This window comes from Bacillus massiliigorillae (assembly GCF_000380245.2).
GTDB classification, from domain to species: domain Bacteria; phylum Bacillota; class Bacilli; order Bacillales; family DSM-1321; genus Bacillus_AD; species Bacillus_AD massiliigorillae.
This window is the reverse complement of sequence record NZ_HG428742.1, coordinates 312,347-427,689: the sequence shown is the minus strand read 5'-3', so window position 1 is coordinate 427,689 and position 115,343 is coordinate 312,347. Positions and strand designations below refer to the sequence as shown.

Annotated in this window: 98 protein-coding genes, 2 pseudogenes and 2 other annotated features (1 of these 102 cut by a window edge); of the genes and pseudogenes, 88 read left to right on the top strand and 12 right to left on the bottom strand. The window is 36.3% G+C overall.

The window, feature by feature from the left end; all coding sequences use genetic code 11:
• From TX86_RS18100 to TX86_RS18070, 7 genes are all read left to right on the top strand, one after another.
• Positions 1–1,932 carry the 3' portion of a transporter substrate-binding domain-containing protein gene (locus TX86_RS18100; protein ID WP_154663157.1) on the top strand. It extends 51 nt beyond the left edge of the window, so 1,932 of the gene's 1,983 nt are visible here — the last part of the coding sequence; its start codon lies beyond the left edge, outside the window; its stop codon occupies positions 1,930–1,932.
• A 5-nt stretch (positions 1,933–1,937) separates the two neighbouring features.
• Positions 1,938–3,320 (top strand): sigma-54-dependent transcriptional regulator, encoded by a 1,383-nt coding sequence (locus TX86_RS18095; protein WP_042351050.1) that lies wholly within the window; start codon positions 1,938–1,940, stop codon positions 3,318–3,320.
• Between the two features lie 179 nt (positions 3,321–3,499).
• Positions 3,500–4,519 carry a TAXI family TRAP transporter solute-binding subunit gene (locus TX86_RS18090; RefSeq protein WP_042351048.1) on the top strand — a complete coding sequence of 340 codons (1,020 nt, stop codon included), beginning with the start codon at positions 3,500–3,502 and terminating at the stop codon, positions 4,517–4,519.
• 37 nt (positions 4,520–4,556) lie between these two features.
• The gene (locus TX86_RS18085) at positions 4,557–5,651 is read left to right on the top strand and encodes an ABC transporter substrate-binding protein (protein WP_042351047.1); all 1,095 of its coding nucleotides are present in this window, start codon (positions 4,557–4,559) and stop codon (positions 5,649–5,651) included.
• Between the two features lie 28 nt (positions 5,652–5,679).
• A complete protein-coding gene (locus TX86_RS18080) occupies positions 5,680–6,765 on the top strand; it encodes an ABC transporter ATP-binding protein (RefSeq protein WP_042351046.1) in 1,086 nt (361 codons plus the stop codon).
• Positions 6,729–7,664 (top strand): ABC transporter permease, encoded by a 936-nt coding sequence (locus TX86_RS18075; protein ID WP_042351044.1) that lies wholly within the window; start codon positions 6,729–6,731, stop codon positions 7,662–7,664. Before TX86_RS18080 ends, TX86_RS18075 begins: the two co-directional genes overlap by 37 nt.
• Entirely contained in the window at positions 7,664–8,458 is a 795-nt protein-coding gene (locus tag TX86_RS18070) for an ABC transporter permease (protein ID WP_081707752.1), read from the top strand. The genes TX86_RS18075 and TX86_RS18070 overlap by 1 nt, the downstream gene beginning before the upstream one ends.
• 331 nt (positions 8,459–8,789) lie before the next feature.
• Here the strand turns inward: TX86_RS18070 and TX86_RS18065 are convergent, their stop codons facing one another.
• A complete protein-coding gene (locus TX86_RS18065; RefSeq protein WP_042351042.1) occupies positions 8,790–9,425 on the bottom strand; it encodes an aspartate/glutamate racemase family protein in 636 nt (211 codons plus the stop codon).
• Positions 9,426–9,509: 84 nt separating this feature from the next.
• On the opposite strand from TX86_RS18065, the gene TX86_RS18060 reads away from it, so the two are divergent.
• From TX86_RS18060 to TX86_RS17815, 50 genes are all read left to right on the top strand, one after another.
• Positions 9,510–10,913 (top strand): FAD-binding oxidoreductase, encoded by a 1,404-nt coding sequence (locus TX86_RS18060; RefSeq protein WP_042351041.1) that lies wholly within the window; start codon positions 9,510–9,512, stop codon positions 10,911–10,913.
• Complete coding sequence (locus tag TX86_RS18055; RefSeq protein ID WP_081707743.1) at positions 10,913–12,250, top strand: (Fe-S)-binding protein; 1,338 nt, start codon at positions 10,913–10,915, stop codon at positions 12,248–12,250. Before TX86_RS18060 ends, TX86_RS18055 begins: the two co-directional genes overlap by 1 nt.
• Positions 12,251–12,480: 230 nt before the next feature.
• Positions 12,481–13,668, top strand: a complete 1,188-nt coding sequence (locus tag TX86_RS18050) for a CaiB/BaiF CoA transferase family protein (protein ID WP_195892923.1) — start codon at positions 12,481–12,483, stop codon at positions 13,666–13,668.
• Between the two features lie 223 nt (positions 13,669–13,891).
• A complete protein-coding gene (locus TX86_RS18045) occupies positions 13,892–14,650 on the top strand; it encodes an IclR family transcriptional regulator (RefSeq protein ID WP_042351038.1) in 759 nt (252 codons plus the stop codon).
• 37 nt (positions 14,651–14,687) lie between these two features.
• Positions 14,688–15,503 (top strand): enoyl-CoA hydratase/isomerase family protein, encoded by an 816-nt coding sequence (locus TX86_RS18040; RefSeq protein WP_042351037.1) that lies wholly within the window; start codon positions 14,688–14,690, stop codon positions 15,501–15,503.
• 38 nt (positions 15,504–15,541) lie between these two features.
• Positions 15,542–16,690: an acyl-CoA dehydrogenase family protein gene (locus TX86_RS18035; protein WP_195892926.1), complete on the top strand. Its 1,149-nt coding sequence runs from the start codon at positions 15,542–15,544 to the stop codon at positions 16,688–16,690.
• Positions 16,687–17,760 (top strand): acyl-CoA dehydrogenase family protein, encoded by a 1,074-nt coding sequence (locus tag TX86_RS18030; protein WP_042351036.1) that lies wholly within the window; start codon positions 16,687–16,689, stop codon positions 17,758–17,760. The genes TX86_RS18035 and TX86_RS18030 overlap by 4 nt, the downstream gene beginning before the upstream one ends.
• Positions 17,761–17,896: 136 nt before the next feature.
• Positions 17,897–18,679 carry an SDR family NAD(P)-dependent oxidoreductase gene (locus TX86_RS18025; protein WP_042351034.1) on the top strand — a complete coding sequence of 261 codons (783 nt, stop codon included), beginning with the start codon at positions 17,897–17,899 and terminating at the stop codon, positions 18,677–18,679.
• Positions 18,680–18,975: 296 nt separating this feature from the next.
• Positions 18,976–20,082 (top strand): ParM/StbA family protein, encoded by a 1,107-nt coding sequence (locus TX86_RS18020; protein WP_042351032.1) that lies wholly within the window; start codon positions 18,976–18,978, stop codon positions 20,080–20,082.
• A 57-nt stretch (positions 20,083–20,139) separates the two neighbouring features.
• Positions 20,140–20,517, top strand: a complete 378-nt coding sequence (locus TX86_RS18015) for a hypothetical protein (RefSeq protein WP_042351031.1) — start codon at positions 20,140–20,142, stop codon at positions 20,515–20,517.
• Positions 20,518–20,960: 443 nt separating this feature from the next.
• Positions 20,961–21,407 carry a low molecular weight protein arginine phosphatase gene (locus TX86_RS18010; RefSeq protein ID WP_042351030.1) on the top strand — a complete coding sequence of 149 codons (447 nt, stop codon included), beginning with the start codon at positions 20,961–20,963 and terminating at the stop codon, positions 21,405–21,407.
• A gap of 85 nt (positions 21,408–21,492) precedes the next feature.
• Entirely contained in the window at positions 21,493–22,782 is a 1,290-nt protein-coding gene (locus tag TX86_RS18005) for a methyl-accepting chemotaxis protein (protein WP_042351028.1), read from the top strand.
• A gap of 104 nt (positions 22,783–22,886) precedes the next feature.
• Positions 22,887–23,339, top strand: coding sequence for a ribose 5-phosphate isomerase B (gene rpiB / locus TX86_RS18000; RefSeq protein ID WP_042351026.1), 453 nt, complete (start codon positions 22,887–22,889; stop codon positions 23,337–23,339).
• A gap of 20 nt (positions 23,340–23,359) precedes the next feature.
• Positions 23,360–23,935, top strand: a complete 576-nt coding sequence (locus TX86_RS17995) for a TIGR01440 family protein (RefSeq protein ID WP_042351025.1) — start codon at positions 23,360–23,362, stop codon at positions 23,933–23,935.
• A 270-nt stretch (positions 23,936–24,205) separates the two neighbouring features.
• Positions 24,206–25,447 carry a serine hydroxymethyltransferase gene (gene glyA / locus TX86_RS17990; protein WP_042351024.1) on the top strand — a complete coding sequence of 414 codons (1,242 nt, stop codon included), beginning with the start codon at positions 24,206–24,208 and terminating at the stop codon, positions 25,445–25,447.
• Between the two features lie 259 nt (positions 25,448–25,706).
• Complete coding sequence (gene upp / locus TX86_RS17985) at positions 25,707–26,336, top strand: uracil phosphoribosyltransferase (RefSeq protein WP_042351023.1); 630 nt, start codon at positions 25,707–25,709, stop codon at positions 26,334–26,336.
• A 15-nt stretch (positions 26,337–26,351) separates the two neighbouring features.
• Entirely contained in the window at positions 26,352–27,506 is a 1,155-nt protein-coding gene (gene wecB, locus TX86_RS17980; protein WP_042351022.1) for a non-hydrolyzing UDP-N-acetylglucosamine 2-epimerase, read from the top strand.
• A 131-nt stretch (positions 27,507–27,637) separates the two neighbouring features.
• The gene (locus TX86_RS27540; RefSeq protein WP_042351020.1) at positions 27,638–29,854 is read left to right on the top strand and encodes a S8 family serine peptidase; all 2,217 of its coding nucleotides are present in this window, start codon (positions 27,638–27,640) and stop codon (positions 29,852–29,854) included.
• Positions 29,855–30,316: 462 nt separating this feature from the next.
• A complete protein-coding gene (locus tag TX86_RS17970; RefSeq protein ID WP_042351018.1) occupies positions 30,317–30,703 on the top strand; it encodes an ATP synthase subunit I in 387 nt (128 codons plus the stop codon).
• 6 nt (positions 30,704–30,709) lie between these two features.
• Positions 30,710–31,426: a F0F1 ATP synthase subunit A gene (atpB, locus tag TX86_RS17965; protein ID WP_042351017.1), complete on the top strand. Its 717-nt coding sequence runs from the start codon at positions 30,710–30,712 to the stop codon at positions 31,424–31,426.
• Between the two features lie 63 nt (positions 31,427–31,489).
• Positions 31,490–31,711, top strand: coding sequence for a F0F1 ATP synthase subunit C (atpE, locus tag TX86_RS17960; RefSeq protein WP_042351016.1), 222 nt, complete (start codon positions 31,490–31,492; stop codon positions 31,709–31,711).
• A gap of 158 nt (positions 31,712–31,869) precedes the next feature.
• Positions 31,870–32,388 (top strand): F0F1 ATP synthase subunit B, encoded by a 519-nt coding sequence (gene atpF, locus TX86_RS17955; protein WP_042351015.1) that lies wholly within the window; start codon positions 31,870–31,872, stop codon positions 32,386–32,388.
• Complete coding sequence (locus TX86_RS17950; protein ID WP_042351014.1) at positions 32,385–32,921, top strand: F0F1 ATP synthase subunit delta; 537 nt, start codon at positions 32,385–32,387, stop codon at positions 32,919–32,921. Before atpF ends, TX86_RS17950 begins: the two co-directional genes overlap by 4 nt.
• 25 nt (positions 32,922–32,946) lie before the next feature.
• Complete coding sequence (gene atpA / locus TX86_RS17945; protein ID WP_042351013.1) at positions 32,947–34,455, top strand: F0F1 ATP synthase subunit alpha; 1,509 nt, start codon at positions 32,947–32,949, stop codon at positions 34,453–34,455.
• Between the two features lie 33 nt (positions 34,456–34,488).
• Positions 34,489–35,346: a F0F1 ATP synthase subunit gamma gene (locus TX86_RS17940; protein WP_042351011.1), complete on the top strand. Its 858-nt coding sequence runs from the start codon at positions 34,489–34,491 to the stop codon at positions 35,344–35,346.
• An 88-nt stretch (positions 35,347–35,434) separates the two neighbouring features.
• The gene (atpD, locus tag TX86_RS17935; RefSeq protein WP_042351009.1) at positions 35,435–36,832 is read left to right on the top strand and encodes a F0F1 ATP synthase subunit beta; all 1,398 of its coding nucleotides are present in this window, start codon (positions 35,435–35,437) and stop codon (positions 36,830–36,832) included.
• 24 nt (positions 36,833–36,856) lie between these two features.
• Entirely contained in the window at positions 36,857–37,261 is a 405-nt protein-coding gene (locus tag TX86_RS17930) for a F0F1 ATP synthase subunit epsilon (RefSeq protein ID WP_042351007.1), read from the top strand.
• A gap of 237 nt (positions 37,262–37,498) precedes the next feature.
• Positions 37,499–37,873, top strand: coding sequence for an NADH-quinone oxidoreductase subunit A (locus tag TX86_RS17925; RefSeq protein ID WP_042351006.1), 375 nt, complete (start codon positions 37,499–37,501; stop codon positions 37,871–37,873).
• Entirely contained in the window at positions 37,864–38,376 is a 513-nt protein-coding gene (locus TX86_RS17920; RefSeq protein WP_042351005.1) for a NuoB/complex I 20 kDa subunit family protein, read from the top strand. The genes TX86_RS17925 and TX86_RS17920 overlap by 10 nt, the downstream gene beginning before the upstream one ends.
• Before the next feature lies 1 nt (position 38,377).
• Entirely contained in the window at positions 38,378–39,169 is a 792-nt protein-coding gene (locus TX86_RS17915) for an NADH-quinone oxidoreductase subunit C (protein ID WP_230203675.1), read from the top strand.
• Positions 39,170–39,172: 3 nt separating this feature from the next.
• Positions 39,173–40,273 (top strand): NADH-quinone oxidoreductase subunit D, encoded by a 1,101-nt coding sequence (locus tag TX86_RS17910; protein ID WP_042351003.1) that lies wholly within the window; start codon positions 39,173–39,175, stop codon positions 40,271–40,273.
• The gene (gene nuoH, locus TX86_RS17905) at positions 40,273–41,274 is read left to right on the top strand and encodes an NADH-quinone oxidoreductase subunit NuoH (protein ID WP_042351001.1); all 1,002 of its coding nucleotides are present in this window, start codon (positions 40,273–40,275) and stop codon (positions 41,272–41,274) included. The genes TX86_RS17910 and nuoH overlap by 1 nt, the downstream gene beginning before the upstream one ends.
• Positions 41,275–41,311: 37 nt before the next feature.
• Positions 41,312–41,731 (top strand): NADH-quinone oxidoreductase subunit NuoI, encoded by a 420-nt coding sequence (gene nuoI / locus TX86_RS17900; RefSeq protein ID WP_042351000.1) that lies wholly within the window; start codon positions 41,312–41,314, stop codon positions 41,729–41,731.
• Entirely contained in the window at positions 41,728–42,246 is a 519-nt protein-coding gene (locus tag TX86_RS17895) for an NADH-quinone oxidoreductase subunit J (protein WP_042350999.1), read from the top strand. Before nuoI ends, TX86_RS17895 begins: the two co-directional genes overlap by 4 nt.
• Positions 42,246–42,560 carry an NADH-quinone oxidoreductase subunit NuoK gene (gene nuoK, locus TX86_RS17890; protein ID WP_042350997.1) on the top strand — a complete coding sequence of 105 codons (315 nt, stop codon included), beginning with the start codon at positions 42,246–42,248 and terminating at the stop codon, positions 42,558–42,560. The genes TX86_RS17895 and nuoK overlap by 1 nt, the downstream gene beginning before the upstream one ends.
• An 85-nt stretch (positions 42,561–42,645) precedes the next feature.
• On the top strand, positions 42,646–44,508 hold the full coding sequence (nuoL, locus tag TX86_RS17885; protein ID WP_042350995.1) for an NADH-quinone oxidoreductase subunit L: 1,863 nt from the start codon (positions 42,646–42,648) through the stop codon (positions 44,506–44,508).
• Positions 44,509–46,026, top strand: coding sequence for an NADH-quinone oxidoreductase subunit M (locus TX86_RS17880; protein ID WP_042350994.1), 1,518 nt, complete (start codon positions 44,509–44,511; stop codon positions 46,024–46,026).
• 6 nt (positions 46,027–46,032) lie between these two features.
• Positions 46,033–47,556 carry an NADH-quinone oxidoreductase subunit NuoN gene (gene nuoN, locus TX86_RS17875; RefSeq protein ID WP_042350993.1) on the top strand — a complete coding sequence of 508 codons (1,524 nt, stop codon included), beginning with the start codon at positions 46,033–46,035 and terminating at the stop codon, positions 47,554–47,556.
• A gap of 250 nt (positions 47,557–47,806) precedes the next feature.
• Positions 47,807–48,067, top strand: a binding site (T-box leader).
• A gap of 43 nt (positions 48,068–48,110) precedes the next feature.
• Positions 48,111–48,350 (top strand) — a binding site (T-box leader).
• A 287-nt stretch (positions 48,351–48,637) separates the two neighbouring features.
• Positions 48,638–50,029: an anthranilate synthase component I gene (gene trpE / locus TX86_RS17870; RefSeq protein ID WP_042350991.1), complete on the top strand. Its 1,392-nt coding sequence runs from the start codon at positions 48,638–48,640 to the stop codon at positions 50,027–50,029.
• Entirely contained in the window at positions 50,026–50,616 is a 591-nt protein-coding gene (locus tag TX86_RS27295; protein WP_042350989.1) for an anthranilate synthase component II, read from the top strand. The genes trpE and TX86_RS27295 overlap by 4 nt, the downstream gene beginning before the upstream one ends.
• A gap of 42 nt (positions 50,617–50,658) precedes the next feature.
• The gene (gene trpD, locus TX86_RS27290) at positions 50,659–51,681 is read left to right on the top strand and encodes an anthranilate phosphoribosyltransferase (protein WP_042350988.1); all 1,023 of its coding nucleotides are present in this window, start codon (positions 50,659–50,661) and stop codon (positions 51,679–51,681) included.
• Entirely contained in the window at positions 51,678–52,460 is a 783-nt protein-coding gene (trpC, locus tag TX86_RS17855; RefSeq protein WP_042350986.1) for an indole-3-glycerol phosphate synthase TrpC, read from the top strand. Before trpD ends, trpC begins: the two co-directional genes overlap by 4 nt.
• Positions 52,457–53,074, top strand: a complete 618-nt coding sequence (locus TX86_RS17850; protein ID WP_042350984.1) for a phosphoribosylanthranilate isomerase — start codon at positions 52,457–52,459, stop codon at positions 53,072–53,074. The genes trpC and TX86_RS17850 overlap by 4 nt, the downstream gene beginning before the upstream one ends.
• Positions 53,071–54,270 carry a tryptophan synthase subunit beta gene (trpB, locus tag TX86_RS17845; RefSeq protein ID WP_042350983.1) on the top strand — a complete coding sequence of 400 codons (1,200 nt, stop codon included), beginning with the start codon at positions 53,071–53,073 and terminating at the stop codon, positions 54,268–54,270. The genes TX86_RS17850 and trpB overlap by 4 nt, the downstream gene beginning before the upstream one ends.
• Positions 54,267–55,058 carry a tryptophan synthase subunit alpha gene (gene trpA, locus TX86_RS17840; RefSeq protein WP_042350982.1) on the top strand — a complete coding sequence of 264 codons (792 nt, stop codon included), beginning with the start codon at positions 54,267–54,269 and terminating at the stop codon, positions 55,056–55,058. The genes trpB and trpA overlap by 4 nt, the downstream gene beginning before the upstream one ends.
• A 241-nt stretch (positions 55,059–55,299) precedes the next feature.
• Positions 55,300–55,539: a DUF1146 family protein gene (locus TX86_RS17835; protein ID WP_042350980.1), complete on the top strand. Its 240-nt coding sequence runs from the start codon at positions 55,300–55,302 to the stop codon at positions 55,537–55,539.
• Positions 55,540–55,671: 132 nt separating this feature from the next.
• Positions 55,672–56,400 carry a YwmB family TATA-box binding protein gene (locus TX86_RS17830; RefSeq protein WP_042350979.1) on the top strand — a complete coding sequence of 243 codons (729 nt, stop codon included), beginning with the start codon at positions 55,672–55,674 and terminating at the stop codon, positions 56,398–56,400.
• Positions 56,401–56,432: 32 nt separating this feature from the next.
• The gene (gene murA / locus TX86_RS17825) at positions 56,433–57,731 is read left to right on the top strand and encodes a UDP-N-acetylglucosamine 1-carboxyvinyltransferase (RefSeq protein ID WP_042350977.1); all 1,299 of its coding nucleotides are present in this window, start codon (positions 56,433–56,435) and stop codon (positions 57,729–57,731) included.
• A gap of 379 nt (positions 57,732–58,110) precedes the next feature.
• On the top strand, positions 58,111–59,142 hold the full coding sequence (gene spoIID / locus TX86_RS17820) for a stage II sporulation protein D (protein WP_268258263.1): 1,032 nt from the start codon (positions 58,111–58,113) through the stop codon (positions 59,140–59,142).
• A gap of 197 nt (positions 59,143–59,339) precedes the next feature.
• A complete protein-coding gene (locus tag TX86_RS17815; protein WP_042350976.1) occupies positions 59,340–59,672 on the top strand; it encodes a hypothetical protein in 333 nt (110 codons plus the stop codon).
• Positions 59,673–59,722: 50 nt separating this feature from the next.
• Here TX86_RS17815 and TX86_RS17810 read toward each other — a convergent pair whose 3' ends face one another.
• On the bottom strand, positions 59,723–60,580 hold the full coding sequence (locus TX86_RS17810) for an AraC family transcriptional regulator (protein ID WP_042350974.1): 858 nt from the start codon (positions 60,578–60,580) through the stop codon (positions 59,723–59,725).
• A gap of 129 nt (positions 60,581–60,709) precedes the next feature.
• Between TX86_RS17810 and TX86_RS17805 the strand changes: the two genes are divergently transcribed.
• A complete protein-coding gene (locus TX86_RS17805) occupies positions 60,710–61,897 on the top strand; it encodes an MFS transporter (RefSeq protein ID WP_042350973.1) in 1,188 nt (395 codons plus the stop codon).
• Between the two features lie 21 nt (positions 61,898–61,918).
• Here TX86_RS17805 and TX86_RS17800 read toward each other — a convergent pair whose 3' ends face one another.
• On the bottom strand, positions 61,919–62,338 hold the full coding sequence (locus tag TX86_RS17800; RefSeq protein WP_042350972.1) for a VanZ family protein: 420 nt from the start codon (positions 62,336–62,338) through the stop codon (positions 61,919–61,921).
• 118 nt (positions 62,339–62,456) lie between these two features.
• Between TX86_RS17800 and spoIIQ the strand changes: the two genes are divergently transcribed.
• The 12 genes from spoIIQ to TX86_RS17740 all read left to right on the top strand — a co-directional run bounded on the left by spoIIQ (position 62,457) and on the right by TX86_RS17740 (position 73,406).
• Positions 62,457–63,296: a stage II sporulation protein SpoIIQ gene (spoIIQ, locus tag TX86_RS17795; RefSeq protein ID WP_042351211.1), complete on the top strand. Its 840-nt coding sequence runs from the start codon at positions 62,457–62,459 to the stop codon at positions 63,294–63,296.
• Positions 63,297–63,533: 237 nt separating this feature from the next.
• Positions 63,534–65,462 (top strand): DUF294 nucleotidyltransferase-like domain-containing protein, encoded by a 1,929-nt coding sequence (locus TX86_RS17790; RefSeq protein ID WP_042350971.1) that lies wholly within the window; start codon positions 63,534–63,536, stop codon positions 65,460–65,462.
• A 40-nt stretch (positions 65,463–65,502) separates the two neighbouring features.
• Positions 65,503–66,147 carry a 3'-5' exonuclease gene (locus tag TX86_RS17785; RefSeq protein WP_042350970.1) on the top strand — a complete coding sequence of 215 codons (645 nt, stop codon included), beginning with the start codon at positions 65,503–65,505 and terminating at the stop codon, positions 66,145–66,147.
• 535 nt (positions 66,148–66,682) lie between these two features.
• Positions 66,683–66,946, top strand: coding sequence for a sporulation transcriptional regulator SpoIIID (spoIIID, locus tag TX86_RS17780; RefSeq protein ID WP_042350969.1), 264 nt, complete (start codon positions 66,683–66,685; stop codon positions 66,944–66,946).
• 371 nt (positions 66,947–67,317) lie between these two features.
• Positions 67,318–68,319, top strand: coding sequence for a rod shape-determining protein (locus tag TX86_RS17775; protein ID WP_042350968.1), 1,002 nt, complete (start codon positions 67,318–67,320; stop codon positions 68,317–68,319).
• Positions 68,320–68,655: 336 nt separating this feature from the next.
• On the top strand, positions 68,656–69,486 hold the full coding sequence (locus tag TX86_RS17770) for a flagellar hook-basal body protein (protein WP_042350967.1): 831 nt from the start codon (positions 68,656–68,658) through the stop codon (positions 69,484–69,486).
• Between the two features lie 51 nt (positions 69,487–69,537).
• Entirely contained in the window at positions 69,538–70,368 is an 831-nt protein-coding gene (locus TX86_RS17765; RefSeq protein ID WP_042350965.1) for a flagellar hook-basal body protein, read from the top strand.
• A 19-nt stretch (positions 70,369–70,387) separates the two neighbouring features.
• Positions 70,388–70,645 (top strand): DNA-directed RNA polymerase subunit beta, encoded by a 258-nt coding sequence (locus TX86_RS17760; RefSeq protein WP_042350964.1) that lies wholly within the window; start codon positions 70,388–70,390, stop codon positions 70,643–70,645.
• A gap of 97 nt (positions 70,646–70,742) precedes the next feature.
• Complete coding sequence (fabZ, locus tag TX86_RS17755) at positions 70,743–71,171, top strand: 3-hydroxyacyl-ACP dehydratase FabZ (protein WP_042350963.1); 429 nt, start codon at positions 70,743–70,745, stop codon at positions 71,169–71,171.
• A 415-nt stretch (positions 71,172–71,586) separates the two neighbouring features.
• Positions 71,587–72,042, top strand: a complete 456-nt coding sequence (locus TX86_RS17750) for an ATP-binding cassette domain-containing protein (protein WP_230203674.1) — start codon at positions 71,587–71,589, stop codon at positions 72,040–72,042.
• 150 nt (positions 72,043–72,192) lie between these two features.
• A complete protein-coding gene (locus TX86_RS17745; protein WP_042350962.1) occupies positions 72,193–72,546 on the top strand; it encodes a hypothetical protein in 354 nt (117 codons plus the stop codon).
• A 461-nt stretch (positions 72,547–73,007) separates the two neighbouring features.
• Positions 73,008–73,406 (top strand): hypothetical protein, encoded by a 399-nt coding sequence (locus TX86_RS17740; RefSeq protein ID WP_042350961.1) that lies wholly within the window; start codon positions 73,008–73,010, stop codon positions 73,404–73,406.
• Between the two features lie 275 nt (positions 73,407–73,681).
• Here TX86_RS17740 and TX86_RS17735 read toward each other — a convergent pair whose 3' ends face one another.
• On the bottom strand, positions 73,682–74,125 hold the full coding sequence (locus TX86_RS17735) for a YwpF family protein (protein ID WP_042350960.1): 444 nt from the start codon (positions 74,123–74,125) through the stop codon (positions 73,682–73,684).
• Positions 74,126–74,430: 305 nt separating this feature from the next.
• Here TX86_RS17735 and TX86_RS17730 point away from each other — a divergent pair, with 305 nt between their 5' ends.
• Both TX86_RS17730 and TX86_RS17725 read left to right on the top strand, forming a co-directional pair.
• Positions 74,431–74,790 (top strand): single-stranded DNA-binding protein, encoded by a 360-nt coding sequence (locus tag TX86_RS17730; protein WP_042350956.1) that lies wholly within the window; start codon positions 74,431–74,433, stop codon positions 74,788–74,790.
• Between the two features lie 50 nt (positions 74,791–74,840).
• Positions 74,841–75,074, top strand: coding sequence for a hypothetical protein (locus TX86_RS17725; RefSeq protein WP_042350955.1), 234 nt, complete (start codon positions 74,841–74,843; stop codon positions 75,072–75,074).
• 827 nt (positions 75,075–75,901) lie between these two features.
• On the opposite strand, the gene TX86_RS17720 is transcribed toward TX86_RS17725, so the two are convergent.
• A complete protein-coding gene (locus tag TX86_RS17720; protein ID WP_042350954.1) occupies positions 75,902–78,739 on the bottom strand; it encodes a DEAD/DEAH box helicase in 2,838 nt (945 codons plus the stop codon).
• Positions 78,729–80,321 carry an SWIM zinc finger family protein gene (locus TX86_RS17715; protein ID WP_042350952.1) on the bottom strand — a complete coding sequence of 531 codons (1,593 nt, stop codon included), beginning with the start codon at positions 80,319–80,321 and terminating at the stop codon, positions 78,729–78,731. The genes TX86_RS17720 and TX86_RS17715 overlap by 11 nt, the downstream gene beginning before the upstream one ends.
• A gap of 265 nt (positions 80,322–80,586) precedes the next feature.
• Here TX86_RS17715 and TX86_RS17710 point away from each other — a divergent pair, with 265 nt between their 5' ends.
• The 7 genes and pseudogenes from TX86_RS17710 to TX86_RS27575 all read left to right on the top strand — a co-directional run.
• Complete coding sequence (locus tag TX86_RS17710) at positions 80,587–82,020, top strand: hypothetical protein (protein WP_081707742.1); 1,434 nt, start codon at positions 80,587–80,589, stop codon at positions 82,018–82,020.
• A 398-nt stretch (positions 82,021–82,418) separates the two neighbouring features.
• On the top strand, positions 82,419–83,843 hold the full coding sequence (locus TX86_RS17705; RefSeq protein ID WP_336469866.1) for an N-acetylmuramoyl-L-alanine amidase: 1,425 nt from the start codon (positions 82,419–82,421) through the stop codon (positions 83,841–83,843).
• Positions 83,844–83,927: 84 nt separating this feature from the next.
• Entirely contained in the window at positions 83,928–85,892 is a 1,965-nt protein-coding gene (locus TX86_RS25890; protein ID WP_052343732.1) for a S8 family peptidase, read from the top strand.
• Between the two features lie 732 nt (positions 85,893–86,624).
• The gene (locus TX86_RS17695) at positions 86,625–88,598 is read left to right on the top strand and encodes an S-layer homology domain-containing protein (protein WP_042350950.1); all 1,974 of its coding nucleotides are present in this window, start codon (positions 86,625–86,627) and stop codon (positions 88,596–88,598) included.
• A gap of 263 nt (positions 88,599–88,861) precedes the next feature.
• Entirely contained in the window at positions 88,862–90,874 is a 2,013-nt protein-coding gene (locus TX86_RS17690) for an S-layer homology domain-containing protein (protein WP_042350949.1), read from the top strand.
• 533 nt (positions 90,875–91,407) lie between these two features.
• Positions 91,408–91,761 (top strand): annotated as a pseudogene (locus TX86_RS27875) (S-layer homology domain-containing protein); the annotation flags it as partial.
• A 273-nt stretch (positions 91,762–92,034) separates the two neighbouring features.
• Positions 92,035–92,403: pseudogene (locus TX86_RS27575) on the top strand (CAP domain-containing protein); the annotation flags it as partial.
• A gap of 74 nt (positions 92,404–92,477) precedes the next feature.
• Here the strand turns inward: TX86_RS27575 and murJ are convergent.
• The 3 genes from murJ to csaB all read right to left on the bottom strand — a co-directional run bounded on the left by murJ (position 92,478) and on the right by csaB (position 96,771).
• Positions 92,478–94,001, bottom strand: coding sequence for a murein biosynthesis integral membrane protein MurJ (gene murJ / locus TX86_RS17680; RefSeq protein WP_042350947.1), 1,524 nt, complete (start codon positions 93,999–94,001; stop codon positions 92,478–92,480).
• Positions 94,002–94,133: 132 nt separating this feature from the next.
• Positions 94,134–95,306, bottom strand: coding sequence for a glycosyltransferase family 4 protein (locus TX86_RS17675; protein WP_042350945.1), 1,173 nt, complete (start codon positions 95,304–95,306; stop codon positions 94,134–94,136).
• Between the two features lie 355 nt (positions 95,307–95,661).
• Positions 95,662–96,771 carry a polysaccharide pyruvyl transferase CsaB gene (gene csaB, locus TX86_RS17670; RefSeq protein WP_042350944.1) on the bottom strand — a complete coding sequence of 370 codons (1,110 nt, stop codon included), beginning with the start codon at positions 96,769–96,771 and terminating at the stop codon, positions 95,662–95,664.
• Positions 96,772–97,180: 409 nt separating this feature from the next.
• Here csaB and TX86_RS17665 point away from each other — a divergent pair, with 409 nt between their 5' ends.
• The 6 genes from TX86_RS17665 (at position 97,181) to TX86_RS17640 (ending at position 108,636) form a co-directional block, all read left to right on the top strand.
• On the top strand, positions 97,181–98,455 hold the full coding sequence (locus TX86_RS17665) for a nucleotide sugar dehydrogenase (protein ID WP_042350942.1): 1,275 nt from the start codon (positions 97,181–97,183) through the stop codon (positions 98,453–98,455).
• A gap of 126 nt (positions 98,456–98,581) precedes the next feature.
• On the top strand, positions 98,582–99,295 hold the full coding sequence (locus TX86_RS17660) for a WecB/TagA/CpsF family glycosyltransferase (protein ID WP_042350941.1): 714 nt from the start codon (positions 98,582–98,584) through the stop codon (positions 99,293–99,295).
• A gap of 117 nt (positions 99,296–99,412) precedes the next feature.
• Positions 99,413–100,516: a glycosyltransferase family 4 protein gene (locus TX86_RS17655; RefSeq protein WP_042350939.1), complete on the top strand. Its 1,104-nt coding sequence runs from the start codon at positions 99,413–99,415 to the stop codon at positions 100,514–100,516.
• A 260-nt stretch (positions 100,517–100,776) separates the two neighbouring features.
• Positions 100,777–102,156 carry an O-antigen ligase family protein gene (locus TX86_RS17650; protein WP_042350937.1) on the top strand — a complete coding sequence of 460 codons (1,380 nt, stop codon included), beginning with the start codon at positions 100,777–100,779 and terminating at the stop codon, positions 102,154–102,156.
• A 670-nt stretch (positions 102,157–102,826) separates the two neighbouring features.
• Positions 102,827–106,264, top strand: coding sequence for an S-layer homology domain-containing protein (locus TX86_RS17645; protein WP_042350936.1), 3,438 nt, complete (start codon positions 102,827–102,829; stop codon positions 106,262–106,264).
• 128 nt (positions 106,265–106,392) lie between these two features.
• Positions 106,393–108,636 (top strand): hypothetical protein, encoded by a 2,244-nt coding sequence (locus TX86_RS17640; RefSeq protein ID WP_042350934.1) that lies wholly within the window; start codon positions 106,393–106,395, stop codon positions 108,634–108,636.
• 377 nt (positions 108,637–109,013) lie between these two features.
• Here TX86_RS17640 and TX86_RS17635 read toward each other — a convergent pair whose 3' ends face one another.
• Positions 109,014–110,105: an integrase core domain-containing protein gene (locus tag TX86_RS17635; protein WP_042350932.1), complete on the bottom strand. Its 1,092-nt coding sequence runs from the start codon at positions 110,103–110,105 to the stop codon at positions 109,014–109,016.
• A 767-nt stretch (positions 110,106–110,872) separates the two neighbouring features.
• On the opposite strand from TX86_RS17635, the gene TX86_RS17630 reads away from it, so the two are divergent.
• A complete protein-coding gene (locus tag TX86_RS17630; RefSeq protein WP_042350931.1) occupies positions 110,873–112,312 on the top strand; it encodes a recombinase family protein in 1,440 nt (479 codons plus the stop codon).
• Positions 112,305–113,657, top strand: coding sequence for a recombinase family protein (locus TX86_RS17625; protein WP_042350930.1), 1,353 nt, complete (start codon positions 112,305–112,307; stop codon positions 113,655–113,657). Before TX86_RS17630 ends, TX86_RS17625 begins: the two co-directional genes overlap by 8 nt.
• 39 nt (positions 113,658–113,696) lie before the next feature.
• On the opposite strand, the gene TX86_RS26785 is transcribed toward TX86_RS17625, so the two are convergent.
• Together TX86_RS26785 and TX86_RS17620 are read right to left on the bottom strand one after the other, a co-directional pair.
• Positions 113,697–113,870 carry a hypothetical protein gene (locus TX86_RS26785; RefSeq protein WP_154663155.1) on the bottom strand — a complete coding sequence of 58 codons (174 nt, stop codon included), beginning with the start codon at positions 113,868–113,870 and terminating at the stop codon, positions 113,697–113,699.
• A 121-nt stretch (positions 113,871–113,991) separates the two neighbouring features.
• Positions 113,992–114,228, bottom strand: coding sequence for a hypothetical protein (locus TX86_RS17620; protein ID WP_042350928.1), 237 nt, complete (start codon positions 114,226–114,228; stop codon positions 113,992–113,994).
• A 736-nt stretch (positions 114,229–114,964) separates the two neighbouring features.
• Here TX86_RS17620 and TX86_RS17615 point away from each other — a divergent pair.
• Positions 114,965–115,168 carry a hypothetical protein gene (locus tag TX86_RS17615; RefSeq protein ID WP_042350926.1) on the top strand — a complete coding sequence of 68 codons (204 nt, stop codon included), beginning with the start codon at positions 114,965–114,967 and terminating at the stop codon, positions 115,166–115,168.
• The last annotated feature ends 175 nt before the right edge of the window (positions 115,169–115,343 follow it).

Here is a 115,343-nt window from a genome sequence, read left to right as displayed (position 1 = left end):
CAATTCATTTGGTCCCCTGAAGTATCAGCAGAAAAGAAAGTATATAAAGTAGCAGGAGATACTCTGTTACCTCCTTTTTCATATACAAAGGAGGATGGAACTCTTACAGGAATTAGTATTGATTTAATGGAGAAAATAGCCGATAATAGCGATTTACTATTCGAATATGTTCCAATGAGTATCCAAGAAGCTGAAAAAGCTTTACAGAAGGGAACTATTGATGCCATTGCAGGTATATCATATAGTTTAGAGAAAGATCGCATGTTTGACTTCTCGATACCATATTTCACCATGTCGGATTCACTCATCATTCCTAAGGAGAGTATGGGAAGCATTCATGGAATAACAGATGTTAGGAAGTACCATGTTGTATTAGAAGATAAAACATTTGCATTAGATACGATGTTGAACATGAGGAATACAAACTTAACATTAACGACTAACCAATTTACTGCACTAAAAATTTTGATGAATAGAAAAGCAGAAGTGTTTGTAGGTAATAAGTGGACAGCAGCTTTCTATTTACAGTATTTTAACCAAGATCGTAATTTTATTATTCTAGATGAGGTAATGAATACATCTGATTATGCTATTGCAGTGCGAGATGGAAATGAAGCATTGCTCTCATCCATTAATGAAACGCTCAATACACTGCAAGCAAAAGGTGAAGTGAATGAATTAGTTGATAATTGGATTAGGCCCCAACGGCAAGCAGAAATAGCTCGACTAGAGCACTTTGTTGCACTTCTTTTAATAGGTATTGCTATTGCTGCACTTATTGTGCTCATTATTTATATTATTAATAAACGCCTACAGAAAGCAGTGAGGGAACAAACGAGTAAGCTTACACAATTAAATCAAGATTTACAGCAACAACAGCAAAGAACTGCAGATAGTAATGCGTTTAAAGAGCAAATATTAAACAATATTGATACGGGAATTGTCACATTAGATAATGATTTAAAGATTACGAGTTGCAATGCTCAGGCGCTAGAAATGTTAAAATTAAATCATGTTATTTCGCTTGATTTGCAATATTCTTACCTATTAGAGCAAATATTGCAACATTATAATTCAGAACATTCAGAAACAAAAAAGCCTGTTTCTCGTTTACTTGAAGTTGTTCAAAGTGGTAATAAGCAAGTTATATATTATTGCATGTTAGAAATGTTCGATTCGCAACAGAAACAAACAGGTTATTTATTATCTATGAATGACGAAACGGAGAAGAAGAATCTTGAGCAAAAGCTTATTACGCAAGAGAAGTTACATGCACTTGGACAACTTGTCGCAGGAGTAGCTCATGAAATTCGGAACCCGTTAACTTCTATTAAAGCATTCATTGACATGTTACCTACTAAATATGATCGACCTAAATTTCGTGAAGTTATTATTGAACATTTACCTGCTGAAGTAAATAGACTCAATATGATTGTGACAGATTTGGTAGATTACGCAAGACCAAGACCACCGAATAAACAAGAATACTCGATTAATGAGCTCGTCTCATTGCTAACATTTCTACAAGTAACAATCGATAAAAACCAAATTATGTTAGAGCAACACTTAAACTATAATCTAGTATTTTACATTGATCCACAACAAATACGGCAAGTGTTGTTAAATCTTTTATTAAATGCGATTGATGCTGTAGAACATGCCGAAGAAAAACGAATTACTATTTCAGTAGAAAATGCAGATGAAGGCATGGGGAAAATTATTATTACAGATACGGGTAAAGGAATGACTCCTGAGGAGTTAAATCATATTTTTGAACCGTTTTATACAAGTAAAGAAAAAGGAGTAGGATTAGGCTTAACACTATCTTATAACTTAATTAAAGAGAATAACGGAGAGATACAAGTAAGCAGTCAATTGAATAAAGGAACACAGTTTACGCTTACTTTACCTTTATATCAAAAGGAGTTGTGAATATTATGAAGCCAAGTGTACTAATTATTGATGATGAACAAGCAATCTGCGCTTCCTTAAGCTTCGCGCTCGAAGATGATTATCAGATAGAAACAACTACTAATCCAGAAGAAGGTTTGCAAATAGTAAATGATCAGTTAATTGATATCATCCTATTAGATCTTCGTATTGGTAGTCATAATGGCATTGATGTGCTACAGAAGATTAAGCAACAATCACCATCTACCGCGGTTATCATGATGACTGCCTATGCTTCCATTGAATCTTCTATCGATGCTATTAAAAAAGGTGCTTACTACTATATTGAAAAGCCGATTAATATGGAAGAGTTGCATTTGCTTTTAATGAGAGCGGTTGAATATAAGAAAATGTCGAATGAGATAGAAACGCTACACGAAGAATTAGAGCAAAGAAAAGGATATGACCACTTTCTAGGTAAAAGTAAATCGATGCAACATGTATTTTCTATGATTGAGCGAATAAAAGATATTGATTCAAGCGTGCTCATTTTAGGTGAAAGTGGGACAGGGAAAGAACTAGTTGCTAGAAATATTCATAATAGCGGGAAGCGAAAAAATGGTCCCATTCAAATTGTAAATTGTGGAGCTATTCCTGAAGCATTGCTAGAATCGGAGTTATTTGGCTACGAAAAAGGTGCTTTTACAGGCGCGACGCAAAGGAAAGAAGGAAAATGGGTAGCAGCAAATGGAGGTACACTTTTTTTTGATGAAATTAGTGAGATGCCTTTGCCTCTACAGGTTAAATTATTACGTGTATTGCAAGAGCGGGAGTTAACACCTTTAGGCTCGAATAAGAAGATTCCACTTGATGTTCGCATTGTTAGTGCAGCGAATAAGAATTTAGAGCAGATGGTGAAGGATGGTACATTTCGCCAAGATTTATACTTTAGATTGAACGTAATTCCTATTTCTATGCCACCATTGCGAGATCGAAAAGAAGATTTACCGATATTAATAGATTATTTCATACAGAAATATTGTGAAGAAATGAATCGTGGGAAGAAATTTTTTTCGAAATCAGCTCAGAAACTCTTGTTAGATTACAGTTACCCTGGTAATGTACGTGAACTTGGTAATATTATAGAGTACTCAGTAGCATTATCAATAGAAGAAGAAATAACGGATATTGATTTACCTGTTTCGGTTCAAAAGCAAGAGTCTACTTTCTCAAGAAGTGAGCATGAGGATGATGAAGAACAAATGAAGCTTCCAATAGGGATAACGATGAAGGAAATCGAAAGAGAAGCGATTATAGCAACTCTTCATTATTGTGGAAATCATCGTCAAAAAACAGCTCAAACGTTGCAAATATCGGAACGTAGTTTGCGGGATAAAATTAAGTTATATGAAATTGAACATAAGAAATAATGGAAAAAATGTAGAATCGGCATAATTTGCAGGGGAAATCGGCAAATTATGCCGATTTTTATTTGAATAAATTTGAATTTTTAATGAAATTTACCTTGTAAACGCATACAAAAAGAGAGATTCCCTATTATGGCACAGTACTTGCATTGTTTTATAACAAGAAAGGAGTTTAGTGAATTATGAGAAACAGATTGCTAATTGTAACAACACTGATATTCGCAGTGTTACTCACAGGATGTACATCTGCGTCGAGTAATCAAGAAACCCCTTCTATAGTTGGAAAGTCATTACAAGAAACACCTATTTCAAAAGACAGCATTTTTAATGATGTCTTAATTATTGCAACGGGGGATATGTCAGGGGTGTATTTTCCATTAGGACAAGCACTAGCTCAAATATATGAGCAAAAAAACAAAGCAAAAGTTGGTACGCAGGTGACGAATGCATCAGTAGACAATATGGTTCTAGTTAGCCAAAAGAAAGCGGATTTAGGATTTGCAACAGCAGATGTATTAGATGCTGCGATTATGGAGAATCCAGACTCGCAACGTAATATATCACAATTACGAGCACTCGCAAGTATTTATTCTAATTATTTGCAAATCGTTACGACTAAGACGAGTGGTATTCACACTTTTGCAGATCTTAAAGGAAAGCGAATTAATGTTGGTCAAGAAGGAAGTGGGACGAGGATAATGGCTGAGCGTGTGCTACGTGAAGCTAATCTCACGGAGAAGGATTATCAATCGCATACACTTTCTTTTTCCCAATCAGCTGATGCACTTCGTAATGGATCAATTGATGTTGCTTTTTTCTCTTCAGGTTTACCCAATCCTGAGTTATTAAAGCTCTCATCAGAGATTCCTATTTCGCTTTTGGCGATGCCTACTGAATTAGCAACTAAGCTTGAAGGAAAGTATGACGTGTACACCAAAGATGTTATTTCAAAAGAAACATATCAGGGATTGGCAGAAGATGTTCACACCGTTTCTGTGCAAAATATCTTGTTGATTCACCAAGATGTCTCAAATATAGAGGCATATAGATTAGTAGAGTCGCTATATTCGAATTTGGGTGATCTCCAAGCCATCCATTCAGCAGCAAATGGTATTAATCTTTCGAAAGCAATAACAGACATCCCAATTAAGTATCACCCAGGAGCATTAACGTATTACAGAAAGCAAGGAATAATTCATTAATCGATTGATGAAAAGAAAACAAGGGGGTCAATGGAAAATGAAAAAAATGATTAGTGTACTTATCATCATGATGTTAGCTATTATTTCGGGTTGTGGAGCTCCTACTCCAAAGAAATCAGAGGGTTCAAGTGAAAAAGCAAGTGGTGATGTAAAAGAAATTACAGTAGCAGGTAATGGTGGCGTTATTGAAAGAGCTGTTCGTGACATTGTTGCGCCTCAATTCGAAAAAGATACAGGTATCAAAGTTAATTATATTGCAGGTCTATCAGGTGAAATTCTATCAAAAGTTGAACTGCAAAAAAATGCACCAAAAATTGATGTAGCATTCTTCGTACCAGTGGACGTAGTACGTGCAAAGGAAAAAGATTTAATCACGCCTATTGATGAGTCAAATGTTGAAAACATGAAAGCTGTTAATAAAGATTTCATTGCGGTTGATAAAGCAGCTGCGCCAGCATTTGGTTTAGTAATTGCACCAGCTTATAACACAGAAAGCTTTAAGAAAAACAAAATTAAAGCTATCGAATCATGGAATGATTTAGCTTCTCCTGATTACAAAGGTCAAACAGCATTTGCAGATATTACAAATGACTGGGGCTTCAATACGCTTAATGCATTAGCCATCGCAAATGGTGGAGACATCACAAATGCTGAAGCAGGTTTTGCAAAAGCAAAAGAATTAGCAGGTTATTCAACAACATTCTATAAAAACTCAACACAAATGATGCCAGCAGTACAACAAGGTGCTGCGGAAGTAACAGTTATGGGTAGTTATGCAATTGCCGAATTAGCGGCTTCAGGTATTCCTATGAAAATGGCTGTTCCAAAAGAAGGTGTTCCATTACAAGCGTTCAGTGCTTCTTTAGTAAAAGGAACTCCTAAAGAAAAAGCAGCAATCGAATTTATTAACTATTTAATTAGTGAAGAGGCTCAAAAAGCTATTTCTGAAAAAGGTTTCTATCCAATTGTTGAAGGCTTAGATATTCCAGATAAATATAAAGAATCTATCGGCTTAACAGAAAATGATAAAACATTCAAACCAGATTTCGTGAAGTTTGCTGAAGTTCGTGCTGCTTATACTGATCGCTGGGCAAAAGAAGTAACACCGGAATTAAAGAAATTACTTAAATAAAGACACAGAAAAGGGGAGTAGAAAGTCTATGCAGGCAGTGAAAAACGATGTACAAATCAAAGGCGCATTTAAACAATTTGGATCAAACGTTGTTCTTAATGGAATTGATCTAGAAGTGAAACAGGGGGAATTACTTACCCTGCTTGGACCTTCTGGCTGTGGGAAAACAACAACATTGAACTTAATAGCAGGATTTCTTGAGGCAGATTCAGGAGAGGTATTTATTAAAGAGAAGAATGTAACGAAAACACCACCTTATAAGCGCGATTTAGGAATGGTATTCCAAACATATTCTTTATTTCCTCATATGACTGTTTATGAAAATCTTAGCTTTGGATTAAAACTTCGTAAAGTACCAAAAGCTGATCAAGCTAAGAAAATATCACGTTCTCTAGAATTAGTGAAAATGTTGGGTCTAGAACATCGTTATCCACGTGAATTATCAGGCGGACAACGCCAACGTGTTGCTATTGCCCGTGCCCTTGTTGTAGAACCGGAATTGCTCTTGCTAGACGAACCTCTTTCTAACTTAGATGCGAAATTACGTCATGAATTACGTGCTGAAATTAAACGTCTTCAAAAAGAAATTGGCGTAACAACTATTTTTGTAACGCACGACCAAGAAGAAGCATTATCGATGTCAGACCGTGTAGTTGTTATGAATGGCGGTAAAATTGAACAGATTAGTACGCCTACGGAAATTTATAATCATCCTAAAACAGAATTTGTATTTAACTTTATCGGTAAATCAAATTCGTTTGAAGGAAAGATTGTTGGTGTCGAAAATCAAAAGATTTCGGTGCAAATGGCTGACGATATTTTCCCTGTAGATATTGACAATATTTTAGGAGAAGATCGCTCCTGCCGTGTAGGAGATGAAGTGAAGCTTTATATTCGTCCAGAGAAAATCAAAATTGAATCGACGAGTGCAAATCATTTGCATAAAGCAACGATTACGCAAATGAACTATTTAGGAACAGCGTGGGAAGTAGATGTAACACTATCAGGAAAGTCATTACAAATTTTAACGCCTGCTTACGATTCTTCCTGGCAGGTAGGAAGTGAGGTGTATGTGGGATGGAGTCCGTCAGAAACTATGCTAATGAAGAAGTAAATACAGAAGGCAGCCCGAAAAAACTAGCAAAGAGAAAGAAAAAAAGAAGCTGGACGCCAGGCTTGCTCCTGCTTACACCTATTCTACTTTTTCTATTTGGTTTCTTTATCGTACCGATGCTTTATATTCTTTATTTAAGTTTTATTTCGACAGATAATATTGATGCAACTGATGCCGTTTATAGCTTAAAGAACTATGCGCAAGTATTTACGGATCCTTATTATTTAAATTCTCTATGGATTACAGTAAAAATAAGCTTATACACGGTTGGACTTTCATTATTATTAGCGTATCCAGTAGCGTTAACAATGGCGAAAAGTTCACCTCGTGTTCGCGGTTATATCGCATTATTAATTGCATCTCCGCTATTAGTTAGTGTTGTAGTACGAAACTTTGGATGGTATTTATTGCTGCTTCCAAATGGAACAATCAATCAAACATTACTTGATTTAGGAATCATTAATGCACCGCTTGAATTGTTATTCTCGGAAATAGGAGTAGTCATTGGGCTTTCGAATGCCTATTTACCATTCATGATTTTAGCTATTTCAACTAGTTTGTATAATATTGATCCATCATTAGAGAAAGCGAGTGCGATTCTAGGTGCTAGCCCGATGCGTAACTTCTTCTCTGTAACATTGCCTTTAAGCTTACCGGGAATTGTTTCTGGATGTGTATTAGTATTTAGTCTTTCTATGAGTGCGTATGTTACACCGGCTCTTATGGGAGGGGCAAACGTACCGATGATGCCAGTTGTAGCGTATGACCAAATTAATAATTTACTACGATGGACATTCGGCTCAGCTATTTCTTATGTGCTATTGGCAACAACGCTACTTATCGTCATGCTCTTTACACGTGGCTTTGAATTAAGCAAGTTTAAGGAGGTATTCCGATGATGAAAAATTTAGGTAGACTTCGTCTTTTTGTAGCGATTATCAGTATTATTTACATTTTGATTCCGTTAATTGTTGTTATTCCAGCTTCATTCACAAGCGCGAGCTATCCAAGCTTTCCACCAGAGGGATTTTCTGTCCAATGGTATACAGCTTTATTAGATCGTCCTGAGTTTACAGAAGCATTATTAAATAGTGTGAAGTTTGCTCTATTAGCAGCTCTTTTCTCTGTAATATTTGGTACACTTGGCGCATTAGCGATTGCAAAGTATGACATTCCAGGTAAATCGTACATTACGTCATTGCTTACAGCACCTTTAAGTGTTCCACAGCTTGTACTAGGAATTGCATTATTGATTTACTTTACTCCAATGATGCTTGCTGGTACATCAACTGGCTTTTTATTAGCACATGTTGTTATTTGTATTCCTTATGTAATTCGTCTTGTATTAACGGGGCTTAGTGGTTTCGATTATAATTTGGAACGAGCTGCAGCAATACTTGGAGCAAGCCCTTTAACGGTGTTCTGGAAGGTAACACTTCCGCTTATTCGACCAGCTATTATTTCAGGAGCACTGTTTGCATTTTTGACGTCATTTGATAATGTAACGATTTCGTTGTTCATGGTTTCATCTGATATGCGTACATTACCAATCGAGATTTTCTCACAAATGCAAGATTCATATAATCCTATCGTAGCTTCTGTCTCTAGTGTAGTAATATTTATTTCTGTCATTTTGATTGTTATTTTAGAGAAACTACAAGGGGTAGGAAAGGCGTTTGGAGGTTCACATTAAGTTGTATAGGTAAAATAAATGCTCCGGAGTAGTTAGTATTCTACTGCGGAGCATTCGTATTTAAAAGAATTGCAAGGTGTCTATCCTTACACTTGCCACATTTGGAAATAAGCTGATTTTAAATTAAAAAGGACCGGTGACGGTTTTTCTTGCAAGGTAAGAAAGCATATAATTTTGTGCGGTGTCTAGCTCCAGCGCCCAGCGACTAGTAGATTTCGCCCATCTCCCTACGATAAGTCAACACGAAAAAGGCTACCGCCTCTTCGTGTTTCCTTTATCTCAGTCGAAGTGCTCCAATCTATACGTCGCAAAACGGACGCTTGCGCTTTTCTTATGTACTACGTATATACTCAATACATTTTTTCGCTGAAGCACCTGGCGCAGTTAATAGAGGAACAGTTGTTTTCACTTGATCGGCAACGTGTTCCATACTATATTGCGATAGAACAATAACGTCTACTTTACCATCCAAATCGTGAATCATTTTACGCACTTTTTCATCATGTTCTGCTTGCTGACCTTGAAAGAGTAAGTGAATAATTCCAGCATCAACTTGAGAATCAATGATGATATCTGGATTTTTGCCTTTCAGGTAATGAGAGAGGGCAATAGGTGTTTCTCGAACAGTTGAAACTAAGCCAATCCGTTTATAAGCAAGTGCTGAGTCTAGCATAGCTTCATCAGAACGAAAGAGTTTCACATTATAAAGAGGTTGGAGAATATCAGTGAGTGTATTGAATGCTGAGCAAGTTAGTTGTATGGCATCTACATTGGATTGACTAGCTAAATTGATTAATAGAGAAAAGCGTCGTGTAATATCAGCGGTTAAAGATCCGCTTTGTTCTAGCATTTCTAATAAACCCGTATCCATAAAATGTAGCAGTTCAACATCGGGTGCTTCTTTATGGAAAGCTTTCTCTATAGGCTTTAAAGCTGTTGTAGTGGCGTGAACACATCCTACTTTCATATTATTCCTCCTAAGTGTATTATTACCATTATATCAACGCGTGAACTAGTAGGCTATTAAGTGATTTGGAAGGAAGTGACCAAGATGGAACAAGAAATAATTATGAAAATCGAAAATATCGTCTCGAAGGAACGAGTTTTTCTTGATCTATCTGAGAGATATTCGTACAGCTATGATGCATCATTTGGACAGTATTTGCCTGATGTTGTCGTCCAGCCGAATAACGTGAAAGAAATTAGCGAATTGGTGAAGTTAGCCAATGAATATCGCATTCCTGTATATCCTCGTGGAGCCGGAACATCACTTAGTGGTGGTCCACTTCCTGTAAAAGGTGGCATGGTATTAGACTTATCACAGATGAATCATAAACTTATTATTGATAAGGAAAACATGCTAGCAATTGTATCACCAGGAGTTATTACAGGAATGATACATAAAAAAGCAGAAGAAGTAGGCCTATTTTATCCGCCTGATCCTAGTAGCTCTAATGTGGCAACCATTGGTGGGAATTTATTAGAGAATTCAAGTGGTCCTAAAGGGTTGAAGTATGGAACAACAAAAGAGTATGTCATCGGACTAGAAGTTGTTACACCAACCGGTGATATTATCAGAACGGGTGGCAAAACAGTTAAAAATGTGACGGGCTATGACTTAACGAGACTTATCGTTGGATCAGAAGGAACATTAGGCATTGTTACAGAAGCTATTTTACGTTTAATTCCAAAGCCAATAGCTCGAAAAACATTATTAGCTCATTTTGATAAATTAGTAGATTCAGGTCATGCTATTACGAATATTTTATCGTCAGGTATTTTACCAAGTGCCATTGAGTTAATGGATAACGCTTGTATTCGAGCTGTAGAAAACTTTAGACCTTCTGGACTTCCAATTCATGCTGAAGCCTTACTTATTATTGAAGTAGATGGGCACCCATCGGCAATAGCAGAAGAAATCAAAAAATGTGAAAGTCTTTGTAAACAAGTGGGTGCATCTCTTGTTACTGTAGCTACTAATGAAGAAGAACGTGAGAAGATTTGGTATGCGAGAAAGATGGTATCGCCAGCAATTACGCAAATGGGACCAACGAAAATCTCTGAAGATGCGACTGTTCCGCGCAGTCAAATCCCAGCTATGATGGAACGCTTGAATCAAATTCGAGAGAAGTATGAATTAAATTTAGTGGTGTTTGGTCATGCGGGGGACGGCAACTTACATCCAAATATTATTACCGATAAACGAAATTTAGAGGAAATGAAGAGGGTAGAAGACGCAGTTAGTGAAATTTTCACTACGGCTGTTGAACTGGGAGGTACACTTTCTGGTGAACATGGAATTGGCACTTTGAAGTCTGCGTATATGGAGATGGAACTCGGTGAAGCAGGCGTCTTAATGATGAAAAAAATTAAAGAAGCTTGGGATCCACATGATATTTTGAACCCTGGAAAAATCTTTCCGATACCAGGTCAAACAAAGGTGGTGCTAACATAATGGCTAAATTAGCTGAGCCGGCATGTAAGCATCCGAATGAATCGATTCAAAAGCTTTTAAATGAAACGTACGAATGGACAAATCAATGCGTGCAATGTGGATATTGCTTACCAGCTTGTCCGACCTATGCATCAATGGGAAAAGAATCTGCATCCCCTCGTGGAAGAATTAATCTTGTAAAGATGGCAACAGAAGGAAAGATTGATGTAGTCGAACATTTAGCGAATCCCATTGATTTATGTTTAGGCTGTCGTGCATGTGAAGTGGCGTGTCCAGTTGGTGTTCCATACGGGCATATGCTAGAAGTAGCAAAGGAAGCTATTGCAGAAGCTCAAACAAATGAGAAAAGAGCAGATACTAATCTGCTGAAGAAAACCGCACTGAATCACTTATTTCCTTATCCAAAACGAATGAGAGCCATTGGAAATATGGTTTGGATGTATCAAAAAACAGGTTTGAATAAACTAGTGCAAAAGACAAAAGTGATGCAGAAGATTTCTGAACCATTAGCACAAATGGAAAAGATTTTACCAGCTGTTGAATCTCCTAAACGAAGAACACCTAGAGGGAGTGTCTTTCCTGCTAAAGGAGTAAAAAAAGCACGAGTGGCGCTATTTGTAGGTTGCATTATGGATGCCGTTATGACGAAAACGAATCGTTTAACGATTGAGCTGTTAACATCTGTCGGTTGTGAAGTGGTTATTCCAGAGGCGCAAAATTGCTGTGGTGCATTACATGCCCATCAAGGAGAAACTAATCAAGCTAGAGAACTTGCAAAAGCAAATATTCGTGCGTTTCAAGCAAGTGAAGCGGATTATTATGTGAATAATGCGGGAGGTTGTGGAGCGGCACTTAGTGAGTACAATCATTTATTGAAACAGGATGAAGAATGGAATAAACGGGCACAACAGTTTACTGAAAAATCAAAAGACATAAGTCAGCTACTCTATCAATATGGTCCACTTCCATTTCAAACTAACTGGAACGGTGTTGTTGTCTACCAGGACTCCTGTCATTTGCGAAACGTTCAGAAGGTGAGTAAAGAACCTCGATTATTGCTACAATCTATACCAGGTGCAACATATGTAGAGCTTGAAGGTGCAGATAGTTGCTGTGCTTCAGGTGGTATTTATAATCTCTTGCATTTCGATGAATCAATGAAAATACTTGATCAGAAAATGGAGCAAGTGAGTAAAACAAAAGCAACTACGGTTGTAACGGCAAACCCTGGTTGCCACCTACAAATGAGCTTAGGCATTGAAAGACAAGGAAGCTCCGAGCAAATTAGAAGTTTACATCTTGTGGATGTATTGGCTGAAGCTTGTGGAATTAAATAATGGTAAGTGAAGAAGTTTTTTATAACACCCTTTGAATGTTGATAGAGTATCAATATTCAAAGGGTGTTTGCTATTTTTAAGGAAAAACGTCGAAAAATATTTGAGGTATTATTTGTAATTTATGTTAAAATATTGATTATCGAGATAGTGTACCAACTAGCGGTATATTAGCTCATAAAAATAAAAGTGAAATGGAGCTGTTCTGAAAAAGATAAATGGAGGGATTAAGTTTGAATGTACCATTAACGGATATTAAGGTTTTAGATTTGTCGCGTATTTATGCTGCACCATTTGGTTCTATGATTTTAGGAGATTTAGGCGCTGATGTCATTCGAATCGAATCGCCAGAAGGTACGGATAGTATGCGCGATTGGGCTCCGTTTGTTGATAATGAAAGTACGTACTATTTTACGGCTAATCGTAATAAACGATCTGTAACGCTTGATTTAAAGACAAATGAGGGAAAAGAAATTTTTTTGAAACTTGTCGAAAAAGCAGATGTTGTGCTTGAGAACTTTAAAACAGGTACGCTAGATCGCTTTGGAATAGGCTACAAAGATTTAGAGAAAGTAAACCCTGCTATTATTCTTTGCTCTGTTACTGGATATGGTCAAACAGGTCCTTATCGGGAAGAGCCTGGTTTTGATCCAGTTATTCAAGCAATTGGTGGTTTAATGGATATAACAGGCAAGCGAGATGATGAACCGACAAGAGTGGGAGTACCTGTTGTTGATATGTTTAGCTCGCTGTATGTGGCCGTTAGTATCTTAGCCGCAATTAGGCAACGTGATCAAGGTGGGGAAGGGCAGCATATCGATATTTCATTATTGGATGTGCAAATGAGTTCACTTGCGAATATTGCAAGTATCTATTTAATGAGAAATGAAGTAACAACAAGAATTGGTAATCAGCATAATAGTGTTGTTCCTTATCAAGTATTTCAGTGCAGTGACCGACCGATGATGATTGCGGTAGGTAACGATGCACAGTTTTTCAAGCTATGTGATTTACTTCATCATCCAGAATGGAAGAGTGATGAACGATATCAAACTAATGGCGCTAGAGTTGCTAATCGAGAGGATATGACTGAGAAAATTCAGGAAATCTTTATTACAAAGAGCGCGGATGAATGGTTTGAACTCCTTTCATCATACGGTATTCCTTCAGGACCGGTGAATAATGTAGAACAAGCATTTAATCATCCACAAGTACAAGCAAGAGAAATGGTTCAAGAGATTTCTCATCCTACTTTGGGAAAAGTAAGATTGGTTCGGAATCCAATACGCTTTTCAAAGACACCACTTACCATTCATAAACATCCACCGCTGTTAGGTGAACATACAGATATATTTCTTCAAGAAGAATTAGGCTTAAGTTTGCAAGATATTGAAAGATTACGATCAGAGGGTGTTATTTAACACGGATATCTTACACATAACGATAGCGACTAACCTCATCTATTAATTACTCAACTAAATTAGAAACAACCTACATAAATGTTGATATACGTATAAAACATGACTCATAGGCAATGGGTATTTGTGTGAATTGACTTTGTTAATAGGACACCTCTTTGAATTATGAAATTTCATTCGGAAATAAATGCTATATTACTATTTTTAATTTGGAGTAGGTGTAAAGATGTCAAAAGAAGATTCTATGCAAACCATTAGTCGTGCTATTACTATTCTAAAAGCATTTTCACGTGAAGACAAAGAACTGTCATTAGCTGATCTTCACCGGAAGTTAGGGTTATCTAAATCAAGTCTTCAAAGAATATTAAATACGCTCATGCAATATGGATTGATTGAAAAAAGTGAGGAAAGAAAGACATATCAGCTAGGAATGGAACTATACTTTCTTGGTAATCTAGTTGAAATGAATTCTAGTTTGTTATCCATTGCTAAACCGTATATGAGTCGGCTAAATAATATATTCAATGAAACAGTCTCATTAAGCATTATTGACCATAATCAAAGGAAATGTATTGGTTATGTAGCAAGTCATCATGAATTAAGAAGTCTCACCTATATTGGGCAGTATTCTCCACTATACGCTGGAGCTTCTGCTAAATGTTTGATGGCATTTCTTTCTGACGATGAGCTTGCTACATTGTTACAATCTATCGATTTGAAGCCCATTACACAAGAAACCATTATTGATAGGCAGTGCTTGCAACAAGAATTAAGGACCATTCGTCAGCAAGGGTACGCTATTAGTAACGGTGAACGTGTCATAGGGGCATTTTCCATTAGCGCTCCTATTATGGATCGTTTTCAACAAATATTAGCGACTGTTTCTTTAATGATTCCAACGGTTCGTATTAAAGAATCAGAAGTAGAAACATATATCCATCATGTGAAAGAAACAGCTGCAATGATTTCTCAACAATTGTCTTAACTTGTTACTGAAAAATATAGAAATAGGATGTGACGTAATGAAAGATTTATTGTTTGAAGTGAAAGATGGTATAGCAACGATTACTTTAAATCGTCCGGATGCCCGCAATGCGTTTAGTGTAGAAATGATTGAACTTTGGATTCAAGCGCTTGAAGAAGTAAGAGATAACGATGATATACGGGTACTAGTGGTTACTGGTAACGGGCGTGCGTTCTGTGCCGGTGGCGATATTAAATCGATGCAAAAAGGTTTAGGTTTTCTCGATTTAAATGGACGTGATGAAGATTTTTCGTCATCTGGATTAGCTCGAAAAAACAGCTTATGGAAGCATGTACAACGTATTCCATTATTAATGGATGAAATTGATAAACCTACAATTGCAGCAATTAATGGGGATGCCATTGGAGCAGGTTTAGACATGACGCTACAATGTGATTTGCGAATTGCATCAAGCCAAGCGCGGTTTGGAGAAGGATATGTCAAAGTAGGAATAGTGCCAGGTGATGGTGGTGGTTACTATTTACCGCGAATAATTGGTCTAGATAAAGCATTAGAAATGCTATGGACAGGGAGAATTATCGACGTAGAGGAAGCAAGCCAACTAGGCTTGATAACAAGATATGTTGCACATGAAGACTTAATGGAAGAAGTATATAAATTAGCTTCAACGTTTGCTGAAGGTCCACAACAAGCTCTTCGCTTAATTAAGCGTACTGTATACCAAGGGCAAAGAACGGACTTACGTACATCACTTGACTTGGTTTCTTCTTTCATGGGCTTGGTCACAGAGCATCCAGATTATGCAGAAGGTATGAATGCCATTATTGAGAAGCGCAAACCAAAATTTCAATAATTGATATGGTTACGAATAATCGGGGGTGAATGGTTTTGATGAAAGGTTTGGAATTGAATTCAGTGCAATTATCGGAACAAGCAGAGCAATTAAGACAGGAAGTGCGATTGTTTTTACAGAAGGAATTGGAAGAGGGCAACTTTGAGCCACACTGTGATTCTTGGTTAAGCAAGGCAGATCCTGAGTTCAGTCGGAAGTTAGGTGAGAAAGGATGGCTAGGGATGACTTGGCCTAAGCAATATGGCGGTTCTGAACGTTCAGCATTAGAGCGCTATGTTGTTACGGAAGAATTATTAGCATTTGGAGCGCCTGTTGCCGCACATTGGTTTGCGGATCGTCAATCAGGTCCATTATTACTAAAGTATGGTACGGAAGAGCAAAGGAAAAAGATTCTACCTGGCATTGTGCGCGGTGAAATTTACTTTGCAATAGGTTTAAGTGAACCGAATACAGGTTCAGATTTAGCATCTATTTCTACTACTGCAAAGAAAGTGGACGGTGGCTGGCTACTGAATGGTAGCAAAGTATGGACGAGTGGCGCCCATTATTCACATTATATGGTGACGCTGTGCCGTACAGCTGCAAAAACGGATAAAAAGCATGATGGTTTAAGTCAATTATTAGTGGATTTATCTGCGGATGGTGTAACAATTCGCCCAATTCGATTAATGACAGGTGAACATCACTTCAATGAAGTGATTTTAGAAGATGTTTTCATTCCAGATGATATGGCAATCGGCAATATTGGTGATGGCTGGAAGCAAAGTATGGCAGAGTTAGCGTATGAGCGTAGTGGTCCAGAGCGCTTCTTAAGTACATTTCCATTGTTCACGGAGCTTATTCGAGTGTTGCAGCAGCGTCCTTCGAGTGAAACGGCGAATATCGCTATAGGTCAACTTGTGGCTCGATTAACGACATTGCGAGAAATGTCCTTAGGAGTAGCGGGCTTATTAGAACAAGGTGTTACTCCGGAAATAACGGCGGCATTAGTGAAAGATTTAGGTACACATTTTGAAAGTCAAATAGGTGAAGTTGCTCGTTTACTTGTATCTGCGGGAGATTCTGTTTCTTCTATTTATAAAAGCATGTTAGCTACAGCCATCTTGCATTCACCAGGGTATACTCTTCGCGGAGGAACGACAGAAATATTACGTGGCATTATTGCGAAGGGGGTTGGAATTCGATGAATGAAATTAGTGAAATCATTAAAGAGACAACCGAGAAAATCATGCAGGATTTATGTACGAAAGAAGTGTTAGAGCGCGCTGAAAGAGGTGTGTATCCAACGGAGCTATGGGCAACTTTGGTTGAAACAGGTTTGACTTCTATTGGTATCTCAGAAGAAAAGGGTGGTTCAGGAGGAAGTATTGCTGATGCATTGGCTGTTTTGCGGATTGCCGGAAAGTTCGCTGCGCCAATTCCTATTGCTGAAACATTGATGGCTAATTGGATTTTAGCGAAAGCAGGAATGACATTAGTAGAACAACCAGCCACAGTCGTTTTTAATCAGCATGGTATTCATTTTAATGAAACAGCACACGGCTGGACTGTAACGGGTACTGCCTATAATGTGCCATGGGCTACGTGTGCAGAATTACTAATAGTAATTGGTCAATGTGAGCAAAAGACGATACTTGCTGTTGTCGATGCGAAATCGTGCCAAATTGAATATGAAGAAAATCTTGCTGGAGAGCCAAGAAATACTGTCATCTTAGACTCTGTTGAGGTACTAAATAGTCGGGTAAGTGAATTAGAAGATTTTACAGAAGAGAAATGGATGTTTGAGGGAGCTCTTGTACGTGCCAACCAAATGACAGGAGCTCTTGAAAGAATGCTTGATTTAACGGTTCAGTATTCAACGGAGCGTATACAGTTTGGGCGTCCGATTGCTAGATTTCAAGCCATTCAACAACAAATTGCCGTTTTAGCTGGTGAGGTCATTGCAGCAAGTGCGATTACGGAGTTAGCAGTGAATGCTTTTGAAGCTGGTAAGAGTAAGCAACAAATTATGTCTGCCAAAATTAGAGTAGGTGAAGCGGCGAGTAAAGGCGTTCCAATCGCCCACCAAATACATGGAGCAATTGGATTTACAGATGAACATGCCTTACAGCATAGTACAAGAAGACTCTGGTCATGGCGAGATGAGTTTGGTAATGAAAGCTATTGGGCAAATCGTTTAGGCTCTACAGTTCTTGATGAGGGAGCGGATGGGCTATGGCCGCTAATAACATCGATGAATCGACAAATAGAAGCATGAACAAATAATGGAATATAGATGTATGAAACAAAGTCCTCTTCACTGTAGTGGGAAGGGGACTTTTCCATCTGGATTTTATTCGAATTTTCTGTTAATTTTATTCTTATATTGCATATAAAGTTGAGGAGGTTTTTATATGGATTTAGGTTTACAAGGAAAAGTTGCATTGATAACAGGTGCGAGTAAAGGAATTGGTTTGGAAACGGCTCTGCACTTAGTACGAGAAGGAGCAATGGTTGCTATTTGCGCAAGAAATGAAGATAATCTTCAACAAGCCGCAGCGATGATTAAAGACCAAACAGGTATTGAAGTCTTATACATAAAAGCCGATATAACAAAAGAAGAAGAGTGTAAAAAAGTAGTCAATCAAACCGCTGAGCATTATGGTCGCTTAGATATATTAATTAATAATGCAGGTACATCTTCTGCAAATCCATTTGAAACAGTTGAAACAGATCTTTGGCAACATGATTTAGATTTAAAAGTATTTGGAGCTATTCACTGTTCAAAGGCAGCATTGCCCTATATGAGAAGAGGGGGACAAGGTGCCATTGTAAACGTTACAGCGGCTATCGCTAAGACTCCAGCTGCATCATCACTACCGACTACTGTTAGTAGAGCAGCGGGAATGGCATTAACGAAAGCGATGAGTAAAGACCTTGGCAAAGATAACATCCGTGTGAATACAGTTTGTATTGGGTTAATTAGAAGTGATCAAATTGAAAATCTTTGGAAGAAACAAGCTCCAAATCTGACATTTGAACAATTTGGTAGTGATCCTATTCACGGAATACCTTTAGGTAGAATAGGGAGAACAGAAGAAGCTGCTAAGGTTATTACATTCCTTGTTTCAGAGGCAGCATCATATGTTACGGGAACAGCCATTAATATTGATGGTGGAAAATGTGGTACTTTATAGAAAATATGTTAAAATATAGATAGGTAATAATACTTAGTTACTAGATTAGAAGCCTATTTAGATGGACCAGTAACAAAAACACCTTTTGAAATCGCATTATGTATAGGGGTATAGCCAGTAAGAAAGCTGCTATTTTAATACATATACATCAAATGGATTTTGGGCATAACCCTTAATGGCTAGAACATTAAAAGCATTTTATTTTGCTATGTAATGTAAGTTTTTGCATGAGTTATTAACCTGTAAGGTTGCTAGAAACTTATTTATATACACAATTTTTAGGGGGAAATTCATTTATGTCAAATTCAGTCGATGCAATTTATCTAGGTTTAGAGGCATCTAATGGCTATTGTAAAGCTGCTTCTAATTTAACTTCAACTGTGGACTCGTATTTAAATACTTTAACGATTGTTGATAAAGACGTTTATAATGCGAATAAAGGTGATAATGGGGTAGCTAATGGTGTATATGAGGTCGTAACAGGGGTAAATCGTATACCTCAATATTTCAAGGTTGGTCAAAGTATTACGAATTTGGATGAGCAGGTGTATTTTTCAGATGATGATAAGTTAAAATATTCTGATCCAAATTGGATTATTGCGAATATGATTTTAATTTATCGTCAAATACAAGAACGAGAAGTAGGTGTTCCTATTTTTGTCGTTACTGGTCTTCCGACGAATCATAGTCAAGATGAGGATTTAAAGAATGAAATAATTGAAGCATTATCGCAACGCTTCTTAATAAATGGACGTAGTATTCAGCTTAGTGGCGTCTCTATTATCCCGCAGGGCGATGGCAGTTTTTATAATGATTTGATTGATAGCTCTACTGGTGAGTTTAATAAGGAATTTTTGAAGGTAACTGCACCTGAGGACGAGGATCAACAAAGCGTTATTTCGTACATCGATATTGGATTTGGGACGACGGATATTAAAACAGTCATTGATTATACAGTTTCATCTAAGTTTAAAAAAGAATTATCAGGCATGGAGAAACAATGGATTGATATCTTACAAAAAGCTACTAGTAAAAATTCAGAGTTTGCAGGTGTCGAGGTATTAGCTGTTGAGAAGCAGTTAAGAAAAGGCGGCGAATTAAAGTTTGATAGAGAGAAGGTTAATGTTTCACAAGAGTGGTCGGATACACTTCAGAAATTTGCAGCATCTATCGTTGGAGCATTAACAAAAGCACCATTTAAAGGGTTAACATTTAATCAAATTAGATTTGTAGGTGGGGGCTCTATTGTTCTAGAACCTATGATTAGAGAATTTTTAAATGAAAAATATAAAAAGAATACCGATCATCTTGAAAAGTTTGTGTTCGTGCCAAATCCTCAGTTCGCTAACTGTAATGGATTCCAAAAAATGTGTCAAAGAAAATATAGTAAAGTAAGAGTTTAACCATTTGAAGGAGTCCAATTAAGAGTCCTTCTTCGTAACATAGAAAGGGTGATTTTGATGGGAAGAGGTTCATCAGGAACTAAAAACCAACTAAATCAGAAGCGTAGATTCTATACTTTCACATTAAATACAGAAGACGCTAGCGATACTGAATTAATAGAATATTTAGAGAATAGGTCAACTACAGCAACGGTGAAAGAAGCTTTACGTCAGATGATGCATAAGCAGCAAAACTCCGTTACCTTTAATGAAGATATGCTCCAATTAATGGCGATGGTTATGTCTAATGCAACGAACAATGGAGAAAGTTTGACCACGTTATTAGAAAAAATGAATCAAACCAAAAATGATTCTAGATTTACTGAGGAAGAAGAGGAGAGAATTGATCGAGGCGTTAAGAAGGCAGAATCAGCACTATTTAATCTGAACTTTTGATGATTCTCTAATTTTACTTCATACCAAAGCTTGTACTTGCCATGCTTGGTCATAAGTCAAACCATTTTGGAGAGTTTCCAAGAATGGCATGTCTTTATGGCTGGTGCATGGCTTATTTTTTTAGTGTGAGAGATTAAGAATAGAATGTTTTCCTTCATATTTCAGTGTATGTACCGATATGTAACGTAGAAATATGTTTGATTGCTTTTAATGTTTTTTAACATTAATGAGAATGTAGTCACTTTTGATTGAATGATGATTTTACTCCAAATTTAGTAATGTTTGATGCGATTAACATTAAGACAACATCATTTTTTGTTGTTTTAGTAGCTATTCATTTTACTTATAGATATAGGTTGCTTTAACAATTGAAGAAAAAGCCTGTGAAGCTATATGTAGAATTTTGACATAGTGTCTTATACTAATAAAAAAGGAGGAATTTCATGAAAAAAGTACTTTTTGTTTGTACGGGAAATACATGTAGAAGTCCAATGGCAGAAGCTATATTAAAAAATAATGCACTCTCAGGAGTAGAAGTAAGATCAGCTGGGATATATGCAAGCGATGGACAACTTGCGTCGCAACATGCTAGAGATGTATTAGCTGAGCATCAAATTGTTCATCAACATTCCTCTAATTCTCTAACAATAGAGCATGTGGATTGGGCTACTCATATTTTAACAATGACAAATGCGCATGCTGTACATATTCAGCAAATGTATCCTCAATATAGTGATAAGGTCCATACATTAAAAGGTTTTGTTCAACAAGATGTGATATATGAGGACGTTATTGATCCATATGGTGGCTTGAAATCACATTATGAGGCAACATTTAAGGAGCTTAATGAGCTCATTGATCGATTAACGATTAAATTAAATGACGAGTAGAATCACACTTGTATTAGAGTGGGGATATAAATCTCCTAGTTAGATTACATTCGTAATAGAAAAATCATTTCTTAGGAGGTATAGCATGGAAGAGAAGAGAGTTTTTCGATTTGGGTTACGTAAGAAGCTAGTGTTACTTATCACAATTGTTGCACTCGTAACTTATTCAACTAGTGGAGTTTTTATTTATGTCTTATATCCTATGTTCTTTAGTGGATTTAATGAGGTATTATTTACAATAATCACTTTAGCGGCAGGGATTATTTGGTCTGGTATTATCGCTTTCTTTGCAGCTGGTTTTATTATTAAGCCTCTGCAACGATTAGAGCAGGTAGCTATTAATGCAGCTGAAGGGAACATTAAACATGATTTAGAAATTTCGAAATCAGACGATGAAATTCGTTCTTTAGGTATTACGTTTAATCACATGTTATCTAATTTGCGTCTTATGGTCCAAAGCATAGAAGAGAATTTTCAGGAAACAAATAATAAAGTGATTACCATTTCTCATGAATCATCTGTTGCTGCTGAGCAAGCGGATAATATAAGTGGAACTATAAATGAAATATCACTTGGTGCTGATAGTTCCGCTATTTCTATTCAAGAAAATGCGGAGTCGGTTGAAGAAATCATGACGATTGCGAAGGTTGTTCAAGAGAAGGCGCATTCTTCTGTCCAGGTTTCAAGAGAAATGGTAGATGAATTAGTACATAGTAAAGAAATTATTCATTCTCTTATTTCGGGTATTCAAAGATTAGCAAAAGAGAATAAAGAATCATTACTTTCTGTGAAAAGGTTAGAGGAGAATGCCAAGAGGGTTGAAGCTATTATTCAATTAGTAGGGGATATTGCGAAACAAACGAATCTATTGGCGCTCAATGCTTCTATTGAAGCAGCAAGAGCTGGAGAGCATGGTAAAGGTTTTGCGGTGGTTGCGGAAGAAGTTCGTCTTCTAGCTGATCAAAGTGCAGAAGCTGTGCAAGGAATTACTGAACTCATTCAAAATATTCAACATGAAGTTAAAGGTGTTGTGAAGCAAATACGAGAACAAGTCGATATTGCAAATGGTGAAGCAGATAAAGGTGTTACAACAAATGCAAGCATCGAGGAAATGACAAAGACGGTTCATAAGGTTGTAGAATCTGTAAATGACATTACAGAATTAGTAGAAAGACAAATGATTAGTGTAGAGAAAACAGCACTTAAGTCGCAGGAAGTTGCTGCTATAGCTGAGGAGACTTCAGCAGGAGCTGCTGAAGTAGCAGCTTCAACGCAAGAGCAAGTTATTGTTATAGATAATGTAGAGAAGTTAACGATTGACTTACAAGCACAAGCTGATAAGCTAAAGAAAACAATTACCCGTTTTCAAATGTAATTCATCTACATAAAATGAATGTCTAAGAAATGTGTAAATGTTGACTTGTTTCTTTAGTACTTACTAAAATTCAATACATTCAATGTCAAAAGGAGACGATCAAGATGAAAGTAGCTATCGCATCAGATCACGGTGGTATTAATATTCGTGAAGAAATTAAATCATTACTAGAGGAAATGGGCATTCAATACGAAGACTTTGGATGTGAGTGTTCGACGTCTGTAGATTATCCAGACTATGCACTTCCAGTAGCAGAGAAAGTAGCAAACGGTGAATTTGATAGAGGGATTCTAATTTGTGGTACTGGAATTGGTATGAGTATAGCTGCAAATAAAGTTAAAGGTATTCGCTGTGCACTTGTACACGATACATTTAGCGCGAAAGCTACTCGTGAGCATAATGATACCAATATGCTTGCTATGGGTGAACGTGTAATTGGACCAGGATTAGCAAGAGATATCGCGAAAATTTGGTTAACAACTGATTTTGAAGGTGGACGTCACGAAAATCGAGTAAATAAAATTACTCAATATGAAAATGCTAATCCATCGCTATAAGAATGGGAGGTTTTGTAGGGATGAAAGAGAAAATAGATGCAACAGATTTAGAATCAATTAAAGTACACTTGAAGCAGGCTCTTTCTGATTTACAAGCGCACTCGAATTTTGCCCGTTGTAAACAACTGGTGATTGGCTGCAGTACAAGCGAAGTAGTTGGGGAACATATTGGAACAGCTGGAACATTAGAAGTTGCCGAAGCTATATTCCAAACGACTTATCAGTTTGCAAAGGAGCACAATATTGCTATTGCTTATCAATGCTGTGAACATTTAAATCGAGCACTTGTTGTAGAGGCTTCTACGATGGAGCGATATGGTTATGAGGAAGTATCTGTTGTGCCAATTCGTTCTGCTGGAGGTGCACTTGCAACATTTGCTTATCAAAACTTAAATGACGCAGTTGTGGTGGAACATATTCGTGCCGAAGCTGGTATTGATATTGGTGATACTTTTATTGGCATGCATTTGAAGCATGTTGCTGTACCAGTTCGCTCAAAAACGAAAAGCATTGGACAAGCCCATGTCACAATGGCTGTTTCTCGTCCGAAACTAATTGGCGGAGTGCGAGCGAATTATGGTGATATTGATAGATGATAAATGAAGATTTGTAATCAATGACATCTTTTTTCGAGACCTCTGGTTAATCAATGATTAATCAGAGGTTTTTAAAAAAACGAATAAAAAAATACATATAAATTAAAATGTTCGTAATTTAACTATTTTATTTTTATTTAGTTAGATAAAGTTTAGGTACTATTCATGAGAAGGCGAACGTGTTAAAATAAGGTTGAATTTTCTAAAAAGTTACGTGTAAATGCGATGTGTTTGCCAATACGGCGATGCAACAATACTAGGAGGATGGCAATGAAACATTTAATCGAACAAGACAAACAAGTATATGATGTGATTCAAGATGAATTAAAGCGTCAAAGAACAAAAATCGAGTTAATTGCTTCTGAAAACTTTGTAAGTGAAGCGGTTATGGAAGCTCAAGGTTCAGTTTTAACAAATAAATATGCGGAAGGTTATCCTGGAAAACGTTACTATGGTGGCTGTGAGCATGTGGATGTTGTAGAAGATTTAGCAAGAGATCGTGCGAAAGAAATTTTCGGAGCAGAATATGTTAACGTACAACCACATTCAGGTGCACAAGCTAATATGGCTGTATACTTTACAATTCTAGAGCCTGGCGACACGGTACTTGGAATGAATTTATCTCACGGTGGTCACTTAACGCATGGTAGCCACGTAAACTTCAGTGGAATTCTTTATAATTTCGTAGAATATGGTGTAGATGAAGTTACAAACCGTATTGATTATGATGATGTTCGTGCGAAAGCTTTAGAACATAAGCCAAAACTAATTGTTGCTGGGGCTAGTGCATACCCTCGTGCAATTGATTTTAAGAAGTTTAAAGAGATTGCTGATGAAGTAGGTGCACTATTCATGGTGGATATGGCACATATCGCCGGATTAGTTGCTACTGGCTTACATGAAAGCCCGGTTCCATACGCCGACTTTGTAACAACAACTACTCATAAAACATTGCGCGGACCTCGTGGTGGGATGATTCTTTGTAAAGAAGAATATGGAAAGAAAATCGATAAAACTGTATTCCCTGGGGTTCAAGGTGGACCATTGATGCATGTTATTGCAGGTAAAGCAGTAGCATTAGGAGAAGCATTACAAGATTCTTTCAAAGAGTATGCAGCTAATATTATTAAAAACGCTAAACGTCTTGCGGAAGGCTTAAAGAAAGAAGGTTTCCGCCTAGTATCTGATGGAACGGACAATCACTTAATTCTAGTAGACGTAAGTGGATTTAATCTTACTGGTAAAGTAGCGGAGCATGTACTAGATGAAATTGGTATAACAGTTAACAAAAATGCGATTCCATTCGATAAGGAAAAGCCATTTGTTACTAGTGGTATTCGTATCGGTACAGCAGCGGTAACATCTCGTGGCTTTGTTGAAGAAGATATGGACGAAATTGCTAGCCTAATTGGATTAGCACTAAAAAATCCTGAAGACGAAGCAAAATTAGCTGAAGCAAAACAACGTGTTGAAGCATTATCAGGAAAGTACGAGCTTTATCCATCACTTTAATAAAAATAAAAACTACTAAGCATAATTTTTGGCTTAGTAGTTTTTTTGTATGTGAAGAGGGAAAACTATAATGAAAAAACAAAACCTGTTCAATAAAAAACGATGAGTCAATCTGCTTTTTATCATATGATAAGTAATGAAGTTTTTCTAACATATGATTAAGATTATTGATACTTGCTATTTTTTTATGTAGAATTAACAGAAGTGTGTTTTTTTTAATACCTAAAATTACTTTCAAATAGAAAAGGAGAGTTCCTCCATGGCAAAAGTTTATGTATTCGATCACCCATTAATTCAACACAAGCTAACATATATTCGTGACAAATCAACAGGTACGAAAGAATTCCGCGAGCTTGTAGATGAAGTAGCAACACTTATGGCATTTGAAATCACTCGTGATATGCCACTTGAAGAAGTAGATGTAGAAACTCCAGTTGAAGTATCAAAATCTAAAATTTTATCTGGTAAGAAATTAGGTATCGTTCCAATTCTACGTGCTGGTATTGGTATGGTAGACGGTATTCTTAAGTTAATCCCAGCTGCAAAAGTTGGACACATCGGTCTTTACAGAGATCCAAAAACATTAATGCCAGTAGAATACTATGTGAAATTACCTAGCGATGTAGAAGAAAGAGATTTCATCGTAGTAGACCCAATGCTTGCAACAGGTGGTTCTGCTATCGAAGCAATTAACTCACTTAAAAAGCGTGGCGGTAAAAATATTAAATTTATGTGCTTAATTGCAGCTCCAGAAGGTGTAGAAGCATTACAAAAAGCACATGAAGATGTTGATATTTACATTGCAGCACTTGATGAAAAATTAAATGAAAAAGGCTATATTGTTCCTGGTTTAGGTGATGCGGGAGACCGTTTATTCGGAACAAAATAGGAAAAGGTGATATTGATGACCCAGCGAATTAAGGTAATGACAATCTTCGGGACGAGACCTGAAGCTATAAAAATGGCTCCATTAGTTTTAGAACTTCAAAAGCAATCTCAGCATTTTGAATCGATTGTAACCGTAACTGCTCAACACCGACAAATGCTGGATCAAGTTCTGGAGATTTTTGATATTAAACCTGATTATGATTTAAACATTATGAAAGACCGTCAAACATTAATTGATGTAACAACACGCGGTTTAGAAGGTTTAGATAAAGTCATGAAAGAAGTACAACCAGACATCGTACTTGTTCACGGAGATACAACGACAACATTTATTGCAGCTCTTGCTGCATTCTATAATAAGATTGTTGTTGGTCACGTTGAGGCAGGATTACGTACTTGGAATAAGTACTCTCCATACCCAGAAGAAATGAATCGTCAACTAACGGGTGTTATGGCAGATTTGCATTTTTCACCAACGCCTAAGTCAGCTGAAAATTTATTGAATGAAAATAAAGATAAAGAAACGATTTTTATTACGGGTAATACAGCGATTGATGCACTTGCTACTACAGTTAAGGAAGAGTACAGCCATCCTGTATTAGAGAAGCTTGGAAATGATCGTTTAATCTTATTAACAGCTCATCGTCGTGAGAATTTGGGACAACCTATGCGAAATATGTTCAGAGCCGTTAAACGTATTGTGGACGAGCATGATGATGTTCAAGTGATCTATCCTGTTCACTTAAATCCAGTTGTACGTGAAATTGCGGATGAAGTTCTAGGAAATGACCCAAGAATTCAATTGATTGAGCCATTAGATGTATATGACTTCCATAACTTTGCTTCAAGAGCTCACTTGATTCTTACTGATTCAGGTGGTGTACAAGAAGAAGCTCCTTCACTTGCTGTTCCAGTATTGGTTTTACGTGATACGACAGAACGCCCTGAAGGAATTGAAGCTGGTACATTGAAACTTGCTGGTACGGAAGAAGAAACAATCTATGGTATGGCTAAAGAGCTTTTAACTAATCAAGAAGCTTACGAAGCGATGGCACATGCTGCTAATCCATATGGTGATGGAAAAGCTTCAGAACGAATTGCAAAAGCAATCCGCTTCTATTTCAAGCAAACAAAAGAAGTGCCAAAGCCATATAATCCTTTAGAGAAATAAGATTAATTCATAATTGAAAGACACATCATAACCCGATGTGTCTTTTTTTTTGTTGTGGGAAAAGCATTATAGAGAAAAAATTTGCATACATCTTTTTCGTTTAGTCACAATAAAGAGAGGAGGAATTTGGCATGAAAAAAAATATTTTTCTTCTATTATTATTGTCTTTCTTTATAGCTGCATTTTCGAGCTCTGCTGAGGCTGATGTAAAAAGAGAAGAGGAGAGTATAAATAAAAACATAATAGCTATCGTTACGTCTGAGGATAAAGCATCTTTAAATGTTAAATTACAGTTCGCCCGACACTATCCTGGTATTACAATCAGAAAAATTTTTCGTTATGCACTTTATGGTTTCTCTATTGAAGGAAAGCGGAAAGATATAACAGCATTCAAACGCGCGATAGGTGAAGGTTATTTACATGAGGCAGTTTCCTACACAATGACGATTAATGAGAGTGTTCCTTTTATAGGAGGTCGAGCTATTCAAGGGCTATATGATAATCGAAATCAGAGAGTTACAGGGAAAGGTGTAAAGATAGGTGTTATTGATACAGGAATTGATTATACTCATCCAGATTTGAAACGTGTTTACAAAGGTGGTAGGGATTTGGTAGATGGTGACGATGACCCGATGGAAACGCTTTCCCCTTCTTTCTTTGCAACGTTACATGGAACTCATGTAGCAGGTATTATTAGCGCGAATGGAAAAATGCAAGGTGTTGCGCCTGGTGCTGAAATATATGCGTATCGGGCGTTAGGGCCTGGTGGTTCGGGAACATCAGAAGGAATTATTGCCGCTATTGAAGCAGCAATATCAGATCGAATGGATATTATTAACCTGTCATTAGGAAATACTATTAATGGGCCAGACTTACCCATTACATTAGCTTTAAATAAAGCAGTTGATTTAGGTATCACTGCTGTTGTTTCAAGTGGTAATTCGGGACCAAGTCCGTGGACCGTTGGCTCTCCCGGAACGTCAACAAAAGCTATATCAGTAGGAGCTTCTTATCCGCCTGTTAAGCAATCAACGCTACAAGTTGGTTTAGGGGTAAATCGTTTGAGAATTCCATTACAGCAAATTTACGGTGCCAAAGAATGGAGTTATTATTCTTCGAAGCAGATGATTGATGGCGGATATGGAAAGAAGGAAGAGTTGAATAATGCGAACGGGTATGTAGTTTTACTTAAACGGGGAAAGATAAGTTTGCAAAAAAAAATCAAAAATGCAGAAGATAAAGGAGCGGTAGGGGTCATTATTTATAATGATATTGATGGAGGCTTTATCGGGAGTGTGACGAAGAATGTTAATGTCCCAGCGGTGACAATCGAGAAAAAAGAAGGATTGCAGTTAAAAAAGCTTTTAAAAATAAATCCAAGAATGCTTGTGCAAACAGTTCTATTAAAGGAGCAGGACCATTTAGCAAGCTTTAGTTCTCGCGGTCCGGTAACAGTTAGTTGGGAAATCAAACCAGATGTGGTTGCACCAGGAGTAGCTATCGATTCTACTGTTCCAGGTGGATATATAGCCTTGCAGGGAACGAGCATGGCAGCTCCACATGTAGCTGGTGCTGCAGCTTTATTGAAACAAGCTCACCCTGAATGGAAGCCAGATCAAATCAAGTCGGCATTAATGTCTACTGCCAAGCTATTGACTAAGCCAGATGGTACATACTATAAAACGTATGAACAAGGAGCGGGGCGTATACAGATAGATCAAGCAGTTCAAGCAGATACATTTTTTTATCCGAATTCATTAACTTTTGGTTTGTTTAATCGTTATCGTGGTGAACATCAACATGTGAAAGAATTAGTTATTGAGAACAAAAGTAAATACTCTAAGCATTATTCTTTTATTATTCCGAAAGATGATGTAGGTTTATTATGGAAGGTGCCATTCTCATTTACACTTAAGTCAAATGAGAAAAGAAAAGTATATATTTCGTTATCTGTAAATGGTTCTAAATTAAAAAAAGGTGTTTATGAAGGATATTTTCTTGTGAAAGAGGGAACTAAAAGCCTACATATCCCGTATATATACTTGAATGAGGAACCAGAATATCCTCGAATTATGGGTTTTTATTTTAGTTCCGGTGATTTGCCTGACACGTACCGCTATGAAATGTATGTTCCGGATGGAGGAGATGAGCTAACAATTGCTCTATATGATTATGATACGTATCGATATGTAGGGTTGCTTGATCAAGCGAATCCGCTTCCTAAAGGTTTGATACAAAAAAGTTTTAAACGAACAGAGCTTCCGCCGGCGGGTCTCTATCATGCTATTCTCGTGGTTAAAAAAGGAAATAAGAGCGAAGAATATCATAAAATGATTGAAATAAACTAATTAATTGTATTTTTTTGCAAAAATGTGAACAACTGGTTAAAATGATTTTCCTTAAAGTAAATTCCGTTATACGTTCATTGACAACGCAAAGAGCCTATTGTATTATAACAAAGGATGTAAATTGATAGGGTTTTCTAAAAATTTAGTATAATTTATTTTACAACCTACTCATGTTGTTAAGGGTAGTAACTTTTTATGGGCTTAAACGCCTTTTTACTATGTACTTGGGAGAAAAATGTCTTATATTTGTCGATTTTTTGTAGATAATTTGTGATATTTTGTCGATACTTTCGACAAATTCTCATATAGAATGTTTGTATTCTACACTTTTGTAAAAAATTGATGTAATAGTAAATAGATTTACTATTTTAAATAATATAAACATGGTTTTGCAGTTTTCTAGGTATCATGTGAATGTATAATTGCGTTAAGTACATAAATAATTAGGAGATTAATTAAAAAATGCAAGAACTGCAGTTGTTAATGAAAGCCTCGCTGAAATATTTACTCTATATAATGGCTCTTTTCGTCCTAGGATGGGGTTTTACAGATTATAAAACTGTTTTTGCAGGTCTCATTCTTGGTATGGTTGTAGGATTATTTAATGTTTGGTTGCTAGCGAAAAGAACAATGAAAATTGGTCAAGCAGCAGTTGAGGGTAAGAAGGCTAAATCTGTTGGAAGTATTTCACGATATGCCTCTGCCATATTAGCTACAATGATTGCTTTAGAGTTTCCTGAGCATTTTAGCATCATTGGTACTGTATTGGGATTAGTGACAACTACGGTTGTCGTTATTATAGTTTTTATTATCCAAAAATATAATGTCAATAACGAGGAAGAGAGGTGAATACTCTTGGATCATGGTGCTCCTATTGTTAAAATTGCAGGATTGCAATTTAACTTAGCAAACAACTTGATGATTGTAGTAGCATGCGTAATAACTTTCCTTATTGCTTTCATTGCTACACGTAATTTACAACTCAAACCTACTGGTAAACAAAACTTTATCGAGTGGGTACTAGATTTCGTAAAAAATATCATTAACAGTGCAATGGATTGGAAGTCAGGTGCTCGCTTCTTAATGCTAGGTATGACTTTAATTATGTATATCTTCATTGCTAACATGCTAGGTCTACCATTTAGTGTTGTGTTAGGTCCTGAACATGAACTATGGTGGAAATCACCAACTGCTGATCCAGCGGTTACATTATCATTATCATTAATGATTTTGGCGTTAACACACTATTATGGTGTAAGAATGAAAGGGATGGGCAATTATGCTAGAAGCTATTTCCAACCAGTTGGCTTCTTATTCCCAATTAAAATTATTGAAGAATTTGCGAATACATTAACGTTAGGTCTGCGACTTTACGGTAATATTTTTGCGGGTGAAATTCTTCTAGGTTTATTAGCAGGTCTAGGTGCTGGTAGCGTCCTTGGATTTGCTGGTGCAGTCATTCCAATGATTGCTTGGCAAGGTTTCTCCATTTTCGTAGGTGGAGTTCAAGCGTTTATCTTTACAATGTTAACAATGGTTTACTTGGCTCACAAAGTGGCTGATGACCATTAATTATAAAATTCTTTACTTTATGTAAGAAAATAAACTTTAATTCATTTTAGGAGGATATTTAACATGACAGGTTTGGGTGTTATAGCAGCTGCATTAGCAATCGGTTTAGGTGCAGTAGGTGCAGGTATTGGTAACGGTTTACTAATCTCACGTACAATTGAAGGGATTGCTCGTCAACCAGAACTTAAAGGTACTTTACAAACTGTAATGTTCATCGGTGTTGGTTTAGTAGAGGTACTACCAATCATCGCTACAGTTATTGCGTTCATGGTTATCGGTAAATAATTTTCTTCAAGAAAAGGTAAAAATGGCGAAGATCATTACCATAGACCTTCGCCATTCCTTTATGTTTCATAACAATTAAGCGTATGTATTAAATATATGTAAGTTTTTCTTTTTAGGTTATCATTTTCGAATTACTCTTTGAAAGGAGTGAACCAATCGTGTTAACGAATAGTTTTGTGGTAGGATCTGGCGTTGGATTTAATGGTGGAGATATACTTGTTCAATTAGTATGTTTTATCATCTTGTTAGCATTACTAAGAAAGTTCGCGTGGGGCCCGCTTGTTAATATGATGAAACAACGTGAAGAACACGTTGCAAATGAAATCGATCAAGCAGAGAAAACTCGTGCTGAAGCGAAGAAATATCTTGAAGAGCAACGCGCTCTAGTAAAACAATCACGTGAAGAAGCACAAACTTTAATTGAAAATGCGAAGAAGCAAGGTGAAGCACAACGTGATGAAATCGTTGTTGCTGCACGTGCGGAAGCAGATCGTCTTAAAGAAAATGCAAAACGTGAGATTATTACTGAAAGAGAGAAAGCTGTTGCAGCATTACGCGAGCAAGTGGCATCATTATCAGTTCTTATTGCTTCTAAAGTAATTGAGAAAGAACTTACAGTAGCAGATCAAGACAAGTTAATCAATGAATATCTTCAAAAGGCAGGAGAAGAGCGATGAGCAATACTATTGTAGCAAAACGTTATGCAATGGCTCTTTTAGAAATTGCGAAAGAAAAGAATATTCTTGATCAACTAGCGGAAGAAGCTCGTACTGTGAAAGAAGTATTTACTTCAAATACAGAGATTACTGGCTTTTTGAAGCATCCAAAAGTTTCATCACAACAAAAAAAGCAGTTTATCGATGAAGTATTTTCAGGTGTTTCTCAGGAGATGAAAAATACACTTATGCTAATGATTGAGCGTCAACGTATCGAAGAAATTAAGCAGATGGCTGCTGATTTAGTAGATTCGATTAATGATGTTAAATCTGTAGCAGAAGCGGTAGTTTATACAACGAGACCACTGACAGATGCAGAACGTGAAGCAGTTTCAACTGTTTTTGCAGCGAAAATAGGAAAACAATCTTTAATAATAGATAATGTTGTTGATAGTGATTTAATCGGTGGAATTAAACTTCGCATCGGAAACCGTATTTTTGATGGAAGTGTAAGCGGTAAGCTTCAACGATTAGAACGTAAACTATTAGCTTAAACAATCGTAGATAGGGGTGAATTTCATGGGCATTAAAGCTGAAGAAATCAGTGCGCTTATTAAAAAGCAAATTGAAAACTATCAGTCAGAGATCGAAGTAAGCGATGTAGGTACAGTTATCTCAGTTGGTGACGGTATCGCACGTGTTCATGGTCTTGATAATGTAATGGCTGGAGAGCTTGTTGAGTTCTCTAACGGTGCTATGGGTATGGCACAAAACCTTGAGTCAAATAACGTTGGTATCGTTATTCTTGGGCCTTTCGCGGAAATTCGTGAAGGAAGCGACGTTAAACGTACAGGTCGTATCATGGAAGTTCCTGTAGGTGAAGAATTAATTGGACGTGTAGTAAATTCACTAGGTCAACCAGTTGATGGTTTAGGTCCTATTAATACTACTAAAACTCGCCCAATTGAAAGTCCTGCAACTGGTGTAATGGATCGTAAATCAGTAGATCAACCATTACAAACAGGTATTAAAGCAATCGATGCTCTTGTACCAATTGGACGTGGTCAACGTGAGTTAATCATCGGGGACCGTCAAACAGGTAAAACATCAGTAGCAATCGATACAATCTTGAACCAAGCGGATCAAGATATGATTTGTATCTATGTTGCTATTGGTCAAAAAGAATCAACTGTTCGTGCTACAGTTGAAACATTACGTAAGAACGGTGCTTTAGATTACACAATCGTTGTAACAGCATCTGCTTCTCAACCTGCACCATTACTATTCTTAGCTCCTTATGCTGGTGTAGCTATGGGTGAGGAATTCATGTTTAATGGTAAGCATGTTCTGATTGTTTATGATGATTTATCAAAACAAGCTTCTGCATACCGTGAACTTTCATTATTATTACGTCGTCCTCCAGGTCGTGAGGCATTCCCAGGGGATGTATTCTACTTGCATTCACGTCTATTAGAACGTGCCGCTAAGTTGAATGATACGTTAGGTGGAGGTTCTATTACAGCACTTCCATTCGTTGAAACACAAGCAGGGGATATCTCAGCTTACATTCCAACGAACGTAATTTCTATCACTGATGGACAAATCTTCTTACAATCTGATCTATTCTTCTCTGGTGTACGTCCAGCGATTAATGCGGGTCTTTCAGTATCTCGTGTAGGTGGATCAGCTCAAATTAAAGCAATGAAAAAAGTTGCTGGTACATTACGTCTTGACTTAGCTTCTTTCCGCGAGCTTGAAGCGTTTGCTCAATTCGGTTCTGACCTTGATAAAGCAACTAAAGCAAAACTTGATCGTGGTGCTCGTACAGTTGAAGTACTGAAACAAGATCTAAACAAACCACTTAAAGTTGAGAAGCAAGTTATGATTCTTTATGCATTAACTCGTGGTCATTTAGATGATGTTGCAGTTGCTGATATTCGTCGCTTTGAAGCGGAATATTTAAACTGGCTAGAACATAACCACTCTGAATTGTTAGATGAAATTCGTACTACAGGTAACTTACCTAAAGAAGACGCAATTAATGCTGCTATCGCTGAGTTCAAGAAAACTTTCGTAGCAACAGCATAATATCTAACAATATGAAAAGGGTGGTGAGAAAGAATGGCATCTTTACGCGATATTAAGTCTCGTATAACATCTACTAAGAAGACGAGTCAAATTACGAAAGCGATGGAAATGGTATCTGCTTCGAAATTAAACCGTGCTGAAGCAAATGCGAAAGCATTTGTTCCTTACATGGAGAAAATTCAAGAAGTAGTTGCAAACATCGCGGTTGGTGCATCTGGTGTGAAACACCCTATGCTAATGTCTCGTCCAGTGAAGAAAACAGGTTATATTGTTATCACTTCTGACCGTGGATTAGCGGGAGCATATAATAGTAGCGTTCTCCGTCAAGTCTTTCAAACAATTAAGCAACGCCACAAATCTGAAAGTGAATACGGTATTATCGTAATGGGTCGTGTTGGACGCGATTTCTTTAAAGCGCGTGGTATGAATATTATGCTTGATATTACAGGTATTTCAGACCAACCATCATTTAGCGATATAAGTGAGATGACGAAGCAAACAGTTGGAATGTTCGTTGATGGAACATTTGATGAACTGTACCTTCACTACAATCACTTCGTAAGTAAAATTTCATCAGAGGTTACTGAGAAAAAGCTTCTTCCATTAACAGATATAGCTGTTTCTTCTAAAGTAACATCATATGAATTTGAACCTTCACCTGAAGAGATTTTGGAAGTTCTTCTTCCTCAGTATGCGGAAAGCTTAATTTATGGTGCATTACTTGATGGTAAAGCGAGTGAACATGCTTCTCGTATGACAGCAATGAAGAGTGCTACTGATAATGCTGCAGATTTAATTAGCAATCTTTCATTAGTATATAACCGTGCAAGACAAGCTGCGATTACACAAGAAATCACTGAGATTGTCGGTGGAGCAGCAGCGTTAGAATAATCAATCATAGTACGAGGGATTAGCATTTTGCTTCCCTTGTTCTTAAATAATAGATCGTGTTTTACAAGTAATGATAGGAGGGAAAACGATGATTAAAGGACGCATTTCTCAAGTAACGGGTCCAGTTATTGACGTAAAGTTTGAAAGCGGAAAGCTTCCTCAACTATACAATGCATTAGTAGTAAAAAATGCAGCTACTGGCGATTCCCTAACATTAGAAGTTGCCCTTCATTTAGGTGATGATACAGTTCGTACTGTAGCGATGGCTTCAACTGACGGTATCACTCGCGGAGCTGAGGCTGTAGATACTGGTGCTCCAATTTCTGTACCAGTAGGAGATGTAACGTTAGGACGTGTATTTAACGTATTAGGTGAAAATATTGACTTGTTTGATCCACTACCAGCAGATGTACGTAGAGATCCAATTCATAGACAAGCACCAACATTTGAACAACTTTCTACTCAAGTAGAAATTTTAGAAACAGGTATTAAAGTAGTAGACTTACTTGCACCATATATTAAAGGTGGAAAAATCGGTCTATTCGGTGGTGCAGGTGTTGGTAAAACAGTTCTTATCCAAGAACTTATCAACAATATCGCACAAGAACATGGTGGTATTTCTGTATTCGCGGGTGTTGGTGAACGTACTCGTGAAGGAAATGACTTATTCCATGAAATGAGCGACTCTGGCGTTATTAAGAAAACTGCCATGGTATTCGGTCAAATGAATGAGCCACCTGGAGCACGTATGCGTGTTGCACTTAGTGGTCTTACAATGGCTGAATATTTCCGTGATGAGCAAGGTCAAGACGTGTTATTCTTCATCGATAACATCTTCCGCTTTACTCAAGCAGGTTCTGAGGTATCTGCGTTACTTGGACGTATGCCATCTGCCGTTGGTTACCAACCAACTCTTGCAACTGAGATGGGTCAACTTCAAGAGCGTATCACATCTACTAGCGTAGGTTCAGTTACATCTATCCAAGCGATTTACGTACCAGCCGATGACTATACGGATCCGGCTCCAGCGACTACATTCGCTCACTTAGATGCAACTACAAACTTAGAGCGTAAACTTTCTGAAATGGGTATCTACCCTGCGGTGGATCCTCTTGCTTCAACTTCTCGTGCATTGTCACCAGAAGTCGTTGGAGAAGAGCATTATGAAGTTGCTCGTAATGTACAACAAACATTACAAAAATATAAAGAGCTACAAGATATCATTGCAATCTTAGGTATGGATGAGCTTTCTGAAGATGACAAGTTAGTCGTTGCACGTGCTCGTCGTATTCAAAACTTCTTATCACAAAACTTCCACGTTGCGGAGCAATTTACTGGTCAAAAAGGTTCTTACGTTCCTGTTAAAGAAACAGTAAGTGGCTTTAAAGAAATCTTAGAAGGTAAGTACGATGACCTTCCTGAAGATGCTTTCCGTCTAGTTGGACGTATTGAAGAAGTAGTAGAAAAAGCAAAAGCAATGGCTTAATAAAGGGACCTAGGAGGGTATGAAATGAAGACGATAGAAGTCAATGTTGTTACTCCCAATGGCCCAGTATATAATGGTGAAGTCGAAATGGTGAGCACAAAAGCTCAAAGCGGGGAGCTAGGTATTCTACCAGGCCATATTTCAATGGTTGCTCCTTTAAGAATTGGTGCTGTTCGTCTTAAAAATGGTGGAAAAACAGAATTCGTTGCAGTTAGCGGTGGATTTTTGGAAGTACGCCCTGACAAAATCACGATTCTTGCTCAATCAGCAGAGCTAGCAGAACATATTGATCTTGCTAGAGCAATTGCTGCGAGAGATCGTGCTGAGCGACGCGTGCAAGATAAGCAAGATACTGTTGACGCTAAGCGTGCAGAACTTGCTTTGAAACGTGCCATTAATCGTATTTCAGTATATGAGAGCCTGAAGTAAAATAATGAAGAGGTCGTTGTGAGAGAGAATTTCTTTCACAACGACCTCTTTTTTGATTGAAAAATAAAGAGAGAGCAATTTATTAAAAAAGTGGTTCTATTTTTGAACTTGTCGACACTTATTTGTAACAATGTTATAATGTAGATAATTACATATTATGTTATTTTTTGGTGTTTCGGAGTGGAGAGTATTACTCTCTACTCTTTGACATATACAAAAAATTAAAGGGGGAGGGGCATGGAATTATTAAACTGGTATCAGAATAATTATCTGATTGTCTTTGTTTTTCTATGTCTAGGGGTACTACTACCGATTGTAGCTCTTTTTTTGGGCAAGTTGTTAAGACCTTATAAGCCAAGTGCAGCGAAGTATACGACGTACGAAAGTGGAATCGAACCGTTCCATGATTCAAGGGTTCAATTCAATGTACGTTACTATATGTTTGCCCTTTTATTTGTCATCTTTGATGTAGAAACGGTTTTTCTTTACCCATGGGCAGTGGCCTATGAGAAACTTGGGATTTTTGCGTTAATAGAAATGTTGATCTTTGTAGCAATGTTATTACTTGGTCTCATCTATGCTTGGAAGAAGAAGGTGTTAAAATGGACCTAAAGTTAGATGGAATTTCTACGCAAGAAATGGAAAATTTACGACAAAATATCTTTTTAGCGACTTTGGAGCAAATGAAAGCTTGGGCTAGAAGTAACTCTCTATGGCCTATGACGTTTGGTCTTGCTTGTTGTGCCATTGAAATGATGGGAGTAGGCTCTTCACATTATGATTTAGATCGATTTGGATCATTCTTTCGGACATCACCACGTCAATCAGATGTTATGATTGTGTCTGGCACAGTTACGAAGAAAATGGCTCCGATTGTTAGAAGACTATATGACCAAATGCCAGAACCAAAATGGGTTATTGCTATGGGATCATGTGCTACGGCTGGAGGTCCATATGTAAAATCATATAGTGTAGTAAAAGGTGTTGATCAAATTGTTCCGGTAGATGTATATATCCCTGGATGCCCACCGAATCCGGCTGCTTTAATGTATGGCATCAATAAACTACGTGAAAAAATCCGCTACGAAGCGAAAACTGGGAAGCGGGTGATGTAGCGTGAATGAAAAAGATACCGAGCAATTAAAAAAAGAGAAAATGACCAACGACAAAGAAATAGTTACATCAAAAATGAGTAATGAAAAGCTTGAAAAACAACCAGTAAATAAATTAAACTCTAACCCTCTCGAATCTACAAATAATCAAGCTGAAGAAACGGAGCAACCGAAGCGTACCGTAGAAGCTAAAGATACAGATATATCACCAGAAAAGGCAAAAGCAATTGCTGCTGCAAAGGCGAAAGCAGCTGCGATGGCAAAAACACGTACTGCAAAAGCAAAAGAAGAGAAAAAAGAAGAAGTATTAGAACCTTCACATAATCAACCATTGCTAGATAAGTATATTAAAATTATCGAAGAACAAATAGGGAAGGATGCCTTGGAAGATTATTATATTAATAGATTATCTAAGCATGTGCCTACAGTTATTGTGAAACAGGAACGTTATTTTAAATTAGCAACGGTTTTAAAAAAACATGCAGAACTTCAATTTGACTATTTAGTTGAGCTACACGGAACAGATTTTGTAACGCATATGGAAGTCTATGTATATTTGTATGCGCTATCATTTAATCAGCCAATTGTAGTGAAAGTGAAATTAGACCGCGAAAAGCCTACTATTCCATCTCTTGCATCGTTATGGGAAGGTGCTAATTGGCCTGAATGTGAAGCGTATGATCTACTAGGAATTCAATTTGAAAATCATCCAGATTTGAAGCGGATTCTATTAGGTGAAGAATGGATTGGTTATCCGTTAAGAAAAGACTATGAGCCGCACGATGTGGAGGTGTAACAGATGATACGCACAGAAGAAATGCTATTAAATGTTGGTCCTCAGCATCCAAGTACACATGGCGTGTTTCGTCTTGTCGTCAAGATTGATGGAGAAATCATAACTGAAGCTACACCTGTTATAGGTTATTTACATCGCGGAACGGAAAAATTAGCAGAAAGTCTGCAGTATACACAAATTATTCCATATACCGATCGGCTGGATTATATTGCTGGCATGACGAATAATTATGTATTATGTCATGCAGTAGAAACGATGATGGGTGTAGAAGTCCCGGATCGAGCAGAATATTTACGTGTGTTAGCAATGGAGTTAGGGAGAATTTCCAGTCATTTAGTATGGTGGGGCACGTATTTATTAGATATAGGTGCTATTAGTCCATTTTTATATGCTTTCCGTGAAAGGGAAATGATTCTTAATTTCTTAAATGAATTGTCTGGAGCGCGTTTAACTTTTAACTACATGCGAGTTGGTGGTGTGAAATGGGATGCACCAGATGGCTGGATTGAGAAGGTTCGGGATTTCGTTCCGTATATGCGGGAACAACTTGCTGGCTATCATGAACTAGTAACAGGTAACGAAATATTTATGAATCGTATTAAAGGAGTGGGCGTTTATTCGAAGAAAGATGCACTGAACTATTCCTTAAGTGGTGCTAACTTAAGGAGTACGGGTGTAAAATGGGATCTTCGTAAGAATGAACCATACTGTATTTATGATCGTTTTACATTTGATGTCCCTACTCGTCAGGAAGGTGATGCTTGGGCAAGATATCATTGTCGTCTAGAAGAAATTGAGGAGTCGCTGAAGATTGTTGAACAAGCGGTTGAACAATTTCCGAGTGAGGGTTCCATAATGGGGAAAGTACCGAGAATCATTAAAGCACCTGCTGGAGAAGCACTTGTAAGAATTGAGTCACCAAGAGGAGAAATAGGCTGCTATATTTCAAGCGACGGTAAGAAAGAACCTTATCGACTGAAATTCCGCCGTCCATCATTTTATAACCTTCAAATTTTACCGAAATTATTGAAGGGAGAAAATATTGCAAACCTCATTGCCATTTTAGGAGCAATTGATATTGTTCTAGGGGAGGTAGATGGATAATGATTGAAGATTTGATTCATTCGCCAGCTGGAGCAATGAATTTTGGTATCTTTTTTCTATTAGCCATAGTCTTTTTACTCATATTATTAGCCTTTGTAACATATGCCATATTAGCTGAACGGAAAGTTATGGGGTTTATGCAATTACGATATGGTCCTAATCATGTCGGGGGCAGATGGGGTTTGTTGCAAACGGTAGCAGACGTATTAAAGCTCCTTCTTAAGGAAGATATTATTCCAAAAATGGCTGATAAACCTTTATTTATAATAGCACCTGTCATCGCATTTGCACCCGCATTTATGATATTAGCAACAATCCCATTTACGGATAAGTTTCAATTTGCCGATATTGGAATTGGCTTATTGTACTATATTGCCATTTCCGGTATTACGACCGTTGGTATTGTAGCTGGAGGATGGGCATCGAATAACAAATATGCTCTTCTAGGCGGAATGCGTGCTGCTGCTCAGATGATTTCATACGAAATTCCACTAGTTATGTCTGTTGTAGGAGTTATTTTAATAGCGGGAAGTTTAAATCTAAACGATATTGTGGCGGCTCAGGAGCATTATTGGTTTATTATTATGCAACCGCTAGCGTTTATTATTTTTATCATAGCTTCAGTTTCAGAATTAAATCGTACACCGTTTGATTTACCTGAGGCTGAATCGGAACTAGTAGCTGGATTTCATACTGAATATTCTGGTTTTCGTTGGGCGTTCTTCATGCTGGCAGAGTATGTATACTTGTTTGCGATGGGTGCGTTGACTACTGTGTTGTTTTTAGGTGGTTGGCTACCGCTATTCTCTTTCCTTGATTTCATTCCTGGTGCTGTTTGGTTTGCGTTTAAATTTAGCGTTGTAATCTTTATTTTAATTTGGATTCGTGCTTCATTTCCTCGTATTCGAGCTGACCAATTGATGGAGTTTGGCTGGAAGGTATTACTACCATTAGCGCTAGCTAATATTTTTATTACTGCTATTTTGAAAGAGTTAATTTAAGTGAATAGTTCAGCTATACCGATAAGGGGTGGTAAAAATGCTTGGACTTGTAAAAGGTTTAAAATATACATTAAAAAACTTAACACGGAGTAAAGTCACATATGATTATCCAAATGAACCGTTGCCTTTACCTGATCGTTATCGAGGTATTCAAAAGTTTTATCCTGAGAAATGTACGGTTTGTAATCAGTGTGCAAATATTTGTCCGACAGATTGCATTACATTGTTTGGCAGCAAGCATCCTGACCCGTCAAAGAAAGGGAAGATTATTGAAACATTTGATATCAATTTTGAGATTTGCATTCTATGTGATTTATGTACAGAAGTTTGCCCGACGGAAGCAATTATCATGTCAAATAATTTTGAGCTAGCTGAGTTTAGTAGAGATCAATTGTTTAAGAATCTTCAATGGCTCGATGAGAATGATACGAATCCCAGAAAGGAGAATAAGCCATGAGCCTTTCTGGTGAAATGATTGCTTTTATGATGTTAGCACTTGTCGCTGTAATAGGGGGACTCCTATTGCTTAGTTTACGAAAAGTTGTGCATATGGTAATAGCGGTCGTATTTACGTTTATTAGTATTGCAGGATTATATATTTTACTCTCGGCAGAATTTCTAGCAGCAGTTCAAATTTTAATCTATTCAGGTGCGATTACAATAATGATGCTTTTCGGTATTATGCTGACGAAGCATAATGACAAAGAAGAAGAGCGGGGAAATCGTATACGGAAATGGTTTATTTTATTAGGGATTGCTGGTTTCGCTGTCACTGTATACCTAGGGATTTATAATTTTGATATACCTTCTGCAGCTACGAATTTACATGTAGATAACACAAAGCAAATTGGGATTGAGCTTTTTTCGAAGTATGCAATTCCATTTGAATTAGTTTCCATTTTACTATTAGTTGCATTAATAGGAGCTGTTATTTTAGCAAAACGAGATCCTGAAGAGGAGGCGGAGAAATAATGTCAACAATTCCTCTTTCAGCTTATTTAGTTCTAGCTCTTGTTTTATTTTGTATCGGTTTATATGGTGCTTTAACGAAGAAGAATATTGTCATTGTATTGCTCTGTATCGAAGTGATGTTAAATGCAGTCAATATCAATCTAGTTGCTTTTAGTAAATTTGGGCTAACTCCATCTATTACTGGTCAGGTTTTCTCTTTATTTACGATTTCAGTTGCCGCGGCTGAAGTAGCTGTTGGATTAGCGATCTTAATTTCGCTATATCGCAATAAAAAATCAGTAAACATACATGATATAGATTCGATGAAAAATTAGATAGTGTGAAGCTCATGTTAAAAGAAAAGACGTGCATAGTGCCAGTTATAGAGCCTTTGTACGTTTAAGAAGGGGATTCTATACGATGGAGAATGCTTGGATTATACCGCTACTTCCGCTATTCTCGTTCTTGTTCCTTCTTCTATTCGGTAAGAGATTAAGAGAATCAAGCGCTTATGTAGGGATTATTTTGACGCTAGGTTCTTTTATCTATTCGGTATTGGTGCTCATTGAAAGACTATCGGAGCCCACTTATAAAGCCGAAGCCAATTGGCTAACAATAGGGGATGTGCAATTAACAGCGGGATTTGAAATTAATCAATTAAATGCATTAATGCTAGTAATTGTGTCACTAGTAAGCTTTCTGGTTCATACGTATTCAAAAGAATATATGCGTGGTGATGAGCGACTTCCTGTATTTTATGCATATTTAGGTTTATTTACATTTGCGATGCTTGGGTTGGTTATTTCACCAAATTTATTACAGCTATATGTTTTCTGGGAACTTGTTGGTCTAGGTTCTTTCTTATTAATTGGATTTTACTTCTATAAGCAAGAAGCGAAGGCAGCAGCTAAAAAAGCATTTATTATGACAAGAATAGGTGATGTTGGTCTATTTATTGGAATGATGCTGTTATTTTGGGAAGCGGGTAGCTTTGAATATGATGTGATTTTTACAGCGGTAAGCGCAGGATCTATTTCTGCTAGCATGATTACAGTAACAGCGATTCTTATCTTTATTGGAGCGATGGGGAAATCTGGTCAATTTCCTCTTCATACGTGGCTTCCAGATGCGATGGAAGGGCCAACTCCTGTTTCAGCATTAATACATGCGGCGACCATGGTAGCGGCTGGTGTATACCTTGTTGCTACGATGTTTCCTTTATTCTCAGCAAGTGAAACTGCATTAACGACAGTGGCGATAGTTGGAGGAATTACAGCCATCTTTGCTGCTACTATAGGTCTTGTTCAGAAAGATATTAAGCGGATTTTAGCCTATTCAACTGTGAGCCAGTTAGGATATATGATGTTAGCTTTAGGTTCGGCAGGTTATGTTGCGGGAGTGTTTCATCTCATGACACATGCTTTCTTTAAAGCATTACTCTTCTTAGCGGCAGGAAGTATTATTCACGCTGTGTCCACTCAAAATATCGATGAGATGGGTGGTTTATGGAAGAAGCTTAAATTCACTGGTGTTCTCTTTTTGATAGGAACGATGGCAATTTCGGGTGTTCCTTTCTTGTCAGGTTTTTTCAGTAAAGATGAAATCTTAATTGCCACTTGGACTCATGGGAATTATGTACTATTTGTGATTGCTTTAATTACGGCTTTCTTTACAGCATTCTATATGTTCCGCTTATTCTTCTTGGTTTTTGCTGGAGAGTATCGAGGAAAAGTAAATCATATTCATGAATCACCTACATTAATGGTTTTTCCAATTGTTATTTTAGGAGCGCTAGCAATATGTAGTGGTTATGTAAATACGCCATGGTTTGGAACATTTCTAGGTGATTGGCTTGTTGAAGGAAATGCAGCATTAGGGCATGGTCATATTGACGGACCATCCTGGATTATGATTGTGGCGACACTTATCTCCTTAGGAGGTATATGGTTGGCGTATTTAATGTACGGTAAGAAGAGTATAAGTCGCAATGCATTTGGTGAAGAAGGTTCAACAGTGTATAACATTTTATACAATAAGTACTATGTGGATGAAATGTACGACTATTCCATCATTCCGTTTACAAAGGGCATCGCATTATTATTGACATTTATCGATAAGTTTTTAGTTGAAGGACTAATGAATCTTGTAAGTAGTGCGGTTGTTTCGCTAGGAAAGTTGGGTTCAAAGCTTCAATCAGGGCAAGTACAGCAATATGGCGCTGTTGTTTTGATAGGGCTAGCTGTCATTCTTGTCATTTATGCTGTGACAGGGGGAATTTTATAGATGAGTACAGAGATCTTACCTTTGTTGGTTTTCTCCCCTCTATTAGGAATGTTATTATTACTGTTTGTTAACAAGCAGCAGGAGCGACTTATTAAGGCGATAGGTGTAGTGGCTACCTTACCAGCTCTAGTGTTGTCCTTGTTTTTATTTATGAAAGAGCGTTCGGGTGTTGATTTAGACATCTATAATGTTGTTTGGAAATGGTTTGGTTTTGGTAATTTTGATAAGTTAAATCCTAACTTATTTGCAGTGAATTTTGAACTAGGCATAGACGGGTTTTCTCTTGTGATGCTCTTGCTCACTTCTATTTTAGCGACGTTATCAGCTGTAGCAGCAAACTATATTAAAAAAGAATGGAAAGGATATTTCTTCTTATTTTTTCTCCTAGAAATCGGTATGCTTGGCGTATTTACGGCGGAAAATTTAATTCTATTCTTCTTGTTCTTTGAAATAACATTAATTCCGATGTTTTTCTTAATTGGTAAGTGGGGCTATGTGGATAGAGAAAGAGCAGCGTTTAGTTTTCTCCTCTACAATGGATTAGGATCTGCCGTACTCCTAATTGTCATTATGGTTTTATTTGCGAAAACAGGAACGAGTAATATTGAGGTTCTGCAACAAATAGTTTCGCAGGGCGGCGTGACGCTAGTAGCGAATATCAGTCCAGAGTTAAAGTATGGATTGCTAATTGCTTTAATTATAGCATTTGGTGTGAAGCTTCCGATTTTCCCTCTACATACGTGGATGCTTCGCGTTCACGTCCAAGCGCCACCAGCTATTGTTATGCTTCATGCGGGTGTGTTATTGAAAATAGGAGCTTTCGGTTTAATTCGTTTCGGTATGGGAATCTTTCCGGGAGAATTTAAAGAATTGTCGATCTATATTGTGCTTTTAGGTATAATAAATCTTTTGTATGGTGCTTTTTTAGCGCTAATTCAAAAGGATTTCAAAATGGTTTTAGCATATTCGTCTATTTCACATATGGGAATTGTTTTAATGGGATTAGGTGCACGAAATGAGGCAGGAGTTCAAGGTGCAATTTTTCAGGTTGTATCGCATGGATTAATTGCAGCGTTGTTATTCTTTTTAGTTGGATTATTGTATGAACGAGTGAAAACCTCACAGATTTATGATATTGGTGGTCTGGCTAAAAGTATGCCTATTACAGCAGGTTTTTTATTAGCGGGAGGAATGGCGTCGCTTGGGCTGCCAGGTATGTCTGGATTTATTAGTGAAGCTATGGCGTTTCTTGGATTGTTTAAAGAAGAGCCGATTCTTGCAGCTATTGCTTCTGTAGGCTTAATTATTACAGCGGTTTATGTATTAAGGGCGGTTCTAGCGATTACATATGGAGATACACGTGGAGCAGCAATCAAAAAACTGGTTGATATCCATTCGTATGAATGGGCACCAGTACTTGTGTTAGTGGGGTTAATTGTATTAATCGGTGTCTTTCCATCCATTTTAGCAGAACCTCTTGATGAAACGATGAAAACTTTGTTAGGAATAGGGGGATGATGAGCTATGGATTTAGAGAAACTGCTTTCCTATAATTGGGGAGTCATGATGCCAGAATTCATCATCCTCGGTGTTGCGACTTTACTTTGTATTATAGATTTGTTTATGCCTGCAAATGTTAGTCGAAGAAGGCTTGGCTGGGTGGCAATCATTGGTGTATTGCTAGCTACTTTCGTCCTTCTTGGCTTAGTGTCTGCTGAGACAACATCCATCTTATATGATACGTTTCGATTAGATTCTTTCGCAAAGGCATTTAAATTTATTTTGTTAGTTGGAGCTGCTTTGGTGCTTTTACTAGCAGAGAGCTATCAGCCAGCAGAGGGAATGAAGGAAACGAGGGGAGAGTTTTACTACTTATTTCTTGCCGCCCTATTAGGCGCTATGGTGATGACATCTAGTGGAGATTTAATTACGATGTTTGTAGGTTTAGAATTGCTGTCGGTTTCCTCATACATTTTAGCTGGTATTCGTAAGGATCACTTAGCTAGTAATGAATCAGCAATGAAATATGTCATTAATGGTGGGATATCAACTGCAATTACGTTATTTGGAATGAGTTATCTATACGGATTAACAGGAACGACTAATTTGAAAGAAATGGGCTTAATTATGTCGCAGACGCTGGATGGACAACATCTATATCTATATGGAATTGCATTCTTTATGGTATTAGTTGGTTTGTCTTTTAAAATTGCGGCCGCCCCATTTCATATGTGGGCACCAGATGTGTATCAAGGGGCGCCAACACCAGTTACGGCTTTTCTAAGTGTACTTTCAAAAACAGCGGGTTTCATCATTATTTTACGCGTTATCATCTACTTGTTCTTAAATGCTTCAGGGGATGAAATTGGTGCCCTAGGATTTATGGAAAAGAACCGTATCTTTATAAGCTGCTTAGCGGGTATCACGATGATTTTCGGTAATGTTGTTGCATTAAGACAAAAGAATATGAAGCGGCTTCTTGCTTATTCTAGTATCGCACATGCTGGGTATTTATTGGTATCAGTTGCGACGCTTGGATATTTTACACCTAGTACAGTGTGGTTTTATTTAGTAGCATATGTATTTATGAGTTTGGGAGCTTTCGCGGTTATTCAATACATGGCAGATCGAACAGGTTCTGATGAGATTGCTAGCTTTGCAGGATTGTATAAAAGGGCACCTTTCCTTGCTATTGCAATGGGTATCTTCTTATTATCGATGGCTGGAATTCCAGGCACAGCAGGGTTTGTGGCGAAACTGAATATTTTTATGGGAACGTTTGCGGTTGATCCAAGTCATTATGTGCTGGCATCCATCTTAATAGGAACGACTGTTATATCCTATTTCTATTATTTTAGTGTAATGGTCCAAATGTTTTTCCGCTCTGCTGAAAATCAAGCGGATTTTACAAAAGTAAAATTACCTATAGGTATACTAATAGTCCTTGTTGTTTGCGTCATTGGAACGATTGGGTTTGGAATTGTACCGGGAGCTGCATTGGATTTTCTATACGGTAATTTTGGTGATTTCGAAGACTTTTTACAGTAAAGGATTCCGTATTATTTTATATGTTATGTCTAGCTTCAGCGCCCAGCTACTAGTAGACTTCGCATTCCTCCCTGCGATAAGTCAACATCGAATTGCTTAGCAGCTCTTCGTGTTTCCTTTATCGAAAGGAAGAGGGCTCCAGTGTATACGTCGCTATGCGGGCGCTTCCGCATTTTGTTATAATAAATGGAAATTCCCTCTTTACAACCCATTTTTAACATGATAATATTATTGAAAATTAAGATTATTCACAAAGGCGTTGACGAAGAGTAGTAACTGTAACAGATCACTTTAGAGAGCTGATGGTTGGTGAGAATCAGTGTGAAGGTTATAGCGAATGGACTTCTGAGCTACCAAACCGAAATTTCTAGATTAGAGAGTGTAGGCTTTGGCGAATGTGTCTCATCGTTACAAGAGACAGGTATTAAGAGTATGTAGTGTAGCTCTGATACTGTTTGAGTGGCTGTATGAACAGCTAAAAAGGTGGCACCACGGGTTTCTCGTCCTTTATGGATGGGGAGCCCTTTTTGTATTGTTTTGGAAAAATCATATATTAATAATCGATGAGTAAGAAAAGTAAATCTGAATTCGATGCATTACAGAGAGTCGGAAGAGGTGAGAGCCGACATGCTAGAACGGATTGAATGGGCTTACGAGAGGCGCGTTGAAACAAAGTAGGCGTGCACGGCTTCCACCGTTAAAGGGATAGGATATATTTTTGTATCCGAAAAAAGTGAAAGGAAATTACTTTTCCTTTAACAGAGGTGGCACCACGGTTGTTAATCGTCCTCTACAAGCTACGGCTTGTAGAGGATTTTTTTATCCCGTTCAAACTGGCGCTAAGATTCCCACTTTAACAATGAAGCGAAAACGAAGACGGATAAGTGGGAGATCAAGCGCCAGTAAGAAATCGATTGGTTCAACTAATAATCGGTGGGAAATGAAAGGAAACTCCACCGATTAAAGTTTCACTTTATGTATTTTAATGTTTATGTTTTTAGATCATTTATGTAATAAATCTCTGAATGATAAAGTTTTAATGTTTTTAATGTCTATTTACTAAATAAATGGGGTGTTGCGAATGATGACGTCAAAGAAAAGATTGTTTCAAATTCAGATGGAAGGAGATATTCATACGCCGATTGGGATTTTTCAAAGTTTACCAGGTAGTAAGAAATTTCTTTTGGAAAGTTCATTAAAGCATGAACAACATGGTCGCTTTTCATTTATTGGAAGCAATCCTTATATGGAGCTTAAAGCAAATGGAGACACTTTAGTGGAAATCACTCCCGATGGAAATGTCAAAGAGCGTACGGGTCGATTCTTAGATGCGATGAAAGAATATCTTCCTTCTGAAGTGGAGAAAAGCATGCCCTTCCCTTTCCTAGGAGGAGCGGTTGGATATGTAGGTTATGACATCATACGGCAGTATGAGGATATAGGTCCGATTTTGCATGATGAAATGGGAATGCCAGAAGCACATTTAATGTTCTATCGTGAAGTCATTGTGTATGACCATATTAATCAGCAAATATCGATTGTGATGCTAGGTGAAGAAGATGATGAAGAAGCGTTTACGAAACAAGCAAATAGAATCAAGGCAATTATTGAACAAGGATCAGTGGAACAAACACATCCACAACAGGATAAAAAGAAAATTGATTTTCAATCGAATATGACGAAACAACATTTTCAAGATTTAGTGCTGAAAGCGAAAGAGGAAATTGTAAAAGGTGAGATTTTTCAGGTTGTGTTATCTCAACGATTCTCAGCAGACTTTACGGGAGATTCCTTTCAATTTTACCGAAGCTTGAGAAGACATAATCCTTCTCCATATATGTTTTATATAGAGTTTGGGGATTATCAAATTGTTGGTTCCTCGCCAGAGAGCTTATTAAAAGGTGATGGCGTAAATGTCATTACGAATCCAATCGCAGGAACAAGAAAACGAGGAATAACGGAAGAAGAAGATCAACAGTTAGAAGTGGAATTGTTGCAAGATGAAAAAGAATTGGCAGAGCATCGTATGTTGGTTGATTTAGGCAGAAACGATCTTGGAAGAGTTTGTGAAATAGGAACCGTTACATTGACGAAATATATGTTAATCGAAAAATATAAACGCGTGATGCATATCGTTTCTGAAGTAACAGGTAAGAAGCTTGCGAGTGTATCTAATGCAGATGTATTGGCTTCATGTTTGCCAGCGGGAACCGTATCGGGGGCACCGAAGATTAGAGCAATGAGCATTATTAACGAATTAGAAGATGTGAAGCGTAATGTGTATGCAGGAGCTGTTGGCTATTTTTCAGTACATGGTAGCTTCGACTTTGCTTTAGCAATTAGGACCATGGTTGTAAAGGATGGAAAGGCATATATTCAAACGGGCGCTGGTATTGTATATGACTCAGATCCAGAATTGGAGTATCAGGAAGTGTTTAATAAGGCAAGAGCATTAATGGAGGTGGAAGTATGATTTTACTAATCGATAATTATGATTCGTTTACGTACAACTTGTACCAGCAAATTGGGGAGTATTATTCAGACATAGTCGTAGTACGAAATGATCGTATAACGGTTGACGAGGTTGCCGCCATGAATCCAAATGCGATTATATTGTCCCCTGGACCAGGACGCCCAGAAGAAGCTGGGATTTGTATGGAGCTAATTGAAAAATTACACAGTAGCATTCCGATTCTTGGTATTTGTTTAGGGCATCAATCTATTGGTGCAGCCTTTGGTGGAAATATCATTTCGGCAAAAGAAATTATGCACGGAAAGATGTCATCTGTTTCCCATAGTGGTGCTAGTGTTTTTGCTGGGTTACCGCAGGAGGTAGAAGTGATGCGCTATCATTCATTAGCAGTTGACAATACCTCACTTCCAGACTGCTTATCAATTGAAGCATCAACTAGTGATGGTGAAATAATGGCAATTTCACACAAAGAATATCCGGTTATTGGTATCCAGTTTCATCCTGAATCAATTGGCACAAATGATGGTTCAAGGATGATTAAGAATTTCCTTCAACTAGCTAAATGTCGAGTAGAGGTAATGAGCTGAGTAGTAAAGAGTTGAGACGAGAAGAGAAGAGGAGGATGGACGATGAAGCAATATTTGCAAATGCTAATTAATAAGGAGTCGTTATCACAGGAGGAAATGAAGGATGTTGCTACAGCATTGTTTCGTGAGGACATATCAGATAGTGAAATGGCAGGTTTTCTAATCGCGTTGAAAGCAAAGGGAGAAACGCCTGATGAAATTACGGGACTAGTGGAAGTACTCCGCCAACATGCATTACCTTTTACGAATCAATATCCAGGTGTAATGGACAATTGTGGAACAGGTGGAGATGGTTCGCAAAGCTTCAATATTAGTACGACCTCCGCTTTCGTTATTGCTGGAGCTGGTATTAAAGTAGCAAAGCATGGAAACCGCAGCGTGAGTAGTAAAACAGGAAGTGCGGATGTACTTGAGCTTCTTGGAGTGAATTTAGAGTTACCTGTAGCTTATTCTGAAGAATTATTGCAGGATATCGGTATTACGTTCCTATATGCTCCACATGTGCAACCTCGTGTGAAGCGCATTATGAAAGTACGCAGAGACTTAAAGATTCCAACGATTTTTAATTTAATTGGTCCGTTAACAAATCCAGTAGAGTTAGAGTATCAATTACTAGGTTTGTATGAGCGGAAATATTTAACGTTGTTTGCGGATGTATTAAGAAGACTTGGGCGTAAGCGAGCAGTGGTTGTAAATGGTGAAGGCTTTATGGATGAAGCATCCTTACAAGGTGAAAATCATGTAGCGGTTTTAGAGAATGGTCAAATCAGTAATCTTATTTTTACTGCTGAGGAAGTTGGTTTGCAATCTGCTTCTAATGATGCTATCAAAGGTGGAGACGCGAAAGATAATGCCGATATATTGTTAAATGTGTTAAAAGGAAAGTATGGTCCACATCGAGATGCCGTGCTTTTGAACGCAGGGTTAGGTATTTATGCGGGGGCTAAAGCAGCGACAGTTAAAGAAGGTGTAGAAATAGCAAGAGAAAGTATTGATTCTGGTCATGCTTATGCTACGTTACAAGCATTAATAGAAAAAAGCCAAAAGCTGGAGGTAGTCGGATGAGTTCAATATTACAACGAATTTTAGATGAGAAAATAAACGAAGTAGAAAGATTGAAGCAAGAGAGTATTCCAGATGTATCACGAACACCGATTTCACTACAAGCTTCTATACGAGCAAAGGCTCCTATTGGTATTATTGCCGAAATTAAACGCCATTCACCATCTAAAGGAGCATTACATGAAAATGTTAATCCGGTTGAGCAAGCGAAGCAATATGAGCTTGCGGGTGCTGCGGCAATTTCAGTATTAACAGATGAGCCGTTCTTTAAAGGTCGTTTTGAAGATTTAGCAGCTGTGCGTGAAGCTGTAAGCATTCCAATATTATGTAAGGATTTTATCATTGATCCTATTCAAATAAAAAAAGCAAAATCTGTCGGTGCAGATGTTATTTTGTTAATCGTCGCTGCATTATCTCAAGAACGACTACAAGCGCTTTATATGGAAGCAAAGCAACAAGGGCTAGAAGTTTTAGTAGAGGTGCATGATGAAGAAGAATTGCAACGAGCGGTGGAAATTGGAGCGGAGATTATCGGGGTTAATAATCGGAATCTTTTGACATTTGATGTGAGTTTAACTAATACAGAACGCATTGCTCGTAGTTCATTATTAACGAATCAGCTATTAATTAGTGAAAGCGGAATTGTGTCACGTGAAGATGTGCAAGTAGTCAAGCAAGCTGGAGCTAATGGGATATTAGTTGGTGAAACACTTATGAAGTCTTCTAATATCGCCAAAACCATTCATGAATTATCACTAAGAGAAACGGAAGCGACTTTATGAAAGTGAAGATTTGTGGACTAACGGATGTGGAAACGGCAGTTTATGCAGCAGAAGTGGGAGCTGATGCAATCGGTTTTGTATTTGCTCCAAGCCGTCGTCAAATTTCAAAAGAGAATGCGAAGAAGATTATTGAAGAACTTCCAGCTCGTGTTGAAAAAGTAGGAGTTTTCGTCAATGAAAAGCCAGCAGTAATTGAAGAAATTGCCGCAGCTTGTGGTTTGACCATGATTCAGCTTCATGGGGAAGAAAGTAATGGTTCATGCCAAGTTCATGCTTTACCTGTTGTGAAAGCGGTTGGTATCGGTAAAGTGGAAGATATCGTGCAAGCAGAGCAATATGAAGTACCGTATTTATTAGTAGATAGCCCTAAAGGCCAAAAATATTATGGTGGCAATGGAGCGACATTTGATTGGCAATTACTTCAATCAAAAGCATTGGAAAATCATCGTGTTATTTTAGCGGGTGGCTTAACAGCAGACAATGTTGCGAAAGCAATTGCGACTGTACAACCATATATGGTCGATGTTTCGAGTGGTGTAGAAACAGATGGGAAGAAGGATTTTGTGAAAATTAAACAATTTATACAGGTCGTAAAAGGAGTGGAAATACGTTGAGTTATACATTACCGAATGCAGAAGGACGTTATGGAATATATGGAGGTCGCTTTATTCCGGAAACTTTAATGGAAGCTTCTATCCAGTTAGAGAAAGAATATAAAAAAGCGATGCAGGATGAAGAGTTTGTTAAAGAACTTAATTACTATTTGAAGCAATATGTGGGTCGTGAAACCCCATTATATCATGCAGAAGGATTAACAAAGTTTGCTGGTGGGGCAAAGATTTATTTGAAGCGTGAAGATTTAAATCATACCGGTGCTCATAAAATCAACAATACAATTGGTCAGGCATTGCTGACTAAACGAATGGGAAAAACAAAGGTTGTGGCTGAGACAGGTGCTGGACAACATGGTGTAGCAACAGCAACAGTATGTGCATTGTTAGGCTTAGAGTGTACGGTTTTCATGGGTGCTGAAGATGTGAAGCGGCAAAAGCTGAACGTTTATCGTATGGAATTACTAGGTGCAAAAGTAGTAAGTGTACACCAAGGGAGCTCTACATTAAAGGATGCATGTAATGAAGCATTACGTTATTGGGTTGCTCACGTAGATGATACGCATTATTTAATTGGATCTGTACTTGGACAGCATCCTTTCCCTCAAATTGTGCGTGACTTCCAAAGTGTCATTGGTAAAGAAACAAAAGTGCAAATTCTTGAGCAAGAAGGTGCATTGCCAAATGCAGTTGTTGCTTGTGTTGGTGGCGGTTCTAATGCGATGGGCATGTTTTATCCATTTATAGAGGATGAAAGCGTTCGTTTATTTGGTGTTGAAGCAGCAGGAAAAGGTATAAATACAGAGTTTCATGCAGCATCTTTAACAAAAGGAAGAGTGGGTGTGCTACATGGAGCTAAAATGTACTTATTGCAAGATGATGATGGTCAAGTAATTGAAGCACATTCGATTTCAGCTGGTCTTGATTATCCTGGTATTGGTCCTGAACATTGTTACTTAAAGGATAGTGGTCGTGTAACCTATACGTCTATAACGGATGCTGAAGCGTTAGAGGCATTGCAAATTCTATGTAGAACAGAAGGAATAATTCCGGCGCTTGAAAGCTCTCATGCTGTAGCGTATGCGTTAAAATTAGCAAAAGAAATGAAACGAGAAGAAACGCTTGTCATTTGCTTGTCAGGTCGAGGAGATAAAGATGTAGAAGCATTGCAGGGATATTTAGGAGGGGAGAATCAATGAGTAGACAACACTTAGAAGATGCTATTCAATCAGTTTTAAGTCAGGGTAATAAATGTTTCGTACCATATATTATGGCGGGTGATGGTGGATTAGATCAGCTTGTACCCCGTTTAGAGTTTCTGCAAAATGCAGGAGCGACGATGATTGAAATTGGGATTCCTTTCTCTGACCCAGCTGCAGATGGTCCAGTTATTCAAGCGGCAGGTGTGAGAGCACTGAAAGGTGGAACTACGCTTCGAGGCATTTTGGAAACCTTGAAAAATGTTAGAGAAACAGTTTCCGTTCCTTTACTATTCATGACATACCTTAATCCGATATTAGCGGTTGGCTTAGATTATTTCGCCGAGCAGTGCGCTGCAATTGGAATTGATGCCTGTATCATTCCAGATGTACCACTTGAGGAAGAACATGAGATTAAACCATATTTACAGAAACATGACATTGCGCTCATTCGTTTAGCGACTCTTACAAGTCCCCCGGAACGATTAGAAGCAATTGCTGAAGGGGCAGAAGGTTTTTTATATGCGGTAACTGTTAAAGGTGTAACGGGAGTTCGTCGAGAATTTGAGAATCATGTTACTTCTTATATGGAAGCTTTAAAGAAAGTTTGTCCTGTACCGGTTTTTGCTGGTTTTGGAATTTCGACCAAGGAACATGTGAAGAATATGAGTGCAGTTTGTGACGGAGTTATTGTAGGAAGTCAAATTGTTAATGATCTTCATAATGGAAATGAAGAAGATATAATAACGTTAATTCAAGCAGCTAATTCGTATTCGGCAATTAAATAAGAGTGTATGACAAAGGGGAGACTGGTAGTGATGTCTCTCTTTTTTTTATGTAAGATTAGTCGAAAAATGTTTTTGGTGAAAATAGAGTGTATTTTGTTTACTATAAAAATGAATCTTTATATAATAGATAGGTATGTATTTGGAAAAAATATGTCAATTATGTGTTTGCTGTATTAATTACTCCATTTTTCCATTATATATATGGTAAAATGGATAATGAGGCTCAGAAGGGAGCAACCTTATGTTTGTCAATTTAGGACAACAAGCGATGTTAGGGATTTTATCACATTTATTTTTTATTGCCATAACATGGTGGGCTCTACAAGCATTGAATTTCGAAAAATTACTTCGTGCTAATAAAGTAATACAAGCAAGGCTTTTGTACATCTTATTGACAGTTACTATTGGCTCTACAGCGAGTAACTTCTTTTTAGATTACTTGTCTTGGTCTTTAAACATGCCGTTTTTTATTCAAAGGTAAAAATTGAAGTACTTGTAAAAGAAGAATGCTACTGTTTGTTTTGTGATTTGCTTAACTTGAAACTTGTCGATAAATGATAGGTATGTAGCCCTCCCAAAAGGTAACACTGATAGAATGGGGGAGGTTGTTGCAATGCAAAAAATTCTTTATCTATTAGTTATAAGTTTGATAATAGTTTTTGTTGGGAATATTACGATAGAGGCAAATAGTGATAGTATGGATTTAGACCAAATGTCACAAGTTCTTGAAAATAAAGATGATGTAAAAATAGAAGAATGGTCAGTAACTGCTAGAGAAGCCACTACTTTTATTACGACTGAGCGTCAGTTTTTACTAGAATTAAGAGAATTAAAGACAAAACTTCCTAGCTTTACATGGAATGTAATGAAAAGCTCAACAAAATATATAGCAGTTGGAATGAGAGATGAGTCGGATTTTCACGAGTCAATAACGCTTTCTTCCACACTATCAAGCCAGAATGAGTCTTATATTACATATGAAATAAAGGGGAATACATTAAAGGGGAATTGGAAACAAAATGTTTCTAATTTACTTAATAGTAGAAAGAAAATAGTATTTAATCAAAATACCACATTTTTCACTTGTATCAAAGGTAGTTTCAATGATACTATTGATAAGGTTTTAACTTCTGTTTCAAAGAAGTGGATGGAGAGTTTCCATGCAAGAGAAGTAGAGAGCTTACAAGAAGAGAATTTTATTTCTATTACTGCTCAATCATCGCTTTTTAAACAAACAGATGTAAGTAAACATTACAATTTTCAATTAGCCATGAGAAATGATGGAATGGGCGCAAGGACGACCTTTGTAATTGGCACACCCATCATAACATTTGAATATTAATATATAGAAATTGGACGCGGAGGGGAATACTTTTGGAAAAGATCATCGTCCGCGGCGGAAACAGACTGAATGGTACTGTAAAAATTGAAGGAGCTAAAAACTCCGTACTTCCTGTTATCGCTGCAACATTATTAGCAAGCAATGGTAAATGCATTATTAAAGACGTGCCTACTCTCTCCGATGTATTTACTATTAACGAAGTTTTACGTAATTTAAATGCCGATGTTGTATTTGAGAACAATGTCGTTACTGTAGATGCATCAAGAGATTTGAAAGACGAAGCGCCGTTTGAATATGTACGAAAAATGCGTGCCTCTGTACTTGTTATGGGGTCACTACTTGCACGTAATGGTAAAGCACGTGTAGCTCTACCTGGTGGTTGTGCAATTGGATCTCGTCCACTTGATCAACATTTAAAAGGTTTTGAAGCAATGGGAGCTCATGTCAAGGTTGGCAACGGCTTTTTAGATGCTGAGGTTGAAGGTAAATTAAAAGGTGCAAAGATTTATTTAGATTTCCCAAGTGTAGGCGCTACAGAGAATATTATGATGGCTGCAACACTTGCTGAAGGTACAACGATTATTGAAAACGTTGCAAAAGAACCAGAAATTGTTGATTTAGCAAATCTTCTAAATAAAATGGGTGCAAAGGTACGTGGTGCAGGTACTGCGACTATTCGTATTGAAGGTGTATCAGAGTTAACTGGAACTACACATGCGATTATTCCTGACCGTATCGAAGCTGGAACGTTCATGGTTGCATCAGCAATCACTGGTGGTAACGTACTAGTACAAGGTGCTGTAGCTGAACATTCTTCTTCTCTTATTTCGAAAATGCAAGAAATGGGCGTTGAGATTATTGAAGAAGAAGATGGATTACGTGTTATCGGACCAGAAAAACTAAAAGCTGTTGATATTAAAACAATGCCACACCCTGGTTTCCCAACAGATATGCAATCTCAAATGATGGCATTATTACTGCGTGCAGAAGGTACAGGTATGATTACAGAGACAGTCTTTGAAAATCGTTTCATGCACGTTGAAGAGTTTCGTCGTATGAATGCGGATATTAAGATTGAAGGACGTTCTACAATTATTAACGGTCCTTCAGACTTACAAGGAGCTGAAGTAGCAGCAACGGATCTTCGTGCTGCAGCAGCGCTTATTTTGACAGGTCTTGTAGCAGATGGTATTACTCGCGTAACGGAATTGAAGCATTTAGATCGCGGATATGTTAATTTCCATGGTAAATTAGCTGCACTAGGCGCTGATATCGAACGTATTAGTGAAGATACTGTTACAGAAAAAACAGTAGTTGATGTAAAAGCTTAATAAAATAATAGTATGATATAGTTCTATTATTCATTAAAAAGAACCTGATTGGCTTATGCTAATCAGGTTCTTTTTGGTTTGGGCGTAAATCAAGGAGGTAAATATTAAATGAAAAATATAAGAATGAATATAACTTTGAATCTAAATTGCTGCCTAGCTTAAGAGCCCAGCTCCTAGTGAACTTCGCCAACTTCTCTACGATCAGTCAACATCTAATCGCCTAACGGTTTTTAGTGTTTTCTTTATCGAAAGGAAGAGGGCTCCAGTTCATTCAGAGCTTAGCAGGGCGCTTGCGCTTTTCTTATTTCTTTAATCTGTAATAATGGGCGGAAATTATCATATGAATATATAGTGATTAATAATGGAAGGGGACGAGATATTGAAGTCTATCAAACCTGTATTATACGTAGTTTTGGTTGTGGTAGTAATAACCGTTATGATTCCCGCTATGCTTGTGCTTCCATTTTCAAAAGGTGAAACGGGGGAGAAAATAACGGACGAATCAAAGCAAGCTAAACAGCCAACGTTGGAAGTAAATCAATTAGAACAATCGGCCGTCCAGGTTGCTGTATTAAGATCAGCAAATAAACAAGTAAGTAAGCTACCCCTTGAGAAGTATATAGTCGGTGTGGTTGCCTCTGAAATGCCTGCAGACTTCGAATTAGAGGCATTGAAGGCGCAAGCGCTCACCGCTCGTACCTACATCGTCAATAAGCTGATGGATGGCTCTAAGGATGCCTCGTTAAATGGAGCAGATGTGACGGATACGGTTAATCATCAAGTATATAAAAGCGATGCTGAATTAAAGGCTCTATGGGGAGCAGATTATGATTGGAAATATAAAAAAGTAGCACAGGCAGTATTGGAAACAGAAGGGAAAATTATTACCTATGGTGGTAAGCCAATCACTGCAACATTCTTTTCAACAAGCAATGGTTTCACGGAGAATTCTGAAGCAATTTGGGAAAGCCCTTATCCTTATTTAAAAAGTGTAGAAAGTCCATGGGATAAGCAATCTCCAAAATTTTATGATCGAAAAGTAATGTCCGTAGCTCAATTTGAAAAACAATTAGGTGTGAAGATTGAAGGAAAAACGAGCATCGGCTCTATTATAAAGCGTACGCCAGGTAAGCGTGTAGCATCGGTGAAAATTAATGGGAAAGTGATTAGTGGGAAGGATGTTCGCGAAACATTAGATCTGAAATCAACCGACTTTTCATGGGAAAGGAAAGGAGATTCAGTTGTTATAACAACTAAAGGATATGGACATGGAATTGGAATGAGTCAGTATGGTGCAAATGGTATGGCTAAGGAAGGGAAGAATTATGAACAAATAGTAAAGCATTATTACTCGGGTATTCAAATTGCTTCCTCTGCTTCATTCGCAAAAAAGATAGTGGCGCAAAAATAGATAGTAAAAACGAAGAGGCAATCTCGTGAGTCGTTGTTATGGCTTACGAGATTGCCTGTTTTATATGGAGAGGAGAAATCCTCACCACAATCTTTATTTCACGCAACTCGGTAGTAGCAGGTAAATAATACATATAGTCCTATTGTTCATGATATATGTCATAATGGTTAGTAATTAGATGGATAAAAGAAAGGTGGATGTTTGTCATTTCTACAATTAATAAAATATTAAAATGGCTTACATTTTTATATGAAGGGTTTTTAGCTATTCCGATATTAGGCGGAACTTTTATTATAGCAAATGGTTGGACACCGCTTGTAGTTGCTGGAATTCTTCATACGGTTGCTATTGTGCTTTTATTAGTAGATAGAAGGTTAGCGATAACAGGGAATGTAGTTGGATTATTAGGAGCGTTATTAGGTTGGATTCCGATTATCGGTTGGTTATTCCATGGTGTTACTGCTTTCATTTTATTTATAGAAGCTATTTATGTCTCGGTAACGGGATATAGAAGTTCAAGATTCATATAAACATTAAAAAAACCAAAAGAACTTCTCGCTGAAGAGAGCTTTTGGTTTTTTTAATGTTTATATTGTTTCTTATATGCGTTGGGTGTGCAATCATGGAATTTTTGAAACGTTTTATAGAAGTGGCCCATATTATGAAAGCCAGCTAACTCAGCTACTTCCTCTATTGCAAGTTGTTCAGTAAGTAGGATACGTTCGGCTACTTTGATTCGTTCATGTTGTACATACTCTACAAATGTAATACCGATTGTTTTTTTAAAGAGCTTCAAAAAATAATAATAGTTGAGATTTAATAATTGGCAGCAACGTTCAACTGAAATTTCCTCTGCAAGATTTGCGGAGATATATTGTAGAACAGGACGTAGCCGTTCTATTTCTAATGAAGAGTGTCGATCTAATTCATGTTTATAATCATTTCTTAAAATGGTTAGAAGAATGTGTTTGACTTTAATGGCTATTGCTACCTCATAGCCACGTGGTCTTTCAATAGATTCTCGGTGAATATCGATAACCGTGCTAGCTACTTCCTTTCGAACAGACTCATCTTCTTGAAAGATATAGTTTAGTTTACTTAAAGACATGTGTGGATTTAATAGACTATGAATAAATGGAGCTAAACTAGGTTCAAAGAACTTGTTTACATCAAATTGGAAAACTATATAGCGTACATCTAGATTGCAATCCAAATGTACCTCCATTGGTCCGATCAAAAATAAATCTCCAGCTTTAAGTTGATAAACTTTTTCTTTAATAACTAACTCCATGCTGCCTTCTAGAATGACGAGAATCTCTAACTCCTTGTGATAGTGCCAACTTCCTTGAAGAGGTTTAATACCTCTTGGTGAGGCTTCATATATTTTTAGGGCTAGCAGGGGATTATTATAATTGATAATTTCATTGAGTAAATCCACTTCGTCACCTCCAATGTCAATTTAGCATATAAACATAGCCAAAACAATTATAGTTTTCACTTTGATAAATGAGTAATATGAATATGCTTTAGTTGAAGTAGATTCAACGGACAGAGAGGAGATTACAACATGAAATTAGAAGCAAAATTATATTTAGTCATGATGACATTTTTAAACTTTTCATTAGCTCTGTCAGGTATATTCGTTAATATTTTTATTTGGAATATTGATAATTCCTTTGCTTTGTTAGCGTTTTATAGCTTGTCGCATTCTATTGCGGTATTAGTGAGCTTCCCTGCGTGTGCTTGGTTGGCTAGGCAAACCTCACCAATGTCATGTTCAAGAATTGGTATTTTGCTATTTATTGTTGGGTATAGCTTTTTATTGTGGGTGAGAGAAGATGCAGTTAATCATATATTCTTATTGGGAGCTATGCTAGGATTAGCGACTAGCTTCTTTGTTATTGGTCAGCATATGCAAATATTTAATATTACACAAGATCGTAATCGAGATCGATTTTTATATATTCTTAGCTTTTTAACGAATGGTGTTGGCATGTTAGCGCCTATGATTTCAGGCTTTACGATTAGTCGTTTTATTGGAATGAAAGGCTATTATATTGTATTTAGTATTTCGTTGCTCTCATTTCTAATAACAGCGCTTGTTTCACTAAAAGTAAAAGGGAAGAAATTACCGAAGAAATCGAGCTTTAAAGAAGTATGGAAGAATCCTACGAGAGAGTGGCGAGGGATGTACTGGGTGAGTATAGTTACTTCTATGGTTGAAGGAACCTATAGTTCTTTTTTAGTTACCATCATGACATTCTCTATTTTACAGAGCGAGTTATCTTTAGGCGGATATAATACATTTGCAGCACTTATGGGTTTAATGACTTCATTATGGTTGGCGAAAATTTCAAGACCTGAATTACGAATGAAGGTCTTTACGATTGGAGCATTTCTTGTTGCTTCATCTTCCATTTGGATTAGTATTCAACCAAGCTTCTTGATATTAGTTATCTATGCTGTTCTTTCGGTAATTGGTTTTAATTTAATGAACACAACATTAAATGCTTGGATGTATGCTTCCATTGAATTTGATAAGAAGTTTGAGGAACGCCGGTTAGATTACATTGTTGTAAGGGAAATTCCGCTTGGGCTAGGTAGAATGATGGGTATTGGTTTATTTTTTTTAATGTACGCTTTTTTTGATGATGAGAAGATTCTACCTATTAGCTTTGCGCTATTTGGTTCTATCTTTGTGTTTCTAATTCCTGCTTTGCGGAAGATATGGAGTGGGCACCATCCTACAATATAAATATAGAAGGAACCAGGCGTATTAGCTTGGTTCCTTTTGTATCTTATTTAATATACTTTTTCTTTTATAGAAATAATGGTAGCGTACATGCCCCCATACTGCTAATACACCAATCCAATCTTTTACTACATCAATGAGTGTAGCGGATCGATATGGATAAAAAGATTGATGAATCTCATCAACCACACCATAGGATGCTGAAATGATGGCTACAATTAAACTAGTACGTAAAGAGAGTTTGCCACTAGTGGCAAGAGCGATGACAAATAATATATATAAAGCAGCGAATTCGACTAGATGCATACTTTCTTTCCAAATATGATCCCACTTTGAGTCTGGAAGCTCTACGACTGCATTAGCAGGTAAGCTGGATAATACCCATACGAGAATCATATAAGCGATTGGTAGCAACCATACAAAGTAAATTGAAACTTTTTTCATGTTATCTTCCTTTCTTCCGAAATATTTCTATTGTATCACGAAACAAGAAAATAAAAATTTTTTAGAAAATGTATATATTTTCAAAAATATGTTCAAAATGGTTGCTGAGGTGATATTCATGAGAGAGGATGAAAAGAAACGTAATTCTCAAAAATCAGGAATGAGACGTTTTCTTTCTAAGCGTTGGGCGTTACCAGCGATTTATTTAGCAAGTGCAGCAATTCTATTAACAGCAGTAATTTGGTTTCAAAATAGCAACAATGATTCAGCTAACCCTGGAGAAGTAGAAGTGGAACAAGTCGAAAATGCAGGAAAAAATAGTGGTAATGAAGCAGTGGAAGTAAACAGTAAAGTTGAAAACTTTAGTTGGCCAGTAGTGAAGCAAGATAACGCAGTAGTTAAGAAAGAGTTCTACGATATTAATGGAGACAAAGCAAAACAGGAAAATGCTCTTGTATTTTACGATAATCAGTACCATTTAAATCGTGGAATTGATATCGCCATGAAAGATGGTAAGGCGTTTGATGTGACGGCAGCATTAAGTGGTAAAGTTACAAAAGTTAAAGAAGATGCGTTACTTGGAAACGTAATTGAAGTAGAACATGTTAAAGGCATTACAACAAGCTATCAATCTGTTACAGACATTGCTGTGAAAGAAGGCGACACTGTAACTAAAGGACAAGCGCTTGCGAAAGCGGGTCAAAGTTTATTAAATAAAGATGCAGGTATTCATGTACACTTTGAAATTCGTAAAGATAGTGTCGCTGTGAATCCGCAAGATTATTTCGATAAATCTGTTTCATCATTGATGGAAGCGGAAGTTGTAAATGGAACTCCAACAGAAGATGTAAAAACAACTACTGAAGAGTCTAAAAAGGATCAATCAAATAAAGAAGATTCATCTTTAGAAAATGATTCTTACGAAGAGAATTCAACAAATGCACAAGAACAAAATTAAGAGGCTGTCTCAAAAGTGATTTTCAATCACTTTTGAGCTGCCTTTTTTTAATTGATAAGAGATATGAAACAAGTAAATAAGTGATTGACTGAAATGGCAAATAAAGGGATAATCGAGTTATAATGGTATCATTTGGAAGTTGTTCATGCGAGTAAAAAAGTCCTATACAACATGTTTGACACGTTTAGATGATTGAAGTGTTTCAGTACTATTACGTAGACGAAAGGTTGATTGGGAATGGGTGGAGAAAAGCAGGATGTGATTACAGCTGTACGTTTTCATCCTTTTTTTCAAGGAGCAGAGCCGATGGTTATTTCCTTGCTCTTGGAAATGTGTGAAGAGAGGCATTTTACAGCAGGTGATGTTATTTTACATGCGCGGGAGCGAAGAACAGGTCTCTTTTTAGTAATTGACGGAATTGCAGAAGTGTATGTGATGGATGAGCAACATGGTAGAAATGAAGTATTAGAGATTATTGCGAAGGAAGAAATGATAGGCTTTTCCAGTTTGGCTGATTTTCTTGGAGCCATTGAACAAACAGATGATGTAAAGGCAGAAGAGCTAGTAGAAGTTAGAGCAGTAGAAGATATCCGTGCGCTATATATTCCTTTTGAGGTTGTTACGAAGCGTTGGACAGATCCGATTGTCCATGATTATTTCTTGACACAAGTGGCTATTCGTTTGAGAGATGTATATAGTTCGTTGGCGGAGCAGGTAAGACTTGCTCGAGATATGGGAGAAAGTGATTCCCTAGTGCTGCGAGTGCAAGACATCATGTCGCCTATTACTGTTACCTGTTCACCAGAGGAAAGTGTGCAAAATGTTGCGAGAAAGATGATTGATAATCGAATAAGTTCAGTACTGATCATGGAAGGCGAGCAAATAGCTGGTATTGTGACGGAGAGAGATATTGTTGAACGAATTGTTGTACAAAATCGAACGTATCAAGAGCTTGCCAAAAATATTATGACAGAAAATCCGATTACCATATCGCGTTTTTCTTATTATTATGATGCTTTATCAACGATGGTATTAAAGGGTGTCAAACGTTTACCAGTTGAAGATAATGGTATTGTCTGCGGGATGCTGACACTTTCCGATTTAATGCGCAAAAAGAATGAGAGTATGTTAAAGACAATTAGAAGTATTGAAGAAGCAGATGTTCAGTCTTTACCACAAGTAAAAGGTGCAATTTATAAAGTCTTTGAAACGTTATTGAAAGAACAAGTACCAATGGTGAATGTGCTAGCAGTTGTGACGACGCTATTTGACCGTTTAATTAAACGAGCCGTTAATTTAGCGCTTCAGGATATACAGGATAATACTGGGCTTACACCACCTGTTACGTTTAATTTGTATACGATGGGTAGCGGTGGTCGTGGAGAACAATTCATGCTCACTGATCAAGATCATTTTCTTGTTTTTGAAAATAGTGATGACGAGGAGGAAGTGCATTCTTATTTTAAATTATTGGGTGAAAAGATTGTTCATTATTTAGAGTTAGCAGGTTATGCGAGATGTAAAGGGTTGATGATGTCGAGTGAGGCTACATGGCGAGGCACACTTGATGAATGGCGTATACGCCTCAAGGAATGGGGTATTCAATCATCGAATGAACAATTATTGCTCGCAATTAATTTCTTCTCTTATCGTATGGTATATGGCGATGAGAATTTGCATCATAAATTTGAAGATATTATTGATGAAACATTGCAACGTTATCATTTATTCCTCTTCCGTTTAGCTCAAATTGAACAAGAGCGCCCAATGACATTATTAGGGCAGCCAATTCGGTCATTGTTCAGGTTAGAAAAGAAATGTATTGATATGAAGAAAGACATTCTATTTCCTTATCATCATGGTTTACAAATATTATCGATGGTTCATGGTGTTTTATCGGGAACACCTTTTGAAAGAATTGATGCTTTGGAGCAGCAAGGAGTATTCTCACATAACTTTGCACATGATTTAAGAGAAGCGGTTAATCAGGTACTGACGCTGTATGTTCAATTACGCTGGAAACAAGCAAAGAAAAATGGGGGTTCTTCATCAATATTATACTTTACTACACTTACGACTAGGGAAAAGGAAGAGCTCATTATTAGTGTGAAAACGCTAAAAGAATTACAAAATAAATTGTTCTACCAATTCTCTATGCAGATATGAAGTAAATGTAGTTTTTTAATACGTAAAGGGGGAGATTCCTATTTTCTTTCTTAATAAAAATATAGATTGCCCTTTGAATTATGATAACCTGCCTTTATCTACACCATTATCGGAATTAAGCTATACAGTGTTTGACACGGAGACAACAGGTTTCCAAGTAGAAAAAGATGATCGGTTAATTGAAATTGGAGCTGTGAAAGTTAGAGGTTTTGAGGTGATTGAAGATAAACAATTTCAGACGTATGTAAATCCAAATCGACACATTTCTCAGGAAATAACTGAATTAACTTCAATAACAAATGAAATAGTTTGTGATGCTCCACAAGCTCTCGAAGCCATGTACCGTTTCTTTGATTTTATTGCGGAAACGAACAGTACGTGCTTTGTCGGGCATTATGTCAATTTTGATATGTTGGTTTTGAAAAGTGAACTAAAAAGAGAAAAATTGACTTATCGTAAATATAAATCGCTAGATACATTAAATTTAATCGGTTTTTTAGCACCTGCCTATGATATTAGAGATTTAGAGCGCTACGCCATGGCATTTAATACTCGTATTTATCCACGTCATTCGGCAATCGGTGATGCGTTAACAACGGCTTATCTATTTGTTGAATTGCTTTTACAATTATACGATCGTGGTATACATACTTTAGGTGATTTATCGCGCGTGAATGGTCAGTGATATTTTGTAAGAATGTCCAACCTTACACCTGCTTTGACCGGAAATAAGCCAACCTGTTTTGAAAATCAAGTGCGGGTTTTCAAGAACAGCTCGTCTTATACATGTTGTCTAGCTCCAGCACCCAGCGACTAGTAGATTTCGCTCATCTCCCTACGATAAGTCAACATCGAATCGCCTACCGCCTCTTCGTGTTTCCTTTATCTCAGTCGAAGTGCTCCAATCTATACGTCGCAAAACGGGCGCTTGCGCTTTTCTTATGAAAATTTGTTGTTTTTTGCTAGCTAATTAAAAAAGATTTGAAAAAAAGTGTAAACTTCTTGTCCTTATTGTGTTTTTCATGCATATTTTATCGCCCAAGCTAATAAAATGTTAGAAACCTTACAAACAAAGAGAGTGGCTGAGGTGAGGAGTCGTTTATAGAAGCCTAATAACTTGCCATATATATTCTTTATAACTCCAGAGAAAATACTAACGAATCGATTGAGGCGAATCTCATTTCACACTTCTCACATCCAATTTAGGGAGGTCGAGTGGTGTGCACGATTACATCAAAGAAAGAACGATCAAGATAGGGAAGTATATCGTGGAGACAAAGAAAACGGTTCGCGTGATTGCGAAAGAATTCGGAGTATCCAAAAGTACTGTTCATAAGGACTTGACTGAGAGACTTCCTACAATTAATCAGGAGCTGGCAAATGAAGTAAAGGAAATCTTAGACTATCATAAATCAATTAGACATTTACGTGGTGGAGAAGCAACAAAGCTCAAATACAAAAAACCAGAAGAAGAAATGGTGTAGTTACACGAAAGAATGTGCCTTTAGACGAATGGGTCTGAAGGCTTTTTATGTCTAATCTTACACATGCCATGCCCTGAAATAAGCCAATCTGTTTTGAAAACCAAAAGCGGGTTTTCAAGAACAGCTCGTCTTATTGCTGCCGCATGGCTTTTTTTGATTGGAAGTAAAACAAGATGAATAATGGTATGAATTCCATCTATTTGAAAATAATAATTAAATAATTACTTCATTAAATAACTATTTTTACTATTTTTTTAAAAATAATGTGTTTTACTGAAATCTTCTTACTAATGAACTAAAGATTGTGTTAAAATATACAATTAGGACAGATATAGCTGTGAATGTACGTATTTGAGGAGGAAAAAAAAGCCATGTTTGCTAGGGATATAGGAATAGACCTCGGAACTGCGAATGTTTTGATTCATGTTAAGGGTAAAGGAATTGTATTAAATGAACCATCTGTAGTAGCGATTGATAAGAATACGAATCGCGTACTAGCAGTAGGAGAGGAAGCTCGTCGCATGGTCGGGCGTACACCTGGAAATATCGTGGCTATTCGCCCGTTAAAAGACGGTGTTATTGCAGATTTTGATATTACAGAAGCAATGTTGAAGCATTTTATTAATAAATTGAATGTAAAAGGATTTTTATCAAAGCCTAGAATCTTAATCTGCTGTCCAACAAACATTACAAGTGTTGAGCAAAAAGCTATTAAGGAAGCGGCAGAAAAAAGTGGCGGCAAAAAAATCTTCTTAGAAGAAGAACCAAAAGTAGCTGCAATTGGTGCTGGTATGGATATTTTCCAACCAAGTGGTAATATGGTTGTAGATATTGGTGGAGGTACTACAGATATCGCCGTTCTATCTATGGGTGATATTGTAACGTCTGCTTCTATTAAGATGGCCGGAGATAAATTCGATAATGAAATTCTTCATTATATTAAACGTAAATATAAATTGTTAATCGGTGAGAGAACATCAGAAAACATTAAAATTGAAGTAGCAACTGTTTTTGAAGGCTCTCGTAATGAAACGATTGAAATTCGCGGACGTGACATGGTGTCCGGATTACCACGTACAATTACAGTTAATTCAATTGAAATTGAAGAAGCATTACGTGAATCAGTATCTGTCATTGTGCAAGCTGCGAAGAGTGTGTTAGAAAGAACACCACCTGAACTATCAGCTGATATTATTGATCGTGGTGTAATTCTTACTGGTGGTGGAGCTTTACTTCATGGTATTGATATGCTACTAGCTGAAGAATTAAAAGTACCAGTATTAGTTGCTGAAAATCCAATGGATTGTGTAGCAATTGGTACAGGTGTTATGCTTGATAATGTAGATAAAATTTCAAGCCGCCGTTTCGGATAAATCTTTTTACAAATGATAAAGTGCCTGAGCATGAGCTCTGAGGCACTTTTTTTTATATGTCTATAGCTAAAAATACTATCGGTTTAGACGATAAATTATATATAATGTAAGTAATTGCATGTTCGGATAAGAAAAGCGCAAGCGCCCGTATAGAGACGTATAAACTGGAGCTCTCCTCCTTTAGATAAAGGAAACACGAAGAGCCGATAGGCGATTTGATGTTGACTTATCGTAGGGAAGAGAGCGAAGTTTACTAGTCTCTGGGCGCTGAAGCTAGACATCGATTTAGGTTCGAATTTATATAATTTCTTATCTTCATATAAAGGGGTGAAGGTTTTGCTTAGAGGTTTTTACACGGCTGCCACAGGTATGATTGCGCAGCAACGAAGAACTGAAATGTTAACGAATAATTTATCTAATGCGAGAACGCCAGGCTTTAAAGCAGATCAATCTAGTATGAGAGCATTTCCTGAAATGTTAATACAACGGTTTGATAAAACAAATATACCTACGGAGAAAGGCTTAAATCTTCCGATGAATTCATTTGTAGGTGGCTTAAATACAGGTGTATATATGCAGGAAGCGACTCCTACTTTTAAACAAGGGAATTTGCAAGAAACAGGGAATAAAACAGATATAGCATTAATTGATGTTGCTATGCCTGTTAACGAAGAAAACGGGAAGAATGGAACAGTCTTTTATACAACTATGCATCAAGGTCAAATTTGTTACACACGAAATGGAAATTTCACACTTGATCAACAAAAGTACTTAACTACCTCTGGTGGTTATTATGTTTTAGATGCAGCAGGACAGCCTATTCAATTAAATAGTGATCAATTTACAGTGAGTAGCAATGGCGATATTTATGATAATGGTCAGTTTGTTGCAAGCTTAGGTATTGCTTATGCGGAAAATCCGTATGCGCTAGTGAAAGAATCAGATGGCATGTACTATTCAAATGACGGTCAACTACCAGTGGCGAATAATGTACCTGGTGTTCAGTTTACGTTACAACAAGAAGTGTTGGAACAATCGAATGTAGATCCATCTAGAACAATGACTGAGATGATGACAGCTTATCGAGCATTTGAAGCGAACCAAAAAATTCTACAAGCTTATGATCGAAGTTTAGAGAAAGCTGTGAATGAAGTGGGGAAAATCTAATTTAATTAAGTTGAAAGTTATTTGCTGAAATTTCATAAGGGATGGATAATAATGAATCGTACAATGATAACGGCTACTAATACATTATCACAGCTACAACTGCAGATGGACATGATTGGTAGTAATTTAGCTAATGCGGATACTACTGCATACAAAAGAAAAGATGGTACATTTAGTGAGTTGCTTGTTCAACAATTCAACAATCAACCTCGTGAGGATAAAGAAAAAGGACGTTTAACGCCTAATGGAATCCGTCAAGGTGTAGGGGCACACTTAGGTTTAATCAAAAATATCCAAACACAAGGAAGTATTAAAGTAACTGGGAGACCATTAGACGTAGCCATTACAAAAGAAAATTTATACTTTAAGATTAATGTAAACAATCAAGTTCAATATACAAGAGATGGTGCATTTTATTTATCACCAACAGGGGGCAATCAATTAAGTCTTGTTACAAACAATGGAGACTATGTGGTTGACCAAAATAATCAACCAATTGTAATAAATGGAGATGCAAAAGACATTTCATTTAAAGAAAATGGTACACTTATGGTAACATCATCAAATGGTACTACTCAAAGCTTTCAGTTAGGTATGGTATCTGTACAAAACCCACAATACTTGGAGCATAAACAAGGTAATGTTGTAGGGTTATCGGAAAATGCTGCACAATTAGGAATAAATGAAGCAGACATATTAACTGAATTAACAGGTGCTTTACGCCAAGATATATCGCTTCAGCAAAATGCATTAGAGGCATCTAATGTAGATATGTCAAAAGAATTGACAGATTTAATCAATGTTCAGCGCCAATTTCAGTTACAATCTCGCTCAATAACGATGGCAGATCAAATGCTTGGCCTAATTAATGGTATACGTTAAAGGAGTTTGAACGATATTTATGGAAACAAAACAACTTACCAGAGAAGAATTTAAACAAGAACAACAACCTAGTCAACAAGATGAGAAGCCAAAGAAAATCCGCATTCGTCTGATTCCAATCTGGTTGAGAATCGTTATAGTTATTTTGGCAATTGTTTTTGCTGTAACGATCGGCTGTGTGGTTGGCTATAGTGTGATTGGAGAAGGCAAACCCTCAGAAGTTTTCCAAAAAGAAACGTGGAGCCATATTTTCGATTTAGTTAAAAAAGATATATAATGGACATACAAAAAGAAACCCCTCTTTAGAGGGATTTCTTTTTGTATAGAGAAAAGTAATTACAAAGAAATTCTTAATACATATAGGGGGTTTAGTAATGTTAGATATTACTGAAATTAAAAAAATCATTCCACATCGTTATCCATTTTTATTAGTAGACAAGATTATTGAATTAGAAGAAGGAAAGCGTGCAGTTGGTATCAAAAACGTAACAGCTAATGAAGAGTTCTTCAATGGACATTTTCCAGACTATCCTGTTATGCCAGGGGTCTTAATTATTGAGGCTCTAGCTCAAGTTGGAGCAGTTGCACTTCTTAAAAAGGAAGAAAACAAAGGTAAAATCGGTTTTCTAGCTGGTATTGATAATTGCCGTATTAAGAAGCAAGTAAAACCAGGTGATCAATTACGATTAGAAGTAGAACTAACTCGTCTACGTAGCTCGTTCGGAAAAGGTAAAGCAGTAGCAACTGTAGATGGCGAAGTGGCATGTGAAGTAGAAATCTCTTTCGCACTTGGTGATAAGTAATCATTTTAGTTAGCGTTATCGTAGGATAGTACCGTGAATATTGGTAGATAACGGTATTGTCTAGGTAACAAGCATGAATATATGAAAAAAGTGTTTACCAAACAAAATTTATAAGTATAATATAATAATGTTGTTGAATTCATTTACTGATTTTAACAACCTGAATGATGATAATTTATATAATTATATGGTTTGGTAAGCCGAGAAATCATTCGCCCGTTGATAGGCTGAACTTTAGTGGTTCAGTCTTTTTTTTATGGAATTTTACAATTACATATCAACAAGTAGGCTTTAGCATTATTCACTAATGATAATCATTAGTGAATAATGCTAAAGCTTTTTTGTCATATATAGTAATGTCGTGCTGCTAACTAGTTAATTTTAGCAAATTTTCTATTATAGGAATGGGGTTCAGGTGATACTACTCATTATATATAACTTATTAACTAATGCTACAGCACTTGAAAATATTATTCTTTCCATGAACATTAGTGGCAGTAAAATAAAGGATAAAGAGTCATTTGCTTATGATTTGGTAAATAAAGTAGGAATTAATCGTGAAAAAGCAAATCGAAAAGTATTAAAACTATCTGGGGGAGAGCAACAACGTGTCGGTATAGCGCGCGACCTATCACATGATCCAGATATTATCATTGCCGATGAACCAACAGGTAACTTAGATAAAGATACAGAAGAAAATATAATGAATATTTTGCTGTCTCTAGCTCACGATAAAAATAAATGTGTAATCGTAGTTACACATTCGAAAGCAGTTACTAGTTATGCCGATGAACTATGGGGATTGAATGCTGGAAATTTAGTGTTTGTAAAAGAAAAGTATGAGGTTAAGACGCAAAATACTCGTTTTTGATGGAAAGGAAGTCTCTATGTAGACTTCCTTTTTCTTTATACATTAAAAAACATCATCGTTTTTTATGAAATCATGTAACTTTTTCGTTTTTCAGGACAAAATATGAACTGACCATTACATAGGTCAACATTATTGAAAGGAGGAAGACGAATGAGTAAAAAGCTATTAGCACTAATGAGCGGATGTGCCTTATCAGCAATGTTATTAACGGGTTGTGGAAATAATAACAATGATAATACACCAGAGGTAAACGATGTGAAGGAAAACGTTGAAGAAGGTGCAGAGGACGTTAAGCGTAACATTGAAGAAGGTGCGGAAGACGTTAAGAACGGCGTTGAAAGAGGCGTAAACGACATTAACAATAATGGTGTAAATAATAACAGAGTCGATGAAAATGGAAAAGAAATCGTTCCTAACGATACAGTTCCTAATAATAACGTCGATGAAAATATGAACAACGTTGATAATACAACAGATAATACTGTTGAAGAAAGACGTAGATAATAACGATTTGTATTATTAATTGAATAATCTTATGTAAAGTTAAAGTAGAAGGCTGTCCCGGAAGTGATTTATAATCCCTTTTGGGGAGCCTTTTATCAATTTTCTCCCTTTTGTTGTAATGAGCTCATATCTTTTCTGATTGCTTTCACATACATAGAACATAATTTATGCATTCAAGTACAGACCTTGATGGTGTAATGCGAAAAATGTGGTAAAATGGTAGTGGTTATAAACTTAAGGAATTCCGTTACATGAGATTACGGTAATTCAATATTGCACATAATAGCATTTCAACAAAAACGGTATAGAAAATAAGGGTAAGTTATTTAAAATCAAGCTCTTTTGATTTCAAATAACTGAATACTATAAATTGTATTAATTGTTATTTTTTTCTATATGTTTATGTTTTATTTTATGTTAGTATTTTAACAAAATTATGTAACAGGGGGTATGGAGGTTACATGTTGAAAAATCTTTCACCTGGGATGAAAATCAGCATTAGTCGATCCATTTATACGGCGTTTGAAAATTATATGAATTCTATTCAATGGGATGAGGAAAAGGCGAATATTGAACATTTTGTACAAGAATGGAGAGAATATATAATTCATCACGCATCTTGGTACGAGAAAATAGATGACGAGATTAAAGCAGATCCGGCTTTTCACTCAGCGTTAGCTACTAAAATTAATCAAACAATCGATAAAATTCTTAATGAAGCACCAACAGAAGAGCAAATGTCGGAAATTGACACATTACATAAGGAAGCGGAAGTAGAAGAATATTCTTATTCTTGTCGGGCAGAAGCGCGTTATGTTATTGATCAATTGCAAAAAGTTATAAAAAAAAACGAGAATTAAATGAACAAGCTAGTGAGATAGAATTAACTGAAGCGGTAATTATTTATCATTTAGCGTATAATGAAGAATTACCAATTCGTAATTATACAAAGGCTGATATTCTGTATATTATTGAGCAATGTAATTTAAAATTGCTAGATCCAGACTTTGATTTTTTAGAATCAGATATCATTCATTAATGTTTTTAATGGAATATTTGCAAAAAAGAAGCTATGCCTTATAGAGGCATAGCTTCTTTTTGACTTGTAGTATAACCATAAGGAAGGGCTTACATTTTACATGTGATTCTTTTTAGCAGCAGAGATTCGTGGTCGTAATTGTAATTTTTCTTTAAATTCACCTATTAAATGATCTCCATCTAAACCCTTTGTGATCAAATCTTCGAGTAATAATCCAGCATACTCGGCTTGATTGGATACGATACACCCTTCGAATAATACACTGTAATATTGATCTACTTGCTTAATGGTTAAAATTTCGGTGTCAAAAGTAGCTGGGGTGTTCTCTTTTTTCGTTATAACGACTTGGATACGTACGTGGTATTTTCCTTGTGTTGCCTGTAAGAGGAGGTCATAGTTCTCCTTGTTAATAAAACCTTCAAGTAACCAGCGATTTTGTTCATCTTCTTTGTTGATAATTAATCCTTCTGTTAATTCGATATCAACTAGTTCTTCCTCAGAGGTTACAACTTGTAATGAGACAAGTTTAAATGATTTCACAGTATCCCTCCGTTTCATTGTAGACTTCGTATACTAGACTTTAATGTATTTTAATTATAGCATAGAATTTTTACATTTAATGAAAACACACAGTAACAGACAAATTATTTACAAAAATGCGAAAAAAGTAGAACTATAGAATTTTGTTGGATATTTAATCGTTTAAATACGTTTTTTCGTTTAAGAAAATAGTCTTTTGCTCTAGTTTACAATGGTATATATATTATTTGCCTGTTTTGTAATTCAAATAATTGTAAGTAAGATAAGGATATGAATTGTCTTTTAGGACAGAGAGGAGGGGTGGGGTGAACAGAGTCATTTTAGTGGGAAGATTAACGAGAGACCCTGATTTACGATATACAGCAAATGGTCATGCCATTACCAATGTAACATTAGCGCTTAATCGAAGGTATAGAAATAACACAGGTGATTTTATTACTGATTTCATTTCATGTATTATTTGGAATAGAGCTGCTGAAAACATAGCTCAATATTGCCTGAAGGGTGCTTTAATTGGTATAACAGGTAGACTGCAAACAAGAAACTATGAGAATAAGGAAGGTAAGAGAGTTTATGTAACAGAAGTTGTGGCAGATAGTGTTAAATTCATGGGCAGTACATCAGCGGGCTCAGCTAATATGACATCAGGAACTATAGAAGGTTGAATGAATAAGGTCTCGAGGAGGTGAGACGCAATAAGGAAAGAGGGGAAACAATGGATCAAGAACAGTTACTTCGAATGGAACGATTAGTTAGTGATTTAATTAAATTTATCGCGCAATCACATGTGAAGCTATGCTCATACGAAGAGCAAATCTATCAATTGAAACAACAAATGTTAAGCTTTGAAGAATACGTACTTGTACTATTAGAAAAAGAAAATACTCACCACAATCCTCTAGTCCCATCACAATCATACCTACTTCCACATTCTACTAAAGATAATTGAATTTTATTATATCCTCAAAGTTTACCTCGTAACAATGCTCCGAATACCTCTAAAAATATAGAAAATCGTTTTTTCCTCATTAGATGGGACTGCCAAGCGCAGTCTATTTTTTTGTTATGAATTATTTAGAAAAAGGGACGCTTGAAAAGAAAATTATAATCACTTTTCAAACGCCCCCTTATAATTTTTAGCTATAGGAAGAAGGGTATATAAAATTCATTACTAAAGACCGGTGACGTTTTTTCTGTGTCTAACCTTACACCTGCTATGCTCGGAAATAAGCCAAGCTGTTTTGAAAACCAAAAGAGGGTTTTCAAGAACAGCTTGGCTTACCAATGGTGTCTAGCTTCAGCGACCAGCCCCTCGAGTCATAAGCCATCTCGCTTTAGAAATTAAAAGCGTATTTCTTAAGCGAGCCGTCTTATGCTGGTCGGGGCTAAACGGGTCACTTCAGCATTTCAATATTGCCGCATAGCTCTTTTTTGATTTGGAGTAGTACAAGAAGCATAAACATTAATCAAAAAAGACCGGTGACGTTTTTTCTTATTCTCTAGCTCCAGCACCCAGCTCCTAGTATGTTTCACCCCCTTCCCTACGATAAGTCAACAACGAATCGCCTAACGTCTCTTCGTGTTGTCTAGTTCCGAACGCCATCGGCTCGAGGTCATAAGTCAATCAGTCCAGAAGGTTAAAAGCGACCTTCTAGTCAGCTTGCCTTATGCTTGTGACCGATAACCGGGCGTTCTCCACATTTCGGTGTTTCCTTTATCGAAAGGAAGGGGGCTCCAGCATATACGGAGCTTAGTAGGGCGCTTGCGCTTTTCTAATTACCCTTGTAGGGAAACTAGTTCTTTGATTTCTTCTGTGCTCATTTCTGTAATCCAATTCTCACCTGTAATGATTTCATCATTTAGTGCTTGTTTCTGATCAAGCATTTTATCAATTTTTTCTTCTAATGTACCTGTGCAAATAAGCTTATGAACATGTACGAAACGATTTTGCCCAATCCGATAGGCACGGTCAGTAGCTTGGTTTTCGACAGCTGGATTCCACCAACGATCATAGTGAATCACGTGATTAGCTGCTGTTAAGTTTAAACCTGTGCCACCTGCTTTCAATGAAAGAATGAAAATAGGAAATTCACCGTTCTGGAAGCTTTCAATCATAGTGTCACGTTGTTTCTTGCCAAGGCTACCATTTAAGAACGGAACTTTGTGTCCATACGTTTTTTGTAAAAGGTCTTGAATCATCTCACCCATGCCAATATATTGAGTGAAGATTAAGCAGCTTTCCTTCTGCTCGATAACAGCATCTACAAGCTCGAATAATTTCTCCAATTTACTAGAGCGAATGCGAGCATGATGAGAATCTTCTTCTTTTAAGTAAAGAGCAGGGTGATTACATAGCTGTTTTAACCTACCAATCATCTGAAGGATAAGCCCTTTTCTTTCAAACCCATTTAGTTTTTCAAGTTGTTTAAATGTGTCATTAATGAGTTGCTCGTATAATGACGCTTGTTCAGACGTAAGCGGAACAAATTCTTTTTGTTCAATCTTATCAGGTAAATTAAGGGCTACGTCCTTATCCTTCTTCGTACGTCGCAATAAGAAGGGCTGAATATAGTTTTGTAGTTCTTTAATTTTATCTTGCTGTCCATCACGTTCGATGCTTGTTACGAACTGGTCTTGGAAAGCCTTTAATGAACCTAAATAACCTTTGTTTATGAAATCGAATATTGCCCATAACTCACTTAGACGATTTTCCATTGGAGTTCCTGTTAATGCGATTTGATGTACACCTTTTAATTTACGTACAGAGCGTGACTGCTTTGTTGATGCGTTTTTAATGTTTTGTGCTTCATCTATAATGATACTGTTCCAGTACAATGAGCTCATTTCTTCTTGATCGATATGAGTCATACCGTATGAAGTAAGAATGACATCATACTCACTAGCGAATGCTTCAAAGCTCTCTCCTTTTGGTCTTTGAGCTCCATAATATAAAGCCACCTTTAAGGAAGGTGCAAAGCGTTCTAATTCTTTTTGCCAGTTGCCAAGGACCGAAGTCGGGCAAACGATCAAAGTAGCTTTTGTGGCTTGTGGTTTTTCAATAATATGAGAATCGTTTTGCATCGATAAAATATATGAAATAACCTGCACAGTTTTCCCAAGTCCCATATCATCGGCTAGACAGGCACCAAAACCATACTTTCTCAAGAAAAGAAGCCAGCTTACGCCTTGAATTTGGTAGGGGCGTAATTCACCCTGTAAGGTAGAAGGAGGCTGAATAATAGGAATTTGCTTCACTTCTCGTAATGAGCTGAACATTTTCTTAAGTTCTTGATTTAGTTCGAATTGAATTTTTAAGAATTCATTGGAATCGTCTTGAATGTCATCCATTTCATCATTTGTTAATTCCTGATAAAATAATTCACTTAATGGAATGCCTTTCTTCTCGGCGGTTTTCATCATATGTTGTATTTGTCGTATAAGCTCAGGGTCTAACTTCACCCATTGACCGTTTACATAGATGAGTCGGCGTTTATCGCTCACCATCTTTTGGAATTCATCTTCCGTAAGTTCTGTACCGTTCATGGAAATGCGCCAGTCAAAGTCCATCAGTGATTGTAGTCCAACGAAAGACGGTCCGTGAGAGGATGTACTTTTCACTTTTGCTTTTAGCTTGAGTGAGGACTGCTTTAATTCCGTCCACCAGGATGGCAGTAGAATGGTTGCGCCAATAAATAAAAGTTTTTCACTTGCTTCCGTTAAGAAAATCCACGCTTCTTCCTCGGTTAATTCCTTTTTAAACTGACCTTTTTCCTCAAGGTTTGGAACAAGTTTTAACCAGCTAGTGATATCTTCTTCAATATGATGTTCAAAAGCTGCCCATGCCTTAGGTAGTTTATGCTTACCATATACTTTAATAAGGTCTTCTTTCTTAGTGGAGCGCGCAATTACTTCAAGTGACCATAAACCTTCTCCATCTAATGGTTCAATCAATCGTAAACCAGTTGAGAAGGGTAGTTCATTATCTTCAATGCCAATCCATTTCTTCCAGCGCTCTTCTGTGAAATATTCCTGTAATTCTTGAGTGGATAATTGAGCTTGCTGTAAAGACTGGATTGCTACATTCCATTTTTCTTTTGTTAATGGATTTTGATGTAAACTTTCGTAAATAGCGCTGTTATACCATTTTTCAATAAAATCATAGGTTGTGATAATTTCCTCTGAAAAAGGGTGTTTTTGTTGCCAAAACTCTTCATCAAATTCATCAACTACACTATTTGGTAATGTCCATCCAATAGCTTGTTCATCTAATTTAGTAAAGTTAGGTACAGGTATGCCATCTTCCATTGCTTCTTGTAATGCAGGTGCAGCAGTTAAACATAGGAAGGAAAGCTCATCCCAATGCCAATCGATAAAAGAGAGAAAACGATCTTGTGCAAATAAGGAAAGAAGACCAAAGGCGTCAAGCTTTATTCCTTCGACATCGTTTATCTCTAATATGTTGAGAAAGCTCCCATAAAAGCTTGCTTCATCCCAAGCAAAAAGCCGTTTGGAATAACTTTTTGGCTGAAGAAAGTTTCCAGCTTCATCGTAGGCTGTTAGGAAGTATTCTCCTGTTTGTAAGAGTTCCGTATGTACGGTAATATTATTCAACATGAATTAGCTTACCCCTTTTCAACTCTTCTTGAAAGGCACGTAATCGAGTATTCGAAGATTGCACTTGATTAATATACCTTTCCCATTGTTCCAATTTCTTTTGTTTCTTATAGATTGTTCGAATTTTTTTAAGGTAACGAACCGCGGCTCGATAGCTTTGACGATTTTTACTTTCGATTTTTTCATTTACGATACTTGTATATAAAGGTAATAATAGCGAAGGGTCGCTATCTTGTATCATTTTAATTTCATCTTTTGATATATATTCAAGCTCCACATTGCTGTATATACAAAGTTCAACCCATTTACGATGCTTCCCACAATCCAGTAAATAATTACTGTAATACACGAATGAATAGGGTAGACAAACTTCGCAAAACTTTTCGAAGGTGTCCATTCGCTTATTGTTTACACAGTATTTCCTAATAGGTGGAAGTAGGAATTGTATGATCTCTTTCCTTTTATAATGACTTGCTGCGTGTGTGATATAAGCATTTATATTTTGCATGACAAACTTTAAAAATGGCTCTGATTTCTGTTCATCAACATAGCGTATCCAATATGTTAATAAAGGATAATCTTTAGGGTGTAATTGGCTAAGAAGCTTTGTCACATTCGCAGTATCTCCTGTTAAAAAAGAGAGATGAATAGATGCTGCTAATAGAGATTCATTCGAATTGGATTCGAGTTGTTCATTTAAAGACTGTAATTCTTCTTTTCTCCATGTTTTTTCTTTCAGCAAATGTGTCCAAATAGCTCTGTAAATATCAAGGCTAGATTGAGCTAGTTTTCCTCGTTCATTGAGTAGTTCATTAAGGTCATTGCGGATTTCTCCATAGAATTGATCGAAAGCAAACGGTCTAGATATACGAGTTAATTGTTCCATTACATACATCATGTTTTCAACTAGCTCTTGCGCTTCGTCTTCTAAAAAATTCTGCGCGTATGCTTTTATTTCATTCTTTTTGATACTACGTAAGATAAACAAATACGTTTGAAAGTAGCTTACAAACAGATAGAGCATTTTCCAAGGTGGCTCTATCGGCATTTTGCCTTTAAGGCGCTGAAAGTAAACGTCCCATTTTGAAGATAAAGTATAAGCTGGCTGGTATAAGTTATAGCCAATTTGTATGGTGTATGTATCTTCCATAAATGCTTTCCAAGAAGCATAGTTTCTTTCCAGTGGCTTATTCTCTTGAAAGAGTTCTTTTGCTTTTTGTAATTGCAGGGAATTACGTGTGATAGTAGGGCTATTTTTCTCGCTTTTCCATGCTTGAATCCAGTCACTCACGGAAGCAATGCTCGAATAAGATGTGAAAAAGGTTGCAAGTTGATGGCGACAAAAAGCCGCTTGCTTACATGAGCAGCTGCTATTCGTTGGTTCTGTTAAGTCTAGCTTGACTTGGCATGGGACAACATCTTGAACCGATGCTGTAATAGTGCCTTGTTCTTCTTGGATTTGATATACCATGTTTTGTCTGTAAAGCAAAAGTCCACGCTGCGCAGCTACAACATCTTCTGGTACTTTTGGATTGACAATCTCCTGTAGTTCTTTACCGAAGAACAGCAACTCATCTGACATTCTTTTAACCTCCGACCATTCAGTTTTATTATATATATCTTTAAGTATTGGCAATAAAAGGTGATTTTGACTCATGTTTATCTGCTTTTTTCTAGTGTGAAGATGTGTTTAGTAAAAAAGCATATTCTTTTATTATACTTGAAATGGATTCTGTTTTAAAAGGATGGCTCACTTGTTAAAGCGTAAAGCTATGCAAGCGTGAAAGGTTTAACTCTTTGGAAAGACAGGGTATGAGAGGGGAAGAATAGGATGGAAGTGAGTGTAGATGGCGATGACGGAGATAGGTAATGATAGTCGTACGGACATGGATGGTGCGCAATTTCAGTTCATGTTTCCCTTTAAATTAAAAAATAACTTTAATAAAAAATTAATGAAAAGCCTGCTTGAAAATGGATATGAATTTTTTGATTTAAAAAAGCTAGAACAGGAAAAAAGATTTTACGGTCAAAATCAAGTTTCACATCGTAGTTTGGAAAAATTCTTTCTTCCTAATATAGAGAGTATTCTGTTTCCTAGTTCTATAGAAGAAACAGAGTGTTTAAGACGATTTTCTAAGGCAATCCAGTTACATTGCGAGTTAACATCAAAAAAAATTAAAACTACATTTGATATAGTCTCGCTTGATATTATTATTTGTCCGTACCAAATTGGCATCATGAATATTCGAGTGGTTTTGCCAAGACGATTGTCATTGTCGGACACTCTCCAATTTAGTGATGAGTTCAGAGCAATGGAGCCTATTGTAGAGGATCAAACACACTGCATACAATATAAAGACCGAAGCTTTACGAAGGTCAGAGATTTTATTTTTCACGTTTTGTATTTGGATATAAGTAAGTATATTGATGATGATAATCAAAATTCTACATACTTCGGTAGTTTGCCGTTCTTTATGGATGAAAGAATGTTTGTTATATCATATATATCTGTAGATGAAGATAGTCTTTTAACGCCTACTGAACTGTTTCGTATTGGTCATTTATATGGTTATCGTGATGATGGAGAACCATTAATTGGAGCCAATAATCCAGAATATATTAAACGCTATTATGAAAAGCATGTGTATGATCGATGGGCTGATGAAACCTATTATGTTGTCAGTGATTATACCTTTTCGTGTGTGACGAAAAGTCAGAATAATAAACTACAAGAATCTCTTTCTAATGCTATGTATGGAAAGCACTTCTACTCTATTCTACTCTATTTCTTCTATAAAATTGCTCTTATGAAACTAACGTATGAGCAATCAGAAATAAAAATAAATAAAGATCAAGAACGTATTGAAGATTTGATTGTTAAAATTACTACCTTTTCTTCAAGGTATTTCTCTGCCGAAGTGAATAGTAGTACACACGGTAAAGAAATCTTTCAAATTGTAAAAAGTGTATATCAAATTGATTATTTATATAGTTATGTAAAGAAAACATTAGAAACTCTTTATCAAAATCATGAAAAATTAACATCTAAACGTCATAGTTATTTATTGCAAATATTGACCATCTATACAGTCATTTCGGGCATCTACGGAATGAATTTAGTTATCAAAGATTGGGAGGGGGAAATTAAGTGGCGTGTAATCTGGAGCTACTCTTTATTTGAATGGATTTCCTTCTTTGTTGCCATATCTGGGATTGTTGTGGGAATTATATTAGGTGTGTATGCTCTTAAAAAGTGGATTGTTCAATATGCGAAAAGATAAGAATTAGGGTTTTGTTAGAAGTGTTTACGAGGGAGTCTAACTTTGTAAAGGCTTCTTTTTATTTGAAATATAAAATTCAGTGAGATTTAGAGATTATTAAAATATATTGTTAAAGTTTTAAATAAAGAGTTAAATATATTACATTTGTATGTCTATATGATGATAAATAAGGATTTATCCCATTTTTCAAATAATTATTTGTTATACTATATAACTGGAAAGGACAAAACTTTTCAATTCACCCAAACTATTCGTTATACATATATATTAATTTGATGTATACGCATCAATCAATAAAGGTGGGCATTTACTATTTAATAATATAAAAAAATAGGTCTATTTTATCAAGTGAATGTAAAAAACTATGGTAATATAGAAAAAGTGTAGAAAGGGAGGAAATGGAATTAATGAAAGCTGTAAAACTACTACTTTGTCTCTTACTAGCTATGTCAACAGTTTTAACGGTTGGTCTAACTAAATCAGAAGCAGCAACTACTTTTAAAGACATAGGTTCAAACCATCGTGCCTATAAAGAAATTACATATCTAGGCCAGGGCGATATTGTCACTGGTGATGGAAAAGGCAATTTCGTACCAAATAGTATAGTGACACGAGGAGAAGCAGCGGCTATGATTGGCCGAGCTTTAAACTTAGATGGTACAAAAAGAGCAACAACATTTAAGGATGTTAGCTCTAATAATTTTGCATCTGGATATATACAGTCCGCAGTGGACAAAAAGATTTTATCAGGGTACGGCGATGGAACATTTAGACCTTATGCACATGTAACACGTGGAGAAATGGCAGTTATGATCAGTAAAGCATTTAATTATAGCTTTGGAAACACTGTATCAGGTGCCGCAAATGCATTAATGTCACGAGGAATTGCTCAAGGATTTAGTAATGGAACGTTTGGTGCAGATAAAACTCTTATTCGTGCAGACTTTGCGGTTTTTCTTGCAAGATCGATTGACTACACGTTACGTACAAAGCCAACTATTTCATTCTCAGGAACGAAATATGTAAATGTTGATTCACTTAATGTTAGAAAAGGTCCTTCTACTAAGTATGGCACGATTAGTGCGCTAAAAAACAATACAAAGGTAGAAATAGGATATAAAGTAGGAACATGGACATTGGTTAAATCTGGTAGTATAATTGGTTTTGTACTAGATTCATATTTAACAGGTAATATTTCTTCTGGTGGCGACGGTGGTAGTTCTGGTGGCAATAATTCACTTGCATCACAAGTGATTGTCATTGACCCAGGTCATGGTGGAAAAGACTCTGGAGCCGTAGGATACAATCTAACAGAGAAATACGTAGTGCTTGATACAGGGTTACGCTTACAGAAATTATTAGCAAATACACCGTTTACCGTAAAACTTACGAGATCAACGGATGTTTTCTTAGAATTATCAGAGCGTGTAACTTTTGCTAAACAAAATAAGGCGAATACATTTGTAAGTATTCATGCTAATGCTGCCAATGGTAATGCAAGCGGTTCTGAAACGTATTACTATGATACATCGAGAGCAGTAAATCCAAATACAGCTGATAGCAAATTACTTGCAGAGAAAATTCAGACTCGACTTTATAAAGCAATGGAACATAATAATCGTGGAGAAAAACATGGGGATTTGCATGTTATTCGTGAGAATTCCATGCCTGCTGTTTTAGTAGAATTAGGATTCATAGATAATAAGTCAGATAATGCTAAGCTAGCGTCTCCGACTTATCGTCAAAAAGCAGCAACAGCTATTTATCAAGGAATCTTAGATTATTATAAAGCTAAAGGTTTTAATGTAAATGGATTATATTAAAATGCGTTAAATGATTAAATTGATAAAAAGGAGTCTATTATAAGGCTCCTTTTTATATATAGTAAAATTTCAAGGGGAGAAACTATGAGGAGATATAGTAGTTTTCTAATCATTGCATTTTTTTTATTTTTTTTACCTTACAGTAGCAGTGCTGAAGCAGTTGAACAACAATCAAATAAGAATAGCCAACCACTCGTTGAGGAAACTATTCAAAATACAACGAGGGTAAACGTATTATTTAACAAACAAATTGATTACAAACTTCTTAAGAAATACAATTCAAAGGTTATACAAAGCTATCAAAAAGTCCCGGCTATCACCATTGAAATACAATCACATCTGATAGACTCACTCTTACAAGAACAATCAATACAAAGCGTTAAAGAAGATCAAGTAGTTAAGGCTAGAGGACAGGTTGTTAATTGGGGACATACTAAAATAAATCTCCCGGATAAATATCCATCCTCCTTAACCGGTAAAGGTGTCAAAATTGGCATTATTGATAGTGGGATTGATTATAATCATCCAGATTTAAAGGTAGCAGGTGGGAAATGTGTATTGGATCTTATTGATAATCCAGATGCGTGCGCACGATCTTACTATGATGATGATGGGCACGGTACACATGTAGCTGGAATCATTGCGGCTCAAGATAATGATATTGGTGTCTTAGGCGTAGCTCCAGGTGCTTCAATCTATGGAATTAAAGCCTTGAATAAAATTGGTGTTGGAACCACTTCTTCTATAATGGCTGCACTTGACTGGGCAATGAAAAATAATATGGATATTATTAATATGAGTTTAACTTATAGTGATGAAGAGCCAGCTATTCGAGAATTTATCAAAAAAGCCTATAATCAAGGGATTTTAATTATAGCTGCTGGTGGCAATAAGCGGCATCCAAATGGTAACGAAAATAATGTACAGTTTCCTGGAAAGTATCCCGAAGTAATTGCTGTATCTTCTTTAGGGAAAAACAATGATCTTCTTGCAACTAGTTCTATGGGAAATGAAATGGAATTAACGGCTCCTGGTGAGCTCATTTATAGCACATTACCAACCTCGCAAAATAGCTATGGTAACATGTCTGGTACGTCTATGGCTGCTCCATTTGTTACAGGAGTTGCTGCTCTTTATATGGAGAAATACCCAGAGTTAGATAATGTAGAAATAAGAGAATTATTACAATTGAACGCGAAAGATTTAGGATCTGTTGGTAGAGATGTGAGGTTTGGCTATGGCCTAGTTCAAGTAGATTCTGTTGTTTCTAATAAAACGAATATCGCGGTAGAAGAAAGTGCTGATAGTGTAGTTAATATATCAGTTGCACAATTACCAGAGAAAGCAACTGGCTATAATTTATATCGTTTTGATAAGAAAATAATCTCAAATGGAACCGATCGAAGTATAAAAGATTTCGGTTCTAAAGGAAAGATTCGTTATAAGCTTGTACCACTGATTAACGGAAAAGAAGATTTAACGCAAGCTAAGCTTTTTCATGCAAATCTATTATCACCAGTCGTAGTAGATATGAAGAATGATTATTGGTTTAGTCGTAACGTAATGTATTTGAAAAATGAAAAAATAATGAATGGATATGCATCTGGAGAGATTAAACCTTTTCAAAATATTACAAGAGCAGAGGCTGTTATTTTATTAGTAAATGCACTTGGTATTCAACCGGATGCGAGTGATCTACCTTTTAAAGATGTAACCAAGGATTCAGTTGGAGCAGCGCATATTGGAGCAGCGGTGAAAAATGGCATTCTTAAAGGGTTCTCAGATGGTACATTTCGTGGGCAACAAGCTGTAACACGTGCAGAAATGAGTATAATGATTGCAAGTGGCTTTCAATTATCACCAGCTAAATCTGTTAATTCGTTTAAAGACGTTAATCCAAATGTTACAGGATACGAACAAATAAATCGTATGACCTATCATAAAATCGCGGCGGGCTTCGGAGATGGTACATTTAGACCTTATGAAAAAATGACTAGAGGTACATACGCTGTATTTTTATCAAAAGCTAAAAATGAAAAATTAAAGTAAGACAAAGAACACAAAGCTCAAATCTGTTGAGTTTTGTGTTCTTTTATCATTTTTTTGTTTTAAAAAATGTAAAAACATATATAAAAAGGATATGGTGTGATTTTTTGTAATGCAAACATAAAATACGTAAATGGTTGTATCTGGTATCATAGTACTAGCGCCAAGTAAGACAGCGAAGTCGAATTTACAGATTTCCCGAACGAGAAAGCTCACTCTTTTAATATATAACTTTGTATAAAGTGCTGTCTTTCACTAGAAGCAGCTGTTATTTATAGCTCCTTTATTGGACATGTAGTAGTTGATATTATGATTGGTATAAATTGTATGGGAGCTTTTTGATTTGTATATAAAATAGGCAGAGTGATTGTAAAAAATTATTGAATTATATAGTAAATGAAAACAATAGATTACCTTTGGTCTAATTGGTAAACATATTTCTATGCTCAAAATACGATATGAGTATATAGTAGTATGTCCAGTTGTATCAAGGGAGTTTGGTATGCATTAATTTGGGTATAAGAGAATTAAAGATAATAAATCCCACAGGAAATGTTTTTTCTGTGGGATTTATTATCTAAAGATGGGAAGAAAAGTTCCTTTTGAATAATAATTTAGCGATTTAGTATTTTGTTATAAACTGTTTAATGGGGTAATTCAAAATTTTTAATTATAAGGATATAATTATATTAATATAGTATAAAAGAGTAATGTTTGATTGAAAGGAGATTTTTAATGAAAAAACTAGTTTCATTGTTTTTTAGTTTAGCGCTTTTGATTTTTATGTTACCAGTTTCACAAGTGTATGCTGATGATATTTCTGGTATTACATTGGAAAAAGAAATGAGAGATATGATCAATAGAGGAGTTATTTACGGTTATGAGGAAGGTATATATGCTCCGAATGAAAAAGTTAATCGTGGACAATTTGCAACTTTTCTTTCACGAGCTTTGGATTTACCTAAAGGGAAGCATCAATTCCCTGATGTGTCTCCAAGCTCAAAGTTGGCGGAAGGAATTAATGCCGCAGCAGCAGCAGGTATTATTAGTGGTTATCCATCTGGACAATTTGGACTTAATGACTTAATAACAAGGGAACAAATGGCAATTATGATTGATAAGTCGCTAGATTATTTAAAAATCACAAAAGTTAAAGGGGCTCTTACTTTTGCGGATGAAGCAACTATTGAATCATCAGGATCTAGACTTGCCATTTCATATATGGTTGGTTTAAAGATTATTGCTGGATATCCTAATCCGAATGGTAGCGGAACTGTGTTTAAACCAAAGAATGAAGCGACTCGAGCAGAAGCGGCTGCTTTTCTTTCACGAATGCTAAATCTTGATAGTACGCCTGCTCCTACACCGCCGGTAACAGTACATCCTTATCGAGTTGGTACAGTTAGCGCCACTGGGACGATTACACCAAGTACTAATTCTTATAAAACATTTACAGAGGCTTCTCGAGCTATTACCAATTCTACTAATCAAGTGATTTTGAAAAATAATAAAGTTGTCAAAATGCGTTACGGGCTTGCTGTTAGTAATCCGGGTGCAGGTAATGCAACAACGATTGTATATGAATCTGATATGAAGACAATTTACGCACCTATTTCCAAGGGGAATGAGCTGGAATATGTGACATCAGACGATAGCAAAGTCACAGTTAAGGTAGCAGGAAGAACGGGATATGTGAAGCATGAAGATATTACATTAATTCCTTCACAGGCACTGAAAGGTCGTTCTTATTATAGTGTTAATACAGCAGGTGACTTAGTACATACTATTTTTAATCATGACACAGCTAGCACAAGCTCATATATTGCTGGTAAAGCACCTTCAGCTTTAAAACAAGGTATGAAATACATAAGTTGGGACGGTGCCACGTTTGAGACTGAAAATGGAGCTACTGTAGGAACGTTTTATCAGTATTTTAATATGCTTCCAATACGTACAAGCACGAAGTATAGTGCAGCTGAATTAGATAAATATATTGCAACAAAGTTAGCAGAGGTGGAAGCATTATATAAGAAGAATCCCTCCTCTTATGCAAAATATAAAGATGCGACCAAGAAAAGTAAATTAATAGGTCTTGGAACAATAGCGAAAAATTTTGAGACATATCATAAGATTAATGCTCTTGTAATTGTTGGAATGGGGATTCTTGAAAGTGAATATGGAATGAGTAATCATGCTCAAAATAATAATAATATTTTCGGCATTAAGGTATATGATAGTAACCCGCAAAATGGTGAAGCTTATGCTTCGATTCGGGATTGTGTATCTTCACTTGTTACTAATTATTTAAATAAGAACTATATTCCGGTAGATGGAGCTTTTGCTAATGGAGGAATGTTAGGGAATAAAGCACGAGGTATGAATGTTCGCTATGCCTCTGATCCATATTGGGGACAAAAAATTGCTGGTCATATTTATCAGCTAGAGAAGGCGTTAGGAGGAAAAGATTACTTAAAGAGTTCTTCTCTATATAAGATTTATGAGACTACAACAGAAGGAGTAAATGTACGCTCTACGGCAGGTGTTACAAATACGAATAAGCTTTATACGTATCCGAAAGCTGGCTATCCAGTAGCTACTGTTGACGAGTCTTTAGACTCAGAGTGGCATAAAATATTATCAGATAGTAAAAGTGAGCGATATGGTTTTATTTCTGCACAATATACCAAAATATTACCAATAGCAAAATAATAATGAAAACCCACTCATAATTCGAGTGGGTTTTTATTATTACTATAAGACTATTACTATACTACTTATAGGTGTTAAATAGCTAGTTTTAAGTAACGTAATTATTGTTTTATTGTGATAATTTACTGATAAAATTCAAAAAATATACATATTTTTTTAATATTTAGGAGGATTTATAGAACTATATGTAGAAATTTGAGAGTAACATGCCGATAGAAAGAAAAATGACTTAGTTAACTTTTACTAATCGAAAGGAGCGCACTATGAAAAAGCTAGTTTCTATACTTCTAAGTTTCGTATTAATATTTTCGTTATTACCATTCACTCATGTTTCTGCCAATTCATTACAAAAAGAAATGCAGGCTATGGTGGCTCAAGGGATTATCACAGGTTACTCGAATGGGGATTTGGCTCCAAATGACTACGTGAACCGTGGGCAATTTGCAACATTCCTCGCTCGTGCACTTAAGCTTCCAAATGGAGAGAATCGATTTACTGATGTACCGAAAAATTCTTCGTTAGCGTCAGGAATTAATGCAGCGGCAAGCGCAGGTCTTATTACAGGTTATACAGCCACTAAATTTGGCCCAAATGATGCTATAACGCGTGAGCAAATGGCTATAATGATTGATCGAGCATTGAGTTATTTAAAAATTGGGAAAAAAATTGCAGAAATTACGTTTGTTGATCGAGATTCTATTAAAGCAACATCAGCCGTAGCAAATATGGTAGGCCATCAAATTATTCTAGGTTCTCAAACTACTGAAGGGTTGAAATTCAATCCAACTGAAAAAGCAACTCGTGCTCATGCAGCTGCTTTTATATATCGTATGTTAGCGGTCAATAATCAGAATGACCCATCCGTCGGTTTACCAGAAGAAGATAAACCAATAGCGCCGACTGACCCAGTAACACCGGAGAAGCCGGACTCCCCTTCAAAAGTGTATCCTTTTGCAATTGGAACGATTAATCAAAAAAGCAGTGTTACGCCGAGCTTAAAAACATATAAAACTTTTCAAGAGGCAAATGCAGCTTTCACAAATGATGCGAATCAAGTGATATTGCATAATAATAAAATCATAAAAATGAATAAAGGTATTGTAGTAGCGAAGGCTCCAGCATCTGGTTCAGCTACTAATGTGTATCAATCTAATTTAAAGACCTTACTATTAGGTGTTATGTATGGAAGTGAAATGGAATACGTCACTTCTGATGATTCGAAGATTACGGTTAAAGTAGCAGGACAAATCGGTTATGTGAATCAGAGTGATGCTTATTTACAACCAGAGGTTACTACAGAAAATCGCTCGTATTATGTTGTTGATGCACAGAGAAATCTGAAGCACTATATTTATAATCCAGTTACAAAGCAGTCTGCATCATACATATACGGAAAAGCACCAGTAGCTTTGGCGGCAGGTGAGAAGTATTATAGTTGGGATGGGGCTACGTTTGTTAAAGAAGACGGTACTGAAGTAGGGACATTCTATCAATATTTCAATGTACTTCCTTACCGTACAGCAACGAATTATAGTGCTGCGGAGCTTGATGCAATTATTATGAAGAAACTACAGTACGTAGAATCGTTGTATAAAAATAATCCAAAAGGTTATGCGAAATATAAAGATGCAACAAAGAAAAGTAAATTGCTTGGATTAGGTAGTATTTTAAAAGATTTTGAGAAGTATCATAAAATCAATGCTTTAATGGTCTTATCGAAGGCGGTTATTGAGAGTGATTATGGTATGAGTACAAACGCACAAACTAAGAATAACCTTTTCGGAATTAAAGTGTATGATAGCAATCCTTCAGCGGGTTCAGTCTTTAAGACTACTCGTGATTGTGTGGCAGAATTAGTTAATCAATATTTGAATAAAAAATACGTACCTGTAGATGGTATGTTCGCAAATAGTGGTATTCTTGGTAATAAAGCTAGAGGAGTAAACGTACGCTATGCAACAGATCCAAACTGGGGACAGAAAATTTCTGGGACTATGTATTCTTTAGATAAAGAAATGGGCGGTAAGGATTTTGAAAATAATCCATCTCCATATCAAATCTATGAATCTACAGCTAGTATGAATGTTTATTCTAAACCTGAAGCGCAAAACGCTAATAAAATTTATACATACTCGAAAGAGGGATTTGTGTTTGCTGTAACTTCAAAAGAAGAGAGAGCTGACTATACGTGGTATCAAATTCTTTCTGATAGTAATACAGATTTATATGGCTACATCGTTTCTAAATATGCACATCAATTACCAATTGCTAAGTAAGAGTAATATTGTTAGATAGATAGAGGACGCGTGCTAATATGCATGCGTCTTTTTTTTGAAAGATAAGAATATATATAAATTTGTTCGGTGTCTAGCTCCAGCGCCCAGTGACTAGTAGATTTCGCCCATCTCCCTACGATAAGTCAACACGAAAAAGGCTACCGCCTCTTCGTATTGTCTAGTTCCGAACGCCATCGGCTCGAGGTCATAAGTCAATCAGTCCAGAAGGTTAAAAGCGACCTTCTAGCCAGCTTGCCTTATGCTTGTCACCGATAAACGGGCGTTCTCCACATTTCGGTTTTTCCTTTATCTCAGTCGAAGTGCTCCAATCTATACGTCGCAAAACGGGCGCTTGCGCTTTTCTTATTTATGTTTTTTAATGTACTACTTTTGGGGTAGAGAAAATACAAACATTAAAAAATGGTACCTTTTATTCATTTCTATATTTCTCTTTCAATCTACTATATTTCAATAGCGTTTTATGATAAACCTATAATTGTGTGTAAATTATGAAGTGGAGATAGGAGAATAGCATGAAGAAAATCGCAACATTATGTTTAAGCTTGGTATTATTGTTTTCTTTCATACAAGTACCATCAACGTCTGCGGCTTCCAATGAAACAATTAGTGCTGAAATGCAGGCTATGATTGATATAGGAGTAATCTCTGGATATGGAGATGGAACGTATAGACCATATGGGAAGGTAACAAGAGCGGAGTTCGCTACATTTATTTCTCGTGCTCTTAAACTACCAGAAGGAGAGCCTAGATTTAAAGATGTGAATGTCAATTCAAAACTAGCTCCAGGAATTAACGCAGCTGCTAAAGCGAAAATTGTACAAGGAGTTACTACGACAACTTTTTCACCTAATAGTTTAATCACTCGTGAGCAAATGGCATTAATGATTAATAATGCATTAACTTATTTAGGGGTTCAACCAAAGAGTACATCTATTGTTGTACTTGATAGAAATGAAGTGACTTCATCTGTAACGATGAAAGCAATCTATAGCATGATGGGACTTAATATTATTAAAGGCTATGAAGCAGACGGTGGCATTCTGTTTAAACCAAAACAAAATGCAACTCGTGAACATGCAGCAGCATTTATTAATCGTCTGTTAACGATATCGGGAAAAATGCCGTATGTAGTGAATAATTTTGAAAAGCAAGTAGTTGAATTAGTGAATGAAGAGCGGGCTAAAAAAGGATTAAAACCATTGATTCTAGATACAGAATTAAGTAAAGTGGCTCGATTTAAATCGCAGGATATGAATGATAATAAATATTTCGATCACAATAGCCCAACCTATGGAAATCAAAAGGCACTGTTAAGTAAGTTTGGTATTTCATACTATCTTGCAGGTGAGAATATTGCAATGGGTCAACGAACACCAGAAGAGGTAATGAATAGCTGGATGAATAGTGAGGGGCATCGAAACAATATTTTAAACGCTAACTTTACCCATATTGGTGTAGGTTATTATGGCTCAAATTTATGGACACAAGAATTTATCACGAAGCCGTAGTATCAATTGAAGCAGCGGCTGAATTATTCAAAAAAGCCCTCGTATCTCTTCTATTAGATACGAGGGCTTTTCGTTTATTCGGATTTCTTTCTTCTTACAAGTGATAGCAAACGGTTGAAAGCTTCTTTGTAGAATAGTTTCAAACCTACTGCATAAATAGCAGCTCCTAATCCACCAAATAGTATTAATTGAATTAAGCTTGGCCAATTTCCTAGTGGTGTGTATTGTTTAAGTACATAAATTGGCGCAGCCATTAACAATGTTGGTGGAATGACGCGAATGAACATTTCAATCAATCGCTTTGATTCGCTCTTATCGAAATCACGGTACATGACAATGGTTGAAACAATTAAGAAATAGATAGCAACAAGCGAACTTGTTACGGCTAATCCTTTATAGCCTAGTGAATCTACAATGAGCCAGTTAATGACAAAATTCAGCAACACAGTTGTTGCACTAATTTTGAATACAGTAGAGGTTTTACCTCGTGCATACATCGATTTAGATACGATAAACTGTAGACCTTGGGCGACAATCATTGGTAAGTAAAGGACAAGTGCATCGTACGTTCTTGCTGTATCTTCAGGCGTAAAGGCATTGCGTTCGTAAACGAAAGAAATGGCTTCTTTTCCGATTAACCATAAGCCGATAGCCATTGGTAACAGTGTTACTAGTGAGATTTGCATACCCATATGCATTGTATTTTGGAATTTCTTCTTATCATCTACCTGTTCAGATAGAAGTGTGAAGATAATTGCCACGATAGTCGTTGCATAGATTGTATTAGGGATACTGACTAATAAAGATGCTTTGTCTAAGTAAGTGGCACCTCCATCCATTGTACCTAATGCGAACGTTTTATTAACGAACATATTAATCTGACCTACTACGGAATTCAGTAGGGATGGAATGATTAAAATTAAGAATGTTTTTTGGAATTCGCTTTCTACTTTTACATTTGGTGACCAGCGGAATCCACTTTTTAGTAAAAAGATAAATTGAACGACGATTCCTAAAACTGTACCGAATACGAAACCGTATGCTAGGCTGTAAATTCCCCACATATTAGAGAATAATAGTGCAAATATAGCACCCATTAAGGTTGCGGATATTTTCGATATTTGAGCTGGTACAAATATTCTTCGACCTTGCAAATAAGATTCTAATATACCATTCAAAGCAACGGCGCTCATGGCAACTAAGAATACTTGCATCGTCTTAACCGCAACTTCTTCCGCTCCAGGGTTAATACTACTTGGTGTAATATAAGGTAAAATGTATGGAATTAAAAAATATCCAATAATAGATATGAATAGAAATAATATAATGGTTCCATTCATAATACCATTTGCGTTTGCTTCAGCAGCAGCAGGGTTATCTTTTTTCTTCTTCATATACATAGGTAAGAATACGTTATTAAAGCCGCCGCCGATCATCGCAACAACAAGTGTAATAAGAGAGAATGCATATACGTATCCATCTGTTGCATCACTAACACCAAAGACACTAGATACGATACTTTCACGTAACAAACCAGAAAGTTTTAATACAAGAGATAATAAAGTAATCCAAATAGCTGTTTTACGTAATGTGGACAAGTGCCATGGCACCTCTTTTCTTTGTCTAGCGCAAAGTAGACCGGCGTCTAGTAAACAGGCCACTTCCGCTTTTCTAATTAAAAAGAGTCTTATGCAAAAAGCACATAAGACCCTACATGGTACATGAGTGAATTATTGATTTAATGCACTTTCATATATCTCAAAATATTTCTTTGCAGCTGCAATATGAGAATAGTCTTCTTCGATTTTGGCACGCGCTTTAGCGGCCATTTCGATTCCTGCTTCAGGATCACGAAGTAATGTAATAATTGCATCAGCAAGCTCATCTACATTTTTCTCTTCAACTAGTAAACCATCTACTCCGCTATCAACGATTTCTTTCAAGCCGCCAACTGCACAAGCAATTAGTGGAGAGCCAGAACCCATTGCTTCAAGTGCAGAGATTGAAGTTGCTTCTTCTACACCAGCTGAGTGAACGCTTGGTACAAGTGCTACATCACTTAAGTCATAATAATCACGAACGACTGAGTGAGCGACTGCTCCAAGTAATGTTACGTTTTGATCCATACCTTCGCGAGCGACAATTTCTTTAATTTCAGTTAAAGCTTCGCCGCTTCCTGCGTAGATTAAGTGTGCATTAGGAAATTCTTTTAACACTTTTGGTAGTGCTAATGCTGGGTAGATAACCCCATTTTTCTTTGTTAAACGACGTGGGCAGAAAAGAATATCTGCATCTACATCAATTTCGTATTTCTCACGTAATTCATTCTTCTTATCCTTGTTAGGCTTGAATGAATGAATATCGATGAAGTTACGAATGGCTGTTGCTTCCACGCCTGATACTTCTTTTACGTAATCTTTCAAGCGAGTATCAACTGTGATAATTTCACGAGCACCTTTGTACGCTTGGATTTCAATATCTTGCATGAAGCGAGCTTCATCACTGCCTTCATCCATAGATCCTTTTGAAATACTTTCGAATGCCATATATCCATGAACAGTTGCAACTGTAGGAATGCCGCTTTCAAGTGCTGCAAGTGTTGTGAATGGATCTTGAGCATGAACTAAATCATAGCTTTTATGTTTATTTTTATCAATTAGGGTACGTAGGAAGCGTTGGCGCATTTTGTGACTCCAAACAATTCCTTTCCCTTTCTTGAATTTATTTAGAATATAGCTTGGCCCTTGTGCAAGAATTTTGCGAGAAACCGGAGAAACATCTGAGAAAGATAATACATCTACCTCATGTCCAAGTGATTCTAAACCAGCCTTTAATGTATCAACATGAACGGACAAACCACCAGCATGCGGATAGTCATACGCAGTTGCAATAAGAATCTTCATTTCTTCTCCTCCAACATTTACTTTACGATTCATTCATCTTTTGTTGTAAGCTTTTCTTGTCTAGCTTCAGCGCACAGCGACTAGTAGATTTCGCCCAACTCCCTACGATAAGTCAACATCGAATCACTTCGTTCATCGTGTTTCCTTTATCTCAGTCGATGTGCTCCAATCTATACGTCGCTAAACGTGCGCTTCCGCATTTCTTTTTGTCTAGCTTCAGTGGCTAGCTCCTAGTGAACTTCGCCAACCTCCCTACGATAAGTCAACATCGAATCACTTCGTTCATCGTGTTTCCTTTATCTCAGTCGGCGGGCTCCAGTTCATACGGAGCTGAACAAGCCACTTCCGCATTTCTTTATTTCTTTAAGAAATTTTCTTTTAATAAATCAACATTTCGTACAGCTTCTTTACGCATGATTTCTGCATTGTCTCTTACGATGCTTGCGTAATGTTCACGATTGTCTAAAATAGCAAGTGCATTTTGAGTAAGCTTCTCTGCATCAATTTCCATTAAATCAGCTGAGTAATCCCACATGCCACTTCTCTTTAATAAGCTTTCAACTTTCTTATCATAACTTAAACCGATGTGAGGTACACCTGATAAGGTTGAGAAGATTAATGCGTGCAGACGCATACCGATTGTCATTTCACAGTTACTAATGAAGTTTAAATATTGATTTGGTGTGAATTTCTCACCTAACATAATCGTTTTGTCGCTATGCTTCATATGCTTCATTACTTGCTGACTAGCGTTTGTATCATGATGACCTTCCATTGGAACGAATACAGGTGTAACACCTTTCTTCTCAATTAGCTCGTCTAATATTTGTGCAGTTTGCTCGAATTGCTTCGTATGCTCAAACCACGGACGCATTGAAACAGCTACTAGCTTTTCATCACCTTTTAATTGAAGGGAATCCATGCAAGCTGAGTCTTCCTTCTTCTTGAATGCGAATACGATGTCTGATGTAACGACAGTTTCAGGTTTCTTTACGCCAAGATTATGAAGGTAATCTTTTGAGAATTGATCTCGAACTGTTACGAAGTCAGCAAGGTTTGCCATCTTCATTAGGATTTTCCCCCAAGTTGAAGTAACAGGTCCAATTCCTTGCGAGAAGAACATAACTTTTGATCCGCAAAGTTTTGCTAATAATACAATTAGTAAATAATAAGGAAGTGGTCCGAAAAGAAACTTCGTTGGATAAGCGTCTTGTAATAATCCGCCTCCACCACTAATTAAAAGGTCAGCATCTCGCAATGCTTTAATCTTTCCTTTATTGTCATGTCTCCAGCCACGATACACAGTTTTTACATTGTGCTCTTTCGCTGTTTGTTCTGGAGATAAAGAAAATACAGTTATATCAGGAGCGTCTAACGAGTCTCTTAAATTATCAACAATACTTTCAAGAATCGCTTCATCTCCAGTGTTTCCTAATCCATAAAAGCCTGAAATAACAATCTTCAACCTGGTGTTTCCTCCTTTTTATATAAAACCAATACTGCTTGTTATCTTTATAGTCTAGTGGTTGCCATCATCTTTCGACAAAACCTTCATATATTTTATCATTAGACCTGTTGTTTCTCAATGTTATTCATGTTTGGTGGTGGTGTTCCATATATTACTTGTTTTACATAGCATTGTCTTTCCTCATCTTATTAATGCAAGCATCATTGTAATTTGATATACTATGTTAGGAATTTAATTCTTTTTTTGTAATTATCCATTTGTTGGTGGTTTACGCCATACAAAGTGGGGTAAAGTGAAACGCTGAACGAATGAAGATGTATTCGAGTGCAGGGCTTTTCATATAGAAATGGACCGTCATAGGATAGACATCTAACATACTAAAAAATATAAGTGAGGTCACCAAGCTATGAAGAAGATTTGTGTCATTGGTTTAGGCTATATTGGCTTACCAACAGCGTCTGTTTTTGCTCGTGCTGGATATGATGTACTGGGCGTAGACGTAAATCAAAAAGTCGTTGATTCTTTAAATGAAGGCAAGGTTACTATAGAAGAAGTTGATTTACCTGAATTAGTACAAGAAGTTGTTGCGAAGGGTAAATTAAAAGCATCATTACAACCAGAGAAATCCGATGTATTCATTATTTCAGTTCCAACTCCAATTCATGCGGATCATAGTGCGAACGTGGACTATGTAGCGGAAGCAACGAAAGGAATCCTTCCTTATTTAGAGAAAGGAAATGTTGTAATTGTAGAATCAACGATTCCACCGAGAACAATGGATGACCTAGTAGCACCAATTATTGAAGAAGCTGGATTTGATCCATACAAAGATATTTATATCGCACATTGTCCAGAGCGAGTACTTCCAGGGCGTATTTTAATTGAATTAATTGAAAATACTCGTATTGTAGGAGGTATTACACCAGAAGCTGCGAAGAAGGCAGGCGATGTATATCGTGCTGTTATTACAGGTGACGTTATTGAAACAGAAGCTGTTACAGCTGAAATGTCTAAATTGATGGAAAATACATTCCGTGATGTAAATATTGCACTTGCGAATGAATTAGCAAAAATCTCAGCTCGTCTTGGCGTAAATGCGCATGATGTAATTGAGCTTGCAAACAAACATCCACGAGTAAATATTCATTTACCTGGACCAGGTGTAGGCGGACACTGCCTAGCAGTAGACCCATACTTCATTATTGAGAAGGCAAGAGAAGAATCTCCTTTAATTGCAGAATCTCGTAGAATTAACAATTCAATGCCACACTTTGTTATCGAACAAATCAAGCGCCTAACTTGTGAATTAGACAAGCCAAGTGTTGCTGTATGTGGTTTAACTTATAAAGGAAATATCGATGACGTTCGTGAAAGTCCAGCTATTGAAATTGCTGAAATGCTTTTAGCTGATGAGCGTTTAGATGTAAGAATTCATGATCCACATATTCATGAAGATCAAGTAAACTTCCCATTACACTCTTTAGAAGAAGCTGCTAATGGAGCTAACTTACTTGTTGTTCTTGTAGATCATAATGAGTTCAAGCAGTTTGACGAAGCAATGTTACTTGAGAAAATGGCTACACCAGTTATTTTCGATACTCGTAACTGCACGAAGATTGAAGATGAACGTTTTACAGTTTACCGCATTGGTGATTTAAAACATTTACAAGCTATACAATAATAAGTAACTTTTTAACCTGTCATGTCGTCCTTTATTACAGGAGGATGTGGCAGGTTTTCGAAAAGAAAACGGTCTAGTTAGTCAGCTAGAGAGTGTGTGATTTACTAGACGATAGGAAGATGAAACATGCAAAAGGAAACATATTTCGGAGTAGATGTATCACCATTAAGCTACGACGAAATTCTTGTTGATATTGAACAAAGAATGCAAGCAGATCAGAAGTCGACAATTATTGCTGTAAATCCTGAAAAGGTTATGGCTGCTGAGCAAAACGAACAATTGCGAGAGCTTATCAATAATAGTACTTACGGCATTCCTGATGGCGTTGGCATACTGCTAGCTTCTAAGTTGAAGAAAGGAACGATAACATCGCGTGTAACAGGTGTTGATATGATGGACCGTTTGCTTGAATTTGCAGCGAAGAAGGGCTATCGTGTGTTCCTGTATGGCGCAAAAGAAGAAGTCGTTTCACAGGCGAAAGCAAAAATAGAAGAAAAATACCCTGAAATCATCATTTCAGGATACGAAAATGGTTATGTACAGGATCCGAAGCAAGTTGTTAACAAAATTAATGAAGCGAAGGCGGACCTTTTATTTGTTGCAATGGGAAGCCCTAAGCAGGAGCTATGGATTCGTGAACATATGGATAGTGTAAGTGCTAAAGTATTCCAAGGTGTAGGCGGTAGCTTTGATGTATTTGCCGGACACGTGAAACGTGCACCAGCATTTTATCGTAACCTTGGTTTAGAATGGTTTTATCGCTTAATGAAAGAACCTAAACGACTGAAACGTCAGCTAGCACTACCAAAGTTTCTATTAAAGGTTATGCGTTCGAAGTAACCCTAATGAAATCCTTTTGAGTGTCTAACTCGAAAGGATTGTTATTATGTATTATGATGTAATTCGGTGAGAAATTAAGAAGCGTGTTTTTATAAAAAACGATGCAGGAGGAAAATGATGAAGGTACTACATGTCATAAGCGGTGGAGAAACAGGAGGATCACGTAAGCACGTAACAACTCTGTTAGAACAGTTTCCAAACGAATCTGTTTGTCTCCTTGTTTTTCAAGACGGTCCTCTTGCACAAGAAGCAAGGCAAAAAGGAATACGCGTGGAGATGTTGCCTCAAACATCTCGTTATGATTTACGTATTATCAGTAAGCTAGCATCGTTCATTAATAAAGAACAATTCGATATTGTTCATTCACATGGACCGCGCGCTAATTTATTCATGTCATTTATTAAAAAGAAGATTCAAGCTGTCTGGGTTACTACTATTCATAGCGATCCAACATTGGACTTTATGAAGGGTGGCGTGAAAGGCCGTATCTTTACGATGCTTAATCTGCGTACACTTAAGAAGATTGATTACTTCTTCGCTGTATCAGAACGCTTTAAAGATAATTTAGTAACACTCGGAATTCCAGCAAACATTATTCATACCATCTATAACGGTATAACGTTCTCTGAACCACTTGAACGTGATTATTCTTTACAGAAGGAACTGAAGTTATCAAATGATGACTTTGTTATGACAATGGTTGCTCGCTTGCATCCGATTAAAGGGCATGACATTGTCCTAGAAGCTTTAAAGAAGTTAAACAATCCCGAGATTCATCTTGTATTAGTAGGAGATGGTCCTATTCGTGATGAAATAGAGGGATTAGTTCGAAGTAAGAACTTACAAGACAATGTACACTTTTTAGGCTTTCGTCAAGATGTGGATCATATTTATAGCAATTCACACATTGCTCTATTAGCATCACATAGTGAAAGTTTTCCATTGGCGTTATTAGAAGCAGCTAATCAGAAGATTCCGTTAATATCAACGGATGTTGGAGGGGTAAGACAACTAATATCATCAAATGAGTATGGTTGGGTTGTACCAACAAATGATGCAGAAGCTTTTGCAGAAGCTATCACTGAAAGCTATGACAATTATAAGAGTGGAAGACTAGCTACAAAGGGTGAGGAATTATACAACCATGCATCTACTAATTTCTCTCTACATGCACTAGCTAATAGTATTGATGAGGTTTACAAACGTCTTGCAAAAAAATAGTCATTGTTATTTTATCTATCATCTTGTAAAGTGAAAAGGTGAAAAAAATAATAGTGGAACAAACATGGATATCGTTTTATCCCGTTCAAACTGGCGCTAAGATTCCCACTTCAGAATGAAGAGGAATCAAAGATGTTTCAGCGGGAGATCAAGCGTCAGTAAGAACCCGATTGGTTCAACTAATGCTTGGTGGGAGAAAGAGCGTTCCCACCAAACAAAGTTTCACTGTATAGGGGATACTGTAAAGAAAGGAATCAAGTATGAATAATAATAGAAGCTTAACATACATTCTAGTCCTGTTGCATTTGTTTCTTGTGCCTTTAGTTTATTTCAAGAAAGGCATTATTTCGATTGAAGTTATTCTTATTCCTTTACTAGTACTCGCATTTCTGTGGGAGTATAGAAAAGGTACAATTAAATTAAATTCATTACCCATTCTGCCATTTCTCATTACATTCGGTTTATATGTAATTATCTCAGCTATTTCTTTAGTAAATGCTGTGGCATTAACACCAGGTATTATGGAAATCGCACGTTTCTTATCGTATGTAGTTGTATTCTTAATTGCTATTAAGGTGCAGTTTACAAAGGAGCAATATATTAACTTTGCGAAAGCATTCGGAGCGGCTGCTATCATTGTTGGTCTATTTGGTATTATCCAATACATCTTCAATATTTCATTGAATAAAGCTGGTTTATACGCTCTACAAGAAGCAAAAGGACGCGTAGATTCGACATTAATAAACCCGAACTACTACTCTTCATTCTTGAACTTCGTTATTCCATCATTCCTACTGCTAGCAGTGGTGTATTTCAAAGACAAGAAAGTCCAACTTATGTTCTTTGCGTTCTACGCAGTATTTATTGTGAACTTAATCTTAACGTACACACGTGCCGCTTGGGTAACAATGGCATGTGCATTCGTATTAATCATTCTAATTATGCCGAAACGATTCTTAAAGAATTTCGTTAAGCCGCATATTTTAATTGCATTCGTAATTTTATTAACTGGCGTATACTTCATGCCAGATGTTCAGTCTCGTACTCAATCAGCTATTTATGCTGTTCAAAAGCTAGTATTCCCTAATGCAAAAGCGCCAGCAAGTGATATTAAAGATAAAGATCCTGAAGATTTAACACCTGAAGAACGCGAAGAAATTGAAAAAGAAAAACAAGAAGAAGCAATTTCTAATACAGCTGTAGTATCTCGTGTAACACTTTGGAAAACAGGTTTATACATGTACAAAGACAACCCAGTACTTGGTGTAGGTATGGGTAACTATTATACTCGCTATAAAGAATTTGTAACGAAATATCCGGAGCTTGATATCGGTCACGATGCATACTCTGTTCATAACTCATATATTAAAGTAGCAGCTGAAACCGGAACAATCGGTATTCTAGCGTTCTTATCAATTTACGTTGCCTATTTCATATACCTCATTCGTCTATACTTTAAACAAAATGATGAACTAGGAAAAATAGTGGCAGCTGGAGTGTTCGTAGGTAGTATCACCTTCATGGTGCAAAACCTGTCGAATAACTTAATCTTCATTCCACAATTAAATATTATCTTCTGGTTAGTTGGTGGGCTGGCAATTGCATTCCTTCATTTGAATCAGAATAGAAGTTATTATTAAGTAGAAAAGCGTAGGCGCCCGTTTAGCTCCAGATGGACTGGAGCCATCTTCTTTTCGATAAAGGAAACACGAAGAGACGAAGTCGATTCGATGTTGACGTATCGTTGGGAGGTTGGTGAAGTCCATTAGGAGCTGGGCTACTTGTGCTAGACAGATAAAAAAAACCGATTACAGCGAAAGCTGTGATCGGTTTTTTTATTTCCTTCTATATTATTTAAGTCATATGAAGTAGCAGAACCATTAAAAAACAAAAAGTAGTTCTTACGATGAAAGGAGCTCCATATAATGTAAATGTTGGTCAACTATTACAACAAATTCATAATTATTCTAAAATTAGTCTATATTTTGAATTTTTTAAGAAAATTGTTCCAATTCAGTTAAATGGTGTGTATAATGAGGGATGTGTTTTCTGATTAGTATATTTAGGAAACAAATCCTTAATATTCTACTATTTACTATTATATTCTATTAATTTGAGAAAAATGCAAAAAATAGTTGAAAAATATGGTTTATTTGGTAGAATAAATGAAGAGGTTTAACTACTATTTTACTATTAATATAAAAATATACAATTATGGTTAAATTAAGTGAGTTAAACTACATAAGGAACTATCACTGGTTTTATTGATAGAATATTTTAAATTTTTACAAAACGGGGAGGATTTTTTTCATGGCTTACCAACCAAAATCTTATCGCAAGTTCGTAGCAACTGCTGCAACTGCTACTTTAGTAGCGGGCGCTATTGCTCCATTAGCATCTGCAGCTTCTTTCACAGATGTTGCACCACAATATAAAGATGCAGTAGATTTCGTAGTATCTAAAGGTGCTCAAGGTCTAACTGACACTAAATTTGGCGTAAACGAAAACATCAAACGTGTTGACGCTGCAGTTCTTCTTGTAAAAGTTCTAGGACTTGATATCGAGAGCGCTCCTGCATCAGGCTTCACTGATGTACCACCACGTGCGGTGAAATACATTAACGCTCTTAAAGCAGCTGGTATTACTACAGGTAAAACAGCTACTAAATTCGATTCTGATTCTCAAATCAAACGTGGTGAGTTAGCGATTTGGATTCAAAGAGGATTCAAATTAGAAGGTAAATCAGATGTAAACTTCACTGATGTTGCTGCTCAATACACAGCTGCAGTTGGTGCTTTAGTTGCAAACGATATTACTAAAGGTAAAAATGCTACTCAATTCGGTACTAACGACAATGCAAAACGTGGAGATTATGCAATCTTCTTAATGAGAGCTGACAAAGCAACAGCTGGTGAAAAAGAAAACGTAGGTACTGTTAAAGCAATCAACAATACAACTGTTGAAGTAACTTATGATAAAGCAATCACTGATGAAAACGTGAAAGAAGCAGATTACTCAATCGAAGGCTTAAAAATCACAAACGCTGCAGTGAAACAAACAGACAAGAAAGTTGTTGTTCTTACAACTGAAGCTCAAGAAAAAGATAAAGAATATACAGTGAAATCAGGCGACAAAGAGCTTGGTAAATTCAAAGGAATCGAAGCTGTAATTCCTGAGAAAATCGATGTTGATGTTAAATCACTTCAAGGTGTTGTAGGTAAAGAAGTAACACTTAAAGCTAAAGTAACTGTTAAAGAAGGTCAATCTAAAGAGGGTATTCCTGTAACTTTCAACGTTGATGGAAACGAATCTGCTTTAAATAAAGATCTTGTTAAAGAAGTAACTACTGATAAAGATGGTGTAGCTACATTCTCTTACACTCAATACAATGCTGGTGAAGATCAAGTTGCTGTTTACTCAACAGGAAATGCTGCTAACCGTAGCCTAGCAAAAGTTTATTGGGGCGTAGCACCAATCTTAACAGTAGATGCTGATGAGAAAACAATTGATAATGGTGCAAATCGTGTTTACACAGCTAAATACGTTGATCCAAAATCAGGTGCTCCAGTAGCAAACGCTAAATTAAACGTTACATTTAAAGAAAACTTAAATGATATCGATGGTTCTAAGACTAACGATACTACTGCAAGCATCCGTAAAGATAACGGTACTTTTGTAACTCCTTACCAAGATTCTGCATCAAATGCTGGTTCTTACCGTGAGGAAGCATTCCAAGTAACAACAAACTCTAAAGGTGAAGCAACATTTACTGTAACTGGTAAAAACACAACTGCAACACCAATCGTATTTGCTGATGCTAACACTAACAACCGTTACGAACAAACAGAATTACAAGCAGTAGCTGGCGTAGCTAAATTCCAAGGTGTTCAATCACCATATAAAATTACGTTCGAACGTACTGATGCTTTCGTTGCTGCATTGAGTGATGAGTATGGTACTCAAAACCCAATCGCTTACAAATTAAAAGTTGTAACAGATCAAAAAGATAAAGATGGCAACCCACTTCCATATGTAGGAGCTACTATTAAAGTTGCTATCCAAGAAAACCAAGATGCTAGTCTTTCAAACAATACACCAGCTAAGATTTCTGCAAAAGAAGATGGTGTATATGATTCAAATAAAGTAGTAGCAGTTACAACTAATGACAAAGGTGAAGCAACAGTTTACTTAAAATCTTCAGTAGACAATTCAAAAGCTACTCCAGTAGCATGGATTGATTTAAATGCTGCAGGTGGTAATGCTGGTGCAGTTGGTAACGATAAGCTTGAAGAAGGCGAACCAAATGCAGTTGCTCCACAAGTAACATTCTTAAAATCTGTTGTTGTATCTCCAAACTGGAAGCTAAATACACCAACAGCTGGAGCGTATGTTAATGGAGATAAACTAGTTTGGAAAGCTTCTTTAGAAAACCAAAGTGGTAAACCTTCAGAAACAGCTGGTATTAAAAACGCAACATATACAATTAAGAATACTTCTAACAAAGTTATTACAATCAATCCACGTTTAGTAGATGCTAATGACGCTGGATATAAAGCAGAATCTTTAACTATCACTTATGATGGTGCAACACAAACTCAAAGATTTGTTAACGGCTCTGCAGTAACTATGGAACCAGGTACTACAGTTACTATTTTTGGTGTAGCACCAGGACATGTTGATAATGAGAGAGATATCTATATTCCAAGTACTTTCGTACCAGAATATTCAAGCACTCAAACAGCTGAATTAAAGATTGAAGCTCCAGCTAAAGATGGATCTTTATCTGTATCTTCTCAAGTTCAAACTGTAAGAAAATCTAAATCTATCGATGATACTCGTAACAACAACAACACTTACTATTATGATGCGAAATCAGCTGAGTTCTTAGTAGCTGAAGCAGCAACTGGTACAGTAACTGGTGAAGTAATTGGTTATGAGGTTAATGATGGTAAATTCGGTTCAGCTAATAACTTTGGTCGTTTAGTAGTGAAAGAAAGACATACTGGTAAAGTAAAAACTTTCGAATATAATTCAGCAACTGCATTTACTGCAGCGTTAGATGCATCATTTACTGGTTCTGATAATGCACTTGGAAATGCAACAACATTTGAAACATTATTATCTGTTGGTGATGAAGTTCAAACTAACTCAACTTCAAATAGCGTACGTCTATTTAATGAAGATAAGAGTTATAAATCAGATCAGCCAAAAGGTAATAATGGAGTAGCACCTGATTACACAGCAATCGATGCTGCAATTACAGCTGCAAAAGCAGTAAATGAAGCTGAATACACTGAAGCTAGCTATGGAGCACTTAAAACTGCTTTAGCAGCAGCAGAATCTGCTAGAGCTACTGGTTCACAAGCTCAAGTTGATGCAGCGACAACGGCTCTAAAAGCAGCACAAAACGCTTTAGTATTGAATGGTGGAATTGTAAAAATCACTTCTTCATCAGCAGTTGCTCCTAACTCATTTGCACTTGGCTTAGGATTGATTGAATACAAAGTTGAAGGAACAATTGCTTCTGAAGATAAAGGTTCTGTAAATAAAGTTAATCTAGTATTCTCTAAAGCTGATGGAACTACAAAAGTAAAAGAAGATGTAGCTGTAGTTGATGGCAAAGTTAACGCAACAATTGATGTTTCTGAAGGATGGGGTGCTTGGACTGGTGTGAAAATCTCTTACACTAAAGATGGCCAAGAGCGCAATTCAGCAGTACAAACACTTACACCTAAAGTGCAACAATAATAGGTCTTAATGCTTATATAAAAATGAATCTAGCATGAGGCTTACCTCATGCTAGATTACTAATGATAAGTTTCATATTCTATACGAATTTTTTGAGCGGATATAATATTTAGGAGGGTACATTCATTATGAAAAAAGGCTTAACATATGCAGCTCTTTCTGCATTAGCAGTTACAGCAGTAGCAGCAGCACCTGCACCACAAGCGTCTGCAGCTGAAGCAACTCAAGCTCCAAATGGTTTTTATGATATCGTAACAAAAAAATATACAACTGTTGCAGAATTCGCTGCGCTTACAAATAAAGGCCAATTCTTAACAAATACAAACCTTTATGTAGTAGTTGGTGGCGAAGTAATTAGTGCTGTTGATCTTATTACAAAATCTGATGCACAACTTGAAGCTTCTAAGCAAACTGTAGCTCAGTTTGAAGCGGCTAAAAATGTAGATTTGAAAAAAATTGCTGAGGGTATCAGTGGATTACAGGTTGAATCAGTAAGTGCGATTAACGCTAAACAAGTTGAAATCAAATTTGGTAAAGCAGTAGATAAAACTACTGTTATTAGTTCAGGTAATCTTGTAAACATTACTTTTACTAAAATTGGTTCTGCAAACGTAATAACTTCAGGTGATGCTACAGCAGAGTTAAGTAAAGATGGTAAAACTTTAACTATTACTGCGAAAGCTGGAGAATCATTTAGTGGTAGCTATGCAGTTACAGGAACAGATTCTATTGCAGACGAGAGTGGAAAAAAATTAACTCCATATTCTGAAGTTAAAACATTTAAAGATGTAAGTAGACCTACATTTGAAGGTGTAACTTATTCTACAGACGGTACAGATCGATTTGCTGAATTAAAGTTTAATGAACCAGTTAACGTTACTGATTTAGCTATTTCTGCTAGTCGTGTGGATGGAGTCGCACTTAATGGAAGTACTGATGTAACTACTACTTTTTCTGCAACTGGTAACGTTGTAAAAGTAAAGCTTACTGTTGCTTCAGCTGACCAAGGTAAAGATATTAAATTAACTTTAACAAATCTTAAAGATTTCGCTGGTAATTTATCTTCTCCAAATCCAGTTACTGCAACAGTGAAGTATGGTGTTGAAGATGTAACTGGTCCTGTAGTAAGCAATGTGTCAGTGAAAGACAATAAAACTTTAATTGTTAAGTTCAATGAAGCACTATCTGCAACTCCTGCTTCAACTGCTTTTGGTTATGCGGCTTCACCTACTGATGTACCTAGTTCTTCAGTAACGAAAATTGATGAGCAAACATATGAAGTAGGCTTTGCAGCAGCTTTACCAAAAGGATTACAAACTCTAAATATTCCAGCTGTTAAAGATATCCATAATAATTTATCAACATCAACTACAAAATTAGTATCATTTACGTTAGATGAAGCTGCACCTACAGTTCAATCAACGAAAGTTGAAAAGATAGATGGTAAAGAATATTTAGTTATAACTTATGATGAGAATGTAAGTCCAGTGGCTAGTAAATCAGTTGATTTAGAGTATGCTGTAGATTATGTTTCAAAGACAAAATCTATTTCAACAGTAGTTGCATCTGGTTCAACACAAAACTTTACTTTATATAAGCCTGTTAATGGTTTGTCTAATTCTGTAAAATTAGATTTATCTTCATTAACAGATTCTGTAGTTTATACGGCAAAACTACAAGCTGGGATAGTAGAAGACTTGAATGGTAATGACAGTAAGGAAAAAACAGGTGTAACATTTACTCGCTCAAGTAATGTAGATGCTGGTAATCCAACTGCAACATTGAGCGCTGTTACAAATGATTCTTTAACTGTTACTTTTGATAAAAAAGTTAACCCAACAACTGCTCTAAATAAAGATAATTACTCAATTGAAGGAATTTCAATTAAGAATATTAAACTTACAGCAAATTCAGCAAGTTCGGCAGCTGTGGTCCTAGAATTTGAAAAAGGTTCATCAACTTTTAATGGAGAAAGAACAGTAAATATCGCAGGTGTTAAGAGTGAAGCTGGCGATTTAATGAATCCATTTAATGGTGTTAAAGAATTCAAAGAAAATATTGCACCAGTAGTTAAAAAAGCTGAATTAACAGCTACTAACAAAGTTAAGTTAACTTTCTCTGAGGAAGTTAAAGAAACTGCTGTTGGCAATAACTTCGAAGTTTTCATTGGTGATTCAACTACAGCGGTTGCATCATCTGATGCAGACATCACTGCGGGAGTAACAGTGGTTGATATTACTTTAACGACTCCACTTACACAAGCAGATCTTGATAAAGGTGTTGTAGTAAAACCTAAATCAACAATAGATGTGGTTGATAATGCTGGTAATGCATTAGATTTAAAATCTATTAACGTTTCAATCGCTCAGTAATTAAATATATGAAATTTTACAGAAGTTCTGTTGAGGTAAGCCTCAACAGAACTTTTTAAATATAAAATTATAGACACTATTGGTTTTGGTTAAGGGATAGGTGCCTATCACCACGAGAAAAATGTCAAAAGGTTTTGTGAAAAAATCCGCAAGGCCTTTCTTTTATTTTTTAAAGGTATATACCTGTCCACTTCAAAAATTTAATTTCCGTTTAAATCATCCTATTTTTATGGGATGATTTGTTTTTATATTGAGGATGTTAGGTTCATTTTATACAAAATGAACCTTGTATATACGATGAAATTTAGGGGATTGAAAAAGAAAGACATAACAAATAAGCCTTTCAAGGAAGGTTTTAAAAAATAAAAGGTGTGTTGTTAAGCCACTTTTTTGTAAGTATGATAAAGACCGTTTAACACAGGTGTGGCTTCTAATTTTGTTTCCGTTACTGATGTTGGAAGATAAACGGGTGAATCTATCGGCGTTCTACCACCGATTCCTTGATGTGTTCGATGCGTGTTGTAGTAGTCATTGATGTATTCATGAAGTAGCTTATGTAAGTGTAACTGGTTAAGTGGTAGGATGTAATCTAATAGTTCACGCTTGATTGTGCCGATCACTCTTTCTACATAGGGATTTTGCCACGGTGAGCGATAGGCTGTTTTCTTAGAAGTGATTTCTGAAGATGATAAAAACCGTTGAAAGGCTTTTGAACGAAAAATTGTATCATTATCATGAATGAGATATTTAGGTACTTGTCCATAGGGAGTTGCATTTCTAAATTGTTGAATCGTCCATTGGGCTGTTGGGTGATAAGTGACGCCAAAAGAAATAATCTTTCGAGTTTGATGGTCAATAATCACTAATACATAAAGTACCTGAAAGGTTAACGTAGAAATGGTAAAGAAATCAGTCGCCCAAGTAACAGACTGATGATTGTTAAGAAACGTCTTCCATGACTGAATTTGCTTTTCAGTAGGTGGTTTTCTCACAGTCGGAATATATTTAGCTATTGTATTAGGTGCAGGAGGTTTTTCTATTCCTAGTAGTTGTAATTTTTCATGAATTTTCTCAGGTGAGAGCATAGGATTTTCCTGATGTATCCTCCTTATGAGTGTAATCGTTACTTGAGATAGTTTAGGTCGGCCTATCTTTTGTGATTTGCGTCTCCAGTGTAGTTTGAAAGCAGTTCGATGCCATTTAATCACAGTTGCAGGTTTGACAAGAATCAAGTGAGATTTCCAGTTCACCAAACATTTAGAAAGTATAACCCAAAGCTGTCTGAATGCTGGAGTGGGTGTTGGTTTAGGTATCTTCTGCTTTTCATAACGTTGTTTGTACAGTGCTAGTTGGCTTCTAAGCGCAATATTTTCAAGTTTAATATTAGTTGAAGATTTAAAGAGAAGTGAAAGAAAAGATATAAAGTAGTTCACCCATTCTTTCCAGCATCTATATGTTGAACGAAGCATAAACAAAAAATCCTCTCTACTAAAAATATTTATTATCTATTTTAAATCAGGTCATGGAGAAGGTACACATTTATCACTCCTAAAATTAACCTTTGATGATTATACTAGTCAGGAAAGGTGCTGTCATTTTCCAAAATATATGCAATTATGTCGGAAGGTCTAGTTGAGAAATCTGCAAGACCTTTCTTTTGTTTTATGATTGCTTATCTAGAGCCTTTCGATAAAAAGTTAAATAAACAATCAAAAAAATTATTGAAATGCTCTATAAACATTCATATTGTAGTATTTGTTTACGTTTCATTACTTCCCTTTTTTCTTGGATCTGAAATTCATATGCATAAAATAACCTAGTTGGAAAAATAATCATAGCATACCTCTATTTTATTAGGAGGTGTGCTTTTTATTTTGGGTGGATGTAAATTTGGAGTTTGAAAAGAGGTGGAAACAAGTGATGATTAGTGCTCCTTATGGGGTTTAGTTAAGGTATTACAACCTCATTATAAGGTGCTTTGAAAATAGAATAATGTATTTCATAGTTCTTTAGCGCGGTAGTTTGTTTGTAGTCAAAGTTCTAACTCAAAGGATATTCAAGAAGTTTACTTATTTAACTACTTTGTCATTGTCAGGTTAAGTATGTTCTTATTAGTATGTTTTTGTGTATCCTTGTTACCTTTTACATGTTCATTATTCAGAATTTATTCTTCTACATGTGCAACGAAAACAGGTAAAGTTATCTTTTTTCCTGTTTTAAAGGAGGATTTTTTGACATGGATTGGAGAAGAAGACTAGAAAAAAGGACAGGTATTTCGTATTGTCGAAAATCTATAAAACCCAAAGGAATTGAGGATGAATTAGATAGTATCCTTTATCAAGAAAATGTCATTCGTGAATATAGTGAGTTCGATAATATAGAAATCATAAGAAAATTCAACGACATCGGTTACTCTGGTAGGCATCAATTACGTCCAGAACTGATTGAGATGCTAGAGTATATTCAAGATGAGAATAATCATGTTGATGCAATTCTTTTTTATACTGTGGACCGTTTAGGAAGAGATTTAGTAGGAAATTTAGATTTAATGATTAAAATTGGAAATCTAGTTGAAGAGATCATTTTTGTAGAGGAAGGAATGACTAATAGTTCCGATTATTTTTTAAGGTTTATTATTCAAAGCTCCGTACAGGCTCAAAATGAACGTATTACGATTACAAAGAAATTAACTAGTGGTAAACAAGTAAAAGCAAAAGATAAAGGTGTTTTTATTGGTAGTGAAAAGCCTCTAGGATATATCCGTCAACAAAATAGTGAAAAGCTACAATTAGCCACTTTGCAGCATACACAGAATTTACAAGCGATTCGAGATTTTGAAGCTGTACAATTCATCTTTTGGGGATATCTAAGTAATTTATCGTTACGACAAATTGCAAATGAATTAAACATTCAATACGGGTTAACCAAAAGAGGCGTTGAATGGTGTCATAAATCCGTCAGATTTATATTAGAAAATGGTATATATGCGGGTATATTACAAGGTGAAATTGGCGGTAAAAAGCATTATAATCCAAATGCGAAAGTGGATCCTTTATTAAGTATGTCAACGTATACCATTCTTCAACAGAAACTTAAAAGTGAAAAAAGAGGTAGAAAATCAAAGTTAGATTCATATCCTGTTTTAGCTTGGACAATTTGTTTGAATTGTTTGCAACCAGTAAAGTATTCAAGGTTAAATGATGAAGTTAAGTGTACTACATGTCAGAGAGGTCTTGATTTAGGTCTTTACTTGCAATCAGTGAATCAAACTTTTACTGATTTTTTGTTAAATAATTATTCTAATTATCATGTTCAAAAGCTATTAGAGAAAAAGAAAAGCGATTTGTATTTACAAGTGTATATTCTGAAAAATGAGTTAAATGAACTGCAAGGAAGAAGAAAATTAATACAAGAGTTTTTTTATAATGATAAAAGAAATCAGGGGAATTTATTAGAAGAGAATTCGAATCATCGAGTAGATCTTGAAGTAAAATTGAATAATAGAATTTCTTTATTGGATTCCTTATATGACGTAAAAACGGTTGGTATAGATGATATAGTGAATCATAAGCATGACAATCAGTTACTTCTTCAAACCCCATTTTTAGCATTACTAGACCTGAAGGAAAAAAGCGTATATATCAAGTTTCATGAAGGTGTGTTTCATAATGCATGATATTAAAGAATTGTTGATGGATATGCGATTGATATGGGGTTATGCTAGAACATCTGGTGTAGTAAATTCCAAAGAAAGCATACCGAATCAATGTAGAACGATAAATACGTACGCTGACGAGAGGAATCTTGTTATTCAACGTATTTGGATTGATGAGATAAAAACCGGTACGAATACTAATCGAGATGGATACCAACACCTTCTGAGTATGTTGGAAGAAGGAAAAGTACATCTAATATTAGTTACTTTCTTTGATCGGCTTTCTCGTCAAGCGGTGGAATTGATACGTTTATTACTGCACATGCAAAATAATGGTATTGAATGTATCGCAATATCAGAAGATAAACAATTATCCTTAATGTCTCTAGCAGATATTGCGTCAGTAGCGATTCAAGCCGAAGAAGAAAATAAAGCAAGGGCAAAACGATTATACCTTTCTAGGATGAAGAGTAAGAATCAGGGTGAACATATAAATGCCCCTCCTTTCGGTTATACAAGAGATGAAAACCGTCAATTAACAGTAAATCCAGAAGAAGCAAAAATAGTTAAGTGTGTATTTAATTCATTTCATGAGGGCGAAACTATCGTAGCAATTCAGAAAAAACTAGTTGCTTCTTACCATGAAATGCGAAAATGGCATTCCAGCACTATACAAAAAATGCTCATTCGCAGGATTTACACGGGAAAAAAATATCGACGAATAACTGATGAAGAAAAAGTAACTACTTATGAAAAATATTCTGATCAGGAGCATGAAGCTATAATAACTGAAGAAATGTTTCTGAAAGTAGCAAGTAAAGTTAACCTGTCTTTACAAAAAAGCTTCTATACTAGAAAAAAAAGAACTAAATGGATACATACTTTGAAAGAGGTATTAACGTGTCCTGAATGTTTGCTGATAATGAGAGCAAAGGAACATCATTACAGATGTGTTAATAACGACTGTAATTACGTGAGTATAAGAAAAGATAGTATTGAGCCTGTAGTATTTAAATACATTAAACAGTCAGATAAGAATGCTACAATAAATAGTTTGAATAAACAGAGAGAGTTTTATACAAATGAGTTAAACAATATTGAAAAAGAAAAAGAGTATATAATGAAGCAATTTGCAATTAATAAATTGAGTGAAGCGCGTTTTAAAGAAAAATTAGTAATACTTGCTCAAAAATCAAAGAAAATAAAAAATACTTTAGATTTTGATATTTACTTACAAAATCAAGTACCTTATGGAGAACTGATAGATAATGAAATGTTTGAACAGTTGAATAAGCAGTTAATACGAAATAAGATTAAATTAACATATAAACAAGAAAACGGGGTAATAATAGTTAAGGAGCTGTAAAGCTCCTTTTTTTCGGTTAAAAAAGTTAAAAAGTAGATTTTACTCTGTTTCATTTGTAGCATTAGTAGTTAGGTTACTAATTTGTGAAGTTGTTGCATCGTGTTTATCTTGAATATACTGGTTAAGTTTTAAATTCAAGATGAATAGCATTTGTTCATCTGGTGGTAAATTCAGAAAATGTATCAAGTGCTCGTTTTTGATATGTTCATGCAATATTCCACACCTCCTTATTTATAGGGTGAGCAGTATTGGAATAATTATGCTTGAGAATATCTAAAATAATGGGAAGTCTGTTATAACAGACTTCCCATTATTTTTTCATGAAGAAGGAGACTCATCTATTGATAAATAAGCGATCATCTTGCTTATTTATCAATGGTAATAGGAGACCTAAGCAATGAGTAGTTAAATCATTAAGAGCAACTTTTGTTTCTCTCAGTGTGATATATCGTTCACTTAAATTCACTTGTTGCTTTTTAATAAGAAGTAACTCAGCAATATGATGGTTGCAATCGGTATTTAATGAAAAATAATGAATCGTTAAAAAACGTAGCAACTGTAAATGTATCATATTGTTCCTCCTTTCTATTTCCATTATTTCCTAATTAATAAATAAATAATTAATAATTTGATATTTATGTTTTATGAAGCTCCTTTTGTTACCGTTATTGCTTACAGCATAGAGTTATTTGCTCTTCTGCTAGTAACATAAGAAAGCGGCATCTTCATAATGAAAAATTTTTAGTTTTGTTGATGAAGGTAATAATATATCTATAGTAAATAACTAAATAAATCAATTAAATGGTAAAATTAAAATATGAAGGGAGAGATTTTAGTGGATATACCACCAATTGGCAAGCCAAATATAAAAAAAAGTAAATGAACAACAAAATAACAAAGAACTAACAACTAGCTCATCCTCTTGCTCAGAAGATTTTGAGAAACTTTTAGATATTCCATCTAATATTTCTGAAGCAGATAAAACTAAAAAAATAGAAGATGATAAAAATTCTACATTTGTAGCATGCCAAAATGCTAAAAAGTTTGAGGAGTTAAGAGGTAGAGAGTTACAAGAACGCATTATAGCAAATAGTAGTGGAATTGATCTGATACATACTGAATGTTCAGAGTTAATACCAGATACGAATGACTTATTAAAACCTTCAGATCTCGTAACATCAAATGATTTATCCTCTGATGAAGCAGCTAATGAGAATATTCAAGAAGAACAAGATCAGCTTAACATTAATACCCCAGATCCAGAAAATGAAATACCCAAACCAACTTCTGAGCCTTGGACGTTAATTATGCTCATCTATAAACTCACTGATAAAATTGCAGAAAAAATCGTAGAGGTTCTAAAAAAACATTTAGAATTAAAACAAAAACGTAAGAATATGGAATTCTACGAGCAAGAAAAGAAAGGCATTTTGAATTGTTTGGAGACACTAGTGAAAAATCCTTCTGAGCATCTAACAAATGGCACTGACCTAAATAAAGAAGACAAATAAAAAACACCTTTCGTTGAAAAACGGGTATAGAAACCTAGTAAATCAATGTGGAGGTGTTTTTTCTATGGGTACAAAAGTGAGTTATCCAGTAGAAGTGAAAATGAAAGCAATTGAAATGAGATTAGCAGGAGTCCCTGTAAAAGAAGTGATGGAGAAACTAAATATTCGAAACACG

Coding starts and splice junctions, on each gene's coding strand:
- trpD (WP_042350988.1), top strand. CDS start 50,659: ATGAAGCAATATTTGCAAATGCTAATTAATAAGGAGTCGTTATCACAG.
- wecB (WP_042351022.1), top strand. CDS start 26,352: ATGACCCAGCGAATTAAGGTAATGACAATCTTCGGGACGAGACCTGAA.
- TX86_RS17640 (WP_042350934.1), top strand. CDS start 106,393: ATGAAAAAAGGCTTAACATATGCAGCTCTTTCTGCATTAGCAGTTACA.
- TX86_RS17715 (WP_042350952.1), bottom strand. CDS start 80,321: ATGTCAGATGAGTTGCTGTTCTTCGGTAAAGAACTACAGGAGATTGTC.
- TX86_RS17630 (WP_042350931.1), top strand. CDS start 110,873: ATGGATTGGAGAAGAAGACTAGAAAAAAGGACAGGTATTTCGTATTGT.
- TX86_RS17615 (WP_042350926.1), top strand. CDS start 114,965: ATGCTCATCTATAAACTCACTGATAAAATTGCAGAAAAAATCGTAGAG.
- TX86_RS17930 (WP_042351007.1), top strand. CDS start 36,857: ATGAAGACGATAGAAGTCAATGTTGTTACTCCCAATGGCCCAGTATAT.
- TX86_RS17635 (WP_042350932.1), bottom strand. CDS start 110,105: ATGCTTCGTTCAACATATAGATGCTGGAAAGAATGGGTGAACTACTTT.
- nuoH (WP_042351001.1), top strand. CDS start 40,273: ATGATTGAAGATTTGATTCATTCGCCAGCTGGAGCAATGAATTTTGGT.
- TX86_RS17725 (WP_042350955.1), top strand. CDS start 74,841: ATGGATCAAGAACAGTTACTTCGAATGGAACGATTAGTTAGTGATTTA.
- TX86_RS17765 (WP_042350965.1), top strand. CDS start 69,538: ATGAATCGTACAATGATAACGGCTACTAATACATTATCACAGCTACAA.
- TX86_RS17920 (WP_042351005.1), top strand. CDS start 37,864: ATGGACCTAAAGTTAGATGGAATTTCTACGCAAGAAATGGAAAATTTA.
- nuoI (WP_042351000.1), top strand. CDS start 41,312: ATGCTTGGACTTGTAAAAGGTTTAAAATATACATTAAAAAACTTAACA.
- TX86_RS17815 (WP_042350976.1), top strand. CDS start 59,340: ATGTTTGTCATTTCTACAATTAATAAAATATTAAAATGGCTTACATTT.
- TX86_RS18065 (WP_042351042.1), bottom strand. CDS start 9,425: ATGAAAGTAGGATGTGTTCACGCCACTACAACAGCTTTAAAGCCTATA.
- TX86_RS17925 (WP_042351006.1), top strand. CDS start 37,499: ATGGAATTATTAAACTGGTATCAGAATAATTATCTGATTGTCTTTGTT.
- atpA (WP_042351013.1), top strand. CDS start 32,947: ATGGGCATTAAAGCTGAAGAAATCAGTGCGCTTATTAAAAAGCAAATT.
- TX86_RS17995 (WP_042351025.1), top strand. CDS start 23,360: ATGAAAGAGAAAATAGATGCAACAGATTTAGAATCAATTAAAGTACAC.
- TX86_RS17625 (WP_042350930.1), top strand. CDS start 112,305: ATGCATGATATTAAAGAATTGTTGATGGATATGCGATTGATATGGGGT.
- nuoN (WP_042350993.1), top strand. CDS start 46,033: ATGGATTTAGAGAAACTGCTTTCCTATAATTGGGGAGTCATGATGCCA.
- nuoL (WP_042350995.1), top strand. CDS start 42,646: ATGGAGAATGCTTGGATTATACCGCTACTTCCGCTATTCTCGTTCTTG.
- TX86_RS17800 (WP_042350972.1), bottom strand. CDS start 62,338: ATGAAAAAAGTTTCAATTTACTTTGTATGGTTGCTACCAATCGCTTAT.
- rpiB (WP_042351026.1), top strand. CDS start 22,887: ATGAAAGTAGCTATCGCATCAGATCACGGTGGTATTAATATTCGTGAA.
- TX86_RS18075 (WP_042351044.1), top strand. CDS start 6,729: ATGGAGTCCGTCAGAAACTATGCTAATGAAGAAGTAAATACAGAAGGC.
- TX86_RS17710 (WP_081707742.1), top strand. CDS start 80,587: ATGGCGATGACGGAGATAGGTAATGATAGTCGTACGGACATGGATGGT.
- TX86_RS17775 (WP_042350968.1), top strand. CDS start 67,318: ATGTTTGCTAGGGATATAGGAATAGACCTCGGAACTGCGAATGTTTTG.
- glyA (WP_042351024.1), top strand. CDS start 24,206: ATGAAACATTTAATCGAACAAGACAAACAAGTATATGATGTGATTCAA.
- TX86_RS18060 (WP_042351041.1), top strand. CDS start 9,510: ATGGAACAAGAAATAATTATGAAAATCGAAAATATCGTCTCGAAGGAA.
- TX86_RS18005 (WP_042351028.1), top strand. CDS start 21,493: ATGGAAGAGAAGAGAGTTTTTCGATTTGGGTTACGTAAGAAGCTAGTG.
- TX86_RS18030 (WP_042351036.1), top strand. CDS start 16,687: ATGAATGAAATTAGTGAAATCATTAAAGAGACAACCGAGAAAATCATG.
- TX86_RS27295 (WP_042350989.1), top strand. CDS start 50,026: ATGATTTTACTAATCGATAATTATGATTCGTTTACGTACAACTTGTAC.
- TX86_RS18045 (WP_042351038.1), top strand. CDS start 13,892: ATGTCAAAAGAAGATTCTATGCAAACCATTAGTCGTGCTATTACTATT.
- TX86_RS17835 (WP_042350980.1), top strand. CDS start 55,300: ATGTTTGTCAATTTAGGACAACAAGCGATGTTAGGGATTTTATCACAT.
- TX86_RS17720 (WP_042350954.1), bottom strand. CDS start 78,739: ATGTTGAATAATATTACCGTACATACGGAACTCTTACAAACAGGAGAA.
- nuoK (WP_042350997.1), top strand. CDS start 42,246: ATGTCAACAATTCCTCTTTCAGCTTATTTAGTTCTAGCTCTTGTTTTA.
- TX86_RS17830 (WP_042350979.1), top strand. CDS start 55,672: ATGCAAAAAATTCTTTATCTATTAGTTATAAGTTTGATAATAGTTTTT.
- TX86_RS18035 (WP_195892926.1), top strand. CDS start 15,542: ATGAAAGGTTTGGAATTGAATTCAGTGCAATTATCGGAACAAGCAGAG.
- TX86_RS17655 (WP_042350939.1), top strand. CDS start 99,413: ATGAAGGTACTACATGTCATAAGCGGTGGAGAAACAGGAGGATCACGT.
- TX86_RS18015 (WP_042351031.1), top strand. CDS start 20,140: ATGGGAAGAGGTTCATCAGGAACTAAAAACCAACTAAATCAGAAGCGT.
- TX86_RS17910 (WP_042351003.1), top strand. CDS start 39,173: ATGATACGCACAGAAGAAATGCTATTAAATGTTGGTCCTCAGCATCCA.
- TX86_RS17790 (WP_042350971.1), top strand. CDS start 63,534: ATGGGTGGAGAAAAGCAGGATGTGATTACAGCTGTACGTTTTCATCCT.
- TX86_RS17950 (WP_042351014.1), top strand. CDS start 32,385: ATGAGCAATACTATTGTAGCAAAACGTTATGCAATGGCTCTTTTAGAA.
- TX86_RS17745 (WP_042350962.1), top strand. CDS start 72,193: ATGAGTAAAAAGCTATTAGCACTAATGAGCGGATGTGCCTTATCAGCA.
- trpE (WP_042350991.1), top strand. CDS start 48,638: ATGATGACGTCAAAGAAAAGATTGTTTCAAATTCAGATGGAAGGAGAT.
- TX86_RS17880 (WP_042350994.1), top strand. CDS start 44,509: ATGAGTACAGAGATCTTACCTTTGTTGGTTTTCTCCCCTCTATTAGGA.
- TX86_RS17805 (WP_042350973.1), top strand. CDS start 60,710: ATGAAATTAGAAGCAAAATTATATTTAGTCATGATGACATTTTTAAAC.
- TX86_RS17650 (WP_042350937.1), top strand. CDS start 100,777: ATGAATAATAATAGAAGCTTAACATACATTCTAGTCCTGTTGCATTTG.
- TX86_RS25890 (WP_052343732.1), top strand. CDS start 83,928: ATGAGGAGATATAGTAGTTTTCTAATCATTGCATTTTTTTTATTTTTT.
- fabZ (WP_042350963.1), top strand. CDS start 70,743: ATGTTAGATATTACTGAAATTAAAAAAATCATTCCACATCGTTATCCA.
- TX86_RS18090 (WP_042351048.1), top strand. CDS start 3,500: ATGAGAAACAGATTGCTAATTGTAACAACACTGATATTCGCAGTGTTA.
- TX86_RS17705 (WP_336469866.1), top strand. CDS start 82,419: ATGGAATTAATGAAAGCTGTAAAACTACTACTTTGTCTCTTACTAGCT.
- TX86_RS18080 (WP_042351046.1), top strand. CDS start 5,680: ATGCAGGCAGTGAAAAACGATGTACAAATCAAAGGCGCATTTAAACAA.
- TX86_RS18095 (WP_042351050.1), top strand. CDS start 1,938: ATGAAGCCAAGTGTACTAATTATTGATGATGAACAAGCAATCTGCGCT.
- TX86_RS18025 (WP_042351034.1), top strand. CDS start 17,897: ATGGATTTAGGTTTACAAGGAAAAGTTGCATTGATAACAGGTGCGAGT.
- trpA (WP_042350982.1), top strand. CDS start 54,267: ATGAGTAGACAACACTTAGAAGATGCTATTCAATCAGTTTTAAGTCAG.
- trpC (WP_042350986.1), top strand. CDS start 51,678: ATGAGTTCAATATTACAACGAATTTTAGATGAGAAAATAAACGAAGTA.
- TX86_RS18070 (WP_081707752.1), top strand. CDS start 7,664: ATGAAAAATTTAGGTAGACTTCGTCTTTTTGTAGCGATTATCAGTATT.
- TX86_RS18010 (WP_042351030.1), top strand. CDS start 20,961: ATGAAAAAAGTACTTTTTGTTTGTACGGGAAATACATGTAGAAGTCCA.
- atpD (WP_042351009.1), top strand. CDS start 35,435: ATGATTAAAGGACGCATTTCTCAAGTAACGGGTCCAGTTATTGACGTA.
- TX86_RS17850 (WP_042350984.1), top strand. CDS start 52,457: ATGAAAGTGAAGATTTGTGGACTAACGGATGTGGAAACGGCAGTTTAT.
- TX86_RS17665 (WP_042350942.1), top strand. CDS start 97,181: ATGAAGAAGATTTGTGTCATTGGTTTAGGCTATATTGGCTTACCAACA.
- TX86_RS17675 (WP_042350945.1), bottom strand. CDS start 95,306: ATGAAGATTCTTATTGCAACTGCGTATGACTATCCGCATGCTGGTGGT.
- TX86_RS17620 (WP_042350928.1), bottom strand. CDS start 114,228: ATGATACATTTACAGTTGCTACGTTTTTTAACGATTCATTATTTTTCA.
- TX86_RS17760 (WP_042350964.1), top strand. CDS start 70,388: ATGGAAACAAAACAACTTACCAGAGAAGAATTTAAACAAGAACAACAA.
- TX86_RS18040 (WP_042351037.1), top strand. CDS start 14,688: ATGAAAGATTTATTGTTTGAAGTGAAAGATGGTATAGCAACGATTACT.
- TX86_RS18020 (WP_042351032.1), top strand. CDS start 18,976: ATGTCAAATTCAGTCGATGCAATTTATCTAGGTTTAGAGGCATCTAAT.
- TX86_RS17970 (WP_042351018.1), top strand. CDS start 30,317: ATGCAAGAACTGCAGTTGTTAATGAAAGCCTCGCTGAAATATTTACTC.
- TX86_RS27540 (WP_042351020.1), top strand. CDS start 27,638: ATGAAAAAAAATATTTTTCTTCTATTATTATTGTCTTTCTTTATAGCT.
- atpE (WP_042351016.1), top strand. CDS start 31,490: ATGACAGGTTTGGGTGTTATAGCAGCTGCATTAGCAATCGGTTTAGGT.
- TX86_RS17695 (WP_042350950.1), top strand. CDS start 86,625: ATGAAAAAACTAGTTTCATTGTTTTTTAGTTTAGCGCTTTTGATTTTT.
- TX86_RS17645 (WP_042350936.1), top strand. CDS start 102,827: ATGGCTTACCAACCAAAATCTTATCGCAAGTTCGTAGCAACTGCTGCA.
- TX86_RS18085 (WP_042351047.1), top strand. CDS start 4,557: ATGAAAAAAATGATTAGTGTACTTATCATCATGATGTTAGCTATTATT.
- TX86_RS17660 (WP_042350941.1), top strand. CDS start 98,582: ATGCAAAAGGAAACATATTTCGGAGTAGATGTATCACCATTAAGCTAC.
- TX86_RS17940 (WP_042351011.1), top strand. CDS start 34,489: ATGGCATCTTTACGCGATATTAAGTCTCGTATAACATCTACTAAGAAG.
- upp (WP_042351023.1), top strand. CDS start 25,707: ATGGCAAAAGTTTATGTATTCGATCACCCATTAATTCAACACAAGCTA.
- TX86_RS17690 (WP_042350949.1), top strand. CDS start 88,862: ATGAAAAAGCTAGTTTCTATACTTCTAAGTTTCGTATTAATATTTTCG.
- TX86_RS17740 (WP_042350961.1), top strand. CDS start 73,008: ATGTTGAAAAATCTTTCACCTGGGATGAAAATCAGCATTAGTCGATCC.
- TX86_RS18055 (WP_081707743.1), top strand. CDS start 10,913: ATGGCTAAATTAGCTGAGCCGGCATGTAAGCATCCGAATGAATCGATT.
- TX86_RS17895 (WP_042350999.1), top strand. CDS start 41,728: ATGAGCCTTTCTGGTGAAATGATTGCTTTTATGATGTTAGCACTTGTC.
- spoIIQ (WP_042351211.1), top strand. CDS start 62,457: ATGAGAGAGGATGAAAAGAAACGTAATTCTCAAAAATCAGGAATGAGA.